The following is a 115,343-nucleotide window of genomic DNA, read 5'->3' on the forward strand; positions in this document are numbered from 1 at the left end:
GACGACGATCATCAGGTTGATGATCAGCGGCAGGCCCCGGAAGAAGTCCGTGTAGGCCGCCGCGAGCACGCGCAGCGGGAAGAACACCGGGCCGCGCAGCGTGCGCGCGATGGCGATGAGCATGCCGAGCACCAGGACGGCCGCCCCGCACACCAGCAGCAGCCGCAGGTTCAGCCACAGCCCTTCGAGGACCTTGGGCAGCGCCTCGCGCGCGTAGTGCCCGTCGAAGAACGTCTCCTTGGTGCGCTGCCAGCCGGGCGCGTTGACGACGACCAGGTAGAGCACGACGGCGGTGACGAGCGTCGACAGCGCGGCGATCGCCGTCGCCTTGCGCGCACGCGTGCGCCGGTAGCGCTCACGCTCCAGCCTCCGCTGCGACGGGGTGTACGCGTCCAGCGGTTCCTCCGCGGCCTTGGTGACCGTCACGTGAGGACCGGGGCGTCGACCGCGTCGGACAGCCACTGCTGCTCCAGCTTCGCCAGCGTGCCGTCCTTGCGCAGGGCGTCGACGGCGGCGCTCACACAGGGCGTGAGCGCGCTGCCCTTGTCGAGGACCAGGCCGAACTGCTCGGGCGCGGCGCCCTGGTTCTCGAACTGGCCGACGATCTCGGCGTCCGTGACCTCGGCGGAGGTGATGTAGAACGCGGTCGGCAGGTCGACCACGATCGCGTCGACCTGCTTGTTCCGCAGCGCCGACTTGGCCTGGTCGTTCTTGGCGTACGCGGCGGCCTCCTGGGTCGGCTTCACCACGTCCTCGATGTAGTCCAGGCTGGTCGTACCGACCTGGGCGCCCAGCTTGAGGCCCTTGAGGTCGGCGACGCTCTTCGCCTGCGCGGCCTTGGTGCCCTTCAGCGCGATCACCGCCTGGCGGACGTCGTAGTAGCCGGACGAGAAGTCGACGGCCTTTTTGCGCTCGTCGCTGATCGAAACCTGGTTGATGTCGAAGTCGAAGGTCTTCTCACCGGGCGCGAACGCCTTGTTGAACGGCACGCTCTGCCAGACGACGGCGCTCTTGTCGTACCCGAGCCGCTGCGCGACCGCGTACGCGACGGCCGACTCGAAGCCCTGGCCGTTGGCCGGCTTGTCGTCCTTGAACCACGGCTCGTAGGCGGGCTGGTCGGTGGCCACGGTCAGCTTGCCGGAGGTCTCGGTGGCCAGCGCGCCCTTGGCGCACGCGGCGCCGCTCGACGAGCCGGAGGGGGTGTCTGCGGCCTTCTCGTCCGACTGCGGGGCACAGCCCACGACGGTGGCGAGGAGGGCGACGACAGTGGCCGTGGCGGCACGGCGCGGGACACGAAGGGCGAGGCGCATGGCGGGAGGGTGACAGCGAAAGCGCCGGTTTGTCCAGTTCACGACAGTGCGTGTCCGCATAGTGGGAACGCGTGTTGCGGTTCCGTGAACGGGACGGCGAGGGGTGCCTGGGCCGCCGGTCGAGGGCGGGGAATGCGAAGGACCGGCGGCCCGTACCGAGCGGGAGCCGTCATCCCGCGCGGGCAGGCACCAGTTGACCGCACGGGCCCGCGCGCGGGGAGCGCGCGCGGGCGGCCGGCGCGGGTGCGCGATTCACACGGGGTGCGCGGGGCGTTGCGGGAACGTCCACGCGGACGCCGGAGATGCCGTGGACGCCAGGCGCTGTGGACGTGCACGAGCGTCGGTGTCTCACCAGCCGCGCGCGTGCCACTCCGGGAGCTGCGGGCGTTCGGCGCCCAGGGTCGTGTCGTCGCCGTGCCCCGGGTAGACCCACGTCTCGTCCGGGAGGACGTCGAAGATCTTCGTCTCCACGTCGTGGATCAGGCTCGCGAACGCCTCCGGGTCCTTGCGGGTGTTGCCCACCCCGCCCGGGAAGAGGCAGTCCCCGGTGAACACGTGCGGGTGCCCGTGCGGGTCGTCGTAGACCAGGGCGATCGAACCCGGCGTGTGGCCCACCAGATGGCGCGCGGTCAACTCCACCCGGCCCACCCGGATCACGTCGCCGTCGTCGACCGGGACGTCGGTCGCCACCGGGATGCCCGCGGCGTCCGCGCGCCCCGCGTACGTGCGCGCGCCCGTGGCCGCCACGACCTCCGCGAGGGCCTGCCAGTGGTCGCCGTGCTGATGGGTCGTCACGACCGAGGCGAGGCCGTCGTCGCCGACCGTGCCGAGCAGCGCCCCGGCGTCGTTCGCCGCGTCGATCAGCAACTGCTCGTCCGTGGCCCGGCAGCGCAGCAGGTAGGCGTTGTTGTTCATCGGGCCGACCGCGATCTTGGTGATCATCAGGTCCTTCAGCTCGTGCACGTCCGCCGGGCCGCCGACCGTCACCTGTCCGCTGTACGTCATGACGGCAGCCTATAGCGGGGGCAGCGTCGGCAGGGGCCCGCCGTCGGCCACCGGCTCGGCCTCCCCGCCGCGGCCCGCGAGCCAGCCCAGCAACTCGGCCCCGGAGCCGGAGACGGTGACCTCGGGGACGTCCGCCGCCCGGCCCGTGCGCCACGCGTGCGTGCCGTCCGTCAGCCGGGTCGGCGGGACGGCGTCGAGGCCGTCGTACCGGTCGGCGAGGAAGGCGATCTCCCGCGTCGTGAACTCCTCCGGGAGGTCCTTGAGGCCGTACCCGATGCCCAGGTCCACGTGGTGCAGCTCGACCTCGGTCCAGCGCCGGAACGGGACGCGGTCCGCGCGGTCCGTGACGCTGCCCCGCAATGTCACCGTCCGCGACCAGTCGGCCGGCTCGGTCCCGGCGGCCAGGAAGCGGGCGCCGCTCGCGCGCAGGTCGGCGAGGTGGACGCCCAGCGCGCGCGGGGCGTCCCGCTCGATGTCGGCGTCCCGGATCTCGGCGGTCGCGTACATCGGGCGGCCGGCGAGGACGTTCACGAGAGCGTCCGCGTTGCGGGCGAGGTGGGCGAGGACATGGCCACGGCTCCAGCCCGGCAGCCGTGACGGTTCGGCGACCGACGCGTTGTCCAGCCCGGCGACCGCGTTCAGCAGCCGCTCCGTCGCGTCCCGTACACGGGCCAGGTCACGCACGTGATCAGTCATGGGGCCGACCCTAGCCCCGTCACCCCTTCGGGTGAAGACGGCTTGAAGCAACCGTGAATCGAATGTACGTGCGATACGGTTGCTCACAGACGTCGGGCATGCTGGATGGCCGGGGATTGTTCGCAACCCGTGAATCCGACCGGCGTTGTCAGTGGCTCCCCCTAGTCTGAGAAAGACGGGGGCCCCGCCCCTGTCACTTCTCTCAAGAAAGGTGCGGACCGGCGTGGCCGACCGTCTCATCGTCCGTGGCGCGCGCGAGCACAATCTGAAGAACGTCTCGCTCGACCTGCCCCGTGACTCGCTCATCGTCTTCACGGGCCTGTCCGGTTCGGGCAAGTCCTCGCTCGCCTTCGACACGATCTTCGCGGAGGGCCAGCGGCGCTACGTGGAGTCCCTGTCCTCCTACGCGCGCCAGTTCCTCGGGCAGATGGACAAGCCCGACGTCGACTTCATCGAGGGCCTTTCCCCGGCCGTCTCGATCGACCAGAAGTCGACCTCGCGCAACCCGCGCTCCACGGTCGGCACCATCACCGAGGTCTACGACTACCTGCGCCTGCTCTTCGCCCGCATCGGCAAGCCGCACTGCCCCCAGTGCCGCCGCCCGATCTCGCGCCAGTCGCCCCAGGCCATCGTCGACAAGGTCCTGGAACTTCCCGAGGGCAGCCGCTTCCAGGTCCTCTCGCCGCTCGTGCGCGAGCGCAAGGGCGAGTTCGTCGACCTCTTCGCCGACCTCCAGACCAAGGGCTACGCCCGCGCGCGGGTCGACGGCCAGACGATCCAGCTCTCCGAGCCGCCCGTCCTGAAGAAGCAGGAGAAGCACACCATCGAGGTGGTCATCGACCGCCTCACGGTGAAGGACTCCGCCAAGCGCCGCCTCACCGACTCCGTCGAGACCGCCCTCGGCCTGTCCGGCGGCATGGTCGTCCTCGACTTCGTCGACCTCCCCGAGGACGACCCCGAGCGCGAGCGCATGTACTCGGAGCACCTGTACTGCCCGTACGACGACCTGTCCTTCGAGGAACTGGAGCCGCGCTCCTTCTCCTTCAACTCGCCCTTCGGCGCCTGCCCCGAGTGCACCGGCATCGGCACCCGCATGGAGGTCGACCCCGAGCTGATCGTCCCGGACGAGGACAAGTCCCTCGACGAGGGCGCCATCCACCCCTGGTCCCACGGCCACACCAAGGACTACTTCGGCCGGCTGGTCGGCGCCCTCGCCGACGCGCTCGGCTTCCGCACCGACATCCCCTTCGCCGGGCTCCCGCAGCGCGCCAAGAAGGCCCTGCTGCACGGCCACAAGACCCAGATCGAGGTCCGCTACCGCAACCGGTACGGCCGCGAGCGGGTCTACACGACCCCCTTCGAGGGCGCCGTCCCGTTCGTGAAGCGCCGGCACAGCGAGTCCGAGAGCGACGCCAGCCGCGAGCGCTTCGAGGGCTACATGCGCGAGGTGCCCTGCCCGACCTGCGAGGGCACCCGCCTCAAGCCGATCGTCCTCGCGGTCACGGTCATGGGGAAGTCCATCGCCGAGGTCTCCGGCATGTCCATCAGCGACTGCGCGGACTTCCTGGGCGAACTGCGGCTCAACGCGCGCGACAAGAAGATCGCCGAGCGCGTCCTGAAGGAGGTCAACGAGCGGCTGCGGTTCCTGGTCGACGTCGGCCTCGACTACCTCTCCCTCAACCGCGCGGCCGGCACGCTCTCCGGCGGCGAGGCTCAGCGCATCCGCCTGGCCACCCAGATCGGCTCCGGCCTCGTCGGCGTCCTGTACGTCCTGGACGAGCCGTCCATCGGCCTGCACCAGCGCGACAACCACCGGCTCATCGAGACCCTGGTCCGGCTGCGCGACATGGGCAACACCCTCATCGTCGTCGAGCACGACGAGGACACCATCAAGGTCGCCGACTGGATCGTCGACATCGGCCCCGGCGCGGGGGAGCACGGCGGCAAGGTCGTCCACAGCGGCTCCTACAAGGAACTGCTCGACAACACCGAGTCGCAGACCGGCCAGTACCTCTCGGGCCGCAAGTCCATCCCGCTGCCGGACGTCCGCCGCCCGCGCGACCCCGCGCGCCAGCTGACCGTGCACGGCGCGCGGGAGAACAACCTCCAGGACATCGACGTCTCCTTCCCGCTCGGCGTCTTCACCGCCGTCACGGGCGTCTCCGGATCCGGCAAGTCCACGCTGGTCAACGACATCCTCTACACGCACCTGGCGCGCGAGCTGAACGGCGCGAGGAACGTCCCCGGCCGGCACACCCGCGTCGACGGAGACGACCTCGTCGACAAGGTCGTCCACGTCGACCAGTCGCCCATCGGCCGCACCCCGCGCTCCAACCCGGCGACCTACACCGGCGTCTTCGACCACATCCGCAAGCTGTTCGCCGAGACCAGCGAGGCGAAGGTGCGGGGCTATCTGCCCGGCCGGTTCTCCTTCAACGTCAAGGGCGGCCGCTGCGAGAACTGCGCGGGCGACGGCACGATCAAGATCGAGATGAACTTCCTGCCGGACGTCTACGTCCCGTGCGAGGTCTGCCACGGCGCCCGGTACAACCGGGAGACCCTGGAGGTCCACTACAAGGGCAAGTCCATCGCCGAGGTCCTGAACATGCCGATCGAGGAGGCGACGGGCTTCTTCGAGGCGGTCCCCTCGATCGCCCGGCATCTCAACACCCTCAAGGACGTCGGCCTCGGATACGTCCGGCTCGGGCAGTCCGCCACCACGCTCTCCGGCGGCGAGGCGCAGCGCGTCAAGCTCGCCAGCGAACTCCAGCGGCGTTCCACGGGCCGGACCGTCTACGTCCTCGACGAGCCGACCACCGGTCTGCACTTCGAGGACATCAGCAAGCTGCTGAAGGTCCTGTCCGGACTGGTCGACAAGGGGAACTCGGTCATCGTCATCGAGCACAACCTCGACGTCATCAAGACCGCGGACTGGATCGTCGACATGGGTCCCGAGGGAGGCGCCGGCGGCGGTGTCGTGGTCGCCGAGGGCACGCCCGAGGAGGTCGCGGCGGTACCGGCCAGCCACACCGGCAAGTTCCTGCGCGAGATCCTCGGCGCCGACCGGGTCAGCGACGCGGGGCCGGTGAAGGCGCCGCGCAAGACCGCCGCGAAGAAGGCCGTGGCGAAGAAGACGGCCGCGAAGAAGACCGTCCGAAAGGCGTGAAAGGCCGCTTGAACGGCGTGAAGCGGAAGTAGGGAAAGAAAAGGCAAAAAAATCGGCGCCTCGCGGGAACTTGCCGCGGGGCGCCGTCCGTTTCAAGGGCAGACACTCCGAATCCCCGGTTTCGGCGGACCGAGGACGAGGCCGGACCTTGACAACGCCACAGAGCGCGAGTTCAGAAACCCTCCAGATCGGAGGCGTAGGGCGGTTCCGCTCCCGCCCGTGAGCAGGTCAGTGCCGCCGCGCGGGCGGCGAAGCCCAGCAGGCGGTGCCAGTCGTCGCGGCCCAGCGTCCCCAGGGCCGCGGCGGACAGCCCGCCCTTGACCGACAGGCCGTGCAGCAGCGCCGCGTTCACCGTGTCCCCGGCGCCGATGGTGTCCACGACCTCGACTTTCGCACCGGCCACCGCGTACACCCGGCCGCCCGGGGTGAACGCCGACATCCCCTCCGCGCCGTGCGTGACGACGACGGCCGCCGGGCCTGCCGCCAGCAGGTCGGGCGGGGTGGTGTCCAGCCAGCGCATGTCGTCCTCGGACAGCTTGAGGAGGGTGACATGGGGCAGCCAGCTCCGGAAGCGGGCGCGGTAGGCGTCCGGGTCGGCGATCAGGGCGGGGCGGATGTTCGGGTCCAGCAGGGTGAACAGGCCCTTGTCCGAGGCGTCCCGCATCAGCTTCTCGTAGGCGCTCGCCCCCGGTTCCAGGACGAGCGAACAGGTGCCGAAGGACACTGCCTCCGTCCCCGGGGGCAGCTCCTCCGGTGCCCTGAAGAAGCGGTCGGCCGTGTCGCCGACGTAGAAGGAGTAGACGGCCGCCCCGTCGTCGTCCAGCGTCGCGGCGGCCAGCGTGGTCGGCTCCGGACCCCGCTGCACGTGCGACACGTCCACGCCCGAGGCGCGCAGCCCCGCCAGCAGCGCCTCCCCGAAGGCGTCCGTCGAGGTGCGGGAGAGGAACGCCGTGGGCGAGCCCAGCCGTCCCAGCGCCACCGCGGTGTTGTACGGCCCTCCGCCGAGCGCCGGCCGCAGCTCGGCCAGGGCCCCCTCACCGAGCGGCACCAAGTCGATCAGGGCTTCTCCGGTGACGACGATCACGAGACGGTTCCTCTCTGGCGGCACACGGACCGCTCGCTGCGGAGGGGGCGGGTCGGGACAGCCGCGCAGGGTGCGGCAGATGTAAGAGACGAACAGGGAAGGGGGAGGGATGCTACCGCCCTGACCGGCTGTGGGGGCTGCGGGCGGGCGGGAAACGGGCGAGGGCCGGGCGGGGAGCGGGCGGGGGCGAGGGGGAGGGAGGGGAGGACCGGGCGGGGTGGCCGTGCTGTCCGGGCCGGAGCGTCGGTGGCGTGCGGGCTGCTGCGATGACGGGGGCCCGGCGGACGTGGACCGCAGCCTGGGCCGGGGCGACCGTATCGGCCGGGGCGACCACGCTGGCTGGGGCAGGGGTGACTGGAGCAGGGGCAACCTGTCGGCTGGGCCATGGGGGTCACGCCGACGCTGATTCCGGAAAGGAGGGAGTTGCACGGTTGCTGAGGGACCCCGTGCAGGGGTTCCGGCCCTGTTCGCCGCCCAGTCGGCGACGCCGCACACCCCGTGTTCCCGGGGCACAGGGCCGGATGCGCCGGCCAGGCACAGTCCGGGTGAGTACGCCGCCGACCCCGCGGGCGTGCTGCGGCTTGAGGGCGACGCCGTGACGCTGGCCGGCATCCGCTCACGTCGGCACCTGCTCGCGTCAGCGCCCCCTCGCGCCGGCCTGGTCAGGGCGACCGCGTCGGCCTGGCCGCAGAGGTCACGTGGGTCGGGCTGTCCGGGCCCCGGTGGCCATGTCGGACTGGTCGGGTTGGCCGCGTTGTTTCGGGCCGTCGGGGGCTACTCCCAGTCCCAGCCGATGCCCACGATGCCTGTGCGGAGGCGGGGTTCGACGAGGTGGACGGAGTGGTGGTGGGGGCTGAGGGGGAGGGGCTGGCGGCCGGTGCGGGGGGCGGCGTAGGAGTGCTGGGTGAAGCGGTGGCAGTGGGCGGGGAGGGCGTGCTCGTCGAACTGGACCTGGAGGACGTACTGGCCGCCCGCGAGGGTGACGTCGTGGACGTACTCGCGGGAGGTGCCGGCGGTGCCGTCCTCGACGTCGTAGCGGAAGACGAAGGTGTCGCCGGGGCGCAGCCGGGTGTCGAAGAGGAGTTCGGCGACGAGGACGCCGGTCTCCTGGTGGTGGCGGACGCGCCCGGTGCGGCAGTTCTCCAGGGCGCGCACCCGCATCCGGCCGGGGTCGCAACCGGGGTCGCCGTGGTGGACGGCCATGAAGCGGTCGACGCCGTCGCGGTGGGCGCGGACGATGTGGTGGGCCTCGCGGCCGAGGAGTTCGCGGTGGGCGCCGATGCGGACGCGTTCGTGGTGGCCGAGGGTCTGGAGGCCGGGGTCGAGGGGGCGGTCCAGGTCGGTGAGGAGGCGTTCGACGACGTCGGTGGCTTCGAGGAGGGCCCGGTAGGAGCGGGCGGCGGTGCGGCCGTGCGGGGTGTCGTCCTCGCTCTCCGCGAGGAGGCGGATCAGGGACTCCTCGGGCAGGTGAAGGATCTCCTCCAGGGCGCGGACGGCGCGCAGGGACTCGGGGCGCTGGGGCCGGCGGGCGCCCTGCTGCCAGTAACTCAGGCTGGTGACACCGACTCTGACGCCGTGGCGGGAGAGATGGTGCTGGACGCGCTGGAGAGGAAGGCCGCGTGCGGCTATCGCGGCACGCAGGGCGACGTGGAAAGGGCCGCCCCGCAGGGCCGTGTCCAGTTCCGCTGTGACGTCGGAGGGGCCCGCGTGCTGTGCGGTGTGCGGCATGGAGGGGCCTTTCTGTGAACAACGGCTGGTCAGACCGTTCGCGTGGATCGGGGCCTCCCCGATGACGCAGGAGGGTTTTTCTCCTCTTCCTACGGCTCACCCGTACGACGCCGTTCACGGCGCCGAGTTCCCCCGCATTGAAGCGTGTCGGCCAGGCCGCGACAACAGTTGTGACGGGGGTGGGCGGCGGGGGCGGGAGAGGTGGCCGGAATGTCGTGGAGTGTCAAGGGGCGGCGCCCGGCGGCCGAGGGGCCGCGGGTTCGCCTCGGCGTCGTCTGAGTGTCAGTGGGCGACAGTAGGGTGGGGTGTATGGCCGATCCCTCCAGCTACCGCCCTCAGCCGGGCGCGATCCCGGAGTCCCCGGGGGTGTACAAGTTCCGCGACGAGCACCGTCGGGTGATCTACGTCGGGAAGGCGAAGAGCCTGCGGCAGAGGCTGGGGAGCTACTTCCAGGACCTCGCGGGACTGCACCCGCGCACCCGGACGATGGTGACGACGGCCGCGTCGGTGGAGTGGACCGTGGTGTCCACGGAGGTCGAGGCGCTGCAGCTGGAGTACTCCTGGATCAAGGAGTACGACCCGCGGTTCAACGTGAAGTACCGCGACGACAAGAGCTACCCGTACCTCGCGGTGACGATGAACGAGGAGTACCCGCGGGTCCAGGTGATGCGGGGTCAGAAGAAGAAGGGCGTGCGGTACTTCGGCCCGTACGGGCACGCGTGGGCGATCCGGGACACGGTGGACCTGCTGCTGCGGGTGTTCCCGGTGCGGACGTGCTCGGCGGGGGTGTTCAAGAACGCGGCGCGCACGGGACGGCCGTGTCTGCTGGGGTACATCGGGAAGTGCTCGGCGCCGTGCGTGGCGAAGGTCTCCGCCGAGGAGCACCGCGAACTGGCCGAGGAGTTCTGCGACTTCATGACCGGGCGGACGGGGACGTACCTGCGCCGCCTGGAGAAGCAGATGGTGGCCGCGGCCGACGAGATGGAGTACGAGCGGGCGGCCCGCCTGCGGGACGACATCGAGGCCCTGAAGAAGGCCATGGAGAAGAGCGCGGTGGTCCTCGCGGACGCGACGGACGCCGACCTGATCGCGGTCGCGGAGGACGAGCTGGAGGCGGCCGTCCAGATCTTCCACGTGCGGGGCGGCCGGGTGCGGGGCCAGCGCGGGTGGGTCACGGACCGGGTGGAGGAGGTGACGACCGCCGGCCTCGTGGAGCACGCCCTCCAGCAGCTCTACGGCGAGGAGAGCGGGGACGCGGTGCCGAAGGAGGTGCTGGTTCCGGCACTGCCGGAGCCGGTGGAGCCGGTCCAGGAGTGGCTGGCCGGGCGGCGCGGCGCCGGTGTCTCCCTGCGGATCCCGCAGCGCGGCGACAAGCGGGCCCTGATGGAGACCGTCGCGCGCAACGCGCAGCAGGCTCTGGCGCTGCACAAGACGAAGCGGGCCTCCGACCTCACGACCCGCTCCCGCGCGCTGGAGGAGATCGCCGAGGCCCTGGACCTGGACAGCGCGCCCCTGCGTATCGAGTGCTTCGACATCTCCCACCTCCAGGGCGACGACGTCGTGGCCTCCATGGTCGTCTTCGAGGACGGCTTGGCCCGCAAGAGCGAGTACCGGCGCTTCCAGATCAAGGGGTTCGAGGGCCAGGACGACGTCCGCTCGATGCACGAGGTGATCACCCGCCGCTTCCGCCGCTACCTCGCGGAGAAGGAGCGCACCGGCGAGTGGACCGACGACGAGCCCCCGGCCGACGGCGCCACCCCGGCCGGCACCGACACCCCTGCTGCCCCTGACGGCGTCACCCCGCCCGCCCCCACGACCCCCGCCACCCCCGGCAACGCCTTCACCGAGGAAGACGGCCGTCCCAAGAAGTTCGCCTACCCCCCACAGCTCCTGGTCGTCGACGGCGGCCAGCCCCAGGTGGCCGCGGCCAAGCGCGCGCTGGACGAGCTGGGGATCGACGACATCGCGGTGTGCGGCCTGGCCAAGCGCCTCGAAGAGGTGTGGCTGCCGGGCGAGGACGACCCCGTGGTCATGCCACGCACCAGCGAGGGCCTGTACCTTCTGCAACGCGTGCGCGACGAGGCGCACCGGTTCGCGATCACTTATCAGCGCACCAAACGGGCCAAGAGGTTCCGCGCGGGCCCGCTGGACGACGTACCGGGACTGGGCGAGACCCGTAAACAGGCGCTGATCAAGCACTTCGGCTCGGTGAAAAAGCTGCGTTCCGCAACGATCGACCAGATCTGTGAGGTTCCGGGCATAGGTCGTAAGACGGCTGAAACCATCGCCGCGGCCCTCGACCGGGCGGCCCCCGCGGCCCCCGCTGTCAACACGGCCACGGGAGAGATCATGGAAGACGAAGAACGGGGTCAGGAGCCATGACCGAGCACGAAGCACGCCAGGAAGACGGAGCACAGGTGAGTACCGACACCCCATCGCCCGGGATCCCCGAAGCGGCGATCCCCGAGCTGGTGATCATCTCCGGCATGTCAGGGGCAGGCCGTTCCACGGCCGCCAAGTGTCTGGAGGACCTCGGCTGGTTCGTCGTCGACAACCTGCCGCCCGCCCTGATCCCCACCATGGTGGAGCTGGGCGCCCGCTCCCAGGGGAACGTGGCGAGGATCGCGGTCGTCGTGGACGTCCGCGGCCGGCGCTTCTTCGACAACCTCCGGGAGTCCCTGGCCGACCTGGAGTCCAAGCACGTCACCCGCCGGATCGTGTTCCTGGAGTCCTCGGACGACGCCCTGGTGCGCCGCTTCGAGGGAGTGCGCCGCCCGCACCCCCTCCAGGGCGACGGCCGCATCGTCGACGGCATCGCCGCCGAACGCGAGCTGCTGCGCGAGCTGCGCGGGGACGCCGACCTGGTGATCGACACCTCCAGCCTCAACGTCCACGAGCTGCGCGCCAAGATGGACGCCCAGTTCGCGGGCGAGGAGGAGCCCGAGCTGCGGGCCACCGTCATGTCGTTCGGGTTCAAGTACGGCCTCCCGGTCGACGCCGACCTGGTCGTCGACATGCGCTTCCTGCCCAACCCGCACTGGGTCCCGGAGCTGCGTCCCTACACCGGGCTCAACGAGGAGGTCGCCGCGTACGTCCTCAGCCAGCCCGGCGCGAAGGAGTTCCTGGACCGGTACACGGAGCTTCTCCAGCTGATTGCCGCGGGCTACCGTCGTGAGGGCAAGCGGTACGTGACCGTCGCCGTCGGCTGTACGGGCGGCAAGCACCGGTCCGTGGCGATGTCGGAGAAGCTCGCCGCGCGACTCGCGGCCGAGGGCGTGGAGACGGTGGTCGTACACCGGGACATGGGACGGGAATGACAGGACGTACTCCGCGGCTGGGCCGGCTGCGCAGGGGGGGGCCCGAGGGACAGTCGGGGCGGGCGGGCCGGCCGGTCGAGGTGCGCGGGGCGAGGCCGCGCCGCAGGGGCGCCCAGCCCAAGGTCGTCGCGCTCGGCGGCGGCATGGGCCTGTCGGCCTCGCTCGCCGCACTGCGCCGGATCACCGGCGACCTCACCGCCGTCGTCACCGTCGCCGACGACGGCGGCTCCAGCGGGCGGCTGCGGGACGAGCTGGGCGTGCTGCCGCCCGGCGACCTGCGCAAGGCGCTCGCCGCGCTGTGCGGGGACGACGACTGGGGGCAGACCTGGGCGCGGGTCGTGCAGCACCGCTTCCAGTCCCAGGGGGAGATCAACGGGCACGCGGTCGGCAACCTCCTGATCGTCGCCCTGTGGGAACAGCTCGGGGACCACGTCCAGGCGCTCGACCTGGTCGGCAAGCTGCTGGGGGCGCACGGCAGGGTGCTGCCGATGTCGGCCGTCCCGCTGGAGCTCCAGGCGCTGGTCAAGGGGCACGACCCGGCGCGGCCGGACGACGTGGACACCGTGCGCGGGCAGGCGACGGTGGCGCTGACGCCCGGCGAGGTGCAGTCCGTGCACGTCGTGCCGCACGACCCGCCCGCCGTGCCGGAGGCGGTGGCGGCCGTCATGGACGCCGACTGGGTGGTTCTGGGGCCCGGCTCCTGGTTCTCCTCCGTCATCCCCCACCTGCTGGTCCCGGAGCTGCTGGACGCGCTGACCGCGACCAAGGCGCGCCGGGTCCTCTCGCTGAATCTCGCCCCGCAGCCGGGCGAAACAGACGGGTTCTCCCCGCAGCGTCATTTGGAGGTTTTGGGGCGACACGCCCCTAAACTCGCCCTGGACGTGGTGCTGGCCGACGAGGCCGCCGTGCCCGACCGCGAATCCCTGACCGACGCCGCCAAACCGTTCGGGGCCGCGGTCGAGCTGGCGCCGGTGGCCCGGCCCGACGGGACTCCGCGGCATGACCCGGAGCTGCTGGCCGCCGCGTACGACCGTATTTTTCGGATGCATGGAAGGATCGGCCCATGGCGATGACGGCAGCGGTGAAGGACGAGATCTCCCGGCTCCCCGTCACCCGGACCTGCTGCAGAAAAGCGGAGGTCTCGGCCATCCTGCGGTTCGCCGGCGGCCTGCACCTGGTGAGCGGGCGGATCGTGATCGAGGCGGAGCTGGACACGGCGATGGCGGCCCGCCGGCTCAAGCGGGACATCCTGGAGATCTTCGGGCACAGCTCGGAGCTGATCGTGATGGCGCCGGGCGGGCTGCGCAGGGGTTCGCGGTACGTCGTGCGGGTGGTCGCCGGCGGTGACCAGCTCGCGCGCCAGACGGGCCTGGTGGACGGCCGCGGCCGGCCCATCCGGGGCCTGCCCCCGCAGGTCGTCTCCGGGGCCACCTGCGACGCCGAGGCGGCCTGGCGCGGGGCCTTCCTCGCGCACGGTTCGCTCACCGAGCCGGGGCGCTCGTCGTCCCTCGAAGTGACCTGCCCGGGTCCCGAGGCCGCGCTCGCCCTCGTCGGGGCCGCGCGCCGGCTGTCCATCGGGGCGAAGGCCCGCGAGGTGCGGGGCGTGGACCGGGTCGTGGTCCGCGACGGCGACGCGATCGGGGCGCTGCTCACCCGGCTCGGGGCGCACGAGTCGGTGCTGGCCTGGGAGGAGCGCCGGATGCGCCGCGAGGTGCGCGCCACCGCGAACCGCCTCGCCAACTTCGACGACGCGAACCTGCGCCGTTCGGCCCGTGCCGCCGTCGCCGCCGGGGCCCGCGTCCAGCGCGCCCTGGAGATCCTGGGCGACGAGGTCCCCGAGCACCTCGCCGCCGCCGGGCGCCTGCGCATGGACCACAAGCAGGCGTCCCTCGAAGAGCTGGGCGCCCTCGCCGACCCGCCGCTCACCAAGGACGCCGTCGCCGGCCGCATCCGCCGTCTGCTCGCGATGGCCGACAAGCGCGCCAGCGACCTCGGAATCCCGAGCACGGAGGCGAACCTCAGCGAGGAACTGGCGGACAACTTGGCAGGCTGAGGCCCCGGTACACAACTGGCCCCCAGCACAACTGCCCCCACACATAGCTGCCCCCGCACACACGTGCCGGCGCGCTTGTCGCGGGGGCGAGCACAGCCAGCCACAGAGGCGCCGCCCCACACACGAGGCGGCGCCTCTCCGCTCCCCGGAGGCCGGACCGCGCCCCGACGGTGGCCCCTGCGCCGCGCCGCCGGCGTCTCCGCTCCCCGGAGGCCGGGCCGAGCCCCCTTGCACCGCCGGGTCGGGCCGCGCCCCCCTTGCACCGCCGGGTCGGGCCGAGCCCCCCTTGCGCCGCCGGGTCGGGCCGCGCCCCCTTGCACCGCCGGGCCGGACCGCGCCCCCCTTGCCCCGCCGGGCGCCTACCCCGCCCGGCCCGGCCAGGCGCCCGCCTCGCCCGCCCGCCCGGCCCCCTCGCATCGCCGGGCGCTCTCCTCACACTGCCCGGCGCCGCCTCGCCCGCCCCGGCCCCCCCGTACACCGGCGGGCGCCCCCTCGCTCCTCCCACCGCCAGTCGCCCACACACCGCCGCGCGCCCCCTCACACCGCCCGGCGGAGCCCCGCTCCAGCCCGGCTTGAGTGGCGCTGGAGACCGGCGCTCTTCGGCCGGCCGCCCCGCCGAGGACCGGTCGAGAACCGGCCCAGGACAGCCCCAGGACCGCCGCCCCCGCAGCGCCACTTGACGCCCCGCCGGCTCCCCCGACGTCCTTCCCGCCACCCCTCCCATCACCCCACCCGCCCCAACCCCCCATACCCAGAACCCCCCTGACGCCCCGTCACCCACCCCCTCAAGATTGACCCATACGTGCGACTTACCCCCGAGGCCCCCTTGACGGGGAGATGTCGGTGTCATGAGCCTGGCACCTGTTCGTGGATGTGGAGGACCAGGGCTAGGGGAGTTCATGAGACGCAGAGCGAGATCGATCCTCGCTGTAGGGGCGCTGCTGGCCGGCGGAGCCACCGTGGCGCCGATCGCGCAGGCGCAGCAGGGGCAGCAGACGCAGCAGGGGGAGACGCGGGGCGGGGACGAGGTCAAGGTCTTCCGGGCCGAAGTCACCAAGGCCCAGGTGCCGTTGCTGCTCGCGGCGGGCCAGGACGGGCACGAGCTCAGCGAGACCGTGCCGGACAAGGGCACGGCCACCGTCGAGGTCTATCTGACCGACGGTCAGGCGAAGGCGCTGGAGGGACAGGGCGTCGGCCTCACCGAGCACGAGCTGTCCGCGAAGGCGGAGCGGCGGGTGGACGCCGCGGCGGACGGGGTCTTCCGCCCGTACAGCGGCAGCGGCGGCCTGAAGGAGGAGATCGTCAGGGCGGGGCAGGACAACCCCGGCCTGACCAAGGTGGTCTCCATCGGCAAGACCGTGAACGGCCAGGACATCCTCGCGCTGAAGCTCACCAAGAACGCGAAGAAGAGCAAGGACGGCAGCAAACCGGCCGTCCTGTACCTCTCCAACCAGCACGCGCGCGAGTGGATCACCCCGGAGATGACCCGGCGGCTGATGCACCACTACCTGGACAACTACCGGACGGACCAGCGGATCAGGAAGCTGGTCGACTCGACCGAGCTGTGGTTCGTGCTCTCGGCCAACCCCGACGGCTACGACCACACGTTCAAGGACTCCTCGACCCGCCTGTGGCGCAAGAACCTGCGCGACGTCAACGGCGACGGCGTCATCTCGACCGGCGACGGCGTCGACCTGAACCGCAACTTCGCCTACAAGTGGGGCTACGACGACGAGGGTTCGTCCCCGAACCCCACCAGCGAGACCTACCGCGGCGCGGGCCCGTCCTCCGAGCCGGAGACGAAGGCGCTGGACGCGTTCGAGAAGCGGATCGGCTTCGAGTACGGCATCAACTACCACTCCGCGGCCCAGCTGATCCTGTACGGCGTCGGCTGGCAGGTCGCCACGAACACCCCGGACGACGTCGCCTACCGGGCGCTCGCCGGGACCCCCGAGAACCCGGCGGTCCCGGGCTACCGCCCGCAGGTGTCCTCGGAGCTCTACACCACCAACGGCGAGGCGGACGGCCACGCGTCGAACGTCAACGGGGTCGCGATGTTCACCCCCGAGATGTCGACCTGCCAGACGGCCTCGAACCTGGACCCGAACGACCAGTGGAACGCGGCCGACTGCCGCTCGGTCTTCAACTTCCCGGACGACGAGAAGCTGATCCAGCAGGAGTTCGCGAAGAACATCCCCTTCGCGCTCTCCGTCGCCGAGTCCGCCGCGACCCCGGACCGGCCGAAGTCCCCGGTCGGCACGCCCGCCGCCGACTTCACGCTCGCCCCCTTCACCACCTCGTACGCGCGCGGCGCCGACCAGGAGGTCTCCGTCGTCGCCCGCAAGGCGCTGCGCGACAAGCGGCTCACCTACCGCGTCGACGGCGGCCGTCCGCACAGCACGGCGCTGAGGGCGTGGAAGGGCGGCGAGACGTTCGGCGGCGAGGACAACCTCTACTTCGACGAGTACCGGGCGAAGGTCAGGGGCGGCCGACCCGGCGACAAGGTCGAGGTGTGGTTCACCGGCGTCACGAAGGCCGGCAAGCGCGTCACCAGCGCCCGCTTCACGTACACGGTCGCTCCGCGCGCCACGGCGGACACGCTGGTCGTCGCCGAGGAGGGCGCCGCCGCGACGCAGGCGCGGGTGTACGTCGACGCGCTGGGGGCCAACGGCCGCAGGGCGGTCGTGTGGGACGTCGCGAAGCAGGGCGTGCCCGACGCGCTCGGCGTCCTCAAGCACTTCAGGACCGTCGTCCACTACACGGGCGCGGCCGTCCCCGGCAACCCGACGCAGCTCGAACTGCGGGCCTACCTCAACGAGGGCGGCAAGCTCGTCGAGGCCGGTGAACAGGCGGGCGGCGAGGTCGACCTCGGCGACGGCACCCCCTCCGACGACTTCAGCCAGTACTACCTGGGCGCCTACTCGCGGACGTCCGTCTCGGGCGCGACCGGCTTCACCGGCGCGGGCCGGCTGAACGGCTTCGCGGGCCTGCTCGCCGGCGCCCCCGGCAACCCCCTCGACACGGCCGGCACCTACAGCGTCACCTCCGACGAACTCCCGGCCGACCAGTACCCCCAGTTCGCCGGCGCGGGCGCGGGCCGGTACGCCGGGGCGGTCAACCCCTACGGGCCGTACTCGGGGTCGTACATGGCCGCGGCCGTCCACACGGACGACGCCTACAAGCGGCTGACCCGGACCGTCGACCTCACCTCGGTCACCGCGGGTCAGCAGCCGACGCTGCGGGCGCGGCTGTTCTGGGACACCGAGAAGGGGTACGACAACGCGTTCGTCGAGGCCCACACCGCCGGCGGCGCCGACTGGACGACCCTGCCGGAGAAGAACGGCGCGAGCGGCACCGCCGTCCCGGCGGAGTGCGGCGCCGGGTTCTACCTCGGGGAACACCCCTGGCTGAGCCACTACCTGACCCTGACGGGCGGCGCCTGCACCGCCACCGGGACCTCCGGCTCCTGGAACGCCTTCACCGGCACCTCCACCGGCTGGCAGCTCGTCGAGTTCGACCTGAGCGCGTACGCCGGCAAGCGCGTCGAGCTGTCCTTCGCCTACGTCTCCGACCCGGCCACCGGCGGCCACGGCGTGTTCCTGGACGACGCCTCGGTCGTCGTCGGCGGTACGGACACCGGTACCGAGGGCTTCGAGACGTCGCTGGGCGCCTGGCAGGTCACCGGCCCGCCGGCGGGCAGTCCGGCGGTGCTGAAGGACTGGACGCGCACGGGCGCGCTGTTCCAGACGTACGGCGCGATCACCACCGACGACACCGTGCTCCTCGGCTTCGGCCTGGAGCACCTGACGTCGGCGGCGGAGCGCAAGGCGCTCATCGGAAAGGCCCTCGCCTCACTTGAGAGGTGAATCGGCCCGGTCAAGGGAAGCCCGTGATTCGTAACCGAATCGTGTGAAAGGGCTTCCGGGTCCTGGCGGTCCGTACCCCTACTGGGGGGTACGGACCGCCTCGCCGCGTATGGCACGACTCGATGTCACCGCCGACCTCATCGGGAGGTAGGGTCGTGGGTGGTCGGGGACATCCCAAAAACAGCTCGCCGGCGACGAAGGCCGGCGTACCAACGAGGAGATCGGTTCGTGACGATCCGCGTAGGCATCAACGGCTTCGGCCGCATCGGCCGCAACTACTTCCGCGCGCTGCTGGAGCAGGGTGCGGACATCGAGATCGTGGCTGTCAACGACCTGGGTGACACCGCGACCACCGCTCACCTGCTCAAGTACGACACCATCCTGGGCCGCCTCAAGGCCGAGGTGTCGCACACCGCCGACACCATCACGGTCGACGGCCACACCATCAAGGTGCTCTCGGAGCGCAACCCCGCCGACATCCCGTGGGGCGAGCTGGGCGTCGACATCGTCATCGAGTCCACCGGCATCTTCACGAAGAAGGCCGACGCCGCGAAGCACCTCGCCGGCGGCGCCAAGAAGGTCCTCATCTCGGCCCCGGCCAAGGACGAGGACATCACCATCGTGATGGGCGTCAACCAGGACAAGTACGACGCGGCCAACCACCACGTCATCTCCAACGCCTCCTGCACGACCAACTGCGTCGCGCCGATGGCCAAGGTTCTCGACGAGAACTTCGGCATCGTCAAGGGCCTGATGACGACGGTCCACGCGTACACCAACGACCAGCGCATCCTGGACTTCCCGCACTCGGACCTGCGCCGCGCCCGCGCCGCCGCCGAGAACATCATCCCGACCACGACCGGTGCCGCCAAGGCCACCGCCCTGGTCCTGCCCCAGCTCAAGGGCAAGCTCGACGGCATCGCGATGCGCGTCCCGGTCCCCACCGGCTCCGCCACCGACCTCGTCGTCACCCTCCAGCGCGAGGTCACCAAGGACGAGGTCAACGCCGCGTTCAAGAAGGCGTCCGAGGACGGCCCCCTCAAGGGCTACCTGGCCTACACCGAGGACGAGATCGTCTCCTCGGACATCGTCAGCGACCCGGCCTCCTGCACCTTCGACTCCTCCCTGACCATGGTCCAGGAGGGCAACACGGTGAAGATCCTCGGCTGGTACGACAACGAGTGGGGCTACTCCAACCGCCTCGTCGACCTCACGGTCTTCGTCGGCGGCCAGCTCTGATCACCGCCTGACAGGCACCGCACAGATGTGAGCCGCAGGGCTCGGGCAGCAGACGAGGACGCGCTGCCCGAGCCCTGACGTGCGTCACCGCCCTCGTACGATCAAGAGCACCACCCACTGGAGACTGCATTGAAGACGATCGACGATCTCCTCGCCGAAGGCGTGTCCGGCAAGCGCGTCTTCGTGCGCGCCGACCTCAACGTCCCGCTGGCCGACGGCCTCATCACCGACGACGGCCGGATCCGCGCCGTGCTGCCCACGATCAAGGCCCTCGCCGAGGCGGGCGCCAAGGTCGTCGTCGCCTCGCACCTCGGCCGCCCCAAGGGCGCCCCGGACCCCGCGTTCTCGCTGCTGCCCGCCGCCGAACGGCTCGGTGAACTCCTCGACGCCCCCGTCGCCTTCGCGCAGGACACCGTCGGCCCCGCCGCCCACGACGCCGTGAACGGCCTCGAACCCGGCCAGGTCGCCGTCGTCGAGAACCTGCGCTTCAACGCGGGCGAGACCAGCAAGGACGACACCGAGCGCGGCGAGTTCGCCGACCGGCTCGCCGCTCTCGCGGACGTCTACGTCGGCGACGGCTTCGGCGCCGTACACCGTAAGCACGCCTCCGTCTTCGACCTGCCGGGCAAGCTCCCGCACTACGCCGGCTACCTCATCGCCACCGAGGTCGGCGTCCTCAAGAAGCTCACCGAGGACGTCCAGCGGCCCTACGTCGTCGCGCTCGGCGGCTCCAAGGTCTCCGACAAGCTCGCCGTCATCGACCAGCTCCTGGGCAAGGCCGACCGCATCCTCATCGGCGGCGGCATGGCCTTCACCTTCCTCAAGGCCCAGGGCCACGAGGTCGGCGCCTCGCTGCTCCAGGAGGACCAGATCCCGGCCGTCACCGAGTACCTGGAGCGCGCCCAGAAGCAGGGCGTCGAACTGGTCGTCCCCGTCGACGTCGTCGTCTCGCCCGGCTTCCCGGACCTCAAGGCCAAGGCGCCCACCGAGCACACCGCCGTCGACGCCGGCGCGATGCCCGAAGGGCAGCTCGGGCTCGACATCGGCCCGAAGACCGGCGCCCTGTACGCGTCCAGGCTCGCCGACGCCGCGACCGTCTTCTGGAACGGTCCCATGGGCGTCTTCGAGCACCCCGACTACGCCGAGGGCACCAAGGCGGTCGCCCAGGCACTCATCGACTCGGACGGCTTCACCGTCGTCGGTGGCGGAGACTCCGCCGCCGCCGTGCGCACCCTCGGCTTCGACGAGAACGCGTTCGGCCACATCTCGACCGGCGGGGGTGCTTCCCTCGAATACCTGGAGGGCAAGACGCTCCCCGGTCTCGCCGCACTGGAGGACTGAACCCCGATGACCACCCGCACGCCGCTGATGGCGGGCAACTGGAAGATGAACCTCAACCACCTCGAGGCCATCGCCCACGTCCAGAAGCTCGCCTTCGCCCTGGCCGACAAGGACTACGAGGCCGTCGAGGTCGCCGTCCTCGCGCCCTTCACCGACCTGCGCTCCGTGCAGACCCTGGTCGACGGCGACAAGCTGAAGATCAAGTACGGTTCCCAGGACATCTCCGCGCACGACTCCGGCGCCTACACCGGCGAGATCTCCGGCCCGATGCTCGCCAAGCTCAAGTGCGCCTACGTCGCCGTCGGCCACTCCGAGCGCCGCCAGTACCACGCCGAGACCGACGACATCGTCAACGCCAAGGTCAAGGCCGCGTTCAAGCACGGGATCACCCCGATCCTGTGCGTCGGCGAGGAGCTTGAGGTCCGCGAGGCCGGCAACCACGTCGCCCACACCCTCGCCCAGGTCGAGGGCGGCCTCAAGGACGTCGCCGCCGAGCAGGCCGAGACCATCGTCATCGCCTACGAGCCCGTCTGGGCCATCGGCACCGGCAAGGTCTGCGGCGCCGGCGACGCGCAGGAGGTCTGCGGCGCGATCCGGGGCAAGCTCTCCGAGCTGTACGGCCAGGAACTCGCCGACAAGGTCCGCATCCAGTACGGCGGCTCCGTCAAGGCGGGCAACGTCGCCGAGATCATGGCGCAGGCCGACATCGACGGCGCGCTGGTCGGCGGCGCCTCGCTCGACGCCGACGAGTTCGTCAAGATCGTGCGCTTCCGCGACCAGTGAGTATGCGGTAGCCGGGATCCGTCGTACCCTTGCGGGGACTTTAGGGGGTATCCACTAGAGTCCCCGTCGTCCATCTGAATCCGAGGAAGTTGGTCCAGCCGTGGTTTTGGGGTTCTCGATCGCCCTGATCGTCTTCAGCCTGCTGCTGATGCTGCTCGTGCTGATGCACAAGGGGAAGGGCGGCGGCCTCTCCGACATGTTCGGCGGCGGTATGCAGTCCTCCGTCGGCGGCTCCTCGGTCGCCGAGCGCAACCTCGACCGCATCACCGTCGTGGTCGGTCTGCTCTGGTTCGCCTGCATCATCGTCCTCGGGCTCCTCATGAAGACGAACAACTGAGCGTCGTCCCGCAGCACATCCGGTACGCAAGGCCCCATGTTCGGTACGCGCCCTCGGGCGCGGCCTATCATGGGGCTTGCGTCTGTGTGCGGTAACTCCAATCACAGGACGCGCGTTGGGCCTTAGGCTGGTTGGTCTTACGTAGACTGTGGCGCTCGCAGCGGAGCGAAACGCCGACTCGCTCCGCGGCACCATCACGCAGGGAGTTACGACCGTGGCAAGTGGCAACGCGATCCGAGGAAGCCGGGTCGGGGCGGGGCCGATGGGCGAGGCCGAGCGGGGCGAGTCCGCGCCCCGACTGCGCATCTCCTTCTGGTGCTCCAACGGGCATGAGACGCAGCCGAGTTTCGCGAGCGATGCGCAGGTGCCGGAGACGTGGGACTGTCCTCGGTGCGGGTTCCCTGCGGGGCAGGACCGGGACAATCCGCCGGCTCCGCCGCGGACCGAGCCGTACAAGACGCATCTCGCGTATGTGCGGGAGCGGCGTAGTGATGCGGATGGTGAGGCGATTCTGGCTGAGGCGTTGGCCAAGTTGCGGGGAGAGATTTAGGTCCACTGTGGGTGCCGCGGTCTGTGGGTTTTAGGCTGCGGCGCCGTCGTGGTTGTTCGCGCAGTTCCCCGCGCCCCTAAAAAACAGCAGGTCACCCTGCGTTGTCAGTGGGCGTCTTTAGTGTGGGGGCATGACTGGGTTCTGGGTGTTGTGGGGTGCGGCTGTGGTGTCGCGGTTTGGGGATGCTTTGCGGGGGGCCGCGCTGCCGTTGTTGGCTGTGCGGTTGACGGATGATCCGGTGGTTGTTGCTTCGGTTACCGCTTGTGGGTATGTGCCCTGGTTGTTGTTCGGGCTGGTGGGTGGGGCCTTGGCGGATCGGGTGGATCAGCGGCGGGCCATGTGGGTGGTGGATGTGGTGCGGGGAGTTCTCGTTGCCGGGTTCGCTGTTGCTGTGGCGGGTGGGTATGCCTCTGTCGGGTTGTTGCTCGGGCTTGCTTTTGCGCTGACTACTCTTCAGACGCTCTTCGACAATGCGGCTACCGCGTTGTTGCCGGCGGTGGTGGGGCGGGGGCAACTCGGGGGTGCCAACGCTCGGTTGATGACGGGTCAGCAGGTTGTGGGTGGGCTGGTGGGGGTACCTGTGGCGGCGGTGTTGGTCGGGGTGGGGGTGGCGGTGCCGTTCGCGGTGGATGCGGTGAGTTATTTCGTGGCTGCCGGGCTTATCGCCTCGCTGCGGGTGCGGGTTCCTGCGCGGGGGGTGCGGGCTGGCGGGAGTACGTTGCGGGGGGAGATTCGGGACGGGTTGCGGGTGTTGTGGCGGGAGCCGGTGTTGCGGGCTGCTTCGGTGGCGAATTTGTTGTGCAACGTTGGGATGAGTGCGTTGATCGCGACGCTGGTGCTGCATGTGACGCGGTGGCTGGATGCGGGGGATGGTGGGTACAGCGCTGTGTTGACCGCGTTTGCCGTTGGTGCGATCGGTGGGGGGTTTGTTGCGCAGCGCGTTGGGAGATGGCTCGGGCGGGCGCGGGCGTTGATGGTGTGTGGGGCGGTGCAGGTGGTGGCGCTGGGGTGCATGGGGTCCGTGCGGCATCTCACGGTGTCGGTCGTGGCCATGCTGGTGTTCGGGGTGATGAACATGGTGTGGAACGTCAACGAGGTGACGCTCACTCAGGAACGTAGCCCCGAGGGGATGTTGGGGCGGATCTCGGCTGCCGGGCGGACGGCCGCGTACGTCGGGACGCCGTTCGGGGCGCTGCTCGGCGGGGTGGTCGCGAGCGCGTTCGGGCTCAATGTGCCGGTGTTGTCGGCGGCTGCTCTCATCGGCCTTGCCGTCGTCTCGCTGATCCCGGCCGGGCGGGTGGACGTGAGGGCCGGTGCGGTGGAGGAGGGGGTGGTGGTGCCGGGGTGAGAGAAGTCGGGCCCCGGCTCCTGGGGAGACGGGGCCCGGAGGTCATGCCGTGGCCGGAGGATACAGAGCCCTCGGCAACTGGGACGCGGCCGGCTGGTCCAGGAGCCACAGGGTGCGGGCCGTGCCCCGGGCGCCCGCGGCGGGCGCCTGGATCTCACCGGCGCCGGAGAGGGCGATGGCCGCCGCCTGGGCCTTGTCCTCACCGGCCGCGAGGAGCCAGACCTCCTTGGCCGCGCGGATCGCGGGGAGGGTGAGGGTGACCCGGGTGGGCGGGGGCTTGGGGGCTCCCCGCACGCCGACCACCGTGCGGACCTCCTCGCGGACGGCGGGGAGTTCGGGGAACAGCGAGGCGACGTGGGTGTCCGGACCCACGCCCAGCATCAGGATGTCGAACGCCGGGACCACGCCGTGCAGTTCGGCCGACCTCGCCAGCTCCTCGGCGTACGCCTCCGCCGCCGCCTCGACGTCCGAGCCGTACTCGCCGTCCGACGCGGGCATGGCGTGCACGCGCTTCGGGTCCAGCGGGACGGAGTCGAGGAGGGCTTCGCGGGCCTGGGTGACGTTGCGGTCCGGGTCGCCCTCGGGGAGGAAGCGTTCGTCGCCCCACCACAGGTCGAGGCGGGACCAGTCGACGGCGTCCCGGGCGGGGGCCGCGGCGAGGGCGGCCAGCAGGCCGTTGCCGTTGCGGCCACCGGTCAGGACGATCGACGCGGTGCCCCGTGAGGACTGCGCGTCGACGATCTTCGTGATGAGGCGGGCGGCGGCTGCCTGCGCCATCAGGTCCTTGTCGCGGTGGACCACCAGCTGAGGTGCGTTGCTCATGGGGTGATGGCCTTCCTCACCGGCCCCGGCGCTTCGGCCGGTAGTACGGGAGCTTGCGCAGCCGCCGGGGGAGCGGGGGGAGTGACGCCACGGTCGGGTCCCCCGGTTCCGCCGTCGCCTCCGGCTCCAGCTCCGACTCCCTCGGGCTTCGCGGCCCCGGCACCCGTTCCGGTGCCGTCACTTTTTCGCGCTCCCTCGACGGAAGCGTCACTCTTCACGATCGCCACAGGCTCGGCGACAGCCGAACCCGTGCCCGAACCCGCAGCAGAACCCGCGGCCGTACCCGAGCCCGCAGCCGTGCCCGAACCCGAGCCCGCCCCCCGCGTCACCGGCGCCGGAAACGCCGTAGTCACCGACGAGTTCAGCCGCTCCACCCCGAACCGCAGCGCGGACGCGTACGTGTCGTCGGGGTCGAGCCGGCGCAGCTCCTCGGCGATGAGGTCGACGGTGTCGCGGCGCTTCAGGGCGACCGCGCGGTCGGGCTGCCCCTGTATGGAGAGGGTGGCCACGGAGCCGTCGGCGCGGTCGAGGGCGATGGGCCCGATGGACGTCGACATGCGGACGGCCGTGAGGCCGGGCCCCGCCGAGAGGGTGCGCCGGACGGGAACGTCGAGCCGGTCCGCCAGCCACATCGCCAGCAGTTCGCAGCTCGGGTTGAACTCCTCGCCCTCGACCTCGACGGCGGCCACCTCGCAGGTGACCTGGTCGAGCGCGGCGGCCAGCATCGAACGCCAGGGCGTGATCCGGGTCCAGGAGAGGTCCGTGTCGCCGGGCGCGTACGACTTCGCGCGGGCGGTCAGCTCGCGCACGGGCTGCTCGGCGGCGTAGGAGTCGGTGACCCTGCGCTGCGCGAGCGCGCCGAGCGGGTCGTTCGCGGGGTCGACCGGCGCGTTCACCGGCCACCAGACGACGACCGGCGCGTCGGGCAGGAGCAGCGGGAGGACGACGGACTGGGCGTGGTCGGAGACCTCGCCGTGCAGCCGCAGGACGACCGTCTCCCCGGTCCCGGCGTCCGCGCCGAGCAGGATCTCGGCGTCGATGCGGGACTGCATGCGGTCGCGCGGGGAGCGCGAGACGCGGCGGATGACGACGAGCGTGCGCGAGGGGTGCTCGCGCGAGGCGTCACCGGCGGCCTTGAGGGCGTCGTACGCGTTCTCCTCGTCGGTGACGATGACGAGGGTGAGGACCATGCCGACGGCCGGGGTGCCGATCTCGCGGCGGCCCTGGACGAGCGCCTTGTTGATCCGCCCGGCGGTGGTGTCCGTGAGGTCGGTCTTCATGGCCGGCGCCAGCTCCTTCCCTCACGGGCGAGCATCTCGTCCGCCTCGGCCGGGCCCCAGGTGCCCGCCGGGTACTGGGCCGGCTTGCCGTGGGTGTCCCAGTACTCCTCGATCGGGTCGAGGATGCGCCAGGACAGCTCGACCTCCTCGGTGCGCGGGAAGAGGTTCGAGTCGCCGAGCAGGACGTCGAGGATCAGCCGCTCGTACGCCTCCGGGGACGACTCCGTGAACGACTCGCCGTACGCGAAGTCCATCGAGACGTCCCGGATCTCCATCGACGTGCCCGGCACCTTGGAGCCGAAGCGGACGGTGACGCCCTCGTCGGGCTGGACGCGGATGACGATCGCGTTGGAGCCCAGCTCCTCGGTGGCCGTCGTGTCGAAGGGGGAGTGCGGGGCGCGCTGGAAGACGACCGCGATCTCGGTGACGCGGCGGCCGAGCCGCTTGCCGGTGCGCAGGTAGAAGGGGACGCCCGCCCAGCGGCGGTTGTCGATCTCGACCTTGATCGCGGCGTACGTGTCGGTCTTCGACGCCTTGTCGATGCCGTCCTCGTCGAGGTAGCCGATGACCTTCTCGCCGCCCTGCCAGCCGGCCGCGTACTGGGCGCGCACGGTGTCGCGGCCCAGGTCCTTGGGCAGCTTGACCGCGCCGAGCACCTTGGTCTTCTCGGCGGCGAGCGCGTCCGCGTCGAAGGAGGCGGGCTCCTCCATCGCGGTCAGCGCGAGCAGTTGGAGCAGGTGGTTCTGGATGACGTCACGGGCGGCGCCGATGCCGTCGTAGTAGCCCGCCCGGCCGCCGATGCCGATGTCCTCGGCCATCGTGATCTGGACGTGGTCCACGAAGGACCGGTTCCAGATCGGCTCGAACATCGTGTTGGCGAACCGCAGCGCCAGGATGTTCTGGACGGTCTCCTTGCCGAGGTAGTGGTCGATGCGGAAGACCTGGTCGGGGGCGAAGACCTCCTCGACCGTCGCGTTGAGCTCCTCGGCCGACTTCAGGTCGTGGCCGAACGGCTTCTCGATCACCGCGCGCCGCCAGGAGCCGCGCGACTGGTCGGCCAGGCCGTGCTTCTTCAGCTGCTGGATGACGACCGGGAAGGCGCCCGGCGGCACGGACAGGTAGAAGGCGAAGTTGCCGCCCGTGCCCTGCGCCTGGTCCAGCTCCTCGATGGTGTCGCGCAGCCGCTCGAACGCGTCGTCGTCGTCGAAGGTGCCCTGGACGAAGCGCATCCCCTGGAGGAGCTGCTGCCAGACCTCCTCACGGAACGGGGTACGGGCGTGCGCCTTGACCGCGTCGTGGACCTCGGCCGCGAAGTCCTCGTGCTCCCACTCGCGGCGGGCGAAGCCGACCAGGGAGAAACCGGGCGGAAGCAGACCGCGGTTGGCGAGGTCGTACACGGCGGGCATCAGCTTTTTACGTGACAAATCGCCCGTGACACCGAAGATGACAAGGCCCGACGGCCCCGCGATACGCGGGAGCCGTCGGTCTGCCGGGTCACGCAGCGGATTGCTGCTCGACAAGTGAAATCAGCCCTCCGAAGGAGCGAGGCGCTTCAGCTCCGCCTCGGTCGACTTGAGCAGGTCGTTCCAGGACTCCTCGAACTTCTGGACGCCCTCGTCCTCAAGGAGCTGGACCACGTCGTCGTACGAGATGCCCAGCTTCTCCACCGCGTCCAGCTCGGCGCGCGACTGCTCGTACGTGCCCGCGATCGTGTTGCCGGTGATCTGCCCGTGGTCCTCGGTGGCCAGCAGGGTGGCCTCCGGCATGGTGTTGACGGTGTTCGGCGCGACCAGGTCGTCCACGTACAGGGTGTCCTTGTACGCCGGGTCCTTCACACCCGTCGACGCCCACAGCGGACGCTGCTTGTTGGCGCCCGCCTTCTCCAGGGCCGCCCAGCGCTCGGAGGAGAAGACCTCCTCGTACGCCTGGTAGGCGAGGCGGGCGTTGGCGAGCGCGGCCTTGCCCTTGAGGGCCAGGGCCTCGTCGGTGCCCAGCGCGGTCAGGCGCTTGTCGATCTCGGTGTCCACGCGGGACACGAAGAAGGAGGCGACGGAGTGGATGCCGCCGAGGTCGATGCCCTTGGCCTTGGCCTTCTCCAGGCCGGCCAGGTAGGCGTCCATGACCTCGCGGTAGCGCTCAAGCGAGAAGATCAGCGTGACGTTGACGCTGATGCCGTGGCCGATCACCTCGGTGATCGCCGGGAGGCCCGCCTTCGTCGCCGGGATCTTGATCAGCGTGTTCGGCCGGTCCACCAGCCACGCGAGCTGCTTGGCCTCGGCGACCGTCGCCGTCGTCTCGTGCGCGAGGCGCGGGTCGACCTCGATCGAGACCCGGCCGTCCTGGCCGCCGGTCGCGTCGAAGACGGGGCGCAGGATGTCGGCGGCGTCACGGACGTCCGCCGTCGTGATCATCCGGATCGCTTCCTCGACGGTGACCTTGCGGGCGGCGAGGTCGGTGACCTGCTGCTCGTAGCCGTCGCCGGACGAGATCGCCTTCTGGAAGATCGACGGGTTGGTGGTGACGCCCACGACGTGCTGCTGGTCGATCAGCTCGGCGAGGTTGCCGGACGTGATCCGCTTGCGCGACAGGTCGTCCAGCCAGATCGCGACGCCCTCCTCGGAGAGGCGCTTCAGTGCGTCTGTCATGGAATTACATCTCCTACGTGTGTCGTATAAGGGCGTCAGCGCTGGGCGGCGGCCACGGATTCCCGCGCCTTGGCGGCCACGTTCTCGGCAGTGAAGCCGTACTCCTGGAAGAGGACCTTGCCGTCGGCCGAAGCGCCGAAGTGCTCCAGGGAAACGATGCGGCCCGCGTCACCGACGTACTTGTGCCACGTGAGCCCGATCCCGGCCTCGACGGCGACCCGCGCCTTCACCGAGGCGGGCAGGACCTCCGCGCGGTACTCGGCGGTCTGCTCCTCGAACCACTCCACGGACGGCATCGAGACCACGCGCGTCGGCGTGCCCTCGGCCTCAAGCACCTCCCGCGCGGCGACGGCCACATGGACCTCGGAACCGGTCGCGATCAGGATGACCTCAGGCGTGCCCGTGGACGCCTCGGTGTGGACGTAACCGCCCTTGACCGTGCCCTCGTTCGGCTCGTACGTCGGCACGCCCTGCCGGGTCAGCGCCAGGCCGTGCGGCGCCGAGACGCCGTACTCGCGCTTGCCGCGCCGCAGGATCTCGCGCCAGGCGATCGCCGTCTCGTTCGCGTCGGCCGGGCGGACCACGTTCAGGCCCGGGATCGCGCGCAGCGCGGCGATGTGCTCCACCGGCTGGTGGGTCGGGCCGTCCTCGCCGAGGCCGATCGAGTCGTGCGTCCACACGTACGTCACCGGCAGGTGCATCAGCGCGGACAGGCGCACGGCGTTGCGCATGTAGTCGGAGAACACGAGGAACGTGCCGCCGTAGATCCGGGTGTTGCCGTGCAGCGCGATGCCGTTCATCTCGGCGGCCATCGAGTGCTCGCGGATCCCGAAGTGGACCGTGCGGCCGTACGGGTTCGCCTCGCTGAGCGGGTTGTCCGCCGGGAGGAACGAGGACGACGCGTCGATCGTCGTGTTGTTGGAGCCCGCGAGGTCGGCCGAGCCGCCCCACAGCTCCGGGATCACCGCGCCGAGCGCCTGGAGGACCTTGCCGGACGCGGCACGCGTCGCGACACCCTTGCCCGCCTCGAAGACCGGAAGCTTCTCCTCCCAGCCCTCCGGCAGCTCGCCCGCGTTGATCCGGTCGAACTCCGCCGCGCGCTCCGGGTTGCTGTTGCGCCACTCCTGGAGGGACTTCTCCCACTCGGCCTTCGCCTGCCGGCCCCGGTCGAGCGCCTTGCGGGTGTGGGTGATGACCTCGTCCGCGACCTCGAAGCTCTGCTCCGGGTCGAAGCCCAGCACGCGCTTGGTCGCCGCCACCTCGTCGTCGCCGAGCGCCGAGCCGTGCGCGGCCTCGGTGTTCTGCGCGTTCGGGGCGGGCCAGGCGATGATCGAGCGCATCGCGATGAACGACGGCTTGTCCGTGACGGCCTTGGCCTGCTGGACGGCCTCGTAGATCGCGGCCGGGTCCAGGTCGCCGTTGGCCTGCGGGGCCACGCGCTGCACGTGCCAGCCGTACGCCTCGTACCGCTTCACGGTGTCCTCGGAGACGGCCGTCTCCGTGTCGCCCTCGATCGAGATGTGGTTGTCGTCCCACAGCAGGATCAGGTTGCCGAGCTTCTGGTGGCCGGCGAGGGAGGACGCCTCGGCGGAGATGCCCTCCTGGAGGCAGCCGTCGCCCGCGATGGCGTACACGAAGTGGTCGAAGGGGGAGGTGCCCTCGGGGGCGTCCGGGTCGAACAGGCCGCGCTCGTAGCGGGCCGCCATCGCCATGCCGACCGCGTTCGCGACACCCTGGCCCAGCGGACCCGTCGTCGTCTCGACGCCGGTCGTGTGGCCGTACTCCGGGTGGCCCGGGGTCTTCGAGCCCCAGGTGCGGAACGCCTTCAGGTCGTCCAGCTCCAGGCCGAAGCCGGCCAGGTACAGCTGGGTGTAGAGGGTCAGGGACGAGTGGCCCGCGGACAGCACGAAACGGTCGCGCCCGACCCAGTCGGCGTCGGCGGGGTCGTGCCGCATCACCTTCTGGAAGAGGGTGTAGGCGGCCGGAGCGAGGCTCATCGCCGTACCCGGATGGCCGTTCCCGACCTTCTGTACGGCATCGGCGGCCAGGACGCGCGCGGTGTCAACGGCCCGCTGGTCCAACTCGGTCCAGTCGAGGTCTGTGGTGGTCGGCTTGGTGCTCACCCTGGGTCAGGGCTCCTCTCCACATGTTCGTTTACCGGCTGCTCGGGCGCTCGCCCACCGGCTGCCGGTGCACTGGGTGCCCACCGGCCGTTGTCGAGCCTACCCCCGTAAGTACGTGCGGTTTCTCCCGTCCGTCCAGACTGCCGGGAGTCTCGGGGATCCGCCTGTCGACCGGGTTCCACGGGGCTTGGCATCTCAATACGCAGCCGGGGAGACGGGTGCTCAATCGAGCCTCCTCGCGGCCGATGAGCGCACCTCCGCGACACCGTCGGGGGACCCCTTCCAACACGGGGCACCCCCGCGAAGGCCGAGGTACGGGCAACGTCTAAAGTGGCGTGGTACGCGCGAGCCTTTACCGGGACTTCACACGGGACGGCTTGCTGGGATATCTCTTTCAGGGGTGTGCGTGACGGCCGTCGAATCCCGTCCAGCGGGGGTTATCGGTGCGAACCAGAGCCCGGTGCACCGGCCGTTCGGGGCCCGTGTCAAGGCGTTCGTGGCACTGACGAAGCCGAGGATCATCGAGCTGCTGCTGATCACCACCGTTCCGGTGATGTTCCTGGCGCAGGGGGGCGTTCCCGATCTCGGTCTCGTGCTGATCACCTGCCTCGCCGGTTACCTGTCCGCGGGCGGCGCGAACGCGCTGAACATGTACATCGACCGCGACATCGACGCGCTCATGGACCGCACCTCGCAGCGACCGCTGGTCACGGGGATGGTCTCGCCGCGCGAATGCCTCGCGTTCGGCATCACCCTCGCGATCGGCTCCACGCTCCTCTTCGGGCTCACCGTCAACTGGCTGTCCGCCTGGCTCGCCCTCGGGGCGCTCCTCTTCTACGTCGTCGTCTACACGATGATCCTCAAGCGGCGGACCTCCCAGAACATCATCTGGGGCGGGATCGCGGGCTGCATGCCGGTCCTCATCGGCTGGACCGCCGTCACGAACTCGCTCTCCTGGGCGCCGGTCATCCTCTTCCTCGTCATCTTCTTCTGGACGCCGCCGCACTACTGGCCGCTGTCCATGAAGGTCAAGGACGACTACGCGCGAGTCGGTGTGCCGATGCTCCCGGTCGTGGCTTCCAACAAGGTGGTTGCCCGGCAGATCGTCCTCTACAGCTGGGTGATGGTCGGGGTCTCCCTCCTCCTCACCCCCCTCGGGTACACCGGCTGGTTCTACACGGCCGTCGCGCTCGCCGCCGGTGGCTGGTGGCTGTGGGAGGCGCACGCGCTCCAGAACCGCGCCAAGGCCGAGGTCCAGGGCGCGAAGCTCAAGGAGATGCGGCTCTTCCACTGGTCGATCACCTATGTCTCCCTGCTGTTCGTCGCCGTCGCCGTGGACCCCTTCCTGCGCTGAGCCGCTTATTGCCGGTGTTTCCTACTCGCCGGTAGCATCCAGGTCATGGCAGACACGAAGACCGCAGACACGAAGACGGCGGACCGCCTGGACCGTACGGCGGCGAAGCTCGCCAAGCGCATCGGGACGTTCGCCAAGGCGCACGGCGGTGCCGAGGGGCAGGTCGCGTACATCGGCCGGCGCGGGGCGCGGATCGTGCTCGTCGGCGCGGACGGCGGATGGGGTGACGTGGTCGCCCCCTCCTACGACGTCGCCGTGGCCGCCGTCGAGAAGGCCGGGATCACCCGGCACGAGGAGTTCGACGGGGAGTTCGCCGCGAAGGTGGAGACCGGGCCGTACGAGTGGAAGCGGATGGCCGGGATCCAGATCGGGGGCTGAGGTCTTTTCCGGACGGCTCCCGCGTCAACCGCGACCTGACGCACGCCTCTTCCGTTAACCCCTGTGAGGGCACGCCACCTACAGGGAGACCGGATGATCGAGATGCCGTCCCTGGTGGATCAGTGCTGCCACGGGGTGCTCCGGACGGAGCTGGGGCTGGGGACGTTCGAGGCGCGGCTGGCGGAGGGCCCGCCCGCGGCCGGGACGACGTCGTTCGACACGCAGACCGGGTTCGCCGTGCGGCGCTGGTGTCCGCCCCTGCTGGGGCTGGAACCGCACTGCGCGCCCGCGCGTTATCTGGCCAGACGGCGTGAGCTGGGGGTGCTGGAGGCGGGGCGGCGGCTGCTCAGGGGCTCCGGGGTGACGACGTTCCTGGTCGACACGGGCCTGCCGGACGACCTCACCGGCCCCGCCGAACTCGCGGCCACGGCCGACGCCGACGCCCGGGAGATCGTCCGCCTCGAACCCCTCGCGGAGCAGGTCGCGGACACCTCGGGCACTGTCGACGCGTTCCTGGCGAACCTCGCGGAGTCCGTGCACGGCGCCGCCGCGAACGCCGTGGCCTTCGCCGCCGCGGGACACGCTGTCGCGCCTGAGCCGCCCGATGCCGGAGAGGTCCGGGGCGCGGCCGGCCGCTGGCTCGCGGGGCGCCGCGCCGGGGACGCCCTGCGCGACTCCGTCCTCCTGCGCCACCTGCTGTGGATCGCCCTCGCCTCGGGGCGCCCGCTGCAACTGCGGGTGGGCGGGGAGCTGCCGGTGGACTTCATCCGTACGACGACCGGGCTCGGGACGGATCTGGTCCTGCTCCACGCGTATCCCCGCCACCGGGAGGCGGCCCGGCTCGCCGCGGTGTACCCGCATGTGTACGTCGACTGCGGGACGGCGTTCCCGCACACCGGCGCCCGCGCGGCGGCCGTCCTCGCCGAGACCCTGGAGCAGGCGCCGTTCGGGAAGGCCCTCTACGCCAGCGGGGCCCGCGCGCTCCCGGAACTCCACCTCGTCGCCGCCCGGCTGTTCCAGGAGGCGGTGACACGGGTCTTCGGGGGGTGGGTGGCCGAGGGGGCCTGGTCGGTGGGGGACGCGCAGCGGGTCGCGGGGATGCTGGCGTCCGGGAACGCGCGCAGGGTCTACGGGCTCTAGGCCCGCGTGGCGACCGCGTCCGTCGGCTGTGCGGGCAGCTCGACCTCGTCGTACGCCCGCTCCCGCAGCGACAGCAGTACCCGCACGACCCAGATCCACATCACCGTCGACCCGAACATGTGGGCCCCCACCAGCACCTCGGGGAGGTTGGTGAAGTACTGGACATAGCCGATCGCCCCCTGCGCCAGCAGGATCACGAACAGTTCCCGGGTCCGGTTCAGGGGGCCCTTCGGGGCGTCGACGGCCTTGAGGACGAACCACAGCGCGAACGTGAGCGTCACGACGATCCAGGCGAGGACGGCGTGCAGCTTGGCGACCGTCTCCCAGTCGACCGGGATGCGGTCGACCTCGCTGGAGTCACCGGCGTGCGGCCCGGCCCCCGTGACGACCGTGCCGACCGCGATGAGCAGCACCGACGCGGCGACCAGCGACCAGACGAGCTGCTGGACGGCCTTGCCGACGAGCGGCCGGGGCGCGCCGTCCCCTTCCCGCGTCCGCTGCCACATCACCGCCGCGACGGCGATCAGCGCCGAGGAGAGCAGGAAGTGCGCGGCGACGGTGTAGGGGTTGAGCCCGACGAGGACGACGATGCCGCCGAGTACCGCGTTGCCCATGACCACCCAGAACTGGGCCCAGCCCAGGCGGGTGAGGGAGCGGCGGTACGGCTTCTCGGAGCGCGCGGCGATGATGGCCCAGCCGACGGCCGCGCACAGCACGTACGTCAGCATGCGGTTGCCGAACTCGATGGCGCCGTGCAGGCCCATCTCGCTGGTCGCGGTGAGCGAGTCGTCCGTGCACTTGGGCCAGGTCGGGCAGCCGAGGCCGGAGCCGGTGAGGCGTACCGCGCCGCCGGTGACCACGATGACCACCGACATGACGAGCGCGGCGAGGGCGGCGCGCTGGACGGTCCGGGGGGTGGGTGTCCAGCGTGCGGCGATGTAGGCGAGCGGGTTGCGCAGGGCGGCTGCGGCGTCGGCGCGGGTCACGTTTGGCACGCGAACCATCGTAGGGGGCCGCTTGTGCACGCGTTCACGAGGGGTCTGCTCCCAGAGGGGGCTCCTACCGGAGGGGGGCTACTCCCACTTGAAGAACCGGCCCGCCGCCGCCAGACCCGCGACCGCCCACACCGCCAGGATGCCGAGGTCGCCCCACGGCACCCCCGCCCCGTGCTGCAACACGTCCCGCAGCCCGTCCGAGAGCGCCGAGATCGGGAGAAGTCCCAGGACGTCCTGAGCCGCCGAGGGGTACTTGTCCATCGGGATGACGACCCCGCCCCCGACCAGCAGGAGCAGGAAGACGAGGTTCGCGGCGGCCAGCGTCGCCTCCGCCTTGAGCGTGCCGGCCATGAGGAGGCCGAGGCCCGAGAAGGCGGCCGTGCCGAGGACCAGCAGGAGCAGGACGGTCGCGGGGTCGCCGTGCGGGGACCAGCCGAGGGCGTACGCGACGGCCGTCAGCAGGAGCACCTGGAGGACTTCGGTGACCAGTACCGACGCCGTCTTCGCGGTCATCAGGGCCCAGCGCGGCAGCGGCGAGGCGGCGAGCCGCTTGAGGACGCCGTACCTGCGCTCGAAGCCCGTCGCGATGGCCTGGCCGGTGAACGCCGTCGACATCACCGCGAGGGCGAGGACGCCGGGGGCGAGGAAGTCGACGGACTTGTCCGCGCCGGTGTCGATGACGTCGACCGAGCTGAACAGGACGAGCAGGAGGGTCGGGATGACGACCGTCAGCAGGAGCTGTTCGCCGTTGCGCAGGAGCATCTTCGTCTCCAGCGCCGCCTGTGCCGCGATCATGCGGGTCAGGGGGGCGGCGCCGGGCTTCGGGGTGTAGGTGCCGGTGGCGGTCACGAGCGCAGCTCCTTGCCGGTGAGTTCCAGGAAGACGTCCTCCAGCGTGTGGCGTTCGACCGAGATGCGGTCCGGCAGCACGCCGTGCTGGGCGCACCAGGAGGTGACCGTGGCGAGGAGCTGGGGGTCGATCTTGCCGGTGACGCGGTAGGAGCCGGGGGTGAGTTCGTCGGCGGTGGAGTCGGTGGGCAGGGCCTTCAGGAGGGAGCCGACGTCCAGACCGGGACGGCCGCTGAAGCGCAGGGTGTTCTCGGCGCCGCCCTTGCACAACTGCTCCGGGGAGCCCTGGGCGATGACCTTCCCGGCGTCGATGATCGCGACGTCGTCGGCGAGCTGTTCCGCCTCGTCCATGTGGTGCGTGGTGAGGATCACGGCGACGCCGTCGTCGCGGAGGTCCCGGACGAGGTCCCAGGTCGCCCGGCGGGCCTGGGGGTCGAGGCCGGCCGTCGGCTCGTCCAGGAAGACGAGTTCCGGGCGGCCGACGACGGCCATGGCGAGCGCGAGGCGCTGCTGCTGGCCGCCGGAGAGGCGGCGGTAGCTGGTCCGGCCGCAACCGCCGAGGCCGAGCCGTTCGATCAGGGCGTCGACGTCGAGGGGGTGCGCGTGGAGTTTCGCGACGTGGCGCAGCATCTCGTCGGCGCGCGCGCCCGAGTACACGCCCCCCGCTTGCAGCATCACGCCGATGCGCGGTCGCAGGGCGGCGGCCTGCCGCACGGGGTCGAGTCCGAGGACCCGGACCTCGCCCTCGTCCGGCTTCCGGTATCCCTCGCACACCTCGACCGTCGTCGTCTTCCCGGCGCCGTTCGGGCCCAGTACGGCGGTCACGCCGTCCCCGGTCACCACGTCAAGGCCGTCCACCGCGGTCTTGGCCCCGTACCGCTTCACCAGGCCCCGGACCTGGACGACAGGCTCGCTTCGCATGAGAGACGAGTCTAGGGAGGTGGGCGGGGGTGCGGGCGAGGGGGTACGGGAAGCGCGGTGGGGGGCGCCCTCCGGGGAGGACGCCCCTCGTTCACTCAGGGTGGTGCGTGTCGGTCAGCGCTGGAGGGTGAGCAGGCCCGGCCGGTACGGCAGGTTCTGGTAGGGGGTGCCCTGCGGGGTGTTGGGGTCCAGCCCTTGGTAGAGGAACTGGAGGTTGCAGGGGTCGATGGTCATGGTCTGGTCGGGGTTGTTACGTACCAGGTCACCGTGGCTGATGCTGTTGGTCCAGGTGGCGCCGCTGTTGGCCTTGCCCGCGAAGGGGTTGGCCTCGGTGCCGGCCTGGACGGTCCACGGGCCGCTCAGGCTGGAGGCCGTGAACGAGCGGAAGTAGCGGTCCTCGTTCGCACCGCGCGCCTCGACGATCATCAGGTACTGGTTCTGGCCCTGGACCTTGTAGACCTCCGGCGCCTCGAAGAGGTTCTTCTCCGTGTCGCTCATGATCGTCGTGTACGACGAGCCGAAGCTGGCGGGGAAGTTGGCGAGCGGCATGCTCGACCGGTAGATCTTGCCGTTGTCACCGGCGAAGAACAGGTACATGGTCTGGCCGTCGGCGATCAGGGTCGGGTCGATCGCGCTGCCGTCGGGGACGCTGCCGGTGAACAGCGGCTGCGCGGCGGACCAGCTGTTGGGGTCGGTGGGGTTGCTGGACGTGCGGTACGCGAAGGTCCAGGGGGTGCCCCAGCCGTTCGAGGCCAGCACCCAGAGGTTCTTGGTCGAGAGGTAGAACAGCTTGGGCGCCACCGCGAGCTGGCTCATCTTGATCTGGCCGGCCGTCGCCATGTCCGACCAGTTCGTGAAGGGGCTGAACCCCATCGAGTGCCACGACCCGTCGGAGGCGGTCCCGTAGACCAGGTGCTTGCCGTTGTAGGTGACGGTGGTGAAGTCCTTCAGCGCGAGCCAGCCGTTCCCGGGCTGTGCGAGCGCGTTCGTGGAGCTCCACCGGTAGGTCGACGGGAGGGCGCAGGAGTTGCCCGCTCCGGACAGGCCGGTCCACTTCTGGTTGTTGCCGCCGGTGCACGACCAGAGCTGCACGGCGGTGCCGTTGGCGGTGGCGCCGCCGCTGACGTCCAGGCACAGCCCGGACTGGACGGCGGTGATCGTGCCGTCGGCGTTCACCCGCCACTGCTGGTTGGCGCCGCCGTTGCAGGCCCAGATCACCGGCCGGGTGCCGGAGGTGGCCGAGCCCGGCACGTCCAGGCACCGGTTGCCGTACACGGTGAGCTGGTTGTTGTCGGTCAGCGTCCACTGCTGGTTGGCCGCGCCGGTGCAGTCCCAGACCTGGAGGTTCGTGCCCTCGGTCTGGACGGCGCCCGGTACGTCGAGACATCGGCCGGCGGCGACCGAGCGTACGGCGCCGCTGGTGGCCGCCTGGGCGGGGGCGGCGACGAGCGTCGCCGCGAGGGCGGCCAGCGTCGCGAGAGTGGCGGCGAGCGTCGCGGACAGGTGCGTGCGGCGGAAACTGCGTCTGCGCATCAGGACCTCGTCATCCGTCTCGAATGTTCGATATATCGACCAATGGTCGAAGTGTCGGCCAATTGGATGATAGGGTTGTCATGATCAGCGTCAATACTTCTCACAGGATTCGTCGGTGGGAGCGCTCCCGGAGGGGGCCGCGCTCTACGGGCGGTGAAGCTTCAGCCAGTGCTCCGCGTAGGCGACCGCGTCACGGACGGGGAAGAGTCGGCACGGGGCCGCGCCCGCCTGTCCCCGGGTGACCGGGCGGTCGCGTTCGTAGGCGTGGCCGAGGGTGGCGAAGTCATCGCTGTCGAGGGCCACGTCGGTGAAGGCGCGCCAGCCGTCGGGGGTGGGGTGGCCTTGGGTCGCGAGGGGTGCGGGGATCCGGTATTCGGCGAGGTGGAAGGCGGTGCAGGAGTCGTAGCCGGTGCCCAGCAGGAGGACGCGGGCGTCGAGCGATTCGAGGCGGGCCAGGGGGCTGCGCTCGCCCAGTTGGCAGTCGAGGGCGTGGTCGGCGGTGAGGTGCGCCGCGTGCGGGCCGATGGCCGCGAAGGACGTGTGCGGATGGGCGCTGCGGAGGGCGCCGGGCCAGGTGCGGACGGCCTCGGGAATGGCCCCCATGCCCCGGGTGGGGGTGGTGCGGGGGTCGTAGGGCGGCATCGTCGCCCGGATCTCGTCCCACCAGGACTCCGGGACCGGCGGGCTCTGCCAGTGCGCCGGGTCGGTGAGGTCGCCGGACTGGGTCGGGACGGTCAGGGTGCCGGCGGGGCCGAGCGCGTCGAGGAGGGCCTGGACGACGGCCGGCGCGCCGCCGTTGACCCAGCCCAGGGAGCTGAGGGAGGAGTGGACGAGCAGGGTCTCGCCCTCTTTCACGCCGAGCGCGCGAAGGTCGTCCGCGAGGCTCGCGCGGGTGACGAGTGGGCCGGTGACAGGGGGTGTGGGCATGGTGGAGGAGTCTCGCGGAGCGCACGGTGCGGCGCCACCGGTTTGCTGAGCGGAAGATCGTTTCCGCAGGTCAGATTAGGTATGCCTAAGTGATGCAGGGCACCGTCGGGAGGAGGGGGAGCGGCTTGCCCGGCCCAGGGGAATTACGCAACAATGGCGTTGTGAAAAACGTCGGCGAGGCTCCGCAGGAGGAACTCGCGACCGGTGAGCGCTCCACCCGCAACCGCGTCGCGCGGTCGATCCTGGACCACGGTCCGTCCACCGTCGCCGAGCTGGCGACGCGCCTCGGCCTTACCCAGGCCGCCGTCCGCAGACACCTGGACGCGCTGACCGCCGACTCCGTCGTGGAACCCCGTGAACAGCGCGTCTACGGCGCCCGCACCCGCGGCCGGCCCGCGAAGGTGTTCGTCCTGACCGACTGCGGCCGGGACGCCTTCGACCAGTCGTACGACACCCTCGCCGCCGACGCCCTGCGCTGGATCGCCGAACGCGAGGGCGGCGAGGAGGCCGTCGCCGCGTTCGCCCGCGCCCGCGTCGCCGCTCAGGCCCCCGCCTACCGCAGGGCGATCGCCGGGGTCCCGCCCGAGAAGCGCGCGGAAGCCCTGGCCAAGGCCCTCTCGGCGGACGGGTACGCTGCTACGGCGCGCAGCGCGCCCGTGGGTGAGCAACTGTGTCAGCACCACTGCCCCGTGGCGCACGTCGCGGAACAGTTCCCCCAGCTGTGCGAGGCGGAGACGGAGTTCTTCGCGAAGCTGCTGGGCACCCACGTCCAGCGGCTGGCGACGATCGCCCACGGCGACGGCGTGTGCACGACGTTCATCCCCAGGAATTCCCACCAGGATTCCCACCAGAATTCCCACCCCGATTTTTCCCACAACGCATCAGCAAGCACGGCCGGGAGGAACCCCGCATGACCACGGAGACTGCCCACCCCGAACTTGAGGGCCTGGGCAAGTACGAATACGGCTGGGCCGACTCCGACGAGGCCGGTGCCGCTGCCAAGCGCGGGCTGAACGAGGATGTCGTCCTCGACATCTCCGGCAAGAAGTCCGAGCCCGAGTGGATGACCAAGCTCCGCCTCAAGGGCCTCAAGCTCTTCGAGAAGAAGCCCATGCCGAACTGGGGCTCCGACCTCTCCGGCATCGACTTCGACAACATCAAGTACTTCGTGCGCTCCACGGAGAAGCAGGCGGAGTCCTGGGAGGACCTGCCCGAGGACATCAAGAACACCTACGACAAGCTCGGCATCCCCGAGGCGGAGAAGCAGCGCCTCGTCGCCGGCGTCGCCGCGCAGTACGAGTCGGAGGTCGTCTACCACCAGATCCGCGAGGACCTGGAGGAACAGGGCGTCATCTTCCTCGACACCGACACCGCGCTGAAGGAGCACCCGGAGCTCTTCAAGGAGTACTTCGGGACGGTCATCCCGGCCGGCGACAACAAGTTCGCCGCGCTCAACACGGCCGTGTGGTCCGGCGGCTCCTTCATCTACGTGCCGAAGGGCGTGCACGTCGAGATCCCGCTCCAGGCCTACTTCCGGATCAACACCGAGAACATGGGCCAGTTCGAGCGGACGCTGATCATCGTCGACGAGGACGCCTACGTCCACTACGTCGAGGGCTGTACCGCGCCGATCTACAAGTCGGATTCCCTGCACAGCGCGGTCGTCGAGATCATCGTCAAGAAGGGCGCCCGCTGCCGGTACACGACCATCCAGAACTGGTCGAACAACGTCTACAACCTGGTCACCAAGCGCGCCGTCGCCTACGAGGGCGCGACCATGGAGTGGGTCGACGGCAACATCGGCTCCAAGGTGACGATGAAGTACCCGGCCGTCTACCTCATGGGCGAGCACGCCAAGGGCGAGACCCTGTCCATCGCCTTCGCGGGCGAGGGCCAGCACCAGGACGCGGGCGCCAAGATGGTGCACATGGCGCCGAACACGTCGTCCAACATCGTCTCCAAGTCGGTGGCGCGCGGCGGCGGCCGGACCTCCTACCGCGGTCTCATCGAGATCGGCGAGGGCGCGCCGGGCTCGAAGTCCAACGTCCTGTGCGACGCGCTCCTCGTCGACACCATCTCCCGCTCGGACACGTACCCGTACGTCGACGTCCGCGAGGACGACGTGTCCATGGGCCACGAGGCGACCGTCTCCAAGGTCTCCGAGGACCAGCTCTTCTACCTGATGAGCCGGGGCCTGAGCGAGGACGAGGCGATGGCGATGATCGTGCGCGGCTTCGTCGAGCCGATCGCGAAGGAGCTGCCCATGGAGTACGCGCTGGAGCTGAACCGGCTGATCGAGCTGCAGATGGAGGGCGCGGTCGGCTGACCCTGCCGACCCCGGCGGGGCCCGCGCCCCGCCGCCGCTCCACCAGCCCTGAAGTCATACAAGCGTAAGAAAGTGAGCACTACGACAGCCATGGCTGAGGCTCAGAACTCCCCGGTGGGCTCCACCACCGCCGGCGCCATCGCGGTGGCCGCCGAGTCCACCGTCGCCACGCGCATGAGCGCCCCGCCCTCCTTCGACGTGGCGGACTTCCCCGTGCCCCACGGGCGCGAGGAGGAGTGGCGGTTCACCCCGCTGGAGCGCCTGCGCGGCCTGCACGACGGCACCGCGGTCGCCACCGGCGAGGGCGTCAAGGTGGCTGTCGAGGCCCCCGAGGGCGTCACCGTCGAGCTGGTCGGCCGTGACGACCCCCGGCTCGGCAAGGCCGGCACGCCCGTCGACCGCGTCGCCGCCCAGGCGTACTCCGCGTTCGAGCGGGCCGGCGTGATCACCGTCCCCAAGGAGACGGTCCTCACCGAGCCGATCCGGGTCACCGTGCACGGCGAGGGCGGCACCAGCTTCGGCCACCAGGTCATCGAGCTGGGCGCGTTCGCCGAGGCCGTCGTCGTCATCGACCACACCGGTGACGCGGTGCTCGGCGTGAACGTCGAGTACGTCCTCGGCGACGGCGCCAAGCTCACCGTCGTCTCCGTCCAGGACTGGGACGACAAGGCCGTCCACGTCGCCCAGCACAACGCGCTGATCGGGCGCGACGCGAGCTTCAAGTCCGTCGTCGTCACCTTCGGCGGCGACGTCGTGCGGCTGCACCCGCGCGTCTCCTACGCCGCGACCGGCGGGCAGGCCGAGCTGTTCGGGCTGTACTTCACCGACGCCGGCCAGCACCAGGAGCACCGCCTCCTGGTCGACCACAACACCCCGCACTGCACCTCGAACGTCGTCTACAAGGGCGCGCTCCAGGGCGAGGGCGCGCACGCCGTCTGGATCGGCGACGTCCTCATCGAGGCCAAGGCCGAGGGCACCGACACCTACGAGATGAACCGCAACCTCGTCCTCACGGACGGCGCGCGGGTCGACTCCGTGCCGAACCTGGAGATCGAGACCGGCGAGATCGTCGGCGCCGGGCACGCCTCCGCGACCGGCCGCTTCGACGACGAGCAGCTGTTCTACCTGATGGCGCGCGGCATCCCGGCCGACGAGGCCCGCCGCCTCGTCGTCCGCGGCTTCTTCGCCGAGCTGGTCCAGCAGATCGGTGTCCCGGACATCGAGGAGCGCCTGCTCGCGAAGATCGACGCGGAGCTGGAGGCGTCCGTCTGATGACGTTCCAACGCGCCTGTGGGCTGAGCGAGCTGACGGAGGACACCCCCCTGCGGGTGGAACTCGACGGCACGCCGGTCTCGGTCGTGCGGACCGAGGGGGAGGTGTTCGCGATCCACGACATCTGCTCGCACGCGAACGTCTCGCTCTCCGAGGGCGAGGTGGAGGACTGCCAGATCGAGTGCTGGCTCCACGGCTCCGCCTTCGACCTGCGCACCGGCAAGCCGTCCGGCCTCCCCGCGACGCGCCCCGTCCCCGTATACCCCGTAAAGATCGAAGGGGACGACGTGCTCGTCTCCCTCACCCAGGAGTCCTGAGGCATCCATGGCAACGCTTGAAATCCGAGACCTGCACGTCACCGTCGAGGCCGACAACGCCACGAAGGAGATCCTCAAGGGCGTCGACCTGACCGTGAAGCAGGGCGAGACGCACGCCATCATGGGCCCCAACGGCTCCGGCAAGTCCACCCTCGCGTACTCCCTCGCCGGTCACCCCAAGTACACGATCACCGGCGGCACCGTCCTGCTCGACGGCGAGGACGTCCTGGAGATGTCCGTCGACGAACGCGCCCGCGCGGGCCTGTTCCTCGCGATGCAGTACCCGGTCGAGGTCCCGGGGGTGTCTGTGTCGAACTTCCTGCGGACGTCCGCCACCGCGATCCGCGGCGAGGCCCCCAAGCTGCGCACCTGGGTCAAGGAGGTCAAGGAGGCCATGGAGCGGCTGTCCATGGACCCCTCCTTCGCCGAGCGCAACGTCAACGAGGGCTTCTCCGGCGGTGAGAAGAAGCGCCACGAGATCCTTCAGCTCGAACTGCTCAAGCCGAAGGTCGCGATCCTCGACGAGACGGACTCCGGCCTCGACGTCGACGCGCTGCGCATCGTCTCCGAGGGCGTCAACCGCGTCCGCGAGACCGGCGAGGTCGGCACCCTGCTGATCACGCACTACACGCGCATCCTGCGCTACATCAAGCCCGACCACGTCCACGTCTTCTCCGGCGGTCGCATCGTCGAGTCCGGCGGCGCCGAGCTCGCCGACAAGCTGGAGAACGAGGGCTACGAGGCGTACACGAAGGGCGGCCCCGTGAGCGGAGCGAACTCAAAGGGGGAAGTCGAGTGACACAGTTGCCGGGCCTCCTCGACACAGAGGCGATCCGCAAGGACTTCCCGATCCTGGACCGGCTGGTCCACGAGGACCGGAAGCTCGTGTATCTGGACAACGCGGCGACCTCGCAGAAGCCGCGCCAGGTGCTGGACGCCCTGAGCGAGTACTACGAGCGCTACAACGCCAACGTCCATCGCGGTGTGCACGTGCTCGCCGAGGAGGCCACGGCGCTGTACGAGGGCGCGCGTGACAAGGTGGCGGAGTTCATCAACGCCCCCTCGCGGGACGAGGTGATCTTCACCAAGAACGCCTCGGAGTCGCTGAACCTCGTCGCGAACATGCTGGGCTGGGCCGACGAGCCCTACCGGGTGGACGCCGAGACCGAGATCGTCATCACGGAGATGGAGCACCACTCCAACATCGTGCCGTGGCAGCTGCTGTCGCAGCGGACGGGCGCGAAGCTGAAGTGGTTCGGGCTGACGGACGACGGTCGGCTCGATCTGTCGAACATTGATCAGATCATCACGGAGAAGACGAAGATCGTCTCCTTCGTGCTGGTCTCGAACATCCTCGGCACGCTCAACCCCGTCGAGGCGATCGTGCGCCGGGCGCAGGAGGTCGGCGCGCTGGTCTGCGTCGACGCCTCGCAGGCCGCGCCGCACATGCCGCTGGACGTGCAGGCGCTCCAGGCCGACTTCGTCGCCTTCACCGGGCACAAGATGTGCGGTCCGACCGGCATCGGCGTGCTCTGGGGCCGGCAGGAACTCCTGGAGGACCTGCCGCCGTTCCTCGGTGGCGGCGAGATGATCGAGACCGTGTCGATGCACTCGTCGACGTACGCGCCGGCGCCGCACAAGTTCGAGGCGGGGACGCCGCCGATCGCGCAGGCGGTGGGGCTGGGCGCGGCGATCGACTATCTCGACTCGATCGGCATGGACAAGATCCTGGCGCACGAGCACGCACTGACGGAGTACGCGGTCCAGCGGCTCTCGGCGGTGCCTGATCTGCGGATCATCGGTCCGGAGACGGCCGAGGACCGGGGTGCCGCGATCTCCTTCACGCTCGGCGACATCCACCCGCACGACGTGGGCCAGGTGTTGGACGAGCAGGGCATCGCCGTCCGGGTCGGCCACCACTGCGCCCGGCCTGTCTGCCTGCGGTACGGAATTCCTGCGACCACGCGAGCGTCGTTCTATCTGTACTCCACGCCGGCCGAGATCGACGCACTGGTCGACGGCCTGGAGCACGTACGGAACTTCTTCGGCTGAGAGGCTGTCGTGAAGCTGGATTCCATGTACCAGGAAGTCATCCTGGACCACTACAAGAACCCGCACGGGCGTGGTCTGAGGGACGGCGACGCCGAGGTGCACCACGTGAACCCGACGTGCGGCGACGAGATCACGCTCCGTGTGAAGTACGACGGCACGACGATCGAGGACGTCTCGTACGAGGGCCAGGGCTGCTCGATCAGCCAGGCCAGCGCCTCCGTCCTCAACGAACTGCTGGTCGGCAAGGACCTGGCCGACGCGCAGAAGATCCAGGAGACCTTCCTGGAGCTGATGCAGTCCAAGGGCCGGATCGAGCCGGACGACGCGATGGAGGAGGTGCTGGAGGACGCGGTCGCGTTCGCCGGCGTCTCCAAGTACCCGGCGCGCGTCAAGTGCGCCCTGCTGAGCTGGATGGCGTGGAAGGACGCGACGGCGCAGGCCCTCGCGGAAAGGGAGTCGGCATGACCGAGACGGTGGAGATGAAGCCGGCGTCCGAGGACGAGGTCCGTGAGGCGCTGTACGACGTCGTCGACCCCGAGTTGGGTATCGACGTCGTCAACCTGGGGCTGATCTACGGCATTCACATCGACGACGCGAACATCGCGACGATCGACATGACCCTGACGTCGGCGGCCTGTCCGCTGACGGACGTCATCGAGGACCAGGCCAAGTCCGCCACGGACGGTCTCGTCAACGAGTTGCGCATCAACTGGGTCTGGATGCCGCCGTGGGGTCCGGACAAGATCACGGACGACGGGCGGGATCAGCTGCGGGCGTTGGGGTTCAACGTCTGAGGACGCTGTGGCATGAGAAAGGGCGAGGTCTTCGCGGACCTCGCCCTTTTCTTTTGGGGCCTTTTGGGGCCTTTCAGCTCAGGGGCGTCGTCACGTGGAAGTAGAAGTCGTCGCGGTTGGTGGTGTTGTAGCCCCAGGGGTCCAGGCGGAGCTGGAAGTTGCGGTGGCGCAGGGCGTGGTTGGGGTAGTTGACCGAGGTGAGGAGGACGGCGTCGGACCCGCCGTAGCCGGCGCAGAAGGTGGCGTCCTGGCGGAACAGGGAGGAGCCGTCGTTGCGTTCGGCGCGCAGGACGAAGTTGCGGTGGCGGAGGTAGGTGCCGTCGTGTGTCTTGAAGGAGTAGCAGGAGTTCTTCGCGAGGCCGGGGACGACCGTGAAGGTGGAGTCCTCGCGGGACTCCGAGCCGCGCGGGGCGTCGAGCTTCACGAGGCCGTCGCTGACGTGCCAGTAGCGGTCGGGGTAGTTGACCGCGCTGATCGAGCGGTCGTAGGGGTTGGTGGCGGGCCGCGCCGGGGGCTTGGCCGGGGGCGGTGCGGCCGGGGTGGGGGTGGTGGCCCCGGTGTCCTTGCCGCCGGTGCCGCCGGTCGTGTCCTTGCCGTCGTCGCCTCGCGGGCTCGGTGAGGCCGAGGGGTGGGTGGACGGGGTGGGGGAGCCCGAGGGGGCGGGGTCTCGCCGCTCGCCCTTGCCGCCGGCCGGGGACGCGTGGTCCGTCGGGGTCGGGGTGGCGAACGAGATCAGGCCGGGGCCGGCCTCCTTGGCGGACCGGGTGTCGGCCTGCTTCGCCTCGGCGGCGGCGTCCTTCTCCTGGTCCATGACCGTGATCGCCGTGACACAGGCCGTCACCGTGGCCAGGACGAGGGCGCCGGCCAGCCACAGACGCCGGGTGCCGGGGGCCCGCGAGGTGTCCGGGGCCCAGCCGTTCTCCCACGAACTCTGCTGAGCGGGCCGGGACTTCTTGAATGGCATGCGCTGATCCTCCAGCGGCGCCCATGACGGGGCCGCGAATGCGGGGGCCCGGTGTGTGAATGGTGAAACAGTAGTGGCTCAGGTGACCGGGGAGTACTGGTTTGGGTGATCGCGTTCGATAACGCTTTCTCAACTCCCGTTCACATCGCGGGTCGTGAGGGGTGTATGCGTGTGTATGTGTACGGGCGTACATATCGATGTGTACGCTCGTACGCATGGGATACCTTCTGCTCGCCGGCGCGATCCTCGCCGAGGTGATCGCCACCACCGCCATGAAGTACAGCGACGGATTCAGCAAGTTGTGGCCCTCACTGCTGACCGGGCTCGGCTATGTCGCGTCGTTCGCGCTGCTCGCGCAGACCCTGCGGAGCGTGCCGATCGGGACGGCGTACGCGATCTGGGCGGGGGTGGGGACGGCGACGATCGCGGCGATCGGGCTCATGCTGTTCGGGGAGGGGCTGGGGGTCGCCAAGGTCGTCGGGATTCTGTTGATCGTGGCGGGAGTCGTCGTGCTGAACCTGGGCGGGGCGCACTGATGGGGCGGCGGTACGACCCCGAGCGGCGGCAGCGGATCATCGACGCGGCGATGCGGGTCGTGCGCGAGAAGGGGCTCGACGGGCTCAGTCACCGCAGCGTCGCGGCCGAGGCGGATGTGCCGCTCGGGTCCACGACGTACCACTTCGTGACGCTGGACGAGCTGATGGTGGCGGCGCTGCGGCAGGCCAACGATCGGTTCGGCGACCTGCTCGCGGCGGAGGTGGAGTCGTGGGAGCCGGGGGGTGATGTCGCCGGGAGCCTCGCGCGGTTGCTCGGGGAGTGGCTTCAAGGGGACTCGGGGCGGGTGGAGTTGGAGTACGAGCTGTACTTCGCGGCTGTGCGCAGGCCCGCGTTGAAGGTGGTGGCCGCTGAATGGGCCGAGCGCGCGCGGGAGTTGCTGGCTTCGCGGATGGACGGGGTGACGGCTCGGGGAGTGGTGGCGTTGATCGACGGGATCTGTCTTCAGGTGCTGCTGACGGGGGAGGGGTATGACGAGGGGGCGGCTCGGGAGGTGTTCGGGAGGGTGATACGGGGGTGAGGGGGCGGGGCGGTAAGGGGTGAGGGCGGGGAGCGTTTCGTACCGCGGTCGGGTTGTTCGTACGCTGAGACACCCGGCGGCCGGTTCGCTTCCGCGGGCATTCGCCGGTTAGGTTTCCCCTTATGAGCGACACGACTGCACCTGGTACCAGCGGCGCGGTGGCCGCCGGTCTTGCCACCATCGCCGCCGACGGCACCGTTCTCGACACGTGGTTCCCCGCGCCCGAGCTCGTCGCCGAGCCGGGGCCCTCGGGGAGTGAGCGGCTGTCGGCCGAGAAAGCGGTCGAGCTGCTGGGCGAGGGTGCGGCGAAGGCGATCGGGCCGGACGCGCGCCGGGGTGTCGAGGTGGTCGCGGTCCGTACGGTCGTCTCCTCGCTCGCGGAGAAGCCGGTCGACGCGCACGACGCGTATCTGCGGCTGCACCTGCTCTCGCACCGGCTGGTCAAGCCGCACGGGCTGAGCCTCGACGGGATCTTCGGGTTCCTCGCGAACGTCGCCTGGACGTCGCTCGGGCCGGTCGCCGTGGACGACGTCGAGAAGGTGCGGCTGAACGCGCGCGCCGAGGGGCTGCACCTCCAGGTGACGTCCGTCGACAAGTTCCCCCGCATGACCGACTACGTCGCCCCCAAGGGAGTCCGGATCGCCGACGCGGACCGGGTGCGGCTCGGCGCGTACCTCTCCGAGGGCACGACCGTCATGCACGAGGGCTTCGTGAACTTCAACGCCGGGACGCTCGGGACGTCCATGGTCGAGGGGCGTATCTCGGCGGGCGTCGTCGTCGGGGACGGCTCCGACATCGGGGGCGGCGCCTCCACGATGGGCACGCTCTCCGGGGGCGGCAGCGTCCGGATCACCATCGGCGAGCGGTGCCTCGTCGGGGCCGAGGCGGGCGTCGGTATCGCCCTCGGTGACGAGTGTGTCGTCGAGGCGGGGCTGTATGTCACTGCCGGGACTCGGGTGACGATGCCCGACGGGCAGATCGTCAAGGCGCGTGAGCTGTCCGGCGCCTCCAACATCCTCTACCGCCGCAACTCCGTGACCGGAACCGTCGAGGCCCGGCCCAACAACGCGGTGTGGGGTGGGTTGAACGAGGTTCTGCACAGCCACAACTGAGCTTGCGACAACGCCCTCTTCGGTCCCGGGTGGGACTGGGGAGGGCGTTGTCGTGTGTGCGGGCCGGGTGGTGGGTCCTCACGTACTCCGTGTCCGCCGGGGACTGTTCGTCGTCCACCCAGGCGAAGGGGCGGCCCGCTGCGTAGGTGAGCAAGTGGGGGGTCTTCCAGTGGAGTTCGTCGGGGCGCAGGGCCAGGAGGTCGGGGCCGAAGTCGACGTCGAGGAAGAGGAGGGGCGGGGTGGCATTTGCTTACCGTAGAGGGGGTTCGGTGGTTCGGGTCGTCAACTCGTCGTAGGCCGTGCGCAGGGTCTTGCGGATGTGTTCGGGGGCGTTCAGGAGGGGGCGGCGGACTGGGCCTGCGGGGAGGGTGAGGGAGGTGAGGAGGGCTTTGGCTGTGACGGTGGCGGGGAGGCCGGAGGCGGTCATCAGCTCGGTGAGGGGGATCAGGTGGTGTTGGGTGCGGGTTGCCGCCGAGGTGTTGCCCGCGTTGAAGTGGTCGAGGACTGCGCGGACTTGGCGGGGGGCGGCGTTGGCGACTGTGCTGACGTAGCCGGTGGCGCCGATGGCGCGGAGGGCGAGGTTGTGTTCGTCGCAGCCCGCGTAGTAGGCCAAGTCGGTGCGGGAGATGAGCTTTTGGGCGGCCAGGAAGTCGTAGGAGCAGTCCTTCACCGCGATGATTCGGGGGTGGTCGGCGAGGGAGAGGAGGGTGGTGGGTTCTAGGCGGGTGGCGGTGCGGGCGGGGATGTCGTAGAGCATGACGGGGAGTTCGGAGGCGTCGGCGATCTCGCGGAGGTGGGATTCGACGGCGTCCTGGGGTGGGCGGCTGTAGGAGGGTGGGGCCAGGAGGATGCCGGTGGCGCCCGAGTCGGCGGCCTGGGCGGTGAGTTGGAGGGTGTGGTGGGTGTCTGATGTGCCGACGCCGGTGAGGAGGGGGACTGTTGGGCCCACGGCCTGGCGAACTGCCTTGAGCAGGGCTGACTTTTCCGCGTCCGTTGTTGTGGGGGATTCGCCTGTCGTGCCGGAGAGGACCAGGCCGTCGCAGCCCTCGGTGATGAGGTGGGCGGCGAGGCGCTGGGCGCCGTCGAGGTCCAGGGCGCCGGTTTCGGTGAAGGGGGTGATCATCGCGCAGAGGGCGCGGCCGAAGGTGGGTGTCATGGGGGTAGTGTCGGCGCGGTGGCGGTGAAGCTCTACTTAAATCCGCTGCCGGGTATTGGGTAGCAGTGCTTCATTGTCGGGGTGAGGCCCTGTGGGCAAAGCCGCGCGTGTCCGTCACCATGGCGGGGGAGACCGTCGTTGGACTGGGGAGGCGTCATGAGGCTCGGCAGGGCAGTCGCGACCGGGTTCGCGGAGGAACGGCCGGAGGCGGCCGAGGAGTTGACCGTGGAAGGGGGGCTCGAACTCCCGGAGAACACCGAGGAGCCGGCCGTCGAAGAGGTGCCGGTCGCCCGATGAGGCTGCGGCTGCCGGAGGAACGTCCGGACCAGCCGCCGACCGGACACAAGATCGCCCGCCCGGTGCTGTCGTTCGACGGCACCCGGGCCGGCTTCACCGGCGTCTCGCTGGGCGGCGCGCTGCCGTACGGGGTGGTCGCGGAGGCGTCCTGCGTGTACGGGCGGCGCCACCGCGCCCCGCACCGGCGATGCGACTGCGGCTTCCACTGCGTCCATGAACGGGCCACCGCCGAGGGCCTGTTGTGCACCGCCGAGAACCGTGACGCGGTCCTCCTGGACGTCACCGTCCTGGGCGCCTATCTCCGCTTCGAGCTGGGTTTCCGGTACGCCCGCCAGCGCGTCCGCGTGATGACCGTCGGCCCGTGCGCCTGCGGTGCGCCGGCCGCGGCTCTCGCCGACGCCGGCTGGGGGCGCCCCGGCTGGCTCGGCCTCGCCGCGTCCTGCGCGGGCTGCGTCCGCTCCCGTACCGCCGTCTCCCTCGCCTCCTTCGCCCGGCTGGCCGGCGAGGGGCTGCGCGTCGTCGCGCGCGACGGTGATCCGGCGGCGAGGTTCGGCGTGCCCGAACTCACCGCCGAGGCCGCGCTGTTGCAGGCGCGGCTGGACTGGTTCCAGAGCCAGTTGGCGCGGTTGGGGGAGGACGGGGAGAAGGCGTGACCACGGCACGTCCCTCGGGTGGCACCCCTTGCCCACTCACCGACAACTTTTCTCCCCTGGACAAATAATATTTTCGGTGGGACGCTGGTCGCATGCTGGACGTCACCGTGATCGAGAACCCCGAGGCGGCAGCCGCGACCCTGGACCCGATAAGGGCGCGCCTGCTGGCCGAGCTGGCGGCCGGACCCGCGTCGGCGGCGATGCTGGCCGGGCAGGTCGGACTGCCCCGGCAGAAGGTGAACTATCACCTGAAGGCGCTGGAGAAGCACGGGCTGGTCGAGCTGGCCGGGGAGCGGCGCAAGGGGAACGTGACCGAGCGGCTGATGCGGGCCACCGCCGCGTCGTACGTCATCTCCCCGCTGGCCCTCGCCGAGGTCCAGCCCGACCCCGACCGCTTCCGCGACCAGCTCTCCGCGCGCTGGCTGCTCGCGCTCGGCGCGCGGCTCGTCCGGGACGTCGGCTCGCTGATCACCGGCGCGGCGAAGGCCCGCAAGGGGCTCGCTACATACGCGCTCGACGGGGAGGTGCGGTTTGCCTCCGCCGCTGAACGGGCCGCGTTCGTGCAGGAGTTGACGGCCGGGGTGAGCGCGCTGATCCGGAAGTACGACGCGCCGGGGGCGGAGGGCGGGCGCGATCATCGGATCGTCCTCGGGCTGCATCCGACGCTCAAGGAGCCGGCCCCGCCGCAGGAGACCTCTCAAGAGACGTTGCCCGGCAACGAGTTGAACCACTAGTCAGGCAGTCAGGAGTCACGTCATGTCCGAGGGCAGGGAATTCGAGATCGTCCGCGAGTTCGAGGTGGACGCCACGCCGGAGCAGGTGTGGGAGACGGTGACGGGGAACCCCGGCGCGTATCTGTGGCCGATGGAGGCGCCGGAACCGCGCCTCGGGGGCAGCGGTCCTTTCGGGTCGACCGTCACCGCGTGGGACCCGCCGCACCGGTACACCAACCTCAGCGACGACGTCGGCATGTCCGTCCAGTCCCGCAACCAGCTCGACTACGAGATCGAGCCCCGCGACGACGGGCGGCGGGCGTGGGTGCGGTACGTGCACAGCGGGATCTTCGTCGACGACTGGGAGAACCAGTACGACGGGGCCGGGCGGCACACGGACTTCTATCTCCACACGCTGCGCGAGTACTTGACGCACTTCGCGCCGCGCCCGGTCGCCTTCTCGTCGGCCGAAGGCGCCGCCGCCTCCGCGACACCGGACGCGATCGCCCTCGTGGCACGGGAGTTGGGGGTCGGGGAGAGCGCCGGGGAGCGGGTGCGGGTGCACGGGCCCGGTGAGTTCGACGCCGTACTCGACTACCGGACACCGGAGTTCATCGGGCTGCGCACCGAGCACGCACTCGTCCGGATCTTCGGACGGGGGCGGTGGGGCGCGCCGGTCGGGATCAGCGTCCACGACTTCGCACCGGCCGCGGACCCGAAGGGGACGGAGACGGCGTGGCAGGGGTGGCTGGACGGGGTGTTCGGGGCGTAGGGGTCAGCGGGGACGCCAGCCGGCCGCGGCCAGGTCGACAAGGCGGCGGACTTCCGTGGTCGCCTGGTCCGCGCCCAGTTCCTCCAGAGCTGCGGCGAACGCCAGCATGACAGTCGGCAGACCCTGTTTCATGGCGAAGTTGACCAGGGCGAGCACTCTGTTGCGCAGGGTGCCCGAGTCCGTGCTGGGGGCCAGCTGAATGGGTTCGCTGTGGAGCCGTACAGAGTCCAGCCAGACGTCGTAGGTGTCACGGGTGGAGGAGATGGGCGAGCGGACCAGGGCATCGACGAGTGCGGCTTTCTCGCCTGCGCCGAAAGCGGGTGACGGTGCGACAGGGGGAGCGGGAGCCGCTGTCGCCGGGTCCGCCTCGGCCGCCTCCCTCGCGCCCTCCTCCCTCCTTCCCTCCTCCTCCGGCGCCCGCAACCCGAACGCCGGTGGGTAGGACGCTGCCAAGTCCGCGTCCATCTCCGGGAGTTCGCCGCCCGCTGACTGGATCATGTGGTCCGTCAGGCCGATCACGAACTTTTCGTAGGTCTGGGCGTCGCCTCGCATCAGGTCGACGAGGCAGGTCTCGGTGTACGCGGCGCCGAGGGTGGCCATGCGGAGCTGCAACTCGGCGACGTCGTCGGGGAGTTCGCGGGTGAGGCGGGTCCAGAAGAGGGGGAGGATCGATACCGGCTCGGCGGGGAGGGCTTGGCGGGTGCGCTCCTTCATGACCGCCCATTCCCGCGCGCACCAGGGGCTGGAGAGGTAGTCGTCGGTGAGCAGGACGACGAGGAACCGGGCCCGCCCGAGCGCCGAGCCGATCGTGCGGCGCCAGCCCTGCCCGAGGCGGATCGAGCCGACGTTGAGGAACCCCTCGTGCGTGGCCGTGCGCCCGCGCTTGATCTCGACCTCCCGCTGGAGCCGGGCGTGGAACGCCTCGACCAGCGGGTTGTCGGCCGGACGCTCCGCGTAGCTGGTGAAGAAGAACGGCGGTCGATCGGTCATCGGTCCTCTTCCGGGAAGTGGTCAGCGCTGGTTGCCGCGGTTCGCCTTCCACGCGGCGACCGCCTTGTCGACGATACGCCGCACGACGCGCGTCGCCTCGTGGTCGTCCTGCTCCTCCAGGGCGTCGACGAGGGCGCAGAGCACGGTGCAATGGGGCTGCACCACGGCGAAGTTGACGATCGCGATGGTCCGGTTGCGCAGGGAGCCCGTGTCGCTCATGGGGGTCAGCTGGAGCGGGTTGATGGCCAGCCGGATGGACTCCACCCAGAGGTCGAACGTGTCGCGGGTGCGGTTCACCGGCGAGCGCAACAGCGCCTCGAACAGGGTGCGTTTGTCGGTCGTGCTGAGCAGGCTGCCGGTCGGCGGGACCGGGATGCCGTGCGGAGGAGTGTCCAACCCGGCTCCTATGGGCTTGAGTTGGTCCAGGAAGGCGTCGTAGCCGACCTGGTAGACGGTCTCGGCGGCGTTGAGCAGGGCGCCGGGGTGGCCGTTCGTGAGGTGGGCGAGGTGTTCGGCCTGCTCGGGGGTGAGGTCGTTCTCCATCAGCAGGGCCATGGCGACCGCCTCGCTGAGACCGCCGAGGGAGAGGTGGTTCTCGCCCCAGGTCTCCCCCTTGGCGCGGGAGGTGACGAGACGGTGGCTCGTCCCGGGCACGAAGTGGTCGTAGATGCGGTCGGGGTCGGAGACGTTGTCGTACACGAACAGCCACCTGCTGTCCGGTCTGGTCTCCGGGCGCGCGCCGTCGGTCTGCGCCGCGCAGCGCGCCAGCAGCTCGCGGTACTGCGCGTCGATGAGCGCGGACAGCCGCTCGCCGTCCGGCTCGCCGGAGCACTCGAACCACCAGGCCACGTCGTAACGCCGGGTGTAGCGGCGGCAGTAGGCGATCGCCATCTGCGTCTTGCCGAAACCCTGGCCCGGCTCGTCGTCGTGCAGCAGGACGTGGCCGTAGCGCGAGAACAGCCGCATCAGGTCGGCGATCTGCTCGTCGCGGCCCTGGAACGGCAGGCCCTGGTCGGGGATGTTGGATATCGGCGGCGGTGCCGTGGCCGAGCGGGGAGAGTGCGGCAGCGGCACGGGAAGGGTCACCGGCCCTCTCCGCCGTGCTGTCCGGGCAAGGTCGGCCCCGTCTCGTTGACGATGTCGCGCAGCAACCGGGCCTGCCCCTCGTCCGAACCGCTCAGCTGGACGACCGGAACACCCCGGCGCACCAGCAACGGCCGTGGCTCGGCGTCGATCTGAACGGGGATCAGATCCGCCGCGCCGTCACCGACGAACACCTCCTCCCACTGGTGGAGATCGGGTGTCCCGGCGTTGAAGTAGCTGCGGGAGAACACCACGACGACCCGTGAACCCACCGCTCGCGCCCGTGCGACCGCCGTCGACAGCGGCTCCAGCTCCGTCTTCCAGCGCACCTGCCGGACGTCGGCCTCGGCACCGGTACCGGCACCGTCCTCCAGGACCTCCTGGATCCAGTCGGCCCACGGCTGGTCCGCGCCGACGTAACTGATGGCGACCGAGCGGGCCTCGGGCTCGGGCGGCCGGTGGCCGGTGTCGGAGTAGCGCAGGTAGCCGTTGTTCTCGCGGCTGCCCGGCGGGCCCGCGTGGACGACGGTGCGGCCGGGCACCGGGGTGGGCTCGCGGACGTGCGACTTCGTGCCGAACGCCGGGCTCAGCAGCCGGGGCCGGAGACCTTCGAGGGGTTCGAGGCCGATGCCGCGCGCCTTCGCGATGCGCCGGGCCAGCAGGCCGAGGAGGGCGGCGTACAGGTCGTGGGCCTCGGAGAGGTGGGACTGCATCAGGCCCAGCAGCCCGTGCTCCTCGTACAGCCGGGCGGCCCCGGGGTCGGCGTCGGGCAGCTCCGCGAGGAACGGCCACGGGGCGGGGACGCCGCGTGGCCGTTCGTGGCTCTTCACCGGCCGCCACACCAGGGGGACGAGGCAGTCGGAGACGTCCTGGTCCGTCAGGAACTCCTGGCTGCGCATGCGGTGTTGGAACACCGCCCACTCCAGGCCGCAGTCCCGGTCGCGGAAGTACTCCCGGGAGTACAGCGCGACCATCACGTCGATGCGCGTGACCTCGCTCTCCAGGACCGGTCCCGAGCCCTTCTGCGGGCCGAGCACCCCGGCCACCCACAGGCCCTCTTGGGCCTTGAGCCGGTACTCCAGGTCCGCGTGGAAGCGGCTGAGCGACGGCCAGCCGTCGTTACGCGTGCAGCTGGTGTAGAAGTAGTTGAAGGATCGATCCACGCGCCCCTCGCAGACTGCACGGGCTTCGCAACGTCTGGCTCCAGTCGGTCCGGGTCCCCTCGTTCACCGAGGATAGGCTTCCTTGACCGCGCTGGGTACAGTGGAGGAGTGCCTGGCGGGCGCACGCGTCAGGCGTACGGGCACACGTCAGGCGTACGGGGATATTCGCCGACGTCTCACGAGTCCCGGACTTTAGCAGGGTCCGAGGCCGGTCCCACCGCCAGCGCGGGGCCGACCGCTACGCGCCCCCTCAGCGCCGCCCACGGCGGTGCGCACCGGGGGCCGGGGGAGGGGAGGCCGGCGTGACGAGGATCGAGAACGGCCGCGAAGGCGGGCGGGCGCCGGGCGAGTTACCCGGCGCGACCCACGCGGCCTCCACCGAGCGGCTGCCCGCGTTGGCACGCGAAGTGTCCCCCGGCCGGCTCTCCGGTCTGCCGCGTTCGGCGGTGATCGAGGCGCTGCTGCGCCGGGCGGACGACGACGCCCACCGCACTCCGCCGGGGTGGCACAGTGCGGTCTGAGACCCGGACCACCAGTTCGCCGGGCCCCTGGGCTACTCAACCCTCTGTCACCTTCTCCCAGTTCGTCGTCAAGCTGCACAGCCGCTGCGACTTAGCCTGCCCCGACTGCTACGTCTACGCCCTGCGCGACACCGGCTGGACCACCCAGCCCCGCGCGATGCCGTACCGCACAAGGGAGTTGACGGCCCGTCGGATCGCGGAGCACGTCCGCGCGCACCGCCCGCCCCGTGCCCGCGTCATGCTGCACGGCGGTGAACCGCTCCTCGCGGGCCGGCGTCGGCTCGGGCACTTCGCCGAGGCGCTGCGCCGCGAGTGGCGGGACGTGGACACGCCGCTGGACCTCGTCGTGCAGACCAACGGCGCACAACTGGACCGGAGTTGGCTGGAGTTGTTCCGGCGGCACGGCGTCCGCGTCGGGGTCAGCCTGGACGGCACGCGCGAGGCGCACGACCGCAGGCGCAGGCGCCCCTCGGGGCGGGGCACGTACGACGACGTCGTCAGGGCGCTGGACCTGCTGCGTGAACACCCCGACCTGTACGCCGGGTTGCTCTGCACGGTCGATCTCGGAGCCGACCCCGTCGACACCTACGAGGCGCTGATCGAACGTCAACCCCCGGCACTCGACCTCCTGTTGCCGCTCGGTACCCGTCAACACCCCCCGCCGGGACTCCCGTCGGACACGGTGCCGTACGCCCGCTGGCTCGCGGCGGTGTTCGACCGGTGGTTCGACGCGCCGGTCAGGGAGGTCCCGGTACGGATGTTCGACTCGCTGGTGGACCTGCTGCTCGGCGGGGCGACCGGCACCGAACTGTGGGGCGTCGGCGGCTCCGACGTCGTCGTGGTCCAGCCCGACGGGAGCGTCGAGCAGAACGACATCCTCAAGGCCGTCCACGAGGGCGCCGCGTACACCGGGTTCCACGTCGCCCGGCACAGCTTCGACGAGGCCGCCGCGCACCCGGGGTTCGCCGCCGAGCGGGCCGGGCTCGCGGGGCTGTGCGGCGCGTGCCGGGAGTGTCCCGTCGTCCGGATCTGCGGGGGCGGGCTGCGGGCGCACCGGCACCGGGCCGGGAACGGGTACGACAACCCGTCCTGCTACTGCGCCGACCTCAGGGCGTTCATCGCGCATGTTTCCGAACGAGTGAACGACAGTCTGCTCGCACTGGTGAAAGGCTGTCACAACCCCGTTACAGAGCAAGGGAATCCCTCTACCATGGGGATGCCCGCCGGGGTAGACCCGTTGCACTGATCAGTGGAGTCGCAAGGGCCTGGGCGGGCCGGGGGGAGGCGAGCATGGTGCCGTATTTCTTCGTCAGCCATGCTGTGGAGGGCGTGGGCCGACGGGACGTCGAGCACTTCCACGCGGATCTGCAGACCGAGATACGCGGACGCAGAGGCCGCGACCCCGGATACGAAGGACTCCTCGCCGACCACCGCCGCGGCGACTTCACCCGCACCCCGCCCCCCGAGATCCCGGCGATGAACTGCCGTTGTCTCGTGGTCCTCTACTCGCGGGAATACCTCCGCAGCCCCGCCTGCGGCTACGACCTGTCGGTGTTCGAGGAACGCCTCAACTGGCGGGTGCACCGCACCGGCGACGCCTCGGTGCGGCCCGTCGGCGTGGTGTGGCAGAGCGCGGGACTGCCCGCGCGGCTGGTGGAGGAGACGGCACGGCAGTCGGGGCAGACGGTCGTCGGCGACTATCCGCGCGGCGGGGTGGGGCAGTTGATCCGTGACCCGGCGGCGCGGGGCGGGTACTTACGGGTGGTGCGGAATGTCGTGGACCGTGTACTCGCGGCCGCGGACCGAACACCACCGACCATGACCGCACATGATGTCGGGTACCTCACGCCTTTCCGGCCTATGTCCCCTACGTCTGCGGTCTCATGGGATGTGCACCTTGCCCCTGTACCGGTACCGTGGCTGACCGGGCGCACCGGTACGCCACAGGAGACGGCACCCCCACGGGCCGCGATCGACCGGCCGGACTCGCCCCCTCGCACCAGATCGTGGTTCTCCTCCCCGGAGGACGGTGAGCGTCCCGTCCTCCGAGGACCGCATGGCTGACGCGAACATGTGGAGCAGCATCAATGAGCAGCGTGGAGCCGGAGCCGCCCGGCGCCGAGGCCGCCCATGAACCGGCGACCGTAGTCACCTTCTACTCGTACAAAGGAGGCGTGGGCCGCACGATGGCCCTGGCCAACGTCGCCTGGATCCTGGCGACCGAGGGCAGCCGCGTGCTCGTCGTCGACTGGGACCTGGAGTCACCCGGACTCCACCGCTTCTACCATCCCTTCCTGAACGACCCGGAGTTGACCCGCACCACCGGTGTCGTCGACATGGTCCAGGGCTACGGCAGAGGCGTCGAGGCCCTGCTCCGGCAGGAGTTGGACGAGGACGAGTTCGAACTCGGGCTCGGTGAACTCCTGTCGGAGCACACCGACGTCCTCGCCCACCGCGACACCGTCCGCTGGAGCGACTTCCGCACCCCGGGCTCGGTCGACTACCTCGGCCCCGGCGTGCAGAACAAGCAGTACAGCGAACGCGTCGCCTACTTCGACTGGGCCGCGTTCTACGCGCAGCACCGCGGCAAACGCTTCGTGGAGACACTGCGCGAGCGCCTGCGCCGAGGGCCCTACGACTACGTCCTCATCGACAGTCGCACCGGCCACTCCGACAACGCGAGCGTGTGCACGCTGTGGCTGCCCGACGTCGTCGTCGCCGGGTTCAACCTGAGCAACCAGTCCATCGAGGGCACCGCCTCGGTCGCCCACCAGATCCACCAGCAGGCGCGCGAGGCGGGCCGGGAGATCCGCATCCTGCCCGTGCCGATGCGCGTCGAGCACGCCGAACCCGGCAAGGCGGGCCGCCGCCGCGCCTACGTCGAACAGCGGTTCGCCGGCCTCGTCGCGCCCCTCACCACCGGCTCCCTGGAGGAGTACTGGGGCCAGGTCGAGGTGCCCCACCACCCGGCCTTCGCCTACGAGGAGACCCTGGTCCCCTTCACCCTGCGCCCCGGCACCAAGTCCCTCCAACTCGACGCCTACGTACGGATCGCGCAGGAGATCAGCCGCGGCAAGGTCTCCTGCGTACGGCCCGTCCCCGAACCCCTGCGCCTCGGGTTCGCCGAGCGGTTCGAGGAGGTCCGCACACCCGGCCGGCGCACCGCGCGGATCGTGTACGCCACGCCCGACCGGCTGTGGGCCGAGTGGATCCGCGGCGTCCTCGCCCGGGTCGGCATCAGCTGCGAGACGACCGCCGAATGGGACCCGCGCACGGCCGGCGCCGATACGAAACCGACGTACACGATCCTCGTCGTCTCGCCCGCCCTGCAGTCCGCGCCCGCGCTCGACGCCGTCATCCAGCAGCACATCCGGGCCGCCGGACGCCTCGGCTCCGGGGACCGGACGGACTCGATCGTCGCCGTACGCGTCGAGGAGACCCGCGTCCGCCCGCCGCTCGGCGACCTCAAGGGACCGCACTTGCAGAGCCTCGGCGAGAACGAGGCCGAGGAACTGCTCCTGGAGCACTTCGCGCACAACGGGCAGGCCCGCACGCCCAGTTCGGGCGGCGTACGGTTCCCGGGGACCAAGCCGAAGATCTGGCAGGCCCCGCCCAGGAGCGCCACCTTCCAGGGCCGCGAGAAGAGCATCGGCGACCTGCGCGACGCCTTCCCGCCCGGCCGCTCGGTCGCCCCCGCGATCCTCACCGGCCCCCTCGGCGTCGGCAAGAGCCGTATCGCCCTGGAGTTCGCCTACCGCTTCGCCGCCGACTACGACGCCATCTGGTGGCTGCGCGCCGACACCGCCGACTCCGTGCGCGAGGAACTGGCCGCCCTCGGCGAGCGGTTGGGCATCGCCAGCAAGTCCGCCACCGACGCCGTCGCCCGCACCCTGGCCGCCCTCGCCGACGGCTGGGGCGAGCACCAGCGCTTCCTGCTCGTCTACGACGACGCCCGCAGGCCTGCCGACCTGGGCGGCCTGCTGCCCGGCGGCGGCAGCAGCCACGTCCTGATCACCTCCGACGCCGACGGCTGGCACACCCAGGGCCGCCCGTTCCCGGTCGAGATGCCCACCGAGGGCGAGGCCGCCGAACAACTGCGCCTGCACTTCCCCGGATTGCCCGCGGCGCTCGCCCGGGACATCCTCGACGTCTCCGGGCGGCTCCCGCAGACCGTCGAACAGGCCGCCGCCTACATCAAGAACGCCGAACTGCCCCTGCGCGAGGCCATCACCGCCTACGCCGAGGCCATGCGCGCCCGCGCCGAGGACGGCCCCGTCCAGGCCGGCACCGAACCCGGCTACCCGGCCGCCGCGCACGCCACCTGGGCCGTCTCCATGGAGTCGCTGCGCGCCGACCACCCCGCCGCCGAACGCGTCCTGCTGCTCCTCGCCCACCTCGCCCCGACCGGCGCCGCCCTCGACGTCCTGCGCGCCCCCGCCGCGCTCGGCTGGCTGCGCCCTGGCGGGGAGCGGGCCACCCCCGCGAGCGCCGGACGCGCCTTCCACGCGCTCGGCGAACACGCCCTCGCCCGCGTCGACCACGGCGTCGGCCGCGTCGTCGGCGACCCGATGGGCCTGCGCTTCCTGCGCGAATCCCTCACCGCCGACGAGTTCCGCACCTCCCGCGAGGCCGCCCAGCGGATCCTCGCCTCCCTCGTCCCGCCGGGCCCCGAGGCCGACGAGGAGCGCCACCGGCTGGTGTTCGAGGAACTGGACCAGCACGTCGCCACCAGCGGCGCCGCCCTCAGCGAGGACCCCGACGTCCGGCGCTGGCTCGTCGTCCAGGTCCGCCACCGGCGCACCGTCCGCCGCCTCGAACCCGCCCGCGCGCTCGCCGAACAGCTCCTGAACACGTGGACGCAGCGGTACGGGAGCCTCGAAACGACCGAGGACGTCCTGACGCTCCGGCTCGCCGTCGAACTGGGCAACGTGCACCGCGACGCGGGACGCTTCGCCGCCGCCGAGGAGATCAACCACCGCGCGCTGAACCGGCTGCGCGCCACGCTCGGCCTGGAACACCCGTACACGCTGCGCAGCGCCACCGGACGCGGCGCCGAACTGCGCGCCCTCGGCGAGGTCCAGGACGCCTTCGCCGAGGACCAGTCGACGGCCGACATCCTCACCTCGGTCTCCGGCGCCGACAACCCCTACACCCTGATGGCCTTCCTCAACCTCGGCCTCTCCCTGGCGATGGTCGGCATGACCGCCGAAGCCCTCGACCTGCACCGCGAGACCTACGAACGCTGCCGCCGCGTCCTCGGCATCGAACACGAGCTGACCCTCAGCCTCGGCATCCAACTCGGCTGCCGCTACCGGGAGTCGGGCAACTACACCACCTCCCTCGCCCAGCTGCGGCAGGCCCTCACCGAGGCCGAGGAGCACCACGGCGAGTCCGACCCCGTCACCCTCTACGCGAGCCGCGCCCTCGCCGCGACCCTGCGCCGCGCCGGCCGTGGCGACCCCGCCCACCTCAGCACCGCCCGCAAGTGCGACGCGGACGCCATGGCCGGCTGGCTCGCCTACGCCGGACCCGAACACCACGAACGCCTCGCCGCCGGACTCGCCCTCGCCGCGGACCTGCGGCTGCTCGGCGAGCACACCGAGGCGTGCCGGCTCGCGGAGGACTGCGTGCGCCGGTACGCGACCTGGAGCGAGGGACACCCCTTCCACCGCATCGCCCAGACCAACCTCGCGCTGTGCCGCCGCAGCGCCGGACTCCTCGACGGCACCGCCGAGTTGAGCGAACAGGGCTGGCAGGGCCTCGCCGACTCCCTCGGCTCCGACCACCCGTTGACCCTCATCGCCGGCCTCGACCACGCGAACGCCCTGGTGTACGTGGGGGAGTCGGCCGCCGCCCTCGAACTCGACCGGCGCACCTACGACCGGCTCCGCGTCCGCTGCGGCGACCGCCACCCCCTCACCTCGTTCGCCGCCGCCAACCTCCAGGACAGCCAGGCCCGCGCCGGCGAGACCGCCGCCGGCCTGCCGGGCACCGCACGGACAGAGCTCGACCTCGATGTCCCGTACATCTGATCGAGAGTCAGAAACACGCTACGGGGCACCAGTCGGGTACCGCGCGAGAGGGGGACGGCAGTGAGGAACGGACGGGAATGGGGACAGCCCTGGTCGGCGGCGGTGCTCGCGCCCTGGCGGGGCACCGGCGCGAGCCTCGTCACGGCCACCGCCGGGGCGCTGATCGACGCCGAGATGGGGCCCAAGGGGCAGGACGTCGTCCTCATGGACGCCGACCTGGAGACCGCCGGACTCACCTCGCTGCTCGGCGCCTGGCGGACGTCCGGGTCCTGTGAGGAGGACTGCGGGCTCGTCGGGTTCGCCAAGGAGGAGAAGATCGCGCTGCACGACCGTACCGCCGCCCCGTTCCTCGTCCGGCTGCGCGCCCACGACGGCCGCAGCGAGGGCATGACCCTCTTCAGCGGGCTGCGCGGCAGGGGCAGTTCGGCGTTCACCGCACGGCGCGACCTGCCCGACATCGTCGGCCGCGCCGCCGAGAGCCTGGCCGAGATCGCCGGCTGCCTCCTCGTCGACTGCGGAACCGGCTGGGGGCCGTGCACCCGGCGCGTGTGCGACGCCGTCGAGTACGTCTTCCTCGTCGGCCCGCCGGACGGCCGTCCCCATCCCGCCGTACGCGAACTCACCGCCGAGCTGGAGCGCGCGGGGCTGCTGGGCAAACTCGCCGGATACGTGGCGAACAGACCCGGTCCGGGTCCGCGATTTACCGGCCAGAATCGGCTGAACGGGGTTGGAGGCGCCCGTTCCAGGGACACACTGCCAGTACGTACCGTGCTCGACCTGCCCGAAGACCCCCGCGCCGCGCAGACCGTCGCCCAGGGGGCCCTGCCCGGCCCGCAGAGCCCCTTCGGGAAGGCGTTCCGCGAGGGTCTGGAAGCACTCGAACCCGATTTGTTCCGCACCGGCTTCGGCCCAGGCGGCCACTGAGAGGAGGCGTGGTGGACACCGTTGATCCCGACCGTACCGACACACCCACCGGGACGCCGGGGGGAACCTCTTCGGGGGTGAGCCCCGCTCTGGCGAGTCCGGCGCGGCTGCGCGCCGCCCATGTCACCGACGCCAGCGACGACTTCGTCGACATGTGCGCCGACGCGCTGCACCCCGACGGGCTCCACCACGTCGCCGCCTACCACCGGGGCGTCTACAACTACTCCGTGGACATCCTGGAGTCGGTCGCCGAGGACGCCGCCGTCGACCGCGACCTCTACATCCGCGTGGGCCGGCAGCTCAACTTCCTGCTCGGCCGGATGGACCGCGCGCTGCGCCCCGCCGAGAGCGGCCGGCTCATCCGCACCGTCCTTCGGCTCGGCGACGCCTCCGTCTTCCACTACTACGTCCGCCCCGGCGAATACCTCACCGGCGTCTCGCTCGGCGCCGCGCACGACGAACCCGGCGACCGCGCGATGGCCCGCCTCGCCACCCGGTTCGCCGCGACTCTGCGCCAACGCGGCCTCAACTACGGCGGGTTCGAGGAGGACGACTTCAAGGACACGGCGCCGGACGGCCGTTCGGGCGGCCCGACGACCGTCGCCGATGCCCTGCACACCGACCGCTCCGGCGCCGTCGGCCCGCACCCCGAGTCCCTGCTCACCGCCTGCTCCGCCGCGCTGTCCGTCGAGGACCTGCACTACGTCGCCTACCTCGACCCGGCGGGCTTCCTCTCCGCCGACGTCCTCGAACTCGCCCAGCTCGCCCCCTACTTCCGCAACATCACCCACCAGAGCCGGCGCGACCGCTACCAGGACATCGCCCAGCGGCTGCCGTTCGTCGTCGCCCGCCTCAACCACTCCCTCAAGGCGGTCCTGCCCGGCCGCCTCACCCGCACGGTCCTCGACGTCGACGAGGGCGCCCTCTACTACTCCGTCGTCGGCGACGGCCCCTTCCTCCTCGGCGTCACCCTCAACCAGGACCGCGTCTTCCACGCCGACCTGAGGATGGCCGAGCTGACCGACGCCGTCGAACGCGTCCTCGCGGCCGAACGGTGAAGAGGTAACGAGGTGAGACAACTCGGCCTGCTGCTGGGCCTGTTGGCGGCGGGCTGGGCGGTCGGCACCGGCACCGGCGAGGTCGGCGGCTCGGACGCCTTCCTGTTCCTGACGCTGCTGCTGCTCGCCGTCGGCCTGTACGGCAGCACCTCGGACATCTCGGTGCGCGAGGCCCGTGAACACCTCGGGCTGATCGGCCTCGCGGTGACGGTCGGCGTCGTCGCCAAGGCGGCCCTGATCGCCGGGGCGCTGTGGCTGGCCCTGGACGATCCCGCGTACCTCGTCCTCGCGATCACCGTCGCCCAGGTCGACCCGCTGTCCGTGGCCGCCCTGCGCGACTCCTCCCGCATGTCGCCGCGCGCCAAGACGATCCTGTCGGTGTGGGCGTCCTTCGACGACCCCGTGACCGTCCTGCTGACCGCGTTCACGGTGCCGCTGGTCGCGGACGGGGCGGGCATCGGGGGGTCGGCGAGCGGGTACGCGGTCCAACTCGGGTTCAGCGCCGTGCTGGTGGCGGGCGCGGGGGCGGTCTGGTTCTTCCTGCGGCTGTGGCAGGGGCGGGGCGCGGACGTCGTCGGGGTGGTGCTGGTCGGGGGGATGCTGGTGGTGGCCGCGTCGTACACGCTGATGCTGGGGATCGCGGTGGTGGGGCTGTTCTTCCGGCCCGCGTTCCTCGGGCGCTGGGTGGGGGCGGTCACCCGGGGGGCCTACGCCGTCGCCGCGTTCCTGCTCGGGATGCTGCTCGTCGGCGGCGTCAGCGTCGGCTACGGGCTCGTGCTGGGCGCCTCCGCGTTCGCCGCGCACGCCGTCGTCGCCTCGGTGCTGACGCGCCGGCTCGGGCGCGCCGACCGGGTGCTGCTGGCGCTGGGACAGCAGAACGGGGTCACCGCGATCGTGCTCGCGCTGTCGCTCGAACCGGCGTTCCCGAGGGCGCCGGCGATCGTGGCGCCCGCGATCGTCACCGTCAACCTGCTGCACTACGCGGCGAATTCGGCCGTGGGTGGGCGGAATGGCCAGGCTCCGTGGCGACGTGGGGGCCCGTGGCGACGCGGCGGCCCGGCCCCCTGGCGGCGTGGGGGACCGGGCCGTCGTGCGCGTGGTGCCGGGGCAGGCCCTACGGCCGGAAGCGGAGCACCTGCGGGTCGTGGTCGCTGATCTGGTCGTGGAACTCCGCGTTGACGTGGACGCTGTCGTACTCGAAGGCGCAGGCGCGGCGGATCGAGGGGCTGATCAGGATCTGGTCGAGGACCTGCGCGTTGCCCTGGTAGACGTAGGAGTAACGCTCGTTCTTCGGCAGGGACTTGATCGCCGACCAGAGGGCGCCGTCCGACTCCAGGAGCTTCGCGGTGCCGGAGAACTCGAAGTCGTTGATGTCGCCGAGCGCGATGACGTCCGCGTTCTTCTGGGTGTCGAGGATGTTCTTGACGAACGCGTTGACCAGCGTGGCCTGTTGGTGGCGCTGGACCTCGGAGGAGCGGGCCGGGGGCTGGTACTGCGAGGTCAGAGCCTGGTCGCCGCCCTTGGAGTTGAAGTGGTTGGCGATCAGGAACACCGTCTTGCCACGGAAGGTGAACTCGCCGACGAGCGGCTTGCGGCTGTTCTTCCACGCCTCGTTCGCCGGGTCGATCCGGCCCGGGGAGACGGTCAGTTCGGCCTTGCCGCGCACCTTGGTGACGCCGACGGCCGTCGTGGCGTCGCCGCCCGCGCGGTCCGTGAAGGAGACGCGCTCCGGGTTGAACAGGAAGACCTGGCGGATGTTGCCGCCGGGCTCGCCGCCGTCCTGGCCGTCGGCCGGCGAGATCGAACGCCAGTCGTACGCGGGGCCGCCCGCCGCCTTGATCGCGTCGATCAGCTTCGTGACGGTGACGTCGGCGGCGGTCGTGCCGTCGTTCGTCGCGCCGTTGTCGTCCTGGATCTCCTCCAGGGACACGATGTCGGGCGACTTGAGGTTGTGCACGATCGCGGCGGCGTGCGCGGCGAACGTGGTGTCGGAGGGGTCGAGGTTCTCGACGTTGTACGTGGCGACCGCGAGTTCGGCGCGGGACTGCGCGCGGGTCGACTCGCGCTGGAGGCCGGCGCTCTTCAGGGTGCCGAGCCGGCTGGCGACGAGGGTGTAGCCGCCGAACTGGTTGTAGTCGAGCGGGCCGGTCGTCGCGCCCGTAAGGGTGTCCCCCACATTCGCCGCCGGGAAGTCGGCGGTCGCGCCGAGCGACTGGATCTGGATCCGGCCGGTGTTCTGCGACCCGTACGACCCGTAGACCGTGCCGCCGCGCCGGTTCGCGTTCTCCCACGGCTTCACCGTCACCCACAGCTCGGTGAACGGGTCCGTGGCGCCGACCACGCGGGCGTCCGCGACCTGGACGTTCATGCCCTCAAGGGACTCGTAGTGGTCCAGGGCGTACTTCTTCGGCTCCAGCGTCAGGGCGTTGATCGAGCCGTTCGGGGCGGGCGCGTACGCCGCCGGGACCGAGCGCGCGCTGATCACGACCGGGGCCGGGACCGGGTTGCCGCTGGAGACGACCGTGGTGACGGGCTTGGTGATCTCGGTGATCGCCTGGTTACCGGAGGCCGTGCCGCCCGGGACGAACTCCGAGACGGTGCCGGTGACCGTGACCGCGTCCCCCACGGCGACGCCCTTGGGGACCGAGCTGGTGAAGACGAAGACGCCCTCGCTGGTCGCCGGGTCGGCGTCCGGGTTCGGGTCCTGGATCCAGAAGCCCTTGGACTGGCCGTACGTGCGGATGCCCGTGACGATGCCCGCGACGTCCGTCACCTGCTTGCCGGCGTACGGGGAGATGCGGGTCGTGCCCTGGATGTCGTGGATGCGCACGGTGTCCGCGTGCGCGGGCGAGACGAGGACGACGGTGGACGCGGCCGAGCAGACGGCGGCGACGGTGAGCGCGGCGAGACGCGCGGACGACTTGCTGGGCAAGTGATCCCTCCGGGCGGGAGTGTCGGGGCAAGGACGGCAAGGCGCGTGGGGGGAGTGCGGGTGCCTGCGGCTGTGCAGCAGTGTGGCAGGTACGTGACACGCGTAGAACCAAGGACGGTGGTGAACAGTTGTTCCCTGACTTCTACGCGCGTCAATCTCCTTGTTGATCTCGCCACTTGTCAAGGTTTCGGCCATGTACGGGAGCGGACGGGCAGATGAACCGGGTGGCATGGGGTGAAACCCGTCTAGGCTTCGGGGTGAGGTGTACGGGGCCGGTCAGGGTCATACCCGTAGTACTTCCGTCCGCTAGGAGAATCAGCCGATGTCAGACAGCTCCCCCCTGCCGCCCGTGCGGCTCGCCCCCGAAGCGGAGCTGGCGCGGGAAGCGCTCGCCACGCCGTTGCTGTCGCGGGCCGCGCGGCTCGCGCGGTGGGCCGGTCCCGGGACCCGGGTGGACGCCGGGGGCGGGCTCGTCGACGAGCAGTTGCCGGCCGCCGCCGAGGAGCTGGGGCTGACCGGCGAGGACGCGGAAGCCTACGCCAGCGAGGCGTGGCGGGTCGCCGTGGACGCCGGGCTCGTCGAGATCCTGGACGAGGAGGCAGGCACCGTCCGCACGGGCGACGACCTCGCCCTCCTCACCGGCGGCTCCCCGCACGACGTCCTCACCGTCTGGCTCGCCGCGCTGGAGACCGTCCTCGCCGACGCCAGCACCCCCGACCTCGACGCGCTCATGGACGTCATGGACGAGGGCGGCCGCGTCGACTTCTCCGAGCTGGACTGGGACCCCGAGGCCGAGGCCGAATTCCTCGACGGCGTCCTCGGCAACCTCTACCTGCTCTCCGTCAGCGAGGACGGGCCCGGCGAAGGCCCGGTCCCGCTGCCCGCGCTGGCCGCCTCCATGATCGTCCCCGGCGACATGGGAGAGCCCACCAACGACGTCCTGGAGCAGGTCTCCGACGCGATGATGCGCCTCGACGACCAGTTCCGGCTGCTGGAGCCCGTCGGGATCGTCGAGTACGAGCCCGTCGACGAAGCGCTCATGGACGGGGACGTCCCCGACGGCGTCGACGAGACGGACGTCTCGCGGTACGGGATGGTCCGGCTCACCGCGCTCGGCCGGTACGGGCTGCGGGCCCGGCTCCTCGACGCGGGGTTCGCCGCGCCGGCCGTCGGTGAACTCGCGGACAAGGGGGCGGACGCGCTGCTCGACGGGACCGCCGGGTACGGGTCGCTCGCGGCGCGGGCCGAGACCGAGCAGTGGCTCGGACGGCGTCAACCGCTCGACGCCGCGCGGGAGTTGCTGTCCGCGGCGCGCGGGGCCGATGACGGGGCTCCGCTGCGGCGGTTGCGGTGCCAGCAGGCGTTGTCGCTCGTCGGGGGTGAGGCGGAGACCGCCGTGCGGGAGGTGCTGGACGATCCCGAGCTGGGTGGGCTCGCGCGGGTGTGGCTCAGCGAGCTGGGGTTCGCGGATGTGCCCGCGCCGTCCGAGGAGATGGTGTTCTGGCTGACCATCGACACGGTGGCCGCGCAGTTGGCTGCCGAGGGGAACTCGGAGGAGTTGCAGGCGTTGGTGGAGGGGTTGGCCGCGCAGCACGAGGGGTTCTTCTCGGCGGTGTGGCGGGTGGGGCATCCGGCTACCGCCGATGTGCTGGAGGCGATGGGGAGGCTGCATCCCGATAAGCGGGTGGCGAAGGAGGCGCGGAAGGCGGCGTTCAAGGCGCGGTCGCAGCAGGGGGGTTGAGCTGCGGTTGGCGAGTGCGGGCTGTATTGGGCTGGTCGCGCAGTTCCCCGCGCCCCTTTAGGGCGTTGTTCAACTGGAGTTAAAGAGCGGGCGGGAGTGTGTCTTCGCGAACCTCCGTGCGCCACCCTCCGCGCCACTCGACCCGTCTCAGGAGACTTCATGTCGCTCACCCGCAGGGACTTCGCCGCCAGATCCGCGCTCACCGGTGCCGGGGTGGTGCTGGCAGGGAGCGCCGGGGTGCTCGCCTCCGCTCCGCAGGCTCTCGCGTCCGCTGACGTCGAAGGGTGCGAGCACGGGGGACTGGGGTACGGGCCCCTGCTGCCCGACCCCGAAGGCATCCTCGCGCTGCCCGCCGGGTTCACCTACCGCGTCATCACGCACAGCGGGAAGACCAAGCTGGAGTCGGGGGAGTACACGCCGTCCAACCATGACGGGACGGCCACTTTCGAGGGGCCGCGTGGGACGACGTTGCTGGTCAACAACCATGAGCTGAAGGGGCCGCGCACGAGGTGGGCGCATCCGGTGCCGCTCGCCGAGGGGCTGGTGTACGACCCCGCGGCCTCGGGCGGGTGCACGGTCGTCGAGGTGCGGCCTGATGGGCGGGTCGCGGAGTGGGTGGGGATCGCGGGGACGTCGACCAACTGCGCGGGCGGGCGCACCCCTTGGGGGACCTGGCTGACGTGCGAGGAGAACTCCGACCGGGCCGGCGTCAACGGGATGACCAAGGACCACGGGTACGTCTTCGAGGTCGACCCGCTCGACCGGCGCGCCAACCGGGACCCCAAGCCCCTGAAGTTCTTCGGGCGTTACGACCACGAGGCCGTCGTCATCGACCCGGGGCGCGGGCACGCCTACCTCACCGAGGACGCCGCGAGCCCCAACGGCCTGCTGTTCCGCTGGACCCCGCCGAAGGGCTTCACGCACGGCCGGGGCAGGTTCCGCACCCTCGCCGACGACGCCGGTGTCCTCCAGGCGCCCAAGTGCTTCGACTCCGGCGGCAAATTCGTCGACGACCTCTCCCGGGCCACGAAGACCGGCACGGTGTACGGGGTCGACTGGATCGACGTCCCCGACCGCGACGCCCAAACCGTCGCCGTGCGCAAGCAGTTCGCGGACGGCGAGATCACCCGCGCCCGCAAGCTGGAGGGCATGTGGTGGGGTGACGGCGGTGCCTACATCGTCTCCTCCTACGCCCGTTCCGAGAGCCCCGTCCAGCACGACGGCCAGGTCTGGTTCTACGACCCCAAGCGCCGCACCCTCACCCTCAAGGTCCTCCTCGGCGTCAACCCCGACCCGTCGAAGGACGGCCCCTTCGACGGCCCCGACAACATCACCGTCTCCCCCTACGGCGGCCTCGTCATCGCCGAGGACGGCGAGGGCGTCCAGCACCTCTTCGGCGCCACCGACTCCGGCCGCACCTACCCCATCGCCCGCAACGAACTCAACGTCGGCACCGAAGACGCCCCGGAATACAGCGAGTTCGCCGGCGTGACCTTCTCCCCCGACGGGCGCACCCTCTACGCCAGCATCCAGACACCGGGGATCATGCTGGCGATCACGGGGCCCTGGAAGCGGCAGAGGCGCTAATTCGTTCGACCGTCACAGGCCGCGCCTCCTAGAGTCGGAGACACGAAAGCGACGCACCTCCCGGTGCGCGGACAGCGGTTACTTCTTCCACAGAATCCGATACCGCAGTCGACTTGATCTCGGGAGGCGCGGCTTGTGGCGGGTGCCCGGTGCGCAGGCAACGGTTACTTCAATGGGCCGGGCGGTCGCGGGTTCGAATCCCGTCATCGACTTCGGGTCGGTGTAGCTCAATCCGGTAGAGCACCTGATAAGTCCGTCGCCGACTCCTGACCTCGGGCACCCTCCACGCGCCGTGCCTCCCCTCATGACTCACTGAATTTCGGGGGGAATTCACCATGGCCCGTTTCAACACCCGCGCCACGAAGGCGCGTACGACGTCTCCCGTCACCACCACCGGCCGCGCCCTGCGTACCGGCGAGGGCGGCCACGGCCACGAACGGGACGCGCGTTCCGAACTGTTCCTGCTCGCCGTCGCCAACTTCGTCTCGCAGGACACGTTCTACGAGTCCGGCACCGACCGCGACAACCGATTCGCCACGCTGATACGCCAGTTGGCGGTCACCGACCCCGAGTGGACGGCGGGACTGCTCGGCTGGCTGCGCGGCGAGGGCAACCTGCGGACGGCGGCCGTGGTCGGCGCCGCCGAGTACGTGCACGCACGTCTCGCGGCCGGCGCGACCGAGGGCCCCTCGAACCGGAGCGTCGTCGACTCCGTCCTGCGACGGCCGGACGAGCCCGGCGAGTTGCTGGCGTACTGGACGGCGACCTACGGCCGGAACATCCCCAAGCCCGTCAAGCGCGGTGTCGCCGACGCCGTCCGGCGGCTGTACCACGCCAAGTCCCTGCTGAAGTACGACACGTCGGCGAAGGGCTACCGCTTCGGCGACATCCTGAACCTGGTGCACGCGGCGCCGGACCCGGCGAAGCCCTGGCAGGGCGAGCTGTTCCGGTACGCGCTGGACCGCCGGCACCACCCGGAGGCGGCGGTGCCGCCCGCGTCGGACCAAGTGCTGTCCGCGCACCGGGAGTTGATGGAGCTGCCGGTCGAGCGGCGGCGTGCCGTCGTCACCGGGGCCGGGGGCGCCGAACGGCTCGCGGCGGCCGGGATGACCTGGGAGGCGCTGGCGGGCTGGCTGCAGGGACCGATGGACAAGGCGGCCTGGGAGGCGGTGATCCCGTCCATGGGCGCGATGGCGCTGGTCAGAAACCTGCGCAATTTCGACGAGGCCGGTGTCTCGGACGAGGTCGCGGCGAGGGTCGCGGCGCGGATCAGCGACCCCGAAGAGGTCGCCCGCTCACGGCAGTTCCCGTTCCGCTACCTCGCCGCGTACCGCAACGCGCCCTCGCCGCGCTGGGCGTACCCGCTGGAGCGGGCGCTCGGCCACTCGCTGGCCCAGGTGCCCGCGCTGCCGGGCCGCACCCTCGTCCTCGTCGACCGGTCCGGCTCGATGTGGCACCGCCTGTCGGAGCGCTCGCAGCTCAACCGGGCCGACGCGGCGGCGATCTTCGGCACGGCCCTCGCGGTGCGCGCCGAGGACGCCGACCTCGTCGAGTTCGGTACGACCAGCAGGCGCCTGGGCTTCGACGCGGGGGAGTCGGTGCTGCGGATCCTGGAGCGCTTCGGCGACCTCGGCGGCACCGACACGGTCTCCGCGATCCGGGCCCACTACCGGGGCCAGGACCGGGTGCTGATCGTCACCGACGAGCAGTACGCGTACAGCTCGCACGGCGATCCCACCGAGCAGGTCCCGGCCGACGTCCCGGTCTACACCTGGAACCTGGCCGGGTACCGGGCCGCCCACGGACCCTCCGGGAAGGCCGACCGGCATACGTTCGGCGGGCTTTCGGACGCGGCGTTCCGGATGGTGCCGCTGCTGGAGAGCGCCCGTGACGCCAACTGGCCCTGGGGTGCCCGATGATGGATCCCTTGCCTGGGAGTTGACTGACATTTAACATTTCAATTCATGGAAGCCATAAGACCCGTGGGCCGCACCCTGCTCAGGGACCGTGCCTGTGACGCCATTCGGGACGCCATCGTCAGCGGGGAGATAGAGCCCGGCGCGATCGTGCGGGACATCGATCTGGCCGAGCGGCTGGGACTGTCACGGGCGCCGGTGCGGGAGGCGTTCGCGCGGCTCGTGGAGGAGGGGCTGCTGGAGAGCAAGCCGCAGAGCTATACGCGGGTCACTCCGGTCGTCGCGAGCGAGGTGCGGGACGCCGCCGCCGTCGTGGGGGCGATGCACGAGTTGGCGGTCCGGGTCGCGGTAACCCGCCTGACCCCGGCGGACATCGCCACGATGCGCGCCGCCAACGAGCGGTTCGCGGACGCCGTCGTCGCGGGGGACGTCGACGCGGCGCTCCTCGCGGACGACGAGCTGCACGACGTCCTCGTGCGGGTGAGCGGCAACCGGGCCGCCGCCAAGACCGTCGCCCGGTACACGCCCCTCATCCGGCGCCTGGAGCGGCGCCGGTTCGGCGAGGGCGGGAACTGCCTGTCCGCCGGGCTGCACGAGCGGTTGATCGACGCGTGCGAGGCGGGGGACGTGGCCGGGGCGGTGCGGGTCACGGCGGAGATCTGGCGGGGGCTCGAAGAGCTGATCGACCTGTCCTGAAACCGCACGCTCCTCGGAAGTACGACGGAACACGACGGAACACGACCCCGGAGGCAACCCCATGTCCCTCTCCTCGTACGAGCGTTACCCCCTCCTCTTCGGCCCCTCCCCGGTCCACCGCCTCGACCGGCTCACCGCGCACCTCGGCGGCGCCGCCCTGTGGGCGAAGCGGGAGGACTGCAACTCCGGTGTGGCGTACGGCGGCAACAAGACGCGCAAGCTGGAGTACCTGGTCGCCGACGCGCTCGCGCAGGGCTGCGACACGCTCGTCTCCATCGGCGGTGTGCAGTCCAACCACACCCGCCAGGTCGCGGCCGTCGCCGCCCGCGCCGGGCTCAAGTGCGTGCTGGTGCAGGAGAGTTGGGTGGACTGGCCGGACGCCGTGTACGACAAGGTCGGCAACATCCTGATCAGCCGGCTCGCCGGGGCCGACGTGCGGCTCGTGAAGGCCGGGTTCGGGATCGGGTTCAAGGAGAGCTGGGAGCGGGCGCTGCGGGAGGTCGAGGAGTCGGGCGGCAAGCCGTACGCGATCCCGGCCGGCGCCTCCGACCATCCGCTCGGCGGGCTCGGGTTCGCCGGGTGGGCGTACGAAGTCGCCGAGCAGGAACGCGAGTTGGACGTCTTCTTCGACACCGTCGTGGTCTGTTCCGTGACCGGCTCCACGCAGGCCGGCATGGTCGCCGGGTTCGCCGCGCTTGAGGAGGCGGGCGGCCGTCCGCGCCGCGTCCTCGGCATCGACGCCTCCGCGAAGCCCGCCGAGACCCGTACGCAGATCGCCCGCATCGCGCACAACACCGGTCAACTCATCGGCGTCAAGCGCGAGTTGACCGAGGACGACGTCGAACTCGACGAGCGCTACCACGCCGGGATCTACGGCGTCCCCGACGAGACGACCCTCGACGCGATGCGCCTCGCGGCCCGCACCGAGGGGATGGTGACCGACCCGGTGTACGAGGGCAAGTCGATGGCGGGCATGGTCGATCTGGTCCGGCGCGGCGAGATCGGCGCCGGATCGACCGTCCTGTACGCGCACTTGGGCGGCCAGCCCGCGCTGAACGCGTACAGCGCGCTGTTCTGAGCACGAGGGGGCCCCGAAGTCCGTCCCGTAGGGATCATGTTCCCGTGATGGCCGGATACAGTTCATCCGTGGGGGCCGACCAAGAGCGACGTAAGCCGCGTATCGACCAGTCCGACGGACTAAGCCGCCGGGCCACGATCCATGACGTGGCCCGGCTGGCGGGCGTCTCCCGGCAGACGGTCTCCCGCGCGGTCAACGACAAGGGCGAGATCGACCCGGCGACCAAGGAACGCGTCCTGGAGGCCGCCCGGCTCCTCGACTACCGGCCGAGCCGGTTCGCGCGCGGCCTGGTCCGCAAGGGCACCGTCACCGCCGGACTGGTCATCCCCGACCTGATGAACCCGTTCTTCCCCGAGGTCGCCGCCGGGGTCCTGGAGGCGGCCGAGCAGCGCGGCTGGCAGGTCGTCGTCTGCGACACCCGCTCCGACGACGCCCGCGAGCGCGAGGCGCTGGACATGCTGTCCCACCAGGCGGACGCGGTCGTCGGCTACTTCAAGAACGAGGACGACGTCCTAGCCCGCCACCTCGGCGGCGTCCCCCTCGTCCTGCTCGAACGCGGCCCGCAGCAGACCCGGTTCGCGGCCGTCGGCATCGACGCGGCGGGCGGCCTGGAGCGCGGGATGGCCCACCTCGTCGGCGCGGGACACCGCCGGATCGGCATGCTCGACGGCGACCGGGGCCCCGTCCGCGGCCCCCGGCACGAGGCGTTCCTCGCGCAGGCGCGACGGCACGGCCTCGACGTCGACGAGGGGTGGATCGTCTGCTGTGCCGAGCACAGCGTCGTCGGCGGCGAGGCCGCGATGGAGCGGCTGCTGGACGTGCGGCCCGAGGTCACGGCCGTCTTCGGGTTCAACGACCTGATCGCGGTCGGCGCGATGCGCACCGCGCGGCGCCGGGGGCGCGAGGTGCCCGGCGACCTCGCCGTGCTGGGGTTCGACGGGCTGTCGCTGGGCGCCCTCGTCGAGCCCGCGCTCACCACCCTCCACCTGGACAAACGCCGGCTCGGACGGTTGGCCGTCGAGCAGGTCGCGCGGCTGCTCGCGGGCGAGGGGCCGCTGGTCGGCGAGGACGCCTGGGTGATCCCCGAACTGGTGGTGCGGGCCTCCGCCTGAGCCGGTCTGCCCTCCTGACAGGACGTCAGTACATATCCGCTGTACGTGTCTTGACACTGGTTTTCGGCCGCCCCAATACTCGACGGCAACGCTCACGTGAACGTTCACGGGATGCCGACATCGTTGTCCTCCTCCGTAAAGCGAGCCGCGCGTGATGGAACACCGAACGATGTCCCGCAGACGTCTGCTGGGGGTCTCCCTCGCCGGCGCCGGTGGGGCCCTGCTGGGCCTGTCCGGGTGCGGGACGGCAAGCGGCTCGGCCTCGGCCGGCACCGATCACCTCAGCCTCTGGTACTGGAAGGGCGCGCTGAGCGAGAAACTCCTCGCCACCGCGCGTAGTTCGGTCCCCGGCGTGCCCGGTCTCAAGGTGCGCGGCGCGCAGATGCCGTCCGGCGAGATCGACTCCAAGGTGCGCACCAGCCTCGCCGCCCGCGCCTACGTGCCCGACATCACCGTCGCCAACTCCGACAACCTCGCGACGTTCTTCCCCGACGAGAACGAGTTCCTGGACCTGCGGGAGTTCGGCGCCGAGAAGCTGCGCGGCCAGTACCTCGACTGGAAGTGGAAAGCCTGCTTCACCCCGTCGGGCCGCATGATCGGCTTCCCGCTCGACGCCGGCCCGACCGCGCTCTACTACCGCCGGGACCTCTTCCAGAGGGCGGGCCTCGCGTACGAGCCCGACGACGTCGCCGAGGCGGTCTCCACCTGGGAGAAGTTCATCACCGCCGGACGCGCCCTGAAGACCCGGGGTGTGTTCCTCGTCAGCAACATCGGCAACGTCTTCCAGCAGGCCATGCTCCAGTCCACCCGGCAGTTCGTGGACGCCGACAACCGCTTCATCGGCGACCAGCCGCACATCCGGCACGCCTGGGACACCGCCGTCGAGATCCTGCGCCAGGGCCTCGCCGCCCGCGTCTCCGACGGCACGCCCGACTACAACGCGGCGATGAGCGGCAGCCGGATCGCCACCATGACGACGGCGGTGTGGGCGATCAACGGCCTCAAGGACACCGCGCCGAAGACGTCCGGCCTGTGGCGGCTGACGAGGATGCCGGGCGGGCCCGCGAACTACGGGGGCTCGTACATGACGCTGACCCGCTACTGCCGGGATCCGGAGCGCGCGTTCGCCTTCCTGACCTGGCTGCTCAGCCCGGCCAACCAGCTCAAGTCCTACCAGGAGTCGGCCCTGTTCCCCACCACCCCGGCCGCCTACGCGGACCCCGCGATGCACCAGGCCGACCCCTTCTTCGGCGGCCAGCGGCCCATCGACGTCTTCGGACCGGCCGCGCGCAACGCCCCCGTCGTCTACTTCAGCCCCTACGAGGACACCGCCAACACCCCCTTCTTCCAGGAACTCACCAACGTCCAGACCCTCGGCAAGAACCCCGAGAAAGCCTGGCGCGACGCCGTCGACGGGGCCGAGTCCGCGCTGGTCAGAGTGGGGGTGAGCTGACGATGGCGACGGTTGCCGAAAGCGCCCGCGCGCAGCAGCGGCCCCTGGTGCGCCGCACGTCGTCCACCGCGCCCGGCGGACGGCGGCGCCACCTCGGGCCGCTGCTCGCCATCGCGCCGTTCTACGTGCTGTTCGGCGTGTTCGGGGCGTTCCCGGTGGTGTTCTCGCTCTACCTGTCCTTCCAGGACTGGGACGGCATCGGGAACATGCGGTACGTCGGACTCCAGCAGTACAAGTGGCTGCTGGAAGACTCGGTGTTCTGGCACTCGGTGCTCAACACCTTCGAGATCTGGTTCCTCTCGACCGTGCCGATGCTGTTCCTCGCGCTGGTCATCGCGTTCCTGCTGCACTCACAGGTGCGGTTCGGCGGGGCCTACCGGGTCGCGTACTTCGTGCCCAACGTGACGTCCATGGTCGCGATGACGATCGTCTTCGGATCGGTGTTCGCGCAGAGCGGGCTCGCCAACTCGGGCCTCAAAGCGGTGGGGTTGGACGGGATCGGGTGGCTGTCCTCCGAGTGGGGCATCAAGTCGGCGATCTCGCTGATGATCATCTGGCGGTGGGTCGGCTACAACGCGCTGATCTTCCTCGCCGGGATCCAGGCCATCCCGACCGAGCACTTCGAGGCGGCGCGGATGGACGGCGCCAACAGCTGGCAGACGCTGTTCCGGGTCGTCGTACCGCAGTTGAAGCCGGTGGTCCTCTTCGCCGCGATCACCTCCAGCATCAACGGGCTGCAGATCTTCACCGAGTCGCAGGTGCTGTTCCAGACCGACGACGTCGGAACCACCGGCGGGCCGGGGCAGGAAGGCATGACCATCGTGCTCTACCTGTGGCAGAAAGCATTCAAGGACCACCAGTTCGGGTACGGGGCCGCGATGGGCTGGGTGCTGTTCGCGCTCATCGCCCTCTTCACGATCGTCAACTGGCGCCTGGTGTCCGGGCGTCGGGACAAGGAGACGCGCCGTGGCCGCTGAGCAGAACAACGCCGGGCTCGCGATCGGCTCCGGCAGCAGGCTCACCCGGATCTGCGTCCGCGTCGTGCTGCTGTTCGGGGTGCTGGTCTCCCTGTTCCCCTTCTACTGGCTGGTGGTGATGGCGTCCGGCACGACCCAGGACATCTACCGCTACCCGCCCAAGCTGGTGCCGGGACCGCATCTGCTGGACAACATGAAGCGGGTCGTCGACTCCGTCGATTTCTTCGGCTCGCTCTTCAACACGGTCGTCGTCGCGGTGGCCGGGACGGCGCTGGTGCTGTTCTTCGACTCCCTCGCCGCGTTCGCCTTCGCCAAGTACGACTTCCCCGCCAAGCGGTTCATGTTCGGCATGCTGCTGATGACGTACATGATCCCGGCCCAACTCTCCCTCGTCCCGCAGTTCGTGACCATGGCGGAGTTCGGCTGGGCCGGTTCCCTCAAGGCGCTCGTCATCCCCGGCGCGGCCAACGCGTTCGGCATCTTCTGGATGCGGCAGTACGCCGAGAACTCCCTCCCGGACGAGCTGCTGGACGCCGGCCGCATCGACGGGGCCGGGTTCTTCCGCCTCTACTGGCAGGTCGCGCTCCCCATGTTCCGGCCCGCGCTCGCGTTCCTCGGCATCTTCACGTTCATCGGCCTCTGGAACGACTACATCTGGCCTCTCGTCGTCATGATCGACCCCGAGAAGGTCACCCTCCAAGTGGCCCTCGCCAACCTCAACGTCCTCTACCAGGCCGACTACTCCCTCGTCATGGCCGGGGCGTTGATGAGCGTCGTCCCCCTGATCGTGGTCTTCCTCATCGGGGCCCGGCACTTCCTTCGGGACCTGGCGGCGGGCGCGACGAAGATGTGACGGTCTTCGCGCCGCCGGCGGGCGCCCCTGGCGAGGATGTCGCCGGGGGCGCCGGTGTTCGGTGTGGGCGGGGTTTCCGCGGGGGGAGCCGGCGGCGGGGCTGGTCGCGGGGGCGGCCGGTCGTGCGGGTCGTACGTGGGCTGCTCGTACGTGAGTTGTGTGGGCCGGAGGCCCGGAGCGGTTCTGGGAGGGGGCGGTTCTGGGGGCCCGAAAACCGGGTGACCCGGCCCGTGTCCCTCCCTACGCTCCCGTCATGCACAACACCGAGGGCCTGATCAACGTCGTGGACGTCGAGGCGACGTGCTGGCCGGGGTCCGCGCCGCCGGGGCAGGTCAGCGAGATCATCTGGATGGAGGGGAAGCTGGGCGGGTAGGCGCGCGTCAGCGTGCGGTTCGGGACGGCCGGTGCCGCCGCGCGACGGCCGGGAGCGGGCCGTGACGGCTGACGGCGCCGAGTGCGGCTGCGACCCCGGCCCTCTTGCCCGCCGTCCGGGACGGAAGCCGCCCAGCCCCCGCCCCGCTGTCCCCTCCCTCTCCCTCAGCGCCCTGCCAACACCCCCCGCACCACCTCAAGATCCGCGTCCGAAGCCAGCCCCGCGTGGTACAGCCGCATCTCCGTGGCGCCCAGCGCACGCGCGCGTGCGATGTCGGCCGCGAGGTCGTGGGGCCGGCCGCCCATGCCGGAGACGATGCCGAAGTTGGCGGCGAGGACGGCGGGACGGCCGGTCTCCGCGAACGGGGGCAGGAGTTCGGGCCCGCCCGCGCAGGGGACGACGACGCCGTCGGCGACGGAGAGGATGTGGGCGGGGTCGACGCCGGGGTTGGCGCCGACGTGGTAGGTGACGGGGTCGGCGTGGAGGAGGACCTGGAAGCCGGCCGGGGCCGCCGCGCGGACGGCGTTCACGGCGGCCTCCTGGAGCGTGCGGGCGGTCTCGTCGCGCCACGCGCGCGTAGCGGCCGTGTACGTGGGGCCGAGAAGTTTCTCGACGCCCGGCCAGCCCTCGTCCGGGGCGCCCTTCCACAGGGGGTCGAGGGCGTCGCGGACGGCTGCCGCGAGGGCGTCCGGATCGGCGCCCCGCGCGGCGTACCCGTCGCGGCAGACGGCGCAGAAGCAGAGGGCCATGAGGTACATCCCGGCGTCGCCCAGGGGCACGCCGCCGGTCTTGTCGTGGGCGTGCAGGTGCTGGAGGCCGTACCAGCCCAGGGACTCCAGCTCGGTGCCGGCGGCGCCGGGGCGCACGGCGGCCTCGGCGGCGAGGTCGATCAGGTACGCGCGCGTGTCGGGCTGGGCGATGCAGGGCGCCCAGGGGTAGCGGTCGCCGTAGGCGTTGACGACGGACGTCGACGGGTGCTCGGCGCCGAGCCGGGAGTTGTGCGCGAGGACGACCCAGGTGTGGACCTCGAGGCCCGCGCCCGAGAGGGCGTCAGCGGCCTCCGAGAAGGCGTCTGCGGGCGCCCAGGCCCCGGCCGGGTAGGGGCGGAGGGTCCGGCCCTCCCAGCGCGTGTCAGGGGCGTACAGGACCGCCGCGTGCTCGGCGGTGACGATCCGGTGGCGGGGGTGGCGCGGGGTGAGGGCGCGCGTGGAGTGGTACGCGGCGGCCAGGGTCACCTGCTCCACGCCGAGGGAGGCGATCCGGGCCGGGGCCTCGGGGTCGCCGTTGACGTCCCAGGGGTAGACGAACGTCGACGCCTTCACTTGCTCTCCTCCTCCAGCAGCGCGTGCCCGCGCTCGATCAGTTGCGCGAGCCGCTTCACATGATCCTCGGCCGGCTCGTGCAGCGGCGGCCGGACCTCGCCGACGTCGAGCCCGCGCAGCCGCACGGCGGCCTTGACGAGCGAGACGGCGTACCCGCGCCCCTGCGCGCGCAGTTCGACGTACGGGCGGAAGAACCCGTCGAGCAGGCGGCGCGCGGTGGCGTCGTCGCCGGTGCGCAGCGCGCGGTGGAAGGCGTTCGCGATCTCGGGGGAGAAGCAGAAGACGGCGGACGAGTACAGGGTGACGCCCAGCGCGCGGTAGGCGAGCTGCGTCTGCTCGGCGGTCGGCAGGCCGTTGAAGTACAGGAAGTCGCCGGGCACCTCGCTGCGGACGGCGCTGACGATGCGCTGCATGAGGTCGAGGTCGCCGTAGCCGTCCTTGAGGCCGACGACGCCCTCCGTGCGGGCGAGTTCGACGACCGTCGCGGGCGTGAAGACGGCGTTGTCGCGCTGGTAGACGATCACCGGCAGCGGTGTCGCGGCGGCGACCTCGCGGTAGTGCCGCAGCAGCCCCTCCTGCCCGGCGACGACGAGGTAGGGCGGCAGGACGAGCAGCCCGTCGGCGCCCGCCTCGTGCGCCACGCGCGCGTAGCGGACGGCGAGCCGCGTGCCGTACCCGGCGCCCGCGACGACCGGCACGCGCCCGGCGGTCTCCTCGACGGCCGCGCGCACGCATGCCTCGAACTCGTCCAGGTCGAGCGCGTGGAACTCGCCGGTGCCGCAGCAGGCGAAGACGGCCGCCGCGCCCGCGTCGACGCCCGCGCGTACGTGCGCGCGGAAGGCGTCGAGGTCGAGGGAGCCGTCTCGGCCGTAGGCGGTGACGGGGAAGAAGAGGGGCCCGGTGGGGGCGGTGAGGCGGTCGGCGAGCGGGGCTGTCGGCACGGGCTCTCCCTGGCGGTGGGCGACCGCCTGGAGCGAGCGGTCACGCTTCTGATCGGCGTATATATGTATGAACGCGACCACCCTAAGGAGCCTCATTGGGGCGGGTCAAGCGCGTGGAGGTGCCCTACGGCGGGGATTTCCCACCCCCGCGCCCCCTTGACGAGCATCGATGGACATCCTTAGCTTGTCCAAGCATGTGAATGTCGATCATGCATGCGGCCCACTGATCGAGGAGACCCGAGGATGCCCGCTCCGCGCACCGTCCTGCTGACCGGCGCCGCCGGCGGCCTCGGCACCCTGATGCGGGGCCTGCTCCCGGAGTACGGCTACGACCTGCGCTGCCTCGACCTCGTCCCCGTCGAGGGCGCCCCCGGCGCGATCACCGCCGACCTGGCCGACCGCGACGCCCTCAGGGACGCCGTACGCGGTGTCGACGCGATCGTCCACCTCGCGGGCATCTCCCTCGAATCCTCTTTCGAGAAGATCCTCAGGGCAAACATCGAGGGCACCTACAACCTGTACGAAGCCGCGCGCGCGGAAGGCGTGCGCCGGATCGTCTTCGCCTCCTCGAACCACGCCGTCGGCTACACCCCGCGCCCCGAGGGCGACGACCCGCTCATCCCCGTCGACACCCCGCGCCGCCCGGACACCTTCTACGGCCTGTCGAAGTCCTTCGGCGAGGACCTGGCGCAGCTCTACTGGGACCGGCACGGCCTGGAGACCGTCTCCGTGCGCATCGGCTCCTGCTTCGCCGAACCGACGTCCGTGCGGATGCTGTCGATCTGGATGAGCCCCGCCGACGGCGCCCGTCTCTTCCACGCCGCCCTGACCGCCGAGGACGTCGGGCACACGGTCGTCTACGGCTCCTCCGCCAACACCCGCCTGTGGTGGGACCTCACCACCGCGCGGGCGCTGGGCTACGACCCGCAGGACGACTCCGAGCCGTACGCCGAGAAGCTGATCGCCGAACAGGGCGAACTCCAGCCCGGCAACGAGGCGCACGCGTACCTGGGCGGCGCCTTCGTGACGGACCCGCCCATCTGGCCGCACTGACCCCCCACGGGATCACGCGGGCGGGCACCGAACGGGCCCGCCCGCACCCCTGTCCGGGCACCGCCCCCGCCCGCTCCGCCGAAGCCCCGCAGGTCCGCGCGCCCGCACACGCGAGGACAACGGGCCCGAACGGGCCGCATCGGGCGAGTGACGGGCCTGTTCAGCGCCCCACCCCACCGGTAGAACTTCCCCCGTGAGCCCGAACGGGTCCGCAAAGGGCCCTGAGGGGCCCCTGTGTGCCCGAACGGGCAGCGGACGTGAGGCAGGTGGCCGGCGTGGACCCGAGGACCGCAGAAGAGCGCCAGCGCGAGATCGTGCGCGTCGCCCGCGAGAGCGGCGCCGTGGACGTCAACACCCTCGCCGCCGATCTCGGCGTCGCCAAGGAGACCGTCCGGCGCGACCTGCGCGCCCTGGAGGACCACGGCCTCGTCCGCCGCACCCACGGCGGCGCCTATCCCGTGGAGAGCGCAGGCTTCGAGACGACCCTGGCGTTCCGGGCCACCAGCCACGTCCCCGAGAAGCGCCGCATCGCCGCTGCCGCCGCCACGCTCCTCGGGGACGCCGAGACGGTCTTCGTCGACGAGGGCTTCACCCCGCAGCTCATCGCCGAAGCACTGCCCCGCGACCGCCCGCTGACCGTCGTCACCGCCTCCCTCCCCGTCGCGGGCGCGCTCGCGACGGCCGACACCATCTCCGTCCTGCTGCTCGGCGGGCGCGTACGCGCGGGGACGCTCGCGACGGTCGACCACTGGACGACGCGGATGCTCGCCGGGTTCGTCGTCGACCTCGCCTACCTGGGCGCCAACGGCATCACCCGCGAGCACGGCCTCACCACCCCCGACCCGGCCGTCGGCGAGGTCAAGGCGCAGGCGGTGCGCGCGGCCCGCAGGGTCGTCTTCACCGGCGTCCACACCAAGTTCGGCGCGGTCAGCTTCTGCCGGTTCGCGGAGGTGGGGGCGCTGGAGACGATCGTGACGAGTACCGCGCTGCCGGCGAGCGAGGCGCACCGGTACTCGCTGATGGGGCCCCAGGTCATACGGGTCTGACAATCCAACTCACCCATAGGAGAGGCGTTTCGTCATGCGCATCCCAGGCAGAGGGGCCTCGCTGTCCGTGGCCGCCGCCCTCCTCCTCACCGGCTGCTGGACCGGCGCCGGCGGAGCCGGTTCCGGCGGCGACTCGATCAACGTCCTCATGGTCAACAACCCCCAGATGACCGCCCTCCAGAAACTCACCCCCGACCACTTCACGAAGCGGACCGGCATCAAGGTCAACTTCACCGTCCTGCCCGAGAACGACGTCCGCGACAAGATCAGCCAGGACTTCGCCCACCAGGCCGGCCAGTACGACGTCGCCACCCTCTCCAACTACGAGATCCCCATCTACGCCCGCAACGGCTGGCTGCACGCCATGGACACCTACCTCGCGCACGACCCGGCGTACGACGAGAAGGACGTCCTCGGCCCGATGCGTGAATCCCTCACCGGCGACGACGGCAGGCTGTACGGCCAGCCCTTCTACGGCGAGTCCTCGTTCCTGATGTACCGCAAGGACCTCCTTGCCGCCCACGGCCTCACCATGCCGCAGCGCCCCACCTGGACCCAGGTCGCCGACCTCGCCGCGCAGCTCGACGGCGCCGAACCCGGCATGAAGGGCATCTGCCTGCGCGGACTGCCCGGCTGGGGCGAGGTGATGGCGCCCCTGACGACCGTCGTCAACACCTTCGGCGGCACCTGGTTCGACAAGGACTGGAAGGCCCGCCTCGACTCCCCGGAATGGAACCGCGCCGTCACCTTCTACGTGGACCTCGTGCGCGAGCACGGCGAGTCCGGCGCCGCCCAGTCCGGGTTCGCCGAATGCCTCAACAACATGACCCAGGGCAAGACCGCCCTGTGGTACGACGCCACCTCCGCCGCCGGCTCCCTGGAGGCCGCCGACTCCCCGGTGCGGGGAAAGATCGGCTACGCGCCCGCCCCGGTCGAGAAGACCGACGCCTCCGGCTGGCTCTACACCTGGGCCTGGGGCATCGAGAAGGCGTCCCACAACGCCGACAAGGCATGGCAGTTCATCTTCTGGGCCTCGGGCAAGGAGTACGAGCGGCTGGTCGGCGAACAGATCGGCTGGGCCGACGTCCCGGCGGGCAAACGCAGTTCGACCTACGCCAACCCGCAGTACCGCCGATCCGCCGCCGCCTTCCAGGAGATGACCCGCGAGGCCATCGAGGCGGCCCGCCCGAACGACCCCGGCGTCCAGCAACGCCCCGCGCCCGGCATCCAGTTCGTCGGGATCCCCGAATTCACCGACCTGGGCACCAAGGTCTCCCAGGAGATCAGCGCCGCGATCGCGGGCCGCCAGTCCGTCGAGGCCGCGCTGACGAAAGCACAGCGACTCGCCGACCAGGTGTCCGAGGAGTACGAGGGCCGATGACCATCACAACTCCCGTAGTGGCGACGCCCGTTCGCGCCCCCGCGAAACCGCCCCGGAACCGCGTGCGCGCCTGGGCCACCCGCGCCCCCCTGCTGCCCGCCCTCGTCTTCCTGATCGCCGTCACCCAACTGCCCTTCGTGGCCACGGTGGTGATCTCCCTCTTCGACTGGAACGCCCTCTACCCCGACGCCCGCCGCTTCACCGGCCTCGACAACTACCGGCAGGTGCTGACCGATCCGGACCTGCGCCACTCCGTGTGGACAACCGCCCTGCTGACAGCGTCCGTCGTCATCGCCAGCCTCCTCCTCGGCCTCGCGCTGGCGCTGCTGCTCGACCGCCGCTTCAAGGGCCGGGGTATCGTCCGCACCCTCCTCATCGCCCCCTTCCTCGTCGTGCCGGTCGCCGCCGCGCTGCTGTGGAAACACGTCCTCTACAACCCCGAATACGGCCTGCTGAACGGCCTGTTGTCCTACGTCGGCGGGCCGCAGCGCGACTGGATCTCGGGCACCCCGCTGCTCGCCGTCGAGGCCGCCCTCGTCTGGCAGTGGACGCCGTTCATGATGCTGATCCTGCTCGCCGGGCTCCAGAGCCGCGACCGCGAACAGATCGAGGCCGCGCGGGTCGACGGTGCCGGCGACTGGCAGGTGTTCCGGCACCTCACGCTGCCGCACCTGCGCCGCTACCTCGAACTCGGCGCGCTCCTCGGCTCGATCCACATCGTGCAGAACTTCGACGCCGTCTTCACGATCACCTCCGGCGGCCTCGGCACCGCCAACCTCCCCTACACCGTCTACCAGAGCTTCTACCAGGCCCACGAGAACGGGCTCGCCTCGGCGGCCGGGGTCCTGGTCGTCATCGGCTCGCTGGTCATCGCCACGCTCGCGCTGCGTGTGGTGTCGTCCCTGTTCCGCGAGGAGGTGTCGCGCGCGTGAATGCCGTACGCAGCAAGGGACTTGGCCTGCTGGCCTGGTTCCTGGGGATCGTGTTCTTCCTGCCGATCGCGTGGATGGCGCTGACGTCGTTCCACTCCGAGACCGACGCCGCCACCAACCCCCCTTCGTTCACCGCCCCGTTGACGCTCGACGGCTACCGCGACTTCTTCGGCGTCGGCGGCGGGGCCAGCCCATGGCCCTCGCTGATCAACTCGGCGGTGGCGTCGGTGAGTTCGACGCTGCTCGTGCTGCTGCTCGCGCTGCCCGCCGCGTACGCGCTGTCGATCAGGAGGGTGCGCAAGTGGACCGACGTCCTGTTCTTCTTCCTGTCCACCAAGATGCTGCCCGCCGTCGCCGGGCTGCTTCCGGTCTACCTCTTCGCGAAGAACACCGGCCTGCTGGACAACATCTGGCTGCTCGTCCTGCTCTACACGTCCATGAACCTGCCGATCGCGGTCTGGATGATGCAGTCGTTCCTCGCCGAGGTGCCGGTCGCGGTGATCGAGGCGGCGCGCGTCGACGGGGCGCGGCTGCCGACGATCCTGCTGCGGGTCGTCGCGCCGATCGCGCTGCCCGGCATCGCGGCAACCGCCTTGATCTGCTTCATCTTCAGCTGGAACGAGCTGCTGTTCGCGCGGGTGCTGACCGGGGTCGTCGCCGAGACCGCGCCCGTCTTCCTCACCGGGTTCATCACCAGCCAGGGGCTGTTCCTGGCGAAGGTGTGCGCCGCGTCGCTCGTCATCTCCCTGCCGGTGCTGGCGGCGGGGTTCGCGGTGCAGGACAAGCTCGTGCAGGGGCTGTCGCTGGGAGCGGTGAAGTGAACACGCGGACGGCACGGGCCCGTTCGGGCCGACGCGGTCAACTCATCTGTCAGACAACCAGGTTGGGAGTCACGTCATGAAGGCCGCCGTCATCGAGTCCGTGGGCCGCGCCGTCGTCACCGAGGTCCCCGACCCGGCGCCGGGCCCCGGCGAAGTCGTCGTCGAGGTCGCCGCCTGCGGGCTGTGCGGGACCGATCTGCACATCCTCCAGGGGGAGTTCGCCCCCGAGCTGCCGATCGTGCCGGGCCACGAGTTCGCGGGCGAGGTCGTCGAACTCGGCGCGGACGTCAGCGGGCTGAGGATCGGCGACCGGGTCGCCGTCGACCCCTCGCTGTACTGCCACGCGTGCTCCTACTGCCGCACCGGCCACAACAACCTCTGCGAGCGCTGGGCCGCGATCGGTGTCACCACGGCCGGGGGAGCGGCCCGGTACGCGCTCGCGCCGGCCGCCAACTGCGTACGTCTGCCGGACCACATACGCACCCAGGACGCGGCCCTCGTCGAACCCCTCTCCTGTGCCGTACGCGGCTACGACGTCCTGCGCACCCGGCTCGGCGCGCACGTCCTGATCTACGGCTCCGGCACGATGGGCCTGATGATGCTGGAGCTGGCCAAGCGGACCGGTGCGGCGAGCGTGGACGTCGTCGACGTGAACCCGGCGCGGCTGGAGACGGCCCGCAGGCTCGGCGTCTCCCGGGCGGCCGGGGACGCGAACGAGCTTGAGCGGCCCCGGGGTTGGGACGTCGTCGTCGACGCGACCGGCAACGCGGCGGCCATCCAGGACGGGCTGGGGCGGGTCGCGAAGGCGGGCACGTTCCTCCAGTTCGGCGTGGCCGACTACGCGACGCGGGTCACCATCGACCCGTACCGCGTCTACCACCAGGAGATCACCATCACCGGTTCGATGGCCGTGCTGCACAGCTTCGAGCGGGCGGCGGAGCTGTTCGCGGGCGGGGTCCTCGACCCGGACGTGTTCATCAGCGACCGGGTGCCGCTCGCCGAGTACCCGAGGGCGCTGGAGAGGTTCGCGGCGGGCGCGGGGCGGAAGATCGTCGTGATTCCCTAGCGGGTGCTGTGAGTTGGCGGTGTCGGGAGGTGCCGTCAGCAGGCGTCCCGGTAAGTGCCATCGCCAGGGGCCATTCCCTTTCGGGCCGCATCATGTGCACCATGAACCGCCAGCAGCCGCGCGGCTGTTGACATCGTCCCGAACGATCCCGGGAGGGGCGGGCACGACCACCCGCCCCTCTCTTCCGTTGTCTCCGAGGGGACTTCATGACCCGAAGACCAGCCACCGTGGGCGTCTCCGTCGCCGCCCTCCTCCTCGCCGCCGCCCCCTTCGCGGCGCCGACGGCCGCCGCCGACCCGGGCGACGACCCGGCCCCGGCCCCGATATCAGGCCGCTACCTCGTCACCCTCGCCGACCAGCCGATCGCCACCTACGACGGCGGCGTCGCCGGAATCCCCGCGACCAAGCCGGACGCGGGCGAGAAGGTCGACGTCACCACCGACGAGGCCCGCCGCTACCGCAGCCACCTGGTCGCCGAGCAGAACGCGGCGGCGAAGAAGGTGGGCGCGAAGGTCGCCGACCACTACGCGGTCACCACCAACACCTTCACCGCGAAGCTGACGCCGGCCCAGATCCTGAAACTCGCCGCGACGAAGGGCGTCGTCTCCGTCACCCCCGAGCGGGTGCACAAGGCGACCGACGACAAGAACTCCGTCGACTACCTGCGCCTGTCCGGACGCGGCGGCCTCTGGTCGGCGCTCGGCGGCACCGCGAACGCCGGCAAGGGCGTCGTCATCGGCGACCTCGACACCGGCATCTGGCCCGAGAACGGCTCCTTCGCCGCCCCCGCGCTCAGCACGGCCAAACCCCCGGCCTGGGACAAGTACCGCCCCTACCTGAGGGGTACGACGACCGTCATGCGCAAGACGGACGGCGCGACCTTCACCGGCACCTGCGAGACCGGCGAGGAGTTCACCGCCGCCGACTGCAACCGGAAGGTCATCAGCGCCCGCCAGTACGGCGACGCCTGGCGCGAATGGGTGCCCGAGGCCAACCGCGCCGACTACATGTCGCCCCGCGACGGCGGCGGCCACGGCTCCCACACCGCGTCCACGGCGGCCGGCAACGCGAACGTGCCCGCCTCGATCGACGGACGCTCCTACGGCAAGATCTCCGGCGTCGCCCCCGGCGCCGCCATCGCCGTCTACAAGGTGCTCTGGGAGAGCAAGGACGGCTCCCAGACCGGCGGTCTGACCAGCGACATCGTCGCCGCGATCGACCAGGCCACCGCCGACGGCGTCGACGTCATCAACTACTCGATCGGCAGCGACGCCGAGTCCCCCGTGGGGGATCCGATCGAGACGGCGTTCCGCAACGCCGCCGCGGCGGGCGTCTTCATCTCCGCCTCCGCCGGCAACAACGGCCCCGGCGCGAGCACCCTGGACAACGTCGCGCCGTGGACCACGAACGTCGCCGCGAGCACGGTCGAGGCGTACAAGGGCACGGTCGTCCTCGGCAACGGCGAGCGCTACACCGGCATCAGCACGACGCTGACGGGCCAGGTCGGCCCCGCGCCGCTGGTGCGCTCGACGGCCGTGAAGAACGCGGACGCGAGTGACGCCGACGCCGCGGTCTGCGCGCCCGGCTCGCTCGACCCGGCGCAGGCCACGGGCAAGATCGTCGTCTGCGACCGGGGTGTCGTCGACCGGGTCGCCAAGTCCGCCGAGGCCAAGCGCGCGGGCGCCGTCGGCATGGTCCTCGTCAACGTCTCCCAGGGCAGCACCGACGGCGACTCGCACAGCCTGCCGACGGTCCACCTCAACATCCCGGACTCCACGACCGTCCGCACCTACGCGGCCGGCGCGGGCGCGACGGCGCAGCTCGTCACCGGCGGCGCGGACATCCCGTATCCGCAGGTCGCCGGGTTCTCCTCGCGCGGGCCCTCGCTCCAGAACAACGGCGACGTCCTCAAGCCGGACATCGCGGCGCCCGGCGTGACGATCCTCGCCGCCGTCGCCCCGCCGTCCAACCGGGGCCACGACTTCGACTTCTACTCCGGCACGTCGATGGCGGCGCCCCACATCACCGGGCTCGCGGCGATCTACCTCGCCCTGCACCCCAAGTGGTCGCCCATGGCGGTCAAGTCCGCGATGATGACGACCGCCCGGCCCACCCTGACGGCCGAGGGCAAGACCAGCGAGGACGTCTTCGCGCAGGGCGCCGGCGAGGTCTCCGCGTGGGGCATGCTGCGCCCCGGGCTCGTCTACGACTCCTCCGAGCGCGACTGGCTGAGCTACCTGGAGGGCCTGGGCATCGACACCGGCAGCGGCGCGAAGCCGATCGACGCCAGTGACCTGAACTCGGCGTCCATCGCCATCGGCGACCTCCTCGGCAGCCAGACCGTCACCCGTACCGCCACGGCCGTCACGCCGGGCGTCTACCGGGCCGCCGTCGACCTCCCGGGCGTCAGGACCACGGTCACGCCGTCCACCCTGCGGTTCACCCGGCCCGGCGAGCGCAAGACGTTCACCGTGAAGTTCGACGTCACCACCGCGCCCGTCGGTGTCGCCGAGACCGGGTCGCTGACCTGGACCTCCGGCCGGACGTCCGTCCGCAGCCCGATCGTCGTCACCCCGCAGGCGCTTCGCGCGCCCGCGCGTGTGAGCGGCACCGGCGCCTCCGGGCAGGTCGCCTACAAGGTGACCTCCGCCGCGAGCGCGTTCACCGCGACGCCCTCCGGGCCGGTCTCCGCCGCGCCCGAGAGCGGCACGCTGACCGGGGCCGACGAGTACGACTACCTGCCGGCCGTCGCCGCCGGGACCAAGGCCGCCGAGATCACCGTGCGGTTCGGGGCGACGAGCGGGGCGGCCGGGGTCACCGGGATCGTGTACGGGCGGGTCGTCGACGGTGAGCTCGTCGACTCCCAGGTCGCCCTCGCGGACGCGCGGGGGGTCGCGAACGCCGTGCTGCCGAAGCCGGAGGCGGGGACCTACCTCGTCGCCGTCGTCCAGGTCGGCAGCGGGGAGGCGGAGCCGGGGGCGACGCCGTACACGTACCAGTTCAACGCCGTCGGGGGCGGTTCGGTTCCCGCCGGGACGCTCTCCGTGACGCCGGCCAAGGCGACGACGACGCCGGGGACGCCGGTGGATGTGACGGCCGCTTGGGCCGGGGTGGGGACCGGGGGGCGGTCCACCGGCTGGGTCGAGTACGCGAACGGGGCGGGGACGGTGGTGAGCCTGAACTGAGCCCTGTCGGGTGAGGCGTGGTGGCCCTGTTTCCGGGGATTTTCCGGGGGCGGGGCCACTCGCTTGTCGGGGGCGGGGACATCCGTTTTCCGGGGCGGGTTTTCGGGAGCGGGCCACTCGTTCGAGTGAAGGTGGGACGGAAGAGCGGGTAAGGGAACGGCAAAGTGGTCTCGTTCGTTCACCCGGCATGACCGCTATGACCCCCGGCTCGAACATCCCCCTCCCCGTCGCGAAGGTGACGGTCGACGTCTCCGCGCCCGTGCGGCTCGACGTCTCGGGCCTGCTGCTCACCGCCGACGGCAAGGTCCGCTCGGACGACGACTTCATCTTCTACAACCAGCCGAGCGGCCCCGGAGTGTCCTACCGCTCCGGAGGCGGCTCCGCCCCCGACGCGATCACCGTCGACACGGCCGTGATCCCTCCCGGCATCGAGAAGATCGTCGTCACCGCCAGCCCCGACGCCGCGGGCCAGACCTTCCAGGGCATCGAGCCGACAGCGACGATCAGGGGCGCCGACGACAACGCCGTCATCGCGACGTTCACCCCGCCGCAGCTCGGCGCCGAGACGGCCCTCGTCATCGTCGAGATCTACCTGCGCAACGGCGCCTGGAAGGCCCGCGCGGTGGGCCAGGGGTACGCGAACGGCCTCGCGGGGATCGCGACGGACTTCGGGGTGACGGTGGAGGAACCGACACCGGCGGCTACGCCGACGCCCGCGCCTACGCCGGCCCCCGCTCCCACGAGGTCGGTCGCCTCCACGCAGCCGCCCGCGGCCACGCCCCCCATGCCGGCGACGCCCCCGCCGGGCACCGGCAAGATCAACCTAGACAAGGGCCGCGTCAGCCTCCAGAAGAACCAGACGGTGTCCCTCGTCAAGGGCGGCCAGCCCCTGCTCTCCCAGGTCAAGATGGGCCTCGGCTGGGAACCGGCCTACCGCAGCCGCGACATCGACCTCGACGCGTCCGTCATCGCCTACGGGCCGCAGCGCAACCACGTCGACAGCTGCTACTTCGGCAAGCTCGCCATCCTCAACGGCGCGATCAAGCACTCCGGCGACAACCTCACCGGCGAGGGCGGCGGCGACGACGAGGTCATCGTCGTCGACCTCGGCCGCATCCCCCAGGACGTCACCGGCCTCGTCTTCACCGTGAACTCCTTCTCCGGCCAGAAATTCACCGAGGTCGCCAAGGCCTACTGCCGCCTCATCGACGCCGCGACCGGCGAAGAACTCGTCCGCTTCGACCTCACCAACGCGGAGCCCCAGACCGGCGTCATGATGGCCAAACTCATCCGCCAGTTCTCCGGCGAATGGGAAATGACCGCGATGGGCGAGTTCGTGAAGGCACGGACGGTCCGGAACATGGTGAAGCCGGCGGGACAGGCGCTGTAGTTCCGGCGCTCGGGGCTAGGCGCTCGACGGCGGGCCGCCCGCCCGCAGGGGAGCCGTGAGCGGGTCGGCCGTCTGCCCCGTGCCCGGCCCGATCGGCGTACACGCCGGACCGGACACGGGGGCTCACGGGGCAGGAGCGCCGGCGTGCCCGGTCTCGTGGGTGGCGATACGGACACGGTTGTCGACGGCGGCCGAGTGATCACCCCGCGCACTCGCCTCCCTCGCTGCTTCGGCGTACTCGGTGCACTCGTCGCAGTCGTTGACACGAACGCTCAGCGGGGCGGATCGAGTGTCCACGGTTTCTCCTCCGGGGGTGTGGGTGGTGTGGCAGGGGCAGAGGCAACGGCGGATCAGGACGATCCCGCCGCCGCGGGGCATCGGTATGTCCTCGGTGCGGCGGCAATGAGCGTGCCCTGACCGCGGACCGAACCCCCGGGCGACCGCGCATGCGGCGGACAGGTAGTCGGGGTCGATACCGGCGATCACGGCCGGTCCGCCCTCGGTGTCAGGCCGTACAGGGCACGGCAGCCCCCGCACGCGTACAGGACGAACGTGGCGCCCCGGCCCTCCGCGACGAGGCTGACCACCCGCACGCCGTAGGCGTACGCCCTGTGCCAGGAGCAGAAGCCGTAGATACCGGGCCGCAGGTCACCGGTCCCGTCCGTCCGGCCGGTCACCTGGACGCCTCGATCAGTTGCCGCAGAGCGGTCGCGATCTCGCAGCGGGCGCCGTCGTCCACGCACTGTTCGCACAGACCGGCGTGCGCGCGGAGCGCCCGGTCTGCGGCCGTGCCGACGCATCCGGCGCAGGCGCGCGGGAACGTCGAGTACGCGTAGCGATCGTGCCGCCGCTCGCCGAGGTCCACGGCCGTCGCCGTGTCCAGCCGTATCCCGCACCAGACACATGAGGCACCCCGAGTCTGTGCCTGCGCCAGCTTGGCGTGGGGCGGCAGGCTCAGGAGGGCGAGCGTGCTGGGGGAAGTAGCAGTCTCGGGTGGCATGTCACGCCTCCACGGTCACGGTGATCCGTCTCACTGTGACCGTAGGAGCTGGGGAGGGCCTGAACGCTCACAGTTCTGTGAGCGTTGTGAGTGCCCCTACATCCCCACCCACGAGGCCATGTGGCCCAGCGTCTCGGGTGTATGCCGTGACAGATGCACCAGCCCTCGGATCGTTTCCCGGGTGCCTGGGTGGTACCGGGTCTGCTCCGGTGCCGTCCGCCTTGCTTCCATCAGGTGCTTCAGCGCGCGCTCGGTATGCCCGGTCTCCATCTCCGCGCGCGCCCATTCGATCAGGAAGTGGGTTCGCCGCGATACCGCCATGGACGCGGGCAACCGCATCGCCCGAGCCTGCTTCAGCGCTTCGTCGAACTGGTTCATCTCCACGGCGGCGGACATCGTGTGCAGCCGCACGTTCGCAGGGCCGAACGAGAGCCAGTGCACATCCGAGGCGTCCCGAGTCCGCTCGGCGATGTCGCGGGCTTCGCCGATGTGCCGGTTCACGGCCGCCTCGTTCCTGGCCCGCGCGCAGATGACGGAGCCACCGAGATGGAGTTGCCCGGTGACGACAAGGGACTCACGTGTCGTGGCGGCCTGGCCGACGATGCTGTGTCCGGAGGCGATGAGCCGCTGCCCGATGACGTACTCGCCCTCGCGGAAGTAGACCAGCGCCCGCATGTACTGCCGTACCGCGCTCAAACAGGGGTCGGACGCCCGCTCGGCGGCCCAGGCCATACGGTCCAGCGCCACGGTGGACAAGTCGTAGTACCCCAGTTTGACGGCGACGTCGTGTGCCGTGCGATAGGTCGACGAGAGGGCCCGCCAGAGGGGAGTGGAGGGGGTGGACCACGCGGCGTGTGTCAGCTCGGCGATGACACCGGGAAGCATGCGGGCCGCGCTGCGCAGATGTGTGGCGCGGACCTTCTCGCAGAGTCGGTCCGCTTCCGCCACGAGGACAGCGGCCGGGCGCACGGTCAAGTCGGGGTTGGTACCGAGGTCGTAGAGATCGAGGGCTTCACGGATCGGCCGCACGAGTTCAGCAAGCCGGTCGCGCTGGAGTTCGGTCAGGTAGGGCTGTCCTGTGAGGGTGGTGACGTCGATCTTGAGTGCCTGCGCGATCGCCGCGACGAAGTCCGCGGTCGCGGGGCGGGCGCCGCATTCGACCTGGTTGAGCAGGCTGTACGAGAACGGAGTCCTTGCCGCGAGGGCTCGTTGGGTGAGCCTGGCCAGTCTCCGTTGCTCGCGGATGCGCGTGCCGGGGTGGTCGTCGTCGAGTGAGGGCATGCGGGTCTCCTCGTTCCGTGCGGCCACGGGGCACGGTACCCGCGTCCGCCTCCGGCTCCACCGGATCGGGGCGACTGCATGTGATCCGATAGGACCATGACGTCTCGCGTGCTGTATCTGTTCGGATCGGCGGCGCCGCCTGTCTTCGATGTGGCAAAGGTGATCGAGGAGGCTCAGGGACGCGGCTTCGACGTGTGTCTCGGGCTGACCTCGACCGCCGCCCGATGGCTCGGTGATCGGATCGCCGCTCTGGAGGAGCTGACCGGGCATCCGGTTCGCTCCGAGTACAAGGACCCCGGCCATCCGGACGTGTGGCCGAAGGCAGACGCGATCGCGTTCGCGCCCGCCACCTTCAACTCCATGAACGCGTGGGCTCTCGGCCTGACCCGGGAGTTCGTGATCGGCGTCGTCGCGGAGGGCATCGGCAAGGGCATCCCGATCGTGGCGATGCCGTGCGTGAACGCGGCGTACGTGCGGCACCGGCAGTTCGAACGAAGCGTCACCGAACTGCGGGAGATGGGCGTCGAAGTGCTGTACGGGGAGGGCGGCTTCGTGCCGAACCAGCCGGGGCAGGGGCGCCCTGACGAGTACCCGTGGCGTCTCCTGCTCGATGCGGTGATGCGGCTCGTGCCTCGACCTCAGGTATGACAAAGCGGCTCCCGTCCCTCCGGGCGGGGATGACTGACGGCCGGCCGCGCGGTCCTCATTCCCGCCGCCCGGTCGTTGACGTTCGGCCCCAGCCTTTCGCCCATCCGTCGGCCCCGCCCCGCAGCAACGGCAGTGCGGTCGCCAGCCAGGTCGCGCCTGTGATGGTCAACACCGCGCGGTAGTCGGCCAGTTCGACCAGGGTTGCGCCTGCTGCGAGGCCGAGGACGTTCGGGGCGTAGACGAGGGTGTTGGCTGTGGCGATGGTGCTGCCGAGGACGGCGTCGGGGGTTTCGCGTTGGACGGTGGTGAGGGTGGCGATGAGGACGCAGGGCAGGCCCGCGCCGATGGCCGCGCTGCATGCGAACGCGAGCGTGTCGATGGGTACCGCCCGTAGTGCCACCGCGACGGCCGTCACGGTGATGCCCCAGGCCGCGAACCTCCGCTCGCCGAGCAGCCGCAGGGCCCGGCCCGACAGGAGGCCCACGCTCACGGAACCGGCCCCCTGGACGGCGTACAGCGCCCCGGCGAACGCGGGGGAGTGGCCCAGTCCGTCGATCACCGCGTACGTCATGGCACCGTTCAGCCCGGCGCCCAGCATGGTGACGCCCCCGGCGAGGACGAGGGGCCGCAGGCGGGGGTGCGCCCAGAGGTGACGGACGCCGGCGGAGGCGGGGGCGAGGAGACGGCGGAGCCGGTGTCGGAGGGGTGCTGGGTTGGTTCGGGTGCTTATCGATGCCGGGAGTTGAGTGCCGTTGTCGGCCGTTTTTGACCTTCCGCGCCTCGTGCTGCCCTCGGCTGCTTCCGGCGCCGGGAACTTCACGCCGGCCCCGTCCCTGTTCCCGTCCGACACCCCTGCTGACGCCGCCCGCCCCCGCAACCCCGCATACACCCCCGCCGCCAGCACGAACGTCCCCGCGTCGAGGAGGACCACCGCCGGTCCGCCGTACAGCGTGTAGAGCCCCGCCCCCGCCAGGGGTGACACCAGTTTCATGCCCTCGGTGATGGCCATGCGGAGTCCGTTGAAGTCGCCGAGGAGGGTCGGGGGGAGGGTGACGGCGACGAGGGCGGCCTCGGCGGCGTCGTTGACGATGCCGGTCGCGCCGTACACGAACAGGACCGCGAGGACGAGCCAGACGAGGCCGGGGGAGTCGACGGTGACGAGGACGGGGAGGAGGGCGGCGAGGAAGAGGCTGGAGCCGATGAGGAGGGGCCGGCGGGGGAACCGGTCGGCGAGGGCGCCGAGCAGCGGGCCCGCGAGGACCGGCGTCCACATCGCCAGCAGGCACAGCGCCGCGAGCCCGTCGGACCCGGTGAGGTCCTTGACCCAGACGCCGGCGACGAGCCAGAGCGCGGAGGTGCCGAAGCCGGAGATCACGACGCCGGTGAGGTAGAGGGCCGCGTCCCGGTCACGCAGGACGGCCCAGGTGGTTGTCGTCATGCCTGGTCATCGTGGGGCTAAGGAGGGGGGTAGGGCATCGGGAGGACGCCTTAGGTATGGGGTGGGGGAGGGGACCGGCTCTGAGGACCCCGCCGCCGTGCCACGTCCCGTAGTACCCGTACCTCTCAAGTATCCCCGCCCCCACTCCCACCCCCACTCCCACCCTCGTCCGTGCCCCCGCCCCCCCGTCATATCTCCCCCCGGTATCCCCCGATCCCCGGACACCCCACCACCCCCACCCGTACCCTCCGACCCATGCCCCTGAGCCTCACCGTCCTCGGCACAGCCTCCCCGCACCCGGCCCCCGACCGCCCCTGCTCGGGCTACCTCCTGCGCGGCGGCGGCGCGGAGGTGTGGGTGGACGCCGGCCCCGGCACATTCGCGGAGTTGCAGCGGCACACGGACCCGAGGAAGCTGACGGCGATCTGGCTGTCGCACCTGCACGCCGACCACAGCGCCGACCTCCTCGCCGCCGTGTACGCCTTCGCGTTCGGCGGCATGACCCCGGCCGCGCCGATCCCGGTGTACGCGCCCCGCGACTGCGCGCTGCGCGTCGCCGGTTTCCTCGGCAAGGCCGACGTCCGCTTCCTGAGCGGAATCCTCGACTTCAGGCCCCTGTACGACGGTCTCCTCGTCCGGCACTGGAACCTGCGCCTGGCCGCGCGGGCGGTGCGGCACGACACCGAGGCGTACGGGCTGCGCGCGGAGTGCCAGGGCAGCGTCCTCGCGTACTCGGGGGACACCGGACCGTGCGACGCGCTCACCGAACTCGCCTCGGGCGCCGACGTGTTCCTGTGCGAGGCGGACATCGACCGGCATCGCGAGGGCGAACAGGTCCACCTGAGGCCGGAGGACGCCGGGGACGCGGCGCGCAAGGCCGGCGTCCGCGAACTGCTCGTCACCCACGTCGGCCCGACGATGACCCGGCAGACGGCGACGGGCCGCGCCGCGCTCGCGTTCGGCGGACCGACCCGCATGGCCCGCGAGGGCGAGACGTTCCGCTTCTGACGCCTCCCACCCAGCTCCCGCCCCTGTCTCAACTTCCTTCTGTCAGAAGCATTGACGAACCCCTCACCCCCTTCCTACCTTCAACGCGTCGTACTTCGTACGTCATATATGAGACGCGATACGCGAGATCAGATACGCGACTTCGAGAGGCGCGCATGACCTCTGTGCCCACGCCGATCCCCTCCCGGACGCAGTACGTCCTGGAGGAGATCAAACGCCGCATCCTCACCGGGCGCCTGACGCCTGGTCAGGCCCTGGTGGAGACCGAACTCGCCGCACACTTCGGGGTGTCGAAGACCCCGGTGCGCGAGGCGCTCAAGACCTTGGCCGGCACCGGGCTCGTCGTGATGAGCCAGTACAAGGGCGTCACGGTGCGCATGGTGGACGCGGACATGGCGCGCGAGGTCTACGACGTACGCCTGCTGCTCGAACCGGAGGCGCTGCGCCGGACGGTGAGCCGGGGCGCCTCCCTGGACGCCGCCCGCGCCGCGCTGACCCGCGCCGACGAGGCCGGCGACACCGCCGAACGCTCCCTGGCCAACCGGGAGTTCCACCGTGCCCTGTACCTGCCGTGCGGCAACCCGCTGCTCGGCCGGATGCTCGACGAGGTCCGTGACCAGGCCGCCCTGGTCTCCGCCGTGGCGTGGGCGGCGTCCCCGTCGTGGGAGCGGGAGGCCGGCGAGCACCGCGAGATCCTGCGGCTCGCGCTGGCGGGCGACGCGGACGGCGCGGCCCGTGCCCTGCACGCCCACATCGGCTCCTTCGTCGAACGGGCCTTCCCCGACGAGGCGAACCAGGAAGGTCAGGAATGAGCAACGTGGCGTTCGAGACCCAGCGCGCGGCCCTGGCCGAGGTCGTCGCCATCCCGGTGACCCCGTTCGCCGAGGACGGCGGTGTCGACGAGGCCGTCTGCCGCGCCCTGCTGCGCCGGCTCCTCGACGCCGGGATCACCACCCTCACCCCCAACGGGAACACCGGGGAGTTCTACACGCTCACCCCCCAAGAACGGCGCACGATCACGGAGTTGACCCTCGACGAGGTCGGCGGCCGGGCCTCGGTGCTGGTCGGCGTGGGCCACGACGTCCCCAGCGCCGTCGAATCCGCCCGCCACGCACGGGAGTTCGGCGCGCAGATGGTGATGGTCCACCAGCCGGTGCACCCGTACGTCTCGCAGGCCGGCTGGGTCGACTACCACCGCGCGATCGCCGAGGCCGTCCCCGAGCTGGGCGTCGTCCCGTACATCCGCAACCCCCAACTGCGCGGCGAGCGGCTGGCGGAGTTGGCCGACGTCTGCCCGAACGTGATCGGCGTCAAGTACGCCGTCCCGGACGCGGCCAGGTTCGCGGCGTTCGCGCGGGACGCGGGTCTTGAGCGGTTCGTGTGGGTCGCGGGGCTCGCCGAGCCGTACGCGCCCTCGTACTTCTCGGCCGGCGCGACGGGCTTCACGTCGGGGCTCGTGAACGTCGCCCCGGCCGTCTCGCTGAACATGATCGAGGCGCTGCGGTCGGGGGACTACCCGGCCGCGATGAAGGTCTGGGAGCAGATCCGGCGCTTCGAGGAACTGCGCGCGGCCAACGGGTCCGCGAACAACGTCACCGTCGTCAAGGAGGCCCTGGCCTCGCTCGGCCTGTGCCGCAGGGAGGTGCGCCCGCCGAGCCGGACGCTGCCCGAGGACGAGCGCGCCGAGGTCGCCGCCATAGCCGCCGGGTGGTCCATATGAACGCACCTCGCAGAACGCCGGACGAGCCTCGCAGAACGCCGGACGAGCCTCGCAAGCAGCCCGAAGAGCTGAGAAGCCATCAGTGGTACGGCACAGAAGGCCAGTTGCGCACCTGGTCGCACAACGCCCGTATGCGCCAGCTCGGTTACGAGGCGGAGGAGTACCGGGGCCGCCCGGTGATCGCCGTCCTCAACACCTGGTCCGACATCAACCCCTGCCACGTCCACCTGCGCGAACGCGCGGAGGCGGTCAAGCGGGGCGTGTGGCAGGCGGGCGGCTTCCCGCTCGAATTCCCGGTCTCCACCCTCTCGGAGACCTACCAGAAGCCGACCCCGATGCTCTACCGCAACCTCCTCGCGATGGAGACCGAGGAGCTGCTGCGGTCGTACCCGGTCGACGCGGCCGTCCTGCTCGGCGGCTGCGACAAGTCGACCCCGGCCCTCCTCATGGGCGCCGCCTCCGCCGACGTGCCGTCGGTCTTCGCGCCCGCCGGGCCGATGCTGCCCGGACACTGGCGGGGCGAGACCCTGGGCTCCGGCACCGACATGTGGAAGTACTGGGACGAGCACCGCGCCGGCAACCTGACGGACTGTGAACTCCGCGAACTCCAGGGCGGGTTGGCGCGCAGCCCCGGGCACTGCATGACGATGGGCACGGCGTCCACGATGACGGCGGCGGCCGAAGTCCTCGGCATGACCCTGCCGGGCGCCTCCTCGATCCCGGCCGTCGACTCCGCGCACGAGCGGATGGCCGCCGCCACCGGACGCCGCGCGGTGGAGCTGGCCTGGACGGGACTGAAGCCCTCAACCATCCTCACCCGCACGGCATTCGAGGACGCCGTCACCACCGTCCTCGGGCTCGGCGGATCCACCAACGCCGTGATCCACCTGATCGCGATGGCGGGCCGGGCCGGCGTCGAACTGACCCTCGACGACTTCGACCGCATCGCCCGCACCGTCCCGGTCCTCGCCAATGTCCGCCCCGGCGGCCGGACTCACCTCATGGAGGACTTCTACTTCGCCGGCGGCCTGCCCGCGTTCCTCTCCCGGATCACCGACCTGCTCCACCTGGACAGGCCCACGGTGAACGGCACTCTGGGCGAACAGCTCGAAGGCGCCGTCGTCCACGACGACGACGTCATCCGCACCCGCGAGAACCCGGTCGCCGCCGAGGGCGGGGTCGCCGTCCTGCGTGGCAACCTCTGTCCGGACGGCGCGGTCATCAAGCACATCGCCGCCGAGCCGCACCTCCTCAAGCACACCGGCCGCGCGGTCGTCTTCGACGACTACCGGACCATGCAACGCACCATCAACGACCCGGAGTTGAACATCACCGCGGACAGCGTCCTGGTACTGCGCGGCTCCGGCCCCAAGGGCGGCCCCGGGATGCCCGAGTACGGCATGCTGCCGATCCCCGACCACCTGCTCAAGCAGGGCGTGCGCGACATGGTCCGCATCTCCGACGCCCGGATGAGCGGCACGAGTTACGGCGCCTGCGTCCTGCACATCGCGCCCGAGTCGTACGTCGGCGGCCCCCTCGCCCTGGTCCGCACCGGCGACACCATCACCCTGGACGTCGCCGCCCGCACGCTCCAACTCGACGTGGACGACGACGAGTTGGCCGCGCGCCGGGCGAACTGGACGCCACCGGCCACCCGTTACGAGCGCGGCTACGGCGCCCTCTACAACGAGCAGATCACGCAGGCCGACACCGGCTGCGACTTCGAGTTCCTCGCGCGCCCCGGCACGGTCTCGGACCCCTACGCCGGCTGAACCACCGCACGGCACGACCAGGCATCCGTACGCCTGTGGAGAAAGCGCTTACCGTACGACGCACCCGAACGGAGACACAGTCATGGCCCAAGCCGCAGCCGTGGCGAAACAGCCCGCGCCACCCCGGCGGCGCCGGGCCTCCGCCACCCCGCGCAGGCTGCCGTACCTGCTGATCGCGCCGGCGGCCCTGCTGATGCTGGGCTTCATCGCCTACCCGGTGATCAGCGTCTTCTACTACAGCCTCCAGCACTTCAACCCCACCAAACCCTGGCGCAACGGCTTCGCCGGACTCGACAACTTCCGGCAGATCTTCACCGACGACCCGCAGTTCTGGGACACGCTGACCTTCAGCGCCAAGTGGGTCTTCGTCGAGGTGGGGCTCCAGCTGCTGTTCGGCCTCGCGCTGGCACTGATCGTCAACCAGACGTTCGTGGGGCGGGCGTTGGGGCGCGCGCTCGTCTTCTCGCCGTGGGCCGTCTCCGGTGTGCTGACCTCCGCGATCTGGGTCCTGCTCTACAACTCCCAGACGGGCATCACCCGTTACCTCGCCGACCTGGGCATCGGCTCGTACGGCACGAGCTGGCTGTCGGACACCTCGACCGTCTTCCCCGCCGTGGTCGTCGCCGACCTGTGGCGCGGGGTGCCGTTCTTCGCGATCCTCATCCTCGCCGACCTCCAGTCCGTCTCGAAGGACCTCTACGAGGCCGCCGAGGTCGACGGGGCCAGCAGGCTCAAGCAGTTCTGGCACATCACGCTGCCCCACCTCAAGGACGCGATCATCCTCTCCACGCTGTTGCGCGCGGTCTGGGAGTTCAACAACGTCGACCTCCTCTACACCCTGACCGGCGGCGGACCCGCCGGCGAGACCACGACCCTCCCGCTCTACATCGCCAACACCAGCGTGGAATCCCACAACTTCGGCTACGCGTCCGCCCTGACCACGGTCGCGTTCGTGATCCTGCTCTTCTGCTCGATGGTCTATCTGCGGCTGAGCAAGTTCGGAGGCGAGTCCAAGTGACCACCACAGAAGCCACCGAGACCGCCCCCGCCCCCGTGCGCGCCACCCCCGGGCCACCGCGCCCGACGAAGAACCGCAGGGCCTGGGACGAGGTCCCCCGCTGGCAGATCTACCTGCCGCTCTCGATCTACCTCGTCTTCACCCTCATCCCCTTCTACTGGATCCTCCTCTTCGCGCTCCGCCCGGCCGGCTCGACCTCCCTCGTGCCCTGGCCCATCACCTTCGACCACTTCGAAAAGGTGTGGACGGAGCGTGAGTTCGGGACCTACTTCGAGAACAGCGTCTACGTCGGCATCGCCACGCTCCTCGTCACGACCCTGGTCGCGCTCGCCGGCGGCTACGCCCTCGCCCGCTTCGACTTCAAGATCAAGAACGGGTTCATGCTGGCCCTGCTGTGCTCGCAGTTCGTGCCCGGCGCCCTGCTGCTCGTCCCGCTGTTCGAGATCTTCGCCGAGCTGAAGCTCATCAACTCGCTGGTCAGCGTCATCATCGCCGAGACGGTCTTCCAACTGCCGCTGTCGATGATTTTGATCAGCAACTTCATCAAGAACGTGCCCTACTCGCTGGAGGAGGCGGCCTGGGTCGACGGCTGCAACCGCCTCACCGCGTTCCGCATCGTCGTCCTGCCGCTGCTGCGGCCCGGCATCATCGCCGTCGGCTCCTTCGCGTTCGTGCACTCCTGGAACCACTTCCTGTTCGCCCTGATGTTCCTCAACAACCAGGACAAGCAGACGATCCCGGTCGGCCTCAACACCCTGATGAGCGCCGACAGCGTCGACCTCGGCGCGCTCGCGGCGGGCGGCATCATCGCCGCCGTCCCCGTCGTGATCGTCTTCGCGTTCATCCAGAAGTGGCTCATCACCGGCTTCAGCGCGGGGGCGGTGAAGGGATGAGACTCCGTCAACTCGCCGTGGTAACCGCCCTGTTGCCCTTACTCGCGCTCCCGGCACACGCCGAGGCCCGCGACGCGAGCCGCGACACCCTGCCCGCCGGCGACGGCTGGGCCGCGCAGGGCCCCGGCACCACCGGAGGCGCGGCGGCCGACGCCGGCCACGTCCACACCGTCACCACCCGCGCGCAGCTCGTCCGCGCCCTCGACGGCGGCAGCGACACCCCGAAGATCATCAAGGTCGCCGGGACCATCGACGCCAACACCGACGACGCGGGCCGCCCCCTGGACTGCGCCGACTACGCCACCGACGGCTACGACCTCGCGTCCTACCTCGCCGCCTACGACCCCCGCACCTGGGGCGCCGCCAAGCCGGCCGGCCCTCAGGAGGACGCCCGCCAGGCGTCGGCGGCGCGCCAGGCCGAGCGCGTCGTCCTCAAGGTCGGCTCCCACACCACGCTCATCGGCGTCGGCGCGAAAGCGGTCATCAAGGGCGCGAACCTCCAGGTCAGGAACGCCACCAACGTCATCGTCCGCAACCTCGACCTGCGCGACGCCTACGACTGCTTCCCCGTCTGGCAGCCCAACAACGGCGGACTCGGCGACTGGAAGACCGCCTACGACAACCTGTGGCTGTCCGGCGCCACCCACGTCTGGGTCGACCACGTCACCTTCAGCGACCGGGGCCACCCCGACGCCGACGAGCCCACCCACTTCGCCCGCAACCACCTGCGCCACGACGGCCTCCTCGACATCACCAACGCCTCCGACCTGGTCACCGTCTCCTTCAGCCGCTTCGCCGACCACGACAAGGCGATGCTGATCGGCAGCGGCGACACCGCGACCGGCGACCGGGGCAGGCTGCGTGTCACCCTGCACCACAACGAGTTCCGCGGCATCGTCCAGCGCGCGCCCCGCGTCCGCTTCGGACAGGTCCACCTCTACAACAACCGCTACCTGGTGACCGGCGACGACCACCGCTACTCGATCGGCGTCTCCACCGAGTCCGCGATCGTCGCCGAGAACAACGCCTTCCACGCACCCGGCCACATCGAGGTCGCCGACCTCGTCAAGAGCTGGAACGGCACCGCCCTCCAGCAGAGCGGCACCCTCTTCAACGGCTATCCCGTCGACCTCCTCACCATCCACAACGCCTACAACTCGGGCAGCGAACGCGACCTGGTGGCCGACGTCGGCTGGACCCCCACCCTGCACACGAAGATCGACAGCGCCCGTACGGCCGACCACCGGGTCGCCCGCGAGGCGGGCGCGGGAAGGCTGCCGTGACCCCATGAGCATCGACCTCGTCCTCGCCGGGGCACGCGGCCACGGCCGCTGGCACCTGGACAACATCCTCCGCCTCCAGGACAAGGGCATCGTCCGCCTCGCCGGGATCTGCGAACTCACCCCGCTCACCCCCGACGAGATCCCCGCCGGCCTCGGCACCCCCGAGCAGTCCCCGGACCTCGGCGCCCTCCTCGACGCCACCGGCGCGCGGATCGCGGTGATCTGCACCCCGATCCCCACCCACACCGACCTCGCGCTCACCGCCGCGAGCCGGGGCGTCCACCTCCTGCTGGAGAAGCCCCCGGCGCCGTCCTACCCGGAGTTCCGGCGCATGGCCGACGGGGTCGCCGCCGCCGGCGTCGCCTGCCAGATCGGGTTCCAGTCGCTGGGCTCGCACGCCGTCCCCGCGATCCGGGACCTCATCGCCGACGGGACGATCGGCGAGGTCACCGGGGTCGGGGGAGCGGGCGCCTGGGCCCGCGCCGAGTCCTACTACCGGCGCGCCCCCTGGGCGGGCAAACGGCGCCTGAACGGCGTGGACGTCATCGACGGCGCCCTCACCAACCCGCTCGCCCACGCCGTCGCCACCGCCCTCGCCCTGGACGGCGCCGTCCGCGCCGAGGACGTGACCCGCGTGGAGACCGAGCTGTTCCACGCCAACACCATCGAGTCCGACGACACCTCCTGTGTCCGCGTCACCACCTCCCACGGCCGTCCGGTCACCATTGCCGCGACCCTGTGCGCCGAGCGGCCGGGCGAGCCGTACGTCCTCGTCCACGGCAGCCGGGGCCGGATCACCTACTGGTACAAGCAGGACCGCGTCCTCCTCCAGCGCGCCGGCCACGGCCCGGAGGAGTACGAGTACGGCCGCACCGATCTACTCGAGAACCTCGTCGATCACCTGACGGATCACACCTCCCTGCTCGTACCTCCCGACTCCACCGGCGCCTTCATGAAGGTCGTGGAAGCGATCCGCACCGCACCGGACCCGGCTCCACTGCCCGAAAACGCCTGGTACCTCCTGAACGACGAGGAACGCCGCGTGGTTCCCGGGATCGACGACCTCGTGGAAAAAGTCGCCGACTCCCTCGCCCTCTACTCCGAACTGGACGCCCCCTGGGCCCTGCCGAAAGAGGTGAGCACCCGATGACCGCCCCCGACACCGCCGTCCTGCGCGTCGCGGGCCGCCCGGTCGGCCGCTACGTCACCCGGCCCGAACTGCCCGCCCGGCTCTCCCCGCGCCCCTACCTGCACCCCGTCACCACCCTCGCCGGCACGGCGGTCACCGAACTGACCCCGGCCGACCACCTCCACCACCTCGGCGTCGGTGTGGCCGTACCCGACGTCGAGGGGCACAACTTCTGGGGCGGGCGCACCTACGTCCAGGGACAGGGCCCGACGGAACTCGACAACCACGGCGTCCAGCTCCACACCGGCTTCCAGCTCCACGACCCCGACGGATTCGTCGAGGAACTGCGCTGGATCGCCGCCGGACGCGAACTGCTGCGCGAGCGCCGGACCGTCGCCGCCACCGAACTCACCGACACCGCCTGGGCGTTGGACTTCACCTTCGCCCTCACCAACCCCGGCCCCGCCCCGCTGTCCCTCGGCAGCCCCGCCACCAACGGCCGCCCCGGCGCCGCGTACGGCGGCTTCTTCTGGCGCGCCCGCAAAGAGAGTTCGGCACCCGACGTCTTCACCCCCGACACCAAGGGCGAGGAGGCCGCGCACGGCGCGCACGCCGACTGGATCGCCCTCGCCGGCGCCGACTGGACCCTCGTCCTCGCCGGCGCCACCGACCTCACCCGGCGCGACCCCTGGTTCGTGCGCACCGCCGAATACCCCGGCGTGGGCTCCTCGTTGGCGTCCACCGCCCGCCTGCCCGTCCCGCCCGGCGACACCGTCGTCCGCCGCGTCGTCACCGTCGTCGCCGACGGACGGCTCGGACGCGACGAGGCGGCCGTCCTGGTCCGGAAGGCGGTCAGCCAGTGACGTACACCAACCCGATCCTCGACGCCGACTGGTCCGACCCCGACGTCCTGCGCGTCGGCGACGACTACTACCTCACCGCGTCCAGCTTCGGCCGCGCCCCCGGCCTGCCGCTGCTGCACTCACGCGACCTCGTCAACTGGACGCTCGTCGGCCACGCCCTCCAACTCCTCGAACCCGCCGCCGAGTTCAGGAGGCCCCGGCACGACTGCGGGGTCTGGGCGCCCTCGCTGCGCCACCACGACGACCGGTTCTGGATCTTCTGGGGCGACCCCGACCAGGGCATCTTCCAGGTCAACGCCCCGGAAATCAGGGGCCCTTGGACCCGCCCCCACCTCGTCAAGGCCGGCAAGGGCCTGATCGACCCCTGCCCCCTGTGGGACGACGAGACCGGCGAGGCGTACCTCGTCCACGCCTGGGCGAAGTCCCGCTCCGGCGTCAAGAACCGGCTCACCGGCCACCGCATGAACCCTGACGGACGGTCACTTCTCGACGAGGGCAAGGTCATCGTCGACGGCGACCGCATCCCCGGCTGGTTCACCCTCGAAGGACCCAAGCTCTACCGCCACGAGGGCCGCTTCTGGATCCTCGCCCCCGCCGGGGGAGTGGAGACCGGCTGGCAAGGCGCCTTCCGCGCACGGGAGTTCTTCGGCCCCTACGAGGAACGCGTCGTCCTCGAACAGAAGGACACCGACGTCAACGGCCCCCACCAGGGCGGCTGGGTCCGCACCCAGCACGGCGAGGACTGGTTCCTGCACTTCCAGCAGCGCGGCGCCTACGGCAGGGTCGTCCACCTCCAGCCAATGAGCTGGGGTCCGGACGGGTGGCCGGTCATCGGCGACGACGGCGCCCCCGTCGCCACCCACGAACTCCCCGCCCTGCCCCCGCAGAAGCCCGCCGCGCCCGCCACCGACGACGACTTCCCCGGCGGACGCTTCGGCCGCCAGTGGGCGTGGACCGCGAACCCGCAGGACGGCTGGGCGACCCAGCACTCCGGCGACGGCCTCAGACTCTCCTGCGTCCGCACCGCCGACCTCCACGACCTGCGCAAACTCCCGAACATCCTCACCCAGCGCCTCCCCGGCCGGCCGTCGGCCGTCGAGGTCACCCTCGAACTGCCCAGCGAGGACCCCGGCGCACGCGGCGGACTCGCCGTCCTCGGCGACGCGTTCAGCTGGATCGGGCTCCAGCGCGGACCCGACGGCACCGTCCACCTCGTCCACCGGTTCGCCGAGGGCGTCGCCGAGAGGGAACGCGACGCCGCGCACCCCCGGCTCGTCCCAACGGGCCGCGTACGACTGCGGATCGAGATCCGCGAGGGGGCGCGCTGCCAGTTCTTCCACGACGTCGGAGAGGGTCTGCGCCCCTCCGGCCCCGTGTTCGCCGCCACGCCCTGGCGGTGGGTCGGCGCCCTGCTCGGCCTCGTCTCGCTCGCCCCCGAGGGCAGCGGGCACGCGGGCTCCGCCGTCTTCACCCGCTTCAGGATCACTCCCTTGTAACTCACTTATTCAGCACGCCTGTTGGGAGCCGCAATGACGCACTTCCCTAGCAAGCGCAGACCGGGCGCCGGGGCCGTCCTCGCCGCCCTGCTCGGCATGACCGCGGCCCTGGGCCTCGGCACCACCGGCGAGGCGACGGCCACCGAACGCGCCTTACCGGACCGGACCACCGCGCCCAACTACCCGACACAACCCGCCCGTTGGACCGACCGCGCGCACGGCTTCGCCTCCCTCGCCGGCGGCACCACCGGAGGCGCCGGCGGCAAGGTCGTCACCGTCACCGACCAGGCGTCCCTGGTGAGTTACGCGAACGCGCCCGAGCCGTACGTCATCCGCGTCAAGGGCTCCATCGCCGTCGAACCCTTCGGCGCGGACATCGTGGTCGGCTCGGACAAGACGATCATCGGCGTCGGCGACACCGGCGAGATCGTCCACGGCGAACTCCACCTGAACCCCGGCACCAGCAACGTCGTCATCCGCAACCTGACGATCCGCGACTCCTACGTCGAGGGCGACTGGGACGGCAAGACCACCGACTTCGACGCGATCCAGATGGACGGCGCCGACCACGTGTGGATCGACCACAACCGCTTCCAGCACATGGGCGACGGACTGCTCGACATCCGCAAGGACAGCCAGTACGTCACCGTCTCCCACAACCAGTTCCGCAGCCACAACAAGGCGTTCGGGATCGGCTGGACGGACAACCTCCGCACCCAGATCACCATCGACCACAACTGGTTCACCGGCACCAAACAGCGCAACCCCTCGGCGGACAACTGCGCCTACGCACACCTCTACAACAACTACCTCTCCGCCCAGGTGAGCGACGGCGACCCCGTGTGGACGTACGGCAACTGGTCCCGGGGCCGCACCAGGATGGTCATCGAGAACAGCTACTATGACGGCGTCCAGCACCCCTACCAGGCCGATGCCACCGCCGAGTTGGTGCAACGCGGCTCGATCCTGCGCAACACCAGCGGCAGGACGGACAGTTGGGGAACGGCCTTCGATCCCCGCGACTTCTACGCCTACCGCCTCGACCCGGCGAAAGCCGTCCCCGCGCTCGTGACCCGCTTCTCCGGCCCGCAGCGGAACATCGGCACCACTCTGCACGTCCCCGCCCACTACCCCAGCGTCCAAGCGGCGGTTGACGCGGTGCCGGCCGGCAACGACGTGCCCGTGACCATCGCCATCGCCCCCGGCACCTACCGCGCCAAGGTGGTCGTCCCGGCGAACAAGCCCAACATCGTGCTGCAGGGGACTGGACAAAGCCGCGCCGACACCGTCATCGTCTACGACACACCCGCCGAGTACGGCGGTTCGACGGGAAGCGCGACGGTACGGATCGCCGCGAACGACGTCACCGCCCGCCACCTCACCTTCAGCAACGACTTCGACGAGGCCGCCGTCGAGCTGAAGGGCGAACAGGCGCTGGCGATGAAGACGACCGGTGACCGGATCGTCTTCGAGGACACCGCCTTCCTGGGCAACCAGGACACCCTGATGACCGACAGCCCGAACCTGACCACCGTCAGCCGGGTCTACATCCGCGACTCCTTCATCGAGGGGGACGTCGACTTCCTCTACGGCCGCGCCACGACCGTCGTCGAACGCTCCGAGATCCGGGCGCTCAGCCGGGGCTCCGACACCAACAACGGCTACATCACGGCCGCTTCGACCTGGACGGGCAACCCCCACGGGTTCCTGATCACCCGCTCCCGGATCGTCAGCGACGCCCCCGCCGGCACCTTCCACCTCGGCCGGCCCTGGCACCCGGGCGGCCAAGTCGACGCCGTCGCCCAGGTGTTGATCCGCGACACCTACCTGCCCGCCGCGATCAAGGCGACGCCCTGGACCGACATGGGCGGCTTCTCCTGGCGCGACGCCCGCCTCGCCGAGTACCACAACTACGGCCCCGGCTCCCAAGTCGCCGCCGACCGGCCACAGTTGACGGACAATCAGGCGTCGTCCCACACCGTCACCGCCTACCTCAAGGGCACCGACGGCTGGGCACCCCACACCGCCCGCACCCACTGACCCCCCCACCACCGAACACACCGAACACACACTGAAGAGAGCCGACCGATGAAGAACAGAAACCGCAGAAGCAGCCGCGTCGCCACAGCCGTCGCCCTGGGGTCCGTGCTCGCCCTGACCGCCACCGCCTGCGGTGACGACGGCAGCGGCAGCGGCGACAAGGGGGCCGAGGGCAGCGGCACCGGCAAGATCCTCTTCTGGGACAACAACGGCGGTGTCCGCACCGACATCTGGAAGACGATCATCGCCGACTTCGAGAACGCCAACCCCGACATCAAGGTCGAGTACGTCGGGATCGCCGCGACCGAGTACCAGTCCAAGGTCGACACCGCGATCCGCGGCGGCGGCCTGCCCGACGTCGGCGGGGTCGGCGCGGCCATGCTCGCCGGGTTCGCCGCGCAGGGCGCCCTCGAACCGCTCGACGAACGGCTCTCCAAGTCCCCGCTGAACGGCAAGCTCAACAAGGACATGGTCGCCTCCCTCAAGGCCGCCGGCGGAGGTGACGACACGCTCTACTCCATTCCCACCTCCGCCAACAACGGCGTTCTCTACTACCGCACCGACCTCTTCCAGAAGGCCGGGCTCCAGCCGCCCACCACCTGGGACAACTTCTACACCGCCGCCGAAAAACTCACCAACGCCGGCAAGAACGAATTCGGTTACACCATTCGCGGTGGCGCCGGGTCCATCGCGCAGGCGCTCGACGCGATGTACGGGCAGTCGCAGATCACCTCTTTCTGGAACGGTGACAAGACCACTCTCAACGACCCCAAGAACGTCGCCGCGCTGGAGAAGTACGCCGGGCTCTACAAGAAGGTCACGCCCGCGGCCGACCTCAACAACGACTTCACGAAGATGGTCGCGCAGTGGGATTCCGGCACGATCGGGATGCTCAACCACAATCTCGGTTCCTACCAGGACCACGTGAAGGCGTTCGGGGCCGACAAGTTCCGGGGGGTTCCCTCGCCCACCGCCGCCGACGGAAAGCGGGTCCAGGTATCCAACCCTGTCGACGGGCTCGGGGTGTTCAAGAACTCCAAGAACAAGGAGGCGGCCTGGAAGTTCATCGAGTTCGCGCTGTCCAAGGCGGAGAACTCCAAGTTCAACGAGTCCGCGGGGCAGGTGCCGTCCAACACGGAGGCCGCGGGGGATGCGTGGGTGCAGAAGGCTGAGCCTACGAAGTTGGCTGCCGCCGCGTTGACCGACGGGTCGACGACGATCGTGCAGTTGCCGTACTACCTGCCCGACTGGAACACGATCTCCAAGGCCGACAACGAGCCGAACTTCCAGAAGGTGTTGTTGGGGAAGATGAGTGCGAAGGACTTCCTCGACAAGATGGCGGAGGAATTGAACGCGGCTCAGGAGGAGTGGAAGCAGCAGCGGGGTTAAGTGCTGGGTTTCGCCGTGGGGGTGGCCTGTACGTCGCAGGGTGCAGGCCGCCCGTGGCTGGTCGCGCAGTTCCCCGCGCCCCTAAAAAGCAAGAAAGGTTGACCTCTCTTGGCTCTTACCCGTCGACAGGTTTCCGTGGCGGCCCTTGCCGCCGTTCCCCTTGCTGCAACACCTGCGTATGCTTCCTCCTCCCGCACCCTCTACATCGCCGGTGATTCCACCGCCGCCCAGAAATACGCTCCCGCCGCCCCCGAGACCGGGTGGGGTATGGCGTTCCCCTTCTTTCTTCGTAAGGGGATATCCGTCGCCAATCACGCGGTGAACGGGCGGAGTTCGAAGAGTTTCGTGGATGAAGGGCGACTCGCCGCGATTCTCGACGTCATAGAACCGGGTGACTTTCTACTCGTTCAGTTCGCGCACAATGACGAGAAGGTCGAGGACCCCACCCGCTACACCGAACCCTGGACCACCTACCAGGATCACCTCCGCCTCTACATAGCCGGTGCCCGCCAGCGCGGTGCCCGGCCCGTGCTGGTCACGTCCGTCGAGCGGCGGAGGTTCGATGGGCAGGGCAACTCCGTGCCGACGCACGGGGAGTACCCGGCGGCGATGCGGGCGCTGGCTGTCGAGGAGGGCGTGCCGTTGCTCGACGTGCAGGCGTTGTCGCTGGCGCTGTGGCAGCGGCTCGGCGTGGAGGAGACGAAGAAGTACTTCAACTGGACGACGACCGAGCAGGACAACACGCACTTCAACCCGCCGGGGGCGATCGCCGTCGCGCGGTTGGTGGCGCGGGAGTTGAGTCGGACGAGGGTGCTGGCGCGGCGGGAGTTGGGCCGGCTGGACGCGGAGATCCCCGAGTCCTGGATCACCTGGCCGGAGGCCGTCACCGAGTAGCACACCCCCCGCTTCAGGAAAAGGAGAGCCGCACCATGCACGCACGGAAATGGCATGATCATGACAGAGTTATGCGGTACGGGACGATCCTGGGCTGCACCGCCCTGGTCCTCTCGCTGACCGGCGTCGCCGCCGAGGCCCAGCCCCACCGGACGACGGACCTCGCCCGCCAGGTGCTCGGCGCCGGTGACGGCTGGGGCTCGGAAGGGGCCGGCACGACCGGCGGCGCGGCGGCCGACGCCGAGCACGTCTACACCGTCACCACCTGGGCCCAGTTCAAGGCCGCCCTCGCGGCCGGCGGGAGCGCTCCCAAGATCATCAAGGTGAAGGGGATGATCGACGCCGTCTCCGAGGGCTGCGACGCCTTCGTGACCGGCGGCTACGACCTCCAGCAGTACCTGAAGGACTACGACCCGGCGGTCTACGGCAACGACAAGGTCGCCATGGGCCCGCAGGAGGACGCCCGCGTCGCCTCCGCCGCCAACCAGGACTCGGTCATCAAGGCCAACGTCCCGAGCAACACCACGATCGTCGGCGTCGGCAAGAACTCCGGGATCCTGGGCGGGAGTCTGCAGATCAAGGGCGTCTCCAACGTCATCCTGCGCAACCTGACCATCGAGGCCCCGCTCGACTGCTTCCCCAAGTGGGACCCGACGGACGACAACCACACCGGCAACTGGAACTCCGAGTACGACGCGGTCGTCGTCTTCGGCACCGACCACGTGTGGATCGACCACAACACGCTCACCGACGGCCGCTACCCCGACAGCGAGCGGCCCGTCTATTTCGGCAAGGTCTTCCAGCAGCACGACGGCCTCACCGACATCGTGCGCGGCTCCAACCACGTGACCGTGTCGTGGAATTCGTTCGAGAACCACGACAAGAACATGCTGATCGGCAACAGCGACAGCACCGCCGCGCTCGACGCGGGCAAGCTCAAGGTCACGATGCACCACAACCGCTTCGACGGCATCCTCCAGCGCTCCCCGCGCGTGCGGTTCGGGCAGGTCGACGTCTACAACAACCACTACGTCGTCGATGAGGCCCAGCAGTCGGACTACTACCTCTTCGGCATCGGCCGCGACTCCCGCCTGTACGCGAGCGACAACGCGATCTCGCTGCCGCCCGGCGCCAGTGTCGGCAAGGCGCTCAAGAAGTGGAGCGAGGCGCCGCTGACGGCCGAGAACAACTACGTCAACGGCCGGCTCACCGACCTCATCGCCGTGCACAACACGGAGATCCCCGCCGAGACCCTTCAGTCCGGCGCGGGCTGGACGCCGGCCCTGCGCACCCGGGTCGACTCGCCCCGCCTGGTCCCGGCGATCGTCGCCCGCGGCGCCGGCGTCGGCCGCGTCTGCTGACGCACCCCCCCACAGACCGCCGGGGCGGTCCTGCACACCGCCCCGGCACCTGCCCTCGGCTCTTGTGAAAGGCACCTCTCAAGGAGTACCCGCATGCCCCGACTCCCCTTGTCCAGACGGGGATTCCTCGCGGCGACCGCCGGCGCGACCACCGCCCTCGGCCTCACCGCGCTCCCCGCCACCGCGGCCCCCTCTTTCAAAGAGACGGCCCAACTCCCGCACCGCACACGCCCGTTCGGCCCCTACGGCTCCCCGTCCGCCCGCCTCACCCCGCAGACCCTGTACGTCGACGCCGACGGCCGGGGCGATTTCACCTCCGTCCGTGCCGCCGTCACCGCCGCCACCGGCGCCGGCTGGACGCTGGTCCTCGCGCCGGGGACCTACCGGGAGACGGTCGCCGTCGACGCGACCCGTACCGGCATGACCTGGATCGGGGCCTCGCACAACCCCCGTGACGTGGTGGTCGTCTACGACAACGCGGCCGGAACTCCCAAGCCCGGCGGGGGCACTCACGGCACCACCGGCTCGGCCACCACCACCGTCCAGGCCGCCGGCTTCACCGCCCGCTGGATCACCTTCGCCAACGACTGGCTGCGCGCCGACCACCCCGGGACCACCGGCACGCAGGCCGTCGCCATCAAGGTCCAGGGCGACCGCAGCGCCTTCCACCACTGCCGCTTCCTGGGCCACCAAGACACCCTGTACGCCGACTCGTCGGCGCTGAGCGCCTTCGCCCGCCAGTACTTCGCGGACTGCTACGTCGAAGGGGACGTCGACTTCGTCTTCGGCCGCGCGACCGCCGTGTTCGAGCGCTGCCACTTCCGCACCCTCGACCGCACCGACCTCGCGGGGGCGCCGTACGGGTTCGTCTTCGCGCCCTCGACGGCGGGCGCCAATCCGCGCGGCTACCTGGTCACCCGCAGCCGGGTCAGCAGCCAAGCGCCCGACGCCTTCTACAAGTTGGCCCGCCCCTGGGTGCCCAGCTCCGACACCACCGCCCGCCCGATGCTCACCGTCCGGGACACCCACCTCGGCCCCGGCATCGACGCGGTCGCCCCCTACACGAACATGTCCGCCAACTTTCCCTGGCAGGACCAGCGTTTCGCCGAGTACCGCAACTCCGGCCCCGGCGCCGCGATCACCGTCCCGGAGAACCGGCCCCAACTCACCGCCGTGGAAGCCGAGTCGGCGACGCGTGCCGCCTATCTGGGCGACTGGAAACCGGAGGCGTGCTGACGATGCGCCGACGAGCCCTTCTCATCGGGAGCACGGCCGCCGTCCTGTCGGCGACGACTCCGGCAACCGCCCACGCCGGCCGTCGAGTTGTCCACGTCCACCCCGGCGACTCCGTCCAAGCCGCCGTGGACCACGCCAACCCCGGCTGGACCATCGTCATCCACCCCGGCACCTACCGCGAGGTCGTCAACATCCCCGCGTCCAAAGCCGAGTTGACGATCCGGGGCGCCGTCCGCGACCCCCGCGCCGCCGTCATCGTCCACGACAACGCGGCCGGCACCCCACGCCCCGACGGCTCCGGCACCTACGGCACGGCGGGCTCGGCCACCTTCACCTCCGCCGCCCCGGGGCTGACGATCCGTCACCTCACCCTGGCGAACGACTGGGTACGCGCCGACCACCCCGACATCACCGGCACCCAGGCCGTCGCCGCCTACCTCACCGGCGACCGCACCCACGTCGAGGACGTCCGTCTCCTCGCCCACCAGGACACCCTGTTCGCGGACACGACCGCGCTGGACGTCTTCGACCGGCACTATTACCGGCGTTGTTACATCGAGGGCGACGTCGACTTCGTCTTCGGGCGTGCCCGCGCCGTCTTCGACGCGTGCCGCTTCCACACCCTGCGAAGGGACGTGGACTTCACGCCCAAGGGCATGGTCTTCGCCCCCTCCACGGCCCGCGCCAACCCCTACGGCTTCCTCGCCGTGCGCGGCCGGATCACCTCCGGGGCCGAGGACGCGGCGTACAAGATCGCCCGCCCGTGGGTGCCGTCGTACGAGACGACCGCCTGGCCGTCCCTGGTGGTCCGGGACACCTGGATCGGCCCCGGCATCGACGCCGTGACCCCGTACACCAACATGCGCGACGCCTACCCCTGGCAGACCATGCGCTTCCGCGAGTACCGCAACTCCGGCCCCGGCTCCGCCGTCACCGTCCCGGAGAACCGGCCCCAC

At 70.8% G+C, this 115,343-nt stretch carries 100 protein-coding genes and 1 pseudogene (2 of these 101 cut by a window edge); 72 read left to right on the forward strand and 29 right to left on the reverse strand.

Going from position 1 to position 115,343, the window contains the following annotated elements:
- The 4 genes from IAG44_RS30505 to IAG44_RS30520 form a co-directional block, all read right to left on the reverse strand.
- A protein-coding gene (locus IAG44_RS30505) for an amino acid ABC transporter permease (RefSeq protein ID WP_187750289.1) crosses the window boundary here: on the reverse strand, positions 1–426 show its 5' portion. 456 nt of this gene lie to the left of the window's left edge; the window shows 426 of its 882 coding nt (coding positions 1–426); the start codon lies at positions 424–426; the stop codon falls past the left edge of the window.
- On the reverse strand, positions 423–1,310 hold the full coding sequence (locus tag IAG44_RS30510; RefSeq protein WP_187750290.1) for an ABC transporter substrate-binding protein: 888 nt from the start codon (positions 1,308–1,310) through the stop codon (positions 423–425). Before IAG44_RS30510 ends, IAG44_RS30505 begins: the two co-directional genes overlap by 4 nt.
- A 348-nt stretch (positions 1,311–1,658) precedes the next feature.
- Positions 1,659–2,315, reverse strand: coding sequence for an MBL fold metallo-hydrolase (locus tag IAG44_RS30515; RefSeq protein ID WP_187750291.1), 657 nt, complete (start codon positions 2,313–2,315; stop codon positions 1,659–1,661).
- 9 nt (positions 2,316–2,324) lie between these two features.
- Positions 2,325–3,011 (reverse strand): maleylpyruvate isomerase family mycothiol-dependent enzyme, encoded by a 687-nt coding sequence (locus tag IAG44_RS30520; protein WP_187750292.1) that lies wholly within the window; start codon positions 3,009–3,011, stop codon positions 2,325–2,327.
- Positions 3,012–3,234: 223 nt separating this feature from the next.
- Here IAG44_RS30520 and uvrA point away from each other — a divergent pair, with 223 nt between their 5' ends.
- A complete protein-coding gene (gene uvrA, locus IAG44_RS30525; RefSeq protein WP_187750293.1) occupies positions 3,235–6,177 on the forward strand; it encodes an excinuclease ABC subunit UvrA in 2,943 nt (980 codons plus the stop codon).
- 172 nt (positions 6,178–6,349) lie between these two features.
- Here uvrA and IAG44_RS30530 read toward each other — a convergent pair whose 3' ends face one another.
- A complete protein-coding gene (locus IAG44_RS30530) occupies positions 6,350–7,261 on the reverse strand; it encodes a carbohydrate kinase family protein (RefSeq protein ID WP_187750294.1) in 912 nt (303 codons plus the stop codon).
- Positions 7,262–8,035: 774 nt separating this feature from the next.
- The gene (locus IAG44_RS30535; protein ID WP_187750295.1) at positions 8,036–8,989 is read right to left on the reverse strand and encodes a hypothetical protein; all 954 of its coding nucleotides are present in this window, start codon (positions 8,987–8,989) and stop codon (positions 8,036–8,038) included.
- 309 nt (positions 8,990–9,298) lie between these two features.
- Here IAG44_RS30535 and uvrC point away from each other — a divergent pair, with 309 nt between their 5' ends.
- From uvrC to IAG44_RS30590, 11 genes are all read left to right on the forward strand, one after another.
- Positions 9,299–11,371, forward strand: a complete 2,073-nt coding sequence (uvrC, locus tag IAG44_RS30540) for an excinuclease ABC subunit UvrC (protein ID WP_187750296.1) — start codon at positions 9,299–9,301, stop codon at positions 11,369–11,371.
- A complete protein-coding gene (gene rapZ, locus IAG44_RS30545; protein ID WP_187750297.1) occupies positions 11,368–12,306 on the forward strand; it encodes an RNase adapter RapZ in 939 nt (312 codons plus the stop codon). Before uvrC ends, rapZ begins: the two co-directional genes overlap by 4 nt.
- The gene (locus IAG44_RS30550) at positions 12,303–13,379 is read left to right on the forward strand and encodes a gluconeogenesis factor YvcK family protein (protein WP_187750298.1); all 1,077 of its coding nucleotides are present in this window, start codon (positions 12,303–12,305) and stop codon (positions 13,377–13,379) included. The genes rapZ and IAG44_RS30550 overlap by 4 nt, the downstream gene beginning before the upstream one ends.
- Positions 13,370–14,359, forward strand: coding sequence for a DNA-binding protein WhiA (gene whiA / locus IAG44_RS30555; protein ID WP_187750299.1), 990 nt, complete (start codon positions 13,370–13,372; stop codon positions 14,357–14,359). Before IAG44_RS30550 ends, whiA begins: the two co-directional genes overlap by 10 nt.
- A gap of 899 nt (positions 14,360–15,258) precedes the next feature.
- A complete protein-coding gene (locus IAG44_RS30560) occupies positions 15,259–18,225 on the forward strand; it encodes a M14 family metallopeptidase (RefSeq protein ID WP_187750300.1) in 2,967 nt (988 codons plus the stop codon).
- A gap of 228 nt (positions 18,226–18,453) precedes the next feature.
- The gene (gene gap, locus IAG44_RS30565) at positions 18,454–19,464 is read left to right on the forward strand and encodes a type I glyceraldehyde-3-phosphate dehydrogenase (RefSeq protein WP_187750301.1); all 1,011 of its coding nucleotides are present in this window, start codon (positions 18,454–18,456) and stop codon (positions 19,462–19,464) included.
- 129 nt (positions 19,465–19,593) lie between these two features.
- Positions 19,594–20,805, forward strand: coding sequence for a phosphoglycerate kinase (locus tag IAG44_RS30570; RefSeq protein ID WP_187750302.1), 1,212 nt, complete (start codon positions 19,594–19,596; stop codon positions 20,803–20,805).
- 6 nt (positions 20,806–20,811) lie between these two features.
- The gene (gene tpiA, locus IAG44_RS30575) at positions 20,812–21,588 is read left to right on the forward strand and encodes a triose-phosphate isomerase (protein ID WP_187750303.1); all 777 of its coding nucleotides are present in this window, start codon (positions 20,812–20,814) and stop codon (positions 21,586–21,588) included.
- Between the two features lie 100 nt (positions 21,589–21,688).
- A complete protein-coding gene (secG, locus tag IAG44_RS30580) occupies positions 21,689–21,925 on the forward strand; it encodes a preprotein translocase subunit SecG (RefSeq protein ID WP_187750304.1) in 237 nt (78 codons plus the stop codon).
- Positions 21,926–22,139: 214 nt separating this feature from the next.
- Positions 22,140–22,475, forward strand: coding sequence for an RNA polymerase-binding protein RbpA (locus IAG44_RS30585; protein ID WP_078637775.1), 336 nt, complete (start codon positions 22,140–22,142; stop codon positions 22,473–22,475).
- A gap of 130 nt (positions 22,476–22,605) precedes the next feature.
- Entirely contained in the window at positions 22,606–23,823 is a 1,218-nt protein-coding gene (locus IAG44_RS30590) for an MFS transporter (protein ID WP_187750305.1), read from the forward strand.
- A 42-nt stretch (positions 23,824–23,865) separates the two neighbouring features.
- Here the strand turns inward: IAG44_RS30590 and pgl are convergent, their stop codons facing one another.
- From pgl to tkt, 5 genes are read right to left on the reverse strand one after another with little or no spacing between them, the layout of a single operon-like run.
- Positions 23,866–24,645 (reverse strand): 6-phosphogluconolactonase, encoded by a 780-nt coding sequence (gene pgl / locus IAG44_RS30595; RefSeq protein ID WP_187750306.1) that lies wholly within the window; start codon positions 24,643–24,645, stop codon positions 23,866–23,868.
- Positions 24,642–25,925 (reverse strand): glucose-6-phosphate dehydrogenase assembly protein OpcA, encoded by a 1,284-nt coding sequence (opcA, locus tag IAG44_RS30600; protein WP_187750307.1) that lies wholly within the window; start codon positions 25,923–25,925, stop codon positions 24,642–24,644. The genes pgl and opcA overlap by 4 nt, the downstream gene beginning before the upstream one ends.
- Positions 25,922–27,445: a glucose-6-phosphate dehydrogenase gene (gene zwf, locus IAG44_RS30605; RefSeq protein WP_187750308.1), complete on the reverse strand. Its 1,524-nt coding sequence runs from the start codon at positions 27,443–27,445 to the stop codon at positions 25,922–25,924. The genes opcA and zwf overlap by 4 nt, the downstream gene beginning before the upstream one ends.
- A 6-nt stretch (positions 27,446–27,451) precedes the next feature.
- Positions 27,452–28,570 (reverse strand): transaldolase, encoded by a 1,119-nt coding sequence (gene tal / locus IAG44_RS30610; RefSeq protein WP_187750309.1) that lies wholly within the window; start codon positions 28,568–28,570, stop codon positions 27,452–27,454.
- 35 nt (positions 28,571–28,605) lie between these two features.
- Positions 28,606–30,693, reverse strand: a complete 2,088-nt coding sequence (gene tkt / locus IAG44_RS30615; RefSeq protein ID WP_187750310.1) for a transketolase — start codon at positions 30,691–30,693, stop codon at positions 28,606–28,608.
- Positions 30,694–31,093: 400 nt separating this feature from the next.
- On the opposite strand from tkt, the gene IAG44_RS30620 reads away from it, so the two are divergent.
- The 3 genes from IAG44_RS30620 (at position 31,094) to IAG44_RS30630 (ending at position 33,565) form a co-directional block, all read left to right on the forward strand.
- Positions 31,094–32,047 (forward strand): heme o synthase, encoded by a 954-nt coding sequence (locus IAG44_RS30620; protein ID WP_187750311.1) that lies wholly within the window; start codon positions 31,094–31,096, stop codon positions 32,045–32,047.
- Between the two features lie 45 nt (positions 32,048–32,092).
- Positions 32,093–32,425, forward strand: a complete 333-nt coding sequence (locus IAG44_RS30625; RefSeq protein WP_187750312.1) for a hypothetical protein — start codon at positions 32,093–32,095, stop codon at positions 32,423–32,425.
- A gap of 93 nt (positions 32,426–32,518) precedes the next feature.
- The gene (locus IAG44_RS30630) at positions 32,519–33,565 is read left to right on the forward strand and encodes an amidohydrolase (RefSeq protein WP_187750313.1); all 1,047 of its coding nucleotides are present in this window, start codon (positions 32,519–32,521) and stop codon (positions 33,563–33,565) included.
- Here the strand turns inward: IAG44_RS30630 and IAG44_RS30635 are convergent.
- From IAG44_RS30635 to IAG44_RS30655, 5 genes are all read right to left on the reverse strand, one after another.
- Positions 33,562–34,569, reverse strand: coding sequence for a COX15/CtaA family protein (locus tag IAG44_RS30635; protein WP_187750314.1), 1,008 nt, complete (start codon positions 34,567–34,569; stop codon positions 33,562–33,564). The two genes, IAG44_RS30630 and IAG44_RS30635, sit on opposite strands and share 4 nt — an antisense overlap.
- 69 nt (positions 34,570–34,638) lie before the next feature.
- On the reverse strand, positions 34,639–35,355 hold the full coding sequence (locus IAG44_RS30640) for an ABC transporter permease (RefSeq protein WP_187752918.1): 717 nt from the start codon (positions 35,353–35,355) through the stop codon (positions 34,639–34,641).
- A 50-nt stretch (positions 35,356–35,405) separates the two neighbouring features.
- On the reverse strand, positions 35,406–36,329 hold the full coding sequence (locus IAG44_RS30645) for an ABC transporter ATP-binding protein (RefSeq protein WP_187750315.1): 924 nt from the start codon (positions 36,327–36,329) through the stop codon (positions 35,406–35,408).
- A 114-nt stretch (positions 36,330–36,443) separates the two neighbouring features.
- Positions 36,444–37,862, reverse strand: a complete 1,419-nt coding sequence (locus tag IAG44_RS30650) for a non-reducing end alpha-L-arabinofuranosidase family hydrolase (protein ID WP_187750316.1) — start codon at positions 37,860–37,862, stop codon at positions 36,444–36,446.
- 144 nt (positions 37,863–38,006) lie between these two features.
- The gene (locus IAG44_RS30655) at positions 38,007–38,789 is read right to left on the reverse strand and encodes an AAC(3) family N-acetyltransferase (protein ID WP_187750317.1); all 783 of its coding nucleotides are present in this window, start codon (positions 38,787–38,789) and stop codon (positions 38,007–38,009) included.
- A 161-nt stretch (positions 38,790–38,950) separates the two neighbouring features.
- Here IAG44_RS30655 and IAG44_RS30660 point away from each other — a divergent pair, with 161 nt between their 5' ends.
- The 8 genes from IAG44_RS30660 to IAG44_RS30695 all read left to right on the forward strand — a co-directional run bounded on the left by IAG44_RS30660 (position 38,951) and on the right by IAG44_RS30695 (position 45,550).
- Positions 38,951–39,703 (forward strand): helix-turn-helix transcriptional regulator, encoded by a 753-nt coding sequence (locus IAG44_RS30660; protein WP_187750318.1) that lies wholly within the window; start codon positions 38,951–38,953, stop codon positions 39,701–39,703.
- A complete protein-coding gene (gene sufB / locus IAG44_RS30665; protein WP_187750319.1) occupies positions 39,700–41,115 on the forward strand; it encodes a Fe-S cluster assembly protein SufB in 1,416 nt (471 codons plus the stop codon). Before IAG44_RS30660 ends, sufB begins: the two co-directional genes overlap by 4 nt.
- A gap of 90 nt (positions 41,116–41,205) precedes the next feature.
- Positions 41,206–42,387, forward strand: coding sequence for a Fe-S cluster assembly protein SufD (gene sufD / locus IAG44_RS30670; protein WP_187750320.1), 1,182 nt, complete (start codon positions 41,206–41,208; stop codon positions 42,385–42,387).
- On the forward strand, positions 42,387–42,704 hold the full coding sequence (locus IAG44_RS30675) for a non-heme iron oxygenase ferredoxin subunit (RefSeq protein WP_187750321.1): 318 nt from the start codon (positions 42,387–42,389) through the stop codon (positions 42,702–42,704). The genes sufD and IAG44_RS30675 overlap by 1 nt, the downstream gene beginning before the upstream one ends.
- A gap of 7 nt (positions 42,705–42,711) precedes the next feature.
- Entirely contained in the window at positions 42,712–43,503 is a 792-nt protein-coding gene (sufC, locus tag IAG44_RS30680) for a Fe-S cluster assembly ATPase SufC (protein ID WP_187750322.1), read from the forward strand.
- Positions 43,500–44,756: a cysteine desulfurase gene (locus tag IAG44_RS30685; protein ID WP_187750323.1), complete on the forward strand. Its 1,257-nt coding sequence runs from the start codon at positions 43,500–43,502 to the stop codon at positions 44,754–44,756. Before sufC ends, IAG44_RS30685 begins: the two co-directional genes overlap by 4 nt.
- Positions 44,757–44,765: 9 nt before the next feature.
- On the forward strand, positions 44,766–45,221 hold the full coding sequence (gene sufU, locus IAG44_RS30690) for a Fe-S cluster assembly sulfur transfer protein SufU (RefSeq protein WP_187750324.1): 456 nt from the start codon (positions 44,766–44,768) through the stop codon (positions 45,219–45,221).
- Positions 45,218–45,550, forward strand: a complete 333-nt coding sequence (locus IAG44_RS30695; RefSeq protein ID WP_187750325.1) for a metal-sulfur cluster assembly factor — start codon at positions 45,218–45,220, stop codon at positions 45,548–45,550. The genes sufU and IAG44_RS30695 overlap by 4 nt, the downstream gene beginning before the upstream one ends.
- A 73-nt stretch (positions 45,551–45,623) precedes the next feature.
- Here the strand turns inward: IAG44_RS30695 and IAG44_RS30700 are convergent, their stop codons facing one another.
- Positions 45,624–46,514 (reverse strand): AbfB domain-containing protein, encoded by an 891-nt coding sequence (locus IAG44_RS30700; RefSeq protein ID WP_187750326.1) that lies wholly within the window; start codon positions 46,512–46,514, stop codon positions 45,624–45,626.
- 215 nt (positions 46,515–46,729) lie between these two features.
- Between IAG44_RS30700 and IAG44_RS30705 the strand changes: the two genes are divergently transcribed.
- From IAG44_RS30705 to dapD, 3 genes are all read left to right on the forward strand, one after another.
- A complete protein-coding gene (locus IAG44_RS30705) occupies positions 46,730–47,050 on the forward strand; it encodes a DMT family transporter (protein ID WP_187750327.1) in 321 nt (106 codons plus the stop codon).
- On the forward strand, positions 47,050–47,589 hold the full coding sequence (locus IAG44_RS30710) for a TetR/AcrR family transcriptional regulator (RefSeq protein WP_187750328.1): 540 nt from the start codon (positions 47,050–47,052) through the stop codon (positions 47,587–47,589). Before IAG44_RS30705 ends, IAG44_RS30710 begins: the two co-directional genes overlap by 1 nt.
- A 122-nt stretch (positions 47,590–47,711) precedes the next feature.
- Positions 47,712–48,701 carry a 2,3,4,5-tetrahydropyridine-2,6-dicarboxylate N-succinyltransferase gene (dapD, locus tag IAG44_RS30715; protein ID WP_187750329.1) on the forward strand — a complete coding sequence of 330 codons (990 nt, stop codon included), beginning with the start codon at positions 47,712–47,714 and terminating at the stop codon, positions 48,699–48,701.
- Positions 48,702–48,951: 250 nt separating this feature from the next.
- Here dapD and dapA read toward each other — a convergent pair whose 3' ends face one another.
- Positions 48,952–49,857: a 4-hydroxy-tetrahydrodipicolinate synthase gene (gene dapA, locus IAG44_RS30720; protein ID WP_187750330.1), complete on the reverse strand. Its 906-nt coding sequence runs from the start codon at positions 49,855–49,857 to the stop codon at positions 48,952–48,954.
- 156 nt (positions 49,858–50,013) lie between these two features.
- Between dapA and IAG44_RS30725 the strand changes: the two genes are divergently transcribed.
- The 4 genes from IAG44_RS30725 (at position 50,014) to IAG44_RS30740 (ending at position 52,292) form a co-directional block, all read left to right on the forward strand.
- Entirely contained in the window at positions 50,014–50,154 is a 141-nt protein-coding gene (locus IAG44_RS30725) for a hypothetical protein (protein WP_187750331.1), read from the forward strand.
- On the forward strand, positions 50,151–50,807 hold the full coding sequence (locus IAG44_RS30730) for a hypothetical protein (protein ID WP_187750332.1): 657 nt from the start codon (positions 50,151–50,153) through the stop codon (positions 50,805–50,807). Before IAG44_RS30725 ends, IAG44_RS30730 begins: the two co-directional genes overlap by 4 nt.
- Positions 50,808–50,899: 92 nt before the next feature.
- The gene (locus IAG44_RS30735) at positions 50,900–51,541 is read left to right on the forward strand and encodes an ArsR/SmtB family transcription factor (protein ID WP_187750333.1); all 642 of its coding nucleotides are present in this window, start codon (positions 50,900–50,902) and stop codon (positions 51,539–51,541) included.
- Positions 51,542–51,563: 22 nt separating this feature from the next.
- Positions 51,564–52,292, forward strand: a complete 729-nt coding sequence (locus IAG44_RS30740) for an SRPBCC family protein (RefSeq protein WP_187750334.1) — start codon at positions 51,564–51,566, stop codon at positions 52,290–52,292.
- A gap of 3 nt (positions 52,293–52,295) precedes the next feature.
- Here IAG44_RS30740 and IAG44_RS30745 read toward each other — a convergent pair whose 3' ends face one another.
- Genes IAG44_RS30745 through IAG44_RS30755 form a run of 3 tightly spaced genes read right to left on the reverse strand, consistent with a single transcriptional unit; the run spans position 52,296 to position 55,528 of the window.
- Positions 52,296–53,282 (reverse strand): toll/interleukin-1 receptor domain-containing protein, encoded by a 987-nt coding sequence (locus IAG44_RS30745; protein WP_187750335.1) that lies wholly within the window; start codon positions 53,280–53,282, stop codon positions 52,296–52,298.
- A gap of 21 nt (positions 53,283–53,303) precedes the next feature.
- Positions 53,304–54,368, reverse strand: coding sequence for a hypothetical protein (locus tag IAG44_RS30750; protein ID WP_187750336.1), 1,065 nt, complete (start codon positions 54,366–54,368; stop codon positions 53,304–53,306).
- Complete coding sequence (locus IAG44_RS30755) at positions 54,365–55,528, reverse strand: toll/interleukin-1 receptor domain-containing protein (RefSeq protein ID WP_187750337.1); 1,164 nt, start codon at positions 55,526–55,528, stop codon at positions 54,365–54,367. The genes IAG44_RS30750 and IAG44_RS30755 overlap by 4 nt, the downstream gene beginning before the upstream one ends.
- A 302-nt stretch (positions 55,529–55,830) precedes the next feature.
- On the opposite strand from IAG44_RS30755, the gene IAG44_RS30760 reads away from it, so the two are divergent.
- The 7 genes from IAG44_RS30760 (at position 55,831) to IAG44_RS30790 (ending at position 65,218) form a co-directional block, all read left to right on the forward strand.
- Positions 55,831–56,049: a hypothetical protein gene (locus IAG44_RS30760; protein ID WP_187750338.1), complete on the forward strand. Its 219-nt coding sequence runs from the start codon at positions 55,831–55,833 to the stop codon at positions 56,047–56,049.
- Positions 56,039–57,295 carry an FxsB family cyclophane-forming radical SAM/SPASM peptide maturase gene (locus IAG44_RS30765; protein ID WP_187750339.1) on the forward strand — a complete coding sequence of 419 codons (1,257 nt, stop codon included), beginning with the start codon at positions 56,039–56,041 and terminating at the stop codon, positions 57,293–57,295. The genes IAG44_RS30760 and IAG44_RS30765 overlap by 11 nt, the downstream gene beginning before the upstream one ends.
- 44 nt (positions 57,296–57,339) lie before the next feature.
- Positions 57,340–58,113 (forward strand): hypothetical protein, encoded by a 774-nt coding sequence (locus IAG44_RS30770; RefSeq protein ID WP_187750340.1) that lies wholly within the window; start codon positions 57,340–57,342, stop codon positions 58,111–58,113.
- Between the two features lie 23 nt (positions 58,114–58,136).
- Positions 58,137–62,081, forward strand: a complete 3,945-nt coding sequence (fxsT, locus tag IAG44_RS30775; RefSeq protein ID WP_187750341.1) for an FxSxx-COOH system tetratricopeptide repeat protein — start codon at positions 58,137–58,139, stop codon at positions 62,079–62,081.
- Positions 62,082–62,141: 60 nt separating this feature from the next.
- Positions 62,142–63,005 (forward strand): MinD/ParA family ATP-binding protein, encoded by an 864-nt coding sequence (locus IAG44_RS30780; RefSeq protein ID WP_187750342.1) that lies wholly within the window; start codon positions 62,142–62,144, stop codon positions 63,003–63,005.
- 77 nt (positions 63,006–63,082) lie between these two features.
- Complete coding sequence (locus tag IAG44_RS30785) at positions 63,083–64,063, forward strand: hypothetical protein (RefSeq protein ID WP_187750343.1); 981 nt, start codon at positions 63,083–63,085, stop codon at positions 64,061–64,063.
- Positions 64,064–64,075: 12 nt separating this feature from the next.
- Positions 64,076–65,218 (forward strand): cation:proton antiporter, encoded by a 1,143-nt coding sequence (locus IAG44_RS30790; RefSeq protein ID WP_187750344.1) that lies wholly within the window; start codon positions 64,076–64,078, stop codon positions 65,216–65,218.
- On the opposite strand, the gene IAG44_RS30795 is transcribed toward IAG44_RS30790, so the two are convergent.
- Entirely contained in the window at positions 65,178–66,995 is a 1,818-nt protein-coding gene (locus IAG44_RS30795) for an endonuclease/exonuclease/phosphatase family protein (RefSeq protein ID WP_187750345.1), read from the reverse strand. The two genes, IAG44_RS30790 and IAG44_RS30795, sit on opposite strands and share 41 nt — an antisense overlap.
- A gap of 322 nt (positions 66,996–67,317) precedes the next feature.
- On the opposite strand from IAG44_RS30795, the gene IAG44_RS30800 reads away from it, so the two are divergent.
- The 10 genes and pseudogenes from IAG44_RS30800 to IAG44_RS30845 form a co-directional block, all read left to right on the forward strand.
- Complete coding sequence (locus tag IAG44_RS30800; RefSeq protein ID WP_187750346.1) at positions 67,318–68,736, forward strand: hypothetical protein; 1,419 nt, start codon at positions 67,318–67,320, stop codon at positions 68,734–68,736.
- Between the two features lie 159 nt (positions 68,737–68,895).
- Positions 68,896–70,323, forward strand: a complete 1,428-nt coding sequence (locus IAG44_RS30805; RefSeq protein ID WP_187750347.1) for an alkaline phosphatase PhoX — start codon at positions 68,896–68,898, stop codon at positions 70,321–70,323.
- A gap of 335 nt (positions 70,324–70,658) precedes the next feature.
- Positions 70,659–72,242 (forward strand): TROVE domain-containing protein, encoded by a 1,584-nt coding sequence (locus tag IAG44_RS30810; RefSeq protein ID WP_187750348.1) that lies wholly within the window; start codon positions 70,659–70,661, stop codon positions 72,240–72,242.
- A 45-nt stretch (positions 72,243–72,287) separates the two neighbouring features.
- Positions 72,288–72,935 carry a GntR family transcriptional regulator gene (locus IAG44_RS30815; RefSeq protein ID WP_187750349.1) on the forward strand — a complete coding sequence of 216 codons (648 nt, stop codon included), beginning with the start codon at positions 72,288–72,290 and terminating at the stop codon, positions 72,933–72,935.
- 61 nt (positions 72,936–72,996) lie between these two features.
- A complete protein-coding gene (locus IAG44_RS30820) occupies positions 72,997–74,013 on the forward strand; it encodes a 1-aminocyclopropane-1-carboxylate deaminase (protein ID WP_187750350.1) in 1,017 nt (338 codons plus the stop codon).
- A 47-nt stretch (positions 74,014–74,060) separates the two neighbouring features.
- Positions 74,061–75,125 carry a LacI family DNA-binding transcriptional regulator gene (locus IAG44_RS30825; RefSeq protein WP_187750351.1) on the forward strand — a complete coding sequence of 355 codons (1,065 nt, stop codon included), beginning with the start codon at positions 74,061–74,063 and terminating at the stop codon, positions 75,123–75,125.
- A gap of 169 nt (positions 75,126–75,294) precedes the next feature.
- Positions 75,295–76,578: an ABC transporter substrate-binding protein gene (locus IAG44_RS30830; RefSeq protein WP_187750352.1), complete on the forward strand. Its 1,284-nt coding sequence runs from the start codon at positions 75,295–75,297 to the stop codon at positions 76,576–76,578.
- Positions 76,579–76,580: 2 nt separating this feature from the next.
- Positions 76,581–77,555, forward strand: a complete 975-nt coding sequence (locus IAG44_RS30835; protein WP_187750353.1) for a carbohydrate ABC transporter permease — start codon at positions 76,581–76,583, stop codon at positions 77,553–77,555.
- On the forward strand, positions 77,545–78,408 hold the full coding sequence (locus IAG44_RS30840; protein WP_223006809.1) for a carbohydrate ABC transporter permease: 864 nt from the start codon (positions 77,545–77,547) through the stop codon (positions 78,406–78,408). Before IAG44_RS30835 ends, IAG44_RS30840 begins: the two co-directional genes overlap by 11 nt.
- A gap of 253 nt (positions 78,409–78,661) precedes the next feature.
- Positions 78,662–78,754: pseudogene (locus tag IAG44_RS30845) on the forward strand (DNA polymerase III); the annotation flags it as partial.
- A gap of 191 nt (positions 78,755–78,945) precedes the next feature.
- Here IAG44_RS30845 and IAG44_RS30850 read toward each other — a convergent pair.
- Both IAG44_RS30850 and IAG44_RS30855 read right to left on the reverse strand, forming a co-directional pair.
- Entirely contained in the window at positions 78,946–80,103 is a 1,158-nt protein-coding gene (locus IAG44_RS30850; RefSeq protein ID WP_187750354.1) for a hypothetical protein, read from the reverse strand.
- Positions 80,100–81,044: a 5-dehydro-4-deoxyglucarate dehydratase gene (locus IAG44_RS30855; RefSeq protein WP_187752920.1), complete on the reverse strand. Its 945-nt coding sequence runs from the start codon at positions 81,042–81,044 to the stop codon at positions 80,100–80,102. Before IAG44_RS30855 ends, IAG44_RS30850 begins: the two co-directional genes overlap by 4 nt.
- Before the next feature lie 243 nt (positions 81,045–81,287).
- On the opposite strand from IAG44_RS30855, the gene IAG44_RS30860 reads away from it, so the two are divergent.
- From IAG44_RS30860 to IAG44_RS30895, 8 genes are all read left to right on the forward strand, one after another.
- Positions 81,288–82,097, forward strand: a complete 810-nt coding sequence (locus IAG44_RS30860; protein ID WP_187750355.1) for an NAD-dependent epimerase/dehydratase family protein — start codon at positions 81,288–81,290, stop codon at positions 82,095–82,097.
- Positions 82,098–82,372: 275 nt separating this feature from the next.
- The gene (locus IAG44_RS30865) at positions 82,373–83,143 is read left to right on the forward strand and encodes a DeoR/GlpR family DNA-binding transcription regulator (protein ID WP_187750356.1); all 771 of its coding nucleotides are present in this window, start codon (positions 82,373–82,375) and stop codon (positions 83,141–83,143) included.
- Positions 83,144–83,177: 34 nt separating this feature from the next.
- Entirely contained in the window at positions 83,178–84,524 is a 1,347-nt protein-coding gene (locus IAG44_RS30870) for an ABC transporter substrate-binding protein (RefSeq protein WP_187750357.1), read from the forward strand.
- Positions 84,521–85,456, forward strand: a complete 936-nt coding sequence (locus IAG44_RS30875) for a carbohydrate ABC transporter permease (protein WP_187750358.1) — start codon at positions 84,521–84,523, stop codon at positions 85,454–85,456. Before IAG44_RS30870 ends, IAG44_RS30875 begins: the two co-directional genes overlap by 4 nt.
- Positions 85,453–86,277 carry a carbohydrate ABC transporter permease gene (locus tag IAG44_RS30880; RefSeq protein ID WP_187750359.1) on the forward strand — a complete coding sequence of 275 codons (825 nt, stop codon included), beginning with the start codon at positions 85,453–85,455 and terminating at the stop codon, positions 86,275–86,277. Before IAG44_RS30875 ends, IAG44_RS30880 begins: the two co-directional genes overlap by 4 nt.
- 76 nt (positions 86,278–86,353) lie before the next feature.
- Positions 86,354–87,343 (forward strand): zinc-dependent alcohol dehydrogenase family protein, encoded by a 990-nt coding sequence (locus IAG44_RS30885; protein WP_187750360.1) that lies wholly within the window; start codon positions 86,354–86,356, stop codon positions 87,341–87,343.
- A 206-nt stretch (positions 87,344–87,549) separates the two neighbouring features.
- On the forward strand, positions 87,550–90,528 hold the full coding sequence (locus tag IAG44_RS30890) for a S8 family serine peptidase (protein ID WP_187750361.1): 2,979 nt from the start codon (positions 87,550–87,552) through the stop codon (positions 90,526–90,528).
- 196 nt (positions 90,529–90,724) lie between these two features.
- Positions 90,725–91,918, forward strand: coding sequence for a TerD family protein (locus IAG44_RS30895; protein ID WP_187752921.1), 1,194 nt, complete (start codon positions 90,725–90,727; stop codon positions 91,916–91,918).
- 123 nt (positions 91,919–92,041) lie between these two features.
- On the opposite strand, the gene IAG44_RS30900 is transcribed toward IAG44_RS30895, so the two are convergent.
- The 4 genes from IAG44_RS30900 to IAG44_RS30915 all read right to left on the reverse strand — a co-directional run bounded on the left by IAG44_RS30900 (position 92,042) and on the right by IAG44_RS30915 (position 94,199).
- Complete coding sequence (locus IAG44_RS30900; RefSeq protein WP_187750362.1) at positions 92,042–92,215, reverse strand: hypothetical protein; 174 nt, start codon at positions 92,213–92,215, stop codon at positions 92,042–92,044.
- Positions 92,216–92,400: 185 nt separating this feature from the next.
- The gene (locus tag IAG44_RS30905; protein ID WP_187753150.1) at positions 92,401–92,595 is read right to left on the reverse strand and encodes a hypothetical protein; all 195 of its coding nucleotides are present in this window, start codon (positions 92,593–92,595) and stop codon (positions 92,401–92,403) included.
- Positions 92,592–92,918, reverse strand: a complete 327-nt coding sequence (locus tag IAG44_RS30910) for a hypothetical protein (protein ID WP_187750363.1) — start codon at positions 92,916–92,918, stop codon at positions 92,592–92,594. The genes IAG44_RS30905 and IAG44_RS30910 overlap by 4 nt, the downstream gene beginning before the upstream one ends.
- A 96-nt stretch (positions 92,919–93,014) precedes the next feature.
- Positions 93,015–94,199 carry a helix-turn-helix domain-containing protein gene (locus IAG44_RS30915; protein WP_187750364.1) on the reverse strand — a complete coding sequence of 395 codons (1,185 nt, stop codon included), beginning with the start codon at positions 94,197–94,199 and terminating at the stop codon, positions 93,015–93,017.
- 96 nt (positions 94,200–94,295) lie between these two features.
- On the opposite strand from IAG44_RS30915, the gene IAG44_RS30920 reads away from it, so the two are divergent.
- On the forward strand, positions 94,296–94,847 hold the full coding sequence (locus IAG44_RS30920; protein ID WP_187750365.1) for a flavoprotein: 552 nt from the start codon (positions 94,296–94,298) through the stop codon (positions 94,845–94,847).
- Positions 94,848–94,902: 55 nt separating this feature from the next.
- Here IAG44_RS30920 and IAG44_RS30925 read toward each other — a convergent pair whose 3' ends face one another.
- Positions 94,903–96,285, reverse strand: a complete 1,383-nt coding sequence (locus tag IAG44_RS30925) for an MFS transporter (RefSeq protein WP_187750366.1) — start codon at positions 96,283–96,285, stop codon at positions 94,903–94,905.
- Positions 96,286–96,540: 255 nt separating this feature from the next.
- Here IAG44_RS30925 and IAG44_RS30930 point away from each other — a divergent pair, with 255 nt between their 5' ends.
- The 16 genes from IAG44_RS30930 to IAG44_RS31005 all read left to right on the forward strand — a co-directional run.
- Entirely contained in the window at positions 96,541–97,293 is a 753-nt protein-coding gene (locus IAG44_RS30930; RefSeq protein ID WP_187750367.1) for an MBL fold metallo-hydrolase, read from the forward strand.
- 155 nt (positions 97,294–97,448) lie between these two features.
- A complete protein-coding gene (locus IAG44_RS30935) occupies positions 97,449–98,105 on the forward strand; it encodes a GntR family transcriptional regulator (RefSeq protein WP_187750368.1) in 657 nt (218 codons plus the stop codon).
- On the forward strand, positions 98,102–99,013 hold the full coding sequence (locus IAG44_RS30940; RefSeq protein WP_187750369.1) for a dihydrodipicolinate synthase family protein: 912 nt from the start codon (positions 98,102–98,104) through the stop codon (positions 99,011–99,013). The genes IAG44_RS30935 and IAG44_RS30940 overlap by 4 nt, the downstream gene beginning before the upstream one ends.
- Positions 99,010–100,785, forward strand: coding sequence for an L-arabinonate dehydratase (gene araD, locus IAG44_RS30945; RefSeq protein WP_187750370.1), 1,776 nt, complete (start codon positions 99,010–99,012; stop codon positions 100,783–100,785). Before IAG44_RS30940 ends, araD begins: the two co-directional genes overlap by 4 nt.
- Before the next feature lie 82 nt (positions 100,786–100,867).
- On the forward strand, positions 100,868–101,803 hold the full coding sequence (locus IAG44_RS30950) for a carbohydrate ABC transporter permease (protein WP_187750371.1): 936 nt from the start codon (positions 100,868–100,870) through the stop codon (positions 101,801–101,803).
- Complete coding sequence (locus tag IAG44_RS30955; protein WP_187750372.1) at positions 101,800–102,696, forward strand: carbohydrate ABC transporter permease; 897 nt, start codon at positions 101,800–101,802, stop codon at positions 102,694–102,696. Before IAG44_RS30950 ends, IAG44_RS30955 begins: the two co-directional genes overlap by 4 nt.
- Positions 102,693–103,979 (forward strand): pectate lyase family protein, encoded by a 1,287-nt coding sequence (locus IAG44_RS30960; RefSeq protein ID WP_187750373.1) that lies wholly within the window; start codon positions 102,693–102,695, stop codon positions 103,977–103,979. Before IAG44_RS30955 ends, IAG44_RS30960 begins: the two co-directional genes overlap by 4 nt.
- Before the next feature lie 4 nt (positions 103,980–103,983).
- Complete coding sequence (locus tag IAG44_RS30965) at positions 103,984–105,129, forward strand: Gfo/Idh/MocA family protein (protein ID WP_187750374.1); 1,146 nt, start codon at positions 103,984–103,986, stop codon at positions 105,127–105,129.
- A complete protein-coding gene (locus IAG44_RS30970; protein ID WP_187750375.1) occupies positions 105,126–105,971 on the forward strand; it encodes a DUF6807 domain-containing protein in 846 nt (281 codons plus the stop codon). Before IAG44_RS30965 ends, IAG44_RS30970 begins: the two co-directional genes overlap by 4 nt.
- A complete protein-coding gene (locus IAG44_RS30975) occupies positions 105,968–107,467 on the forward strand; it encodes a glycoside hydrolase family 43 protein (protein WP_187750376.1) in 1,500 nt (499 codons plus the stop codon). The genes IAG44_RS30970 and IAG44_RS30975 overlap by 4 nt, the downstream gene beginning before the upstream one ends.
- A gap of 33 nt (positions 107,468–107,500) precedes the next feature.
- The gene (locus tag IAG44_RS30980) at positions 107,501–109,507 is read left to right on the forward strand and encodes a pectinesterase family protein (RefSeq protein WP_187750377.1); all 2,007 of its coding nucleotides are present in this window, start codon (positions 107,501–107,503) and stop codon (positions 109,505–109,507) included.
- A gap of 48 nt (positions 109,508–109,555) precedes the next feature.
- Complete coding sequence (locus tag IAG44_RS30985) at positions 109,556–110,896, forward strand: ABC transporter substrate-binding protein (protein ID WP_187750378.1); 1,341 nt, start codon at positions 109,556–109,558, stop codon at positions 110,894–110,896.
- Between the two features lie 108 nt (positions 110,897–111,004).
- Positions 111,005–111,790, forward strand: a complete 786-nt coding sequence (locus IAG44_RS30990) for a rhamnogalacturonan acetylesterase (RefSeq protein ID WP_187750379.1) — start codon at positions 111,005–111,007, stop codon at positions 111,788–111,790.
- Between the two features lie 35 nt (positions 111,791–111,825).
- Entirely contained in the window at positions 111,826–113,151 is a 1,326-nt protein-coding gene (locus IAG44_RS30995; protein ID WP_187750380.1) for a pectate lyase family protein, read from the forward strand.
- A gap of 93 nt (positions 113,152–113,244) precedes the next feature.
- Entirely contained in the window at positions 113,245–114,387 is a 1,143-nt protein-coding gene (locus IAG44_RS31000) for a pectinesterase family protein (RefSeq protein WP_187750381.1), read from the forward strand.
- 2 nt (positions 114,388–114,389) lie between these two features.
- On the forward strand, positions 114,390–115,343 hold the 5' portion of the coding sequence (locus IAG44_RS31005; RefSeq protein ID WP_187750382.1) for a pectinesterase family protein. Its footprint extends 75 nt past the window's final position; only the first 954 of its 1,029 coding nucleotides appear in the window; it begins with the start codon at positions 114,390–114,392; its stop codon lies beyond the right edge, outside the window.

It is taken from the genome of Streptomyces roseirectus (assembly GCF_014489635.1).
Classification (GTDB): Bacteria; Actinomycetota; Actinomycetes; order Streptomycetales; family Streptomycetaceae; genus Streptomyces; species Streptomyces roseirectus.

Excerpts from the sequence above, each read along its gene's own strand:
- IAG44_RS30510 (WP_187750290.1), bottom strand. The coding sequence starts at position 1,310 with ATGCGCCTCGCCCTTCGTGTCCCGCGCCGTGCCGCCACGGCCACTGTC.
- IAG44_RS30515 (WP_187750291.1), bottom strand. The coding sequence starts at position 2,315 with ATGACGTACAGCGGACAGGTGACGGTCGGCGGCCCGGCGGACGTGCAC.
- IAG44_RS30520 (WP_187750292.1), bottom strand. The coding sequence starts at position 3,011 with ATGACTGATCACGTGCGTGACCTGGCCCGTGTACGGGACGCGACGGAG.
- IAG44_RS30535 (WP_187750295.1), bottom strand. The coding sequence starts at position 8,989 with ATGCCGCACACCGCACAGCACGCGGGCCCCTCCGACGTCACAGCGGAA.
- uvrC (WP_187750296.1), top strand. The coding sequence starts at position 9,299 with ATGGCCGATCCCTCCAGCTACCGCCCTCAGCCGGGCGCGATCCCGGAG.
- rapZ (WP_187750297.1), top strand. The coding sequence starts at position 11,368 with ATGACCGAGCACGAAGCACGCCAGGAAGACGGAGCACAGGTGAGTACC.
- IAG44_RS30550 (WP_187750298.1), top strand. The coding sequence starts at position 12,303 with ATGACAGGACGTACTCCGCGGCTGGGCCGGCTGCGCAGGGGGGGGCCC.
- whiA (WP_187750299.1), top strand. The coding sequence starts at position 13,370 with ATGGCGATGACGGCAGCGGTGAAGGACGAGATCTCCCGGCTCCCCGTC.
- IAG44_RS30560 (WP_187750300.1), top strand. The coding sequence starts at position 15,259 with ATGAGACGCAGAGCGAGATCGATCCTCGCTGTAGGGGCGCTGCTGGCC.
- tpiA (WP_187750303.1), top strand. The coding sequence starts at position 20,812 with ATGACCACCCGCACGCCGCTGATGGCGGGCAACTGGAAGATGAACCTC.
- IAG44_RS30590 (WP_187750305.1), top strand. The coding sequence starts at position 22,606 with ATGACTGGGTTCTGGGTGTTGTGGGGTGCGGCTGTGGTGTCGCGGTTT.
- pgl (WP_187750306.1), bottom strand. The coding sequence starts at position 24,645 with ATGAGCAACGCACCTCAGCTGGTGGTCCACCGCGACAAGGACCTGATG.
- opcA (WP_187750307.1), bottom strand. The coding sequence starts at position 25,925 with ATGAAGACCGACCTCACGGACACCACCGCCGGGCGGATCAACAAGGCG.
- tal (WP_187750309.1), bottom strand. The coding sequence starts at position 28,570 with ATGACAGACGCACTGAAGCGCCTCTCCGAGGAGGGCGTCGCGATCTGG.
- IAG44_RS30625 (WP_187750312.1), top strand. The coding sequence starts at position 32,093 with ATGGCAGACACGAAGACCGCAGACACGAAGACGGCGGACCGCCTGGAC.
- IAG44_RS30630 (WP_187750313.1), top strand. The coding sequence starts at position 32,519 with ATGATCGAGATGCCGTCCCTGGTGGATCAGTGCTGCCACGGGGTGCTC.
- IAG44_RS30635 (WP_187750314.1), bottom strand. The coding sequence starts at position 34,569 with ATGGTTCGCGTGCCAAACGTGACCCGCGCCGACGCCGCAGCCGCCCTG.
- IAG44_RS30640 (WP_187752918.1), bottom strand. The coding sequence starts at position 35,355 with ATGATCGCGGCACAGGCGGCGCTGGAGACGAAGATGCTCCTGCGCAAC.
- IAG44_RS30645 (WP_187750315.1), bottom strand. The coding sequence starts at position 36,329 with ATGCGAAGCGAGCCTGTCGTCCAGGTCCGGGGCCTGGTGAAGCGGTAC.
- IAG44_RS30650 (WP_187750316.1), bottom strand. The coding sequence starts at position 37,862 with ATGCGCAGACGCAGTTTCCGCCGCACGCACCTGTCCGCGACGCTCGCC.
- IAG44_RS30655 (WP_187750317.1), bottom strand. The coding sequence starts at position 38,789 with ATGCCCACACCCCCTGTCACCGGCCCACTCGTCACCCGCGCGAGCCTC.
- sufB (WP_187750319.1), top strand. The coding sequence starts at position 39,700 with ATGACCACGGAGACTGCCCACCCCGAACTTGAGGGCCTGGGCAAGTAC.
- sufD (WP_187750320.1), top strand. The coding sequence starts at position 41,206 with ATGGCTGAGGCTCAGAACTCCCCGGTGGGCTCCACCACCGCCGGCGCC.
- IAG44_RS30675 (WP_187750321.1), top strand. The coding sequence starts at position 42,387 with ATGACGTTCCAACGCGCCTGTGGGCTGAGCGAGCTGACGGAGGACACC.
- sufC (WP_187750322.1), top strand. The coding sequence starts at position 42,712 with ATGGCAACGCTTGAAATCCGAGACCTGCACGTCACCGTCGAGGCCGAC.
- IAG44_RS30695 (WP_187750325.1), top strand. The coding sequence starts at position 45,218 with ATGACCGAGACGGTGGAGATGAAGCCGGCGTCCGAGGACGAGGTCCGT.
- IAG44_RS30700 (WP_187750326.1), bottom strand. The coding sequence starts at position 46,514 with ATGCCATTCAAGAAGTCCCGGCCCGCTCAGCAGAGTTCGTGGGAGAAC.
- IAG44_RS30705 (WP_187750327.1), top strand. The coding sequence starts at position 46,730 with ATGGGATACCTTCTGCTCGCCGGCGCGATCCTCGCCGAGGTGATCGCC.
- IAG44_RS30710 (WP_187750328.1), top strand. The coding sequence starts at position 47,050 with ATGGGGCGGCGGTACGACCCCGAGCGGCGGCAGCGGATCATCGACGCG.
- dapD (WP_187750329.1), top strand. The coding sequence starts at position 47,712 with ATGAGCGACACGACTGCACCTGGTACCAGCGGCGCGGTGGCCGCCGGT.
- dapA (WP_187750330.1), bottom strand. The coding sequence starts at position 49,857 with ATGACACCCACCTTCGGCCGCGCCCTCTGCGCGATGATCACCCCCTTC.
- IAG44_RS30725 (WP_187750331.1), top strand. The coding sequence starts at position 50,014 with ATGAGGCTCGGCAGGGCAGTCGCGACCGGGTTCGCGGAGGAACGGCCG.
- IAG44_RS30730 (WP_187750332.1), top strand. The coding sequence starts at position 50,151 with ATGAGGCTGCGGCTGCCGGAGGAACGTCCGGACCAGCCGCCGACCGGA.
- IAG44_RS30735 (WP_187750333.1), top strand. The coding sequence starts at position 50,900 with ATGCTGGACGTCACCGTGATCGAGAACCCCGAGGCGGCAGCCGCGACC.
- IAG44_RS30740 (WP_187750334.1), top strand. The coding sequence starts at position 51,564 with ATGTCCGAGGGCAGGGAATTCGAGATCGTCCGCGAGTTCGAGGTGGAC.
- IAG44_RS30745 (WP_187750335.1), bottom strand. The coding sequence starts at position 53,282 with ATGACCGATCGACCGCCGTTCTTCTTCACCAGCTACGCGGAGCGTCCG.
- IAG44_RS30770 (WP_187750340.1), top strand. The coding sequence starts at position 57,340 with ATGGTGCCGTATTTCTTCGTCAGCCATGCTGTGGAGGGCGTGGGCCGA.
- fxsT (WP_187750341.1), top strand. The coding sequence starts at position 58,137 with ATGAGCAGCGTGGAGCCGGAGCCGCCCGGCGCCGAGGCCGCCCATGAA.
- IAG44_RS30800 (WP_187750346.1), top strand. The coding sequence starts at position 67,318 with ATGTCAGACAGCTCCCCCCTGCCGCCCGTGCGGCTCGCCCCCGAAGCG.
- IAG44_RS30805 (WP_187750347.1), top strand. The coding sequence starts at position 68,896 with ATGTCGCTCACCCGCAGGGACTTCGCCGCCAGATCCGCGCTCACCGGT.
- IAG44_RS30810 (WP_187750348.1), top strand. The coding sequence starts at position 70,659 with ATGGCCCGTTTCAACACCCGCGCCACGAAGGCGCGTACGACGTCTCCC.
- IAG44_RS30815 (WP_187750349.1), top strand. The coding sequence starts at position 72,288 with ATGGAAGCCATAAGACCCGTGGGCCGCACCCTGCTCAGGGACCGTGCC.
- IAG44_RS30820 (WP_187750350.1), top strand. The coding sequence starts at position 72,997 with ATGTCCCTCTCCTCGTACGAGCGTTACCCCCTCCTCTTCGGCCCCTCC.
- IAG44_RS30825 (WP_187750351.1), top strand. The coding sequence starts at position 74,061 with ATGGCCGGATACAGTTCATCCGTGGGGGCCGACCAAGAGCGACGTAAG.
- IAG44_RS30830 (WP_187750352.1), top strand. The coding sequence starts at position 75,295 with ATGTCCCGCAGACGTCTGCTGGGGGTCTCCCTCGCCGGCGCCGGTGGG.
- IAG44_RS30835 (WP_187750353.1), top strand. The coding sequence starts at position 76,581 with ATGGCGACGGTTGCCGAAAGCGCCCGCGCGCAGCAGCGGCCCCTGGTG.
- IAG44_RS30860 (WP_187750355.1), top strand. The coding sequence starts at position 81,288 with ATGCCCGCTCCGCGCACCGTCCTGCTGACCGGCGCCGCCGGCGGCCTC.
- IAG44_RS30870 (WP_187750357.1), top strand. The coding sequence starts at position 83,178 with ATGCGCATCCCAGGCAGAGGGGCCTCGCTGTCCGTGGCCGCCGCCCTC.
- IAG44_RS30875 (WP_187750358.1), top strand. The coding sequence starts at position 84,521 with ATGACCATCACAACTCCCGTAGTGGCGACGCCCGTTCGCGCCCCCGCG.
- IAG44_RS30885 (WP_187750360.1), top strand. The coding sequence starts at position 86,354 with ATGAAGGCCGCCGTCATCGAGTCCGTGGGCCGCGCCGTCGTCACCGAG.
- IAG44_RS30890 (WP_187750361.1), top strand. The coding sequence starts at position 87,550 with ATGACCCGAAGACCAGCCACCGTGGGCGTCTCCGTCGCCGCCCTCCTC.
- IAG44_RS30895 (WP_187752921.1), top strand. The coding sequence starts at position 90,725 with ATGACCCCCGGCTCGAACATCCCCCTCCCCGTCGCGAAGGTGACGGTC.
- IAG44_RS30910 (WP_187750363.1), bottom strand. The coding sequence starts at position 92,918 with ATGCCACCCGAGACTGCTACTTCCCCCAGCACGCTCGCCCTCCTGAGC.
- IAG44_RS30915 (WP_187750364.1), bottom strand. The coding sequence starts at position 94,199 with ATGCCCTCACTCGACGACGACCACCCCGGCACGCGCATCCGCGAGCAA.
- IAG44_RS30920 (WP_187750365.1), top strand. The coding sequence starts at position 94,296 with ATGACGTCTCGCGTGCTGTATCTGTTCGGATCGGCGGCGCCGCCTGTC.
- IAG44_RS30925 (WP_187750366.1), bottom strand. The coding sequence starts at position 96,285 with ATGACGACAACCACCTGGGCCGTCCTGCGTGACCGGGACGCGGCCCTC.
- IAG44_RS30930 (WP_187750367.1), top strand. The coding sequence starts at position 96,541 with ATGCCCCTGAGCCTCACCGTCCTCGGCACAGCCTCCCCGCACCCGGCC.
- IAG44_RS30935 (WP_187750368.1), top strand. The coding sequence starts at position 97,449 with ATGACCTCTGTGCCCACGCCGATCCCCTCCCGGACGCAGTACGTCCTG.
- IAG44_RS30940 (WP_187750369.1), top strand. The coding sequence starts at position 98,102 with ATGAGCAACGTGGCGTTCGAGACCCAGCGCGCGGCCCTGGCCGAGGTC.
- araD (WP_187750370.1), top strand. The coding sequence starts at position 99,010 with ATGAACGCACCTCGCAGAACGCCGGACGAGCCTCGCAGAACGCCGGAC.
- IAG44_RS30950 (WP_187750371.1), top strand. The coding sequence starts at position 100,868 with ATGGCCCAAGCCGCAGCCGTGGCGAAACAGCCCGCGCCACCCCGGCGG.
- IAG44_RS30960 (WP_187750373.1), top strand. The coding sequence starts at position 102,693 with ATGAGACTCCGTCAACTCGCCGTGGTAACCGCCCTGTTGCCCTTACTC.
- IAG44_RS30965 (WP_187750374.1), top strand. The coding sequence starts at position 103,984 with ATGAGCATCGACCTCGTCCTCGCCGGGGCACGCGGCCACGGCCGCTGG.
- IAG44_RS30970 (WP_187750375.1), top strand. The coding sequence starts at position 105,126 with ATGACCGCCCCCGACACCGCCGTCCTGCGCGTCGCGGGCCGCCCGGTC.
- IAG44_RS30980 (WP_187750377.1), top strand. The coding sequence starts at position 107,501 with ATGACGCACTTCCCTAGCAAGCGCAGACCGGGCGCCGGGGCCGTCCTC.
- IAG44_RS30985 (WP_187750378.1), top strand. The coding sequence starts at position 109,556 with ATGAAGAACAGAAACCGCAGAAGCAGCCGCGTCGCCACAGCCGTCGCC.
- IAG44_RS30995 (WP_187750380.1), top strand. The coding sequence starts at position 111,826 with ATGCACGCACGGAAATGGCATGATCATGACAGAGTTATGCGGTACGGG.
- IAG44_RS31000 (WP_187750381.1), top strand. The coding sequence starts at position 113,245 with ATGCCCCGACTCCCCTTGTCCAGACGGGGATTCCTCGCGGCGACCGCC.